Source organism: Coprococcus sp. OM06-34AC, from assembly GCF_003462545.1.
GTDB classification, from domain to species: Bacteria; Bacillota; Clostridia; order Lachnospirales; family Lachnospiraceae; genus Coprococcus; species Coprococcus aceti.
On record NZ_QTZF01000003.1, the window covers coordinates 115,343 to 230,685 of the forward strand.

The window sequence follows — 115,343 nt, forward strand, 5'->3', positions numbered from 1 at the left end:
CCATGAGCTGGTGGCAGCCATAGAGGAGGACTGCGACAGGAGAATAGAGAGAAGAAAGAAAAAGGCACCGATGCGTTTCCTTCTCACCATAGGAGGTGCCGGAGCACAGAAGGATATATTTGCAGCTATCATCAGGACGGCGCTTGCCAGCGTGAAGAAGGGCAACATGGTCCTGTATGTAAATGTGGGCGACTACATGAACGTGTGGGAAGAGCTGGTGAGAGAGATACCCGCCATGGAGGGCCTTGTCACTACACATTTCGATGACTGGAGCGACACCACAGCATTTGCGGATAAGGCTCTTAAGGAAGAGGTGTACGGAATACACGCATTTTGCCATGAGAATATATATGAGGCTGTGTACTGCACCAACCTTCTCATGAGAAGCTGTGATGTACTCATAACGAAGCCGTCTGAGCTGGCCTTTTATCCAGTTCCAAAGCTGTTCATCAAGAGAGTTGGCGGGCATGAGCAGTGGGGGGCGATACACTCGGCGGAGATCGGAGATGGAACACTGGAGTGCCGTGATATACCGCACACTCTACAGATGATGAAGCTGTTCATGCAGGATGACAGCATACTCACAGATATGTGTGAGAACATAAAGCGGAACAAACTGGATGGAATATACGACGGAGCGTATGAGGTCGTAAAACTGGCGATGGATATGAAGAACTGAGAATGGAGGGTTACATTATGTATAAGGTAAAGAAGAAAGAGACATTTATACCATCATCAAATGGCAAGGACAGGCTGCATGTCATCGTGTGGGAGCCACAGGGCGAGGTGCGGGCGATACTTCAGATATCACATGGAATGATAGAGCTGATAGACAGGTACGACGAATTTGCGAGATATCTTGCTGCGAAAGGCTTCGTAGTTGCAGGAAATGATCATCTGGGACACGGACTCACGGCGGCAAATATGGATGAGCTTGGATATATGAATGCCTATGATGCGAGCAAGGCAATAGTCGCGGATCTTCATAGAGTCACTAGAAGTCTGAAGAAGGCATACAAAGGAGTACCGTTCTTCCTGATGGGACACTCTATGGGTTCATTTATGGCGAGACGATACATGAGTGACTACGGCTGGGATCCAAAATATCCGTCACCTTACACGGAGGGCTCAAGTGTGGACGGCTTTATCTGCATGGGAACTGGATGCATGCCTGAGTATATGCTGCAGATCGGAAGACTTGTGTTGGAGCTTGAGAAGAGTCAGCACGGCGAGAGATACAGAAGTACCCTCATGGAAGTGTTGGCATTTGGAACATACAACAGGGGTATCCCGAAGACCACTATCGTGGACGGTGAGGTGAGAAAGAGGACGAATAAAGACTGGGTGAGCCGTGACCCGAAGCGCGTGGATGCATATGTGGATGATCCGCTGTGCCAGTTCTCATTTACCCTGAAGGGCTACGAGACGCTGTTCAATACACTCCACTATATACAGGAGGACAGGAACATAGCGAAAATACCGAAGAATGTGCCGGTTCTGTTTGTGTCCGGTGACAGGGATCCTGTTGGACATTACGGCAGGGATGTTCTGAAGCTCTACGAGTTATACCACAGGAGAGTTTCGCACAATGTGGCATGCTATCTGTATGAGGACTGCAGACACGAGATACTGAATGAGCTGTGCAGGGATAAGGTATTTGACGATATTGACAAGTGGCTTGAGACAAGGCTTGCTGATATAAAAGGTTAGGCCTTTAAGGAGGTTATATATGGGAGAAAATTCACAGGATAATACACAGAATGGCGCACCTGCGGGCGGCCTTCAGAAAAAGACAAAGATAGCCTACGGAGTAGGGGCCGTGGGAAAAGACATGGTGTATATGCTGGTAGCCAGCTATATACTGTACTACTACAATTCTGTGCTTGGCGTCAGCTCAGTGTTCATAGGAACAGTGCTGATGGCGGCGAGAGTGTTTGATGCATTTAACGATCCTGTCATGGGTATCGTGGTGGCAAAGACCAGAAGCAGATGGGGAAGGTTCAGACCGTGGATATTCTCGGGAACCGTGCTGAACGCGGTTGTCCTCTATGCGATGTTCGCCGTGCCGGAAAGCATGGGAGCTGGTGGGATGAAGGTGTTTTTGACAGTGACATATTTCCTGTGGGGAATCACATACACGTTGATGGATATTCCGTACTGGTCCATGATCCCGGCCATCACTGAGCCGGGCAAGGAGAGGGAGAATCTGTCTGCACTTGCAAGATCCTGCGCGGGCGTGGGTTCTGCCATCCCTACTGTACTTACTATGATAGTAGTTCCAGCCATCAGCGGCGCAGCCCTGGCGGCGGACAAGCTGAAGATCACGGATTACCGCATCGGCTTCAAGTGGTGGGCTCTTCTGGTTGCAGTGGTGTTCGTCATCTCGGAGGCCATTTGCGTGGCAAATGTAAAGGAGAGGGGTGACACAGTAGTGGAGTCCCATGGCATAGGTGAGATGTTCCATTCACTGGTGACAAATGACCAGGCTCTGGCGGTGGTCATCACCATCGTGCTCGTAAACTCTGCACTCTATATAACAAGCAACCTGCTCATATATTTTTTCACATATGACATAGGAAGTGAGAGCGGATATGCGCTGTTCTCCGCATTTGGCGGCGGTGCGCAGATACTTGCTATGATGCTGTTCCCGCTCTTTAGAAAGAAGATGTCCAAGAGAAAGCTGTTTGTACATTCGGTAGTATATGAAATCGTCGGATATGTGATGCTGCTTGCCTGCAGCCTTGCCGGTGTTACCCGTATGACGGTGGGCGGAGTGCCTTGTTGGTACGTTCTGTTCATCCCGGGACTTCTGGTATTTGCGGGAAGCGGACTTCTAAATGTTCTGATAACTGTGTGTCTTGCCGACAGCATAGACTACGGAGAGTACAAGAATGGGCAGAGAGATGAGAGCGTCATATGCTCCATGCAGACATTTGTAGTAAAGCTTGCATCGGGAGTTGCAGTGTTCTTTGCCGGACTTGCGATCAAATGGGTCGGACTTATCCAGCCGGCAGATAGAACATCGGAAGTCATAGAGCAGAGCACAGGAACTCTCATGGGACTTTCCATGATGATGACGGTCGTTCCGATAGTCCTTCTCATCATAGGACTTGTATTCTTCATCAGGAAATACAAGCTGACCGAGGAGAGGATGCAGGAGATCATGACGAAACTTAGATAGGAGGAACCGCTATGAACGAAGTTCATACTTGGAATCGGTTCCGACGACCTGCCCCACTCGCATATGCGAGAGGGGCGATACATATTAGATAGGAGGAACCGCTATGAACGAAGTTCATACTCGGAATCGGTTCCGACGACCTGCCCCGCTCGCTTATGCGAGAGGGGCGATACATATTAGATAGGAGGAACCGCTATGATCAGATATATAGAAGAACATCAGGTATTCATACTGGAGACAAAGTCGACGCAGTATGCCATGTGCGTGCGCCCGGATGGACACCTTGAGCACCTGTACTACGGTGGCAGGAGTCTGGACTGCGGAGATCAGAATATTGCGGGACTTTGGGATGTGGCACATGACCGCAGCCTGTTCGAGACCGGCAATGCCATAGCGCTGGATGGTGGACTTACCTTAGAAAGTCTGCTGCAGGAACTGTCGTCAACCGGCAAGGGGGATGTCAGCGAACCATTTGTCTGTATGACCCATGCAAATGGCAGTACGACCTGCGACTTTGTGTACGAATCATACGAGATAAAAAACGGCAGGGATGAGCTTGAAGGACTTCCGTGTGCGGTGGAATATCATAGGGGGACAGATGGCAGATTCAACACAGTAAAAGAGCAGCAAGGCACAGAAGTGGGAAGCGGTGTGGCTGGTGGAATGCAGAGCATACAAGCATATGAGCGACAGAATACAGCGGGCGAGGTAACACAGCTCACAATAACCCTCCGGGACAAATTCTACAGACAGAAGCTTGAGCTAATATATGTCACATGGGATGACTGCGACGTGATAACCAGAAGTGCCCGCCTGACAAATGAAAGTGATGACGTGGAGCGGGTGGACAGACTTATGTCCATGCAGTTTGATATGAGAATGTATCAGGAATATGACATGATACATTTCGGAGGAGCCTGGGCGAGGGAAATGCACAGATCGGTGCACCCTGTAAGGCAGGGAAGAGTGTCTGTCTCATCGTCGACCGGAACCTCGGGCAGCAGGGCCAATCCGTTCTTCATGGTGGTTGAGCACGGCAGTTCAGAGGAACACGGTGAGTGTTACGGCTTCAATCTCATATATTCAGGAGACCATATGGAGAGCTGTGAACAGAATTCATATGGACGTATGCGTATACTCAGCGGCATCAATCCGGAAGGATTTTCATTTGCGCTTGAGCCGGGACAGTCATTCCAGTCGCCGGAGGCGGTCATGACATATTCAGATTCAGGATTTGGCGGTGTCAGCAGTCATATGCATGCATTTGTCAGAAGACATATAGTCAGAGGCCACTGGGCGGATCGGGAGAGGCCTGTTCTGCTGAATAGCTGGGAGGCCGCATACTTTGATATAAATGAGAAAAAGCTGCTGAAGCTTGCAAAAGAAGCAAAGAAGTGCGGCATAGAGCTGTTCGTCATGGATGACGGCTGGTTCGGACACAGGGACAATGACACATCCTCACTTGGAGACTGGCAGGAGAACCGGAGCAAGCTTCCGGGTGGAGTAAAGCAGCTTGCTGACAAGATAAATGCACTTGGACTTGACTTTGGTATATGGGTCGAGCCGGAGATGGTGAACGAGGACAGTGATCTCTACAGGACTCATCCGGAGTGGGCAGTCAGAGTGCCGGGACAGAGTCATGCCGAGGGGCGTCATCAGATGCTGCTGGATCTCACCAACAAGGACGTGAGAGATCATATAGTGGAAGCCATGGCAAATGTGTTCTCATCTGCCAATATATCGTATGTTAAGTGGGATATGAACAGGATTATGTCTGACCGCTACAGTCAGACGCTGCCGTCTGACAGGCAGGGCGAATTTGGACACAGGTATGTGCTGGGACTCTACGATATCATGGGAAGGATTACTAAGCGTTTCCCTGAGATTCTGTTTGAGGGATGTGCTGCCGGTGGCAACAGATTTGATCTCGGCATACTGTGCTATATGCCGCAGATATGGGCAAGTGATGACACGGATGCCAGGGAGAGGCTTGAGATACAGACGGGATACAGCTATGGCTACCCTATGTCGGTTGTCAGCAGTCACGTGTCGGGCTGTCCGAATCACCAGACACTCAGAGTTACTCCTCTTGAGACGAGATTCGGAGTGGCGGCATTTGGCGTGCTGGGCTATGAGTGCAATCTGTGCGATATGAAGAAGAAAGATCTGGAGGCAATAGAAGAGCAGGTGGAGTTCTACAAGAGACACAGGCGCACATTTCAGTTCGGCGAATATCACAGGATCGAGAATGGCACAGTGTCAGATCTCCGGAGGAATGTGTACCAGTTCATGACGGTTTCCCAGGATGGCTCCGAGGCGGTGTCCTGCTATTATGAGGGACAGGTGATACCGAATTACACTTACAAGCATATGCGGACTAAGGGACTTGACGAGAATGCAGTTTATGTCATGGAGGGCAGAAGCCTGCAGTACAGCGTAAAGCTCATGGGAGATCTCATCAACGCTGTTACGCCGGTGCATGTGAAACCTGATTCACTGACCCAGAGTGCGATAGACAAGGTGGTAAAGCTTCAGGGCGAGAAGGAATATGTAAAGGCGTCCGGTGCAGTGTTTAACCGCGTTGGAGTGAACCTTGCTCCGAACTTTGCGGGAACTGGCTACAACGACCAGACCGCTCTCTGGACAGAGCATGGACTGAGGTTATACACCTTCACCAGACAGTGATATATATGATCACATGCAAATGCTCATATATGGAATCGAATCACAGGAAAAACTTACATTATAAAAATAGTGGAAATAATATATGGAATGTGTTATCTTACTCTTATAGAGAACTGTTCCTAATAGAAAATTATAAATACCAGAAGGAGGACTATACAATGAGTGAGAAGCGTAACACATGGCAGAAACAGGTCATATACTCTGTTATAAAGGAGCTCAAGACTCATCCTACAGTCCAGAGTCTGATAGATGAACTGGAAAAGAGAGGATATAAGATAGGCAAATCAACTGTGTACAGGGTGCTCTCTGATGCGGTTGATGAGGGAATTGTCATGAATGTGTATTCAGGGGACAAGATGGAGCATTTTGATGGCAATACCGAGAATCACTATCACATACGCTGCAAGGTATGTGACAGGATATTTGACAGTGAGCTTCCATATCAGGATTCCATCACACAGATGGGCGTGGAGGTGGACAGCGATTTCGTCATACTGTCACACAACCTGGAATTCATCGGGATATGTCCATCCTGTAAGGACAGCCTGAAAAGTCTGTGATGGGGAATGCAAAAGACCGGTACACATAAACGCATATTGTATGCGGTGTATGTGTACCGGCCTTTTTGTATGTGCAGGCAATGCCAAGAGCCTGTATCTTATCTGCTCTGTCAGTCTCTCTTTTTCTGTGAAATGATATTTGCAGATTTTATTTCCTTCTTTATAAATTCAGGAATCGCGGAATTGTCTTTCTGGTCAGATTCAGGTGTGTCCGGCTGCGCCTCAACTGTATGTGAGTTTACACTTATAGGATCCACGCGTGGATTGCTGATAAATGTCTTGTTGGCCGAAGGCTTTACAACTGTCATTCCGAGGATGGACTTCTTGTTGCGAAACTCTCTTTCCTCCTCTGGTGTGCGCTCAGGGGCGGCATCCACCAGATTGCCGTCTCCGAAAAGGTCTATCTCAAAGCTGCTGTCATTTTCCTCCTGCTCATCATCCGTATCGTCATCCAGCGCATCTGTAATTATCGGTTCTGCGTGGATGGAAGTATCCGTATCGTCGTCTGCAAATGCACTGTCGAGATCAGGATTGTATTCATCAGCAAATGCGCTGTCAAGATCAGGGTCATATTTTTCATCTGATTCAGTGTCGTCAAATTCAGGATCGGAGTCGACATACTCCTCAGGCTTCTCAAAAAATGTAGGATCTATATCGAGCTTGAAGTCGACCTCTGAGTGACCCACTTCAATGCCGCAGTCGTTGAACAGCTTGGTCGTGTAGCAGTTTTTCAGCTTCTCGATGAGTTCAGTGTTTTCGTACTTGAGCTGTTCGAGTATGTTTGCGATTATCATTCCCTGATATTCATCCGTCCATCCGTCCTCAAGCTTTACTGCGATACCGAGCTTCATGCTCTTTATCGCCATACAGATAACACCCCTGGAGCCGTCCTTCATTATGAGGTCAGGATTCTGGTTGATATAATATGAAGGTGTTCCGTAATCGTTGATCTTCTCAGGATATTTGTGGATGCATGAGAAGTTGTAGTCTATAGTCTCCCGGAGTTCGTTTGACAGGCTGAATGGATCCATGAGCTTTGCGTAGGACATGGCGATGCTTCTAAGTGGCAGTGCAAATACCGGAACTCCACAGCCGTCTATGCCGAGCCCGATCTTGAATGTAGGGGTCTGGCTGAGCATGGATATGAAATTGATTATCTGCTGCTGTACAGGGGAATCCTTGAGCTGATAGCCGTCCGGCTTACCGGTGAGCTCTCTCTGGAGCAACATAAGGCTGAAATGTTTTCCCGAGCAGCAGTGCTGAAGTTTGCTCTGTCCCTGCCTTGGGTGGAGCTTTGACCTGTCGGTGAGTTTTGCCGCCAGCGCTGAAGCTGATGTGGAAGCGCATGGCTTCATGATCATGTCATCGGGATTCAATCCTGTCTTGCGCGAGATCTCCTCCAGCACAAATATATGATGGTTGCTTCCCCAGTGGGAAGAGTTGAACATGGCAACATCCTCGTCGGTGAGGTTGAACCTTCTGTGAAGTCCTGCCAGCAGTGTAGGCAGCACCTGTATAGGCTTGCTTGCGGAACGCATGAAAGTCTGTTTCTCTATGTCGCCAAGGTAGGCGATTGTATCTCCTGTGGATGACACAACTGCGATGGAGCCGCGGTGTGCATTCTCAACAATATTTCCACGGTATTCTTTTACTAATATCTCTGACATATATTCAACACCTCATTTGTATTTTGTATGATTTTCTTCCGATATAGTCATTATATGAAAAAGATATCCGTTTGCAAAATGAAAATTACATAATATATAAGAAAAATATGAGAATGTAATTGAGTGTAAGTAAGTAATAACTAAAAAATACCGCCTGATACTGACAAAATACATCATTTGTCATATATACCCTGAGTAAAAAATGTTTAAAAAAATCGAAAAATGCGCATTTTTTTTGTGAAAATGCATAAAAAACTTTGATTATTATAAAAAGGATGGTATAATGTCTTTATAATTTTGCATGGAGAGGTGACTTACATGATTAAAAAAGAAATGATCGCCATGCTCCTTGCTGGTGGACAGGGCAGCCGTCTTGGGGTTCTTACATCCAAGCTTGCCAAGCCAGCGGTAGCATTTGGCGGCAAATACAAGATAATCGATTTCCCACTGAGCAACTGTATCAACTCGGGGATTGACACAGTAGGTGTACTTACACAGTACAGACCACTCAGACTTAACCAGCATATCGGAATCGGCATTCCTTGGGATCTCGATAGAAACATTGGTGGTGTCACAGTGCTTCCACCATACGAGAAGAGCAACAACAGCGAGTGGTACACAGGTACTGCCAACGCTATCTACCAGAACATAGAGTTCATAGATTATTACAATCCAGACTATGTTCTCATACTTTCCGGTGATCATATCTACAAGATGGATTATGAACACATGCTTGACTATCACAAGTCCATGAATGCGGATGTGACACTTGCCACATACCAGGTTCCATGGGAGGAGGCAAGCAGATTCGGAGTAGTTATAACGAATGATGACGGCATCATCTCAGAGTTTGAGGAGAAGCCGGAGAACCCAAGAAGCAACAAGGCTTCCATGGGTATATACATATTCAACTGGAAGATCCTCCGCGAGGCACTTGTTACCATGAAGGATCAGCCGGGATGCGATTTCGGTAAGCATATTATTCCATACTGCCATGAGAACGGCAACAAGATATGTGCATACGATTTCAAGGGATACTGGAAGGATGTAGGAACTCTCGGTTCATACTGGGAGGCCAACATGGAGCTTGTCGACATAGTTCCTGAGTTCAATCTGTATGAGGAATTCTGGAAGATATATACGAAGACAGACGCCATACCACCTCAGTACATAGATGAAGCGGCAAAGGTATCCAAGTGTATCATCGGAGAGGGAACCGAGATATACGGAACCGTTGAGAATTCAGTTATAGGCTCTTGTGTAACCATAGGAGAGGGTGCGGTCGTTAAGGATTCGATTATAATGAATGGGGTTACGATCGAAGCTGGTGCCTATGTTGAAAAGGGAATCATTGCCGAGAATGTCAAGGTTGGTGCAAATGCCAAGCTTGGAGTTGGTGAGGAAGCTGTCAATGAGATGAAGCCTAATATCTACGCATTTGGCCTTGTTACTATAGGTGAGAACTCAGTTATACCTGAGGGCGTAACAATAGGTAAGAACACTGCAATATTCGGTGACACAGATCCTTCGGATTATCCGGACGGAACACTTCCGAGTGGCGGTAGTATTATAAAGGCAGGTGAGTAGACATGAGAGCATTAGGAATTATTCTGGCAGGTGGTAACAGCAATAAGCTGGGAGATCTTTCAGCAAAGAGAGCCGTTGCAGCCATGCCTATCACAGGAAGCTACAGAGCAATTGATTTCGCACTTTCCAATATGACTAATTCTCATATTCAGAAGGTAGCGGTATTCACACAGTACAACACAAGATCACTGAATGAGCATCTGAACTCAAGCAAGTGGTGGGATTTCGGAAGAAAGCAGGGAGGTCTGTTCATCTTCACACCTACCATCACAGCAGCTAACAGCTACTGGTACAAGGGAACAGCAGATGCACTTTATCAGAATATCAAGTTCCTCAAGGAGAGCCATGAGCCATATGTAGTTATCGCTTCAGGAGACGGTATCTACAAGCTTGACTACAACAAGGTTCTTGAGGAGCATATAAGCAATGGTGCAGATATCACGGTTGTATGCAAGGATATGGCACCGGGCGAGGATGACATCAACAGATTTGGTGTTATCAAGATGAACGAGGATGGCAGGATCATAGACTTCGAGGAGAAGCCTCTTGTGGCAGGAACCAACACGGTTTCCATAGGTGTATATGTCATAAGAAGAAGACAGCTCATCGAACTTCTTGAGACATGTGCCAACGAGGGAAGAAATGATTTCGTAAGAGATATTCTCGTGAGATATAAGGGTGTCAAGAGAATTTACGGATACAAGATGGACAGCTACTGGAGAAACATAGGAACAAAGGAGTCATATTACAGAGCTAATATGGATTTCCTCAAGAAGGACGTAAGAGACTTCTTCTTCAAACAGCATCCGGATATCTACTCAAGAGTGGATGATCTCCCACCAGCAAAGTACAATGCAGATGCGGTGGTAAATAACAGCTTGATAGCAAGCGGTTGTATCATCAACGGAACCGTTGAGAACTCAGTTATATTCAAGAAGGTATACATTGGAAATAACTGTGTGATCAGGAACTCGATCATACTTAACGATGTCAACATCGGTGATAATTCCATCATCGAGAATTGTATCGTGGAGAGCAGGGATACACTCCGCGCGAACACAGTACATCAGGGAACACCTGAGGACATCAAGGTAATAGTGGAGAAGGATTTCAGATATGCGTTGTAGGATGCATACGGTATAAGTAGTACAAATGACAATTGCGTGTGGGATCGCAATGTGTGTCAGGGTTAAGGGGGTAATTCAGATGCAGATAACTGATATCAGGATCAGAAGTGTTGAGAAGGAAGGCAAGATGAAGGCGGTTGTTTCTATTACGATCGATGACGAGTTTGTTGTGCATGACATCAAGATCATCGAGGGTGAGAAGGGCATGTTCATCGCGATGCCGAGTAGAAAGGCAGCGGATGGAGAATATAGAGATATCGCTCATCCGATCAATACAGCTACAAGAGAGCGTCTGCAGAGTATGATTCTTTCAAAGTATCAGGAATCTTTGGAAGAGTAATACCAGTCTCAAATAGACATTCAGAGCCAGTGCTAGAGGCGTAAGTCACCAAGCTGATAGCATTGGCTCTTTTTATATGGTCTTGTAAAAAAATATAGTATAAAGTAGAATGTATCTGTTCAGATCCAGATAGAATATGGAGGATATAATAATGGTAAAATCAGTTATACTTGCGGCAGGCAAGGGAACAAGAATGAAGTCAGATAAGCCAAAGGTAGTTCATCAGGTGATGGGAAAACCGATGGTATATTATTCTATAGAAGCGGCGCGCCAGGCGGGTGCAGACGAGGTGTGTGTGATCGTTGGATACAAGGCAGACGAGGTGAAGTCAGCCATAGCTGCCAGTGTCAACGATGTGAAGGTTGACTATGCGCTTCAGGAGGAGCAGCTCGGAACAGGCCATGCGGTAAAGTGTGCTGCAGATTTTATTGGACGTGATGGGGATGTGATCATACTCTGTGGAGATACACCGCTTGTGACAGGGGATACACTCAGAAAAGCACTTGATTTCCACAAGGAGAGTGGGAATGGTGTAACTGTAATATCGGCGATGCTTGATGATCCATTTGGATATGGAAGGATCATAAGGGACGGTGACAGCCTGGCAAAGATCGTGGAGCAGAAGGATGCTGACGAAGCGGAGCAGGCTGTGAAGGAAGTTAACTCGGGCATGTATATATTTGACTGCGCAGCACTTCAGGACGCACTGTCACAGATATCAAATGACAACGCCCAGGGAGAGTATTATCTTCCGGATGCGATAGAGATAATAAAGAAAATGGGGCTTCCGGCTTCCGCTGTTCCGATGGACGATGCTGACCAGATAAGAGGAGTCAACACCCTGGAGCAGCTTGCAGATGCTGAGAAGATCATGGAGAACAGATAACAATAGAACGATCCACCTGGGTGGAGGAAAATGGAGAGACCAAATGAAGATCATAGTTGGACTTGGCAATCCCGGTGCGAAATATGCCGGAACAAGACACAATGTAGGATTTGCGGTTCTGGATGAGCTGGCAGAGAGACATAATATAAGGATAGACACTGCAAAGCATAAGGCACTTATAGGAAAGGGTATAATAGACGGAGAGAAGGTCATACTCGCCATGCCTCAGACATTTATGAATCTCAGCGGAGAGAGCGTAAGGGCGATAATGGACTTCTACAAATGCACGGTTGAAGATCTGATAGTCGTGTACGATGACATAGATCTTGACGTCGGCAAGCTCAGGATCAGACAGAAGGGAAGCGCCGGCGGTCATAACGGTATGAAGAATATCATACAGTACGTTGGCAGCCAGGAATTTGTCAGGATCAGAGTGGGTGTTGGCAAAAAGCCGGATCACATGGATCTGGCTGATTATGTGTTGTCGAGATTTGGAAAGGAAGATCTGGCGAATATAAGAGAGAGCTGCGGTAATGCTTGCGATGCGGTGGAGACCATACTGGCGGATGGCACAGTTGCAGCTATGAATAAGTTTAATTGAGAGTGATGGAGAATGATACGTGTACTTGGTGAGCCATTTGAAAAACTGAATATATATACAGAGTTGAAGGAGTGGCTTGCATCCGGAGATGGATTTGTCAATGTGACAGGTACGACGGGCGAGGGCACGGACAGAGTATTCATGATGCAGGGCTTCGGTGATGACGCATCGGTGCGCCTGATACTGACATATAACGACAGGCGTGCGGAGGAGCTGTACAGCGATATGAAGTTCTACGGAAGGGATGTATATATGTATCCTGCAAAGGATATTCTGTTCTTCAGTGCAGATGTCCACGGCAATGCCATAACCAGACGGCGCATGGAGGTCCTTCGGCGTCTGGCAACGGGAGAACCATGTACGATCATAGCCACGGTAGATGCAATGTATGACAAGATACCTGCACTGTCCTATATGAAAAAATACGTGATAAATATCCATGCGGCACAGTCCCTTGATCTGGATGAGCTCAAGGGCAAGCTGGTGGACCTTGGTTATGAAAAAACTGACAGTGTGGAGGAGCCGGGACAATTTGCCATACGAGGCGGTATCGTGGACATATTTCCGCTGACTGAGGAATGTCCATACAGAATAGACATGTGGGACGATGAAGTCGATACCATCAAGACATTTGATGCGGAGAGCCAGAGATCCATAGAGAATGTGGATGAACTTGTAATTTATCCCGCGGGAGAGATGGTGCTTTCAAAGGAGAGGATCGACAGAGGTATACACAGGCTGGAGGCAGAGCTGAAGCCGTATGCGAAGAAGCTTAAGGATTCATTTCAGACGGAGGCGTATGCCAGGATAAAGGGCGAAATAGCCACGCTGAAGGAACAGCTCACGGAGTTCAGTGCGATATACGGAGTGGACAGCTATGTTGATTATTTCTACAGTGACACGGTGTCTCTGGTGGACTGCCTGCCGGAGGATGCGTACATTTTCATAGATGAGACGAAGAAGGTCACGGAGAAGGCGGATGGCAGTGAGAAGAGTTTTCTTAGCAGCCTGACGCACAGGCTGGAGGGGGGATATATCCTCCCGGGGCAGATGAAGGTTCTGTTCACTTATGATGATGTTCTGGAAAAATGCAGACGCTACAAGGTTGTGGGCTTTGACTCATTTGTGGGTGAGGATGACCGTGTAAAGTATGCTCACCGCGTGGAGATCGAGAGCAGGGAGGTTCACAGCTACAGGAACAATTTTGATGCGCTGGTTACTGATATCAAGAAATGGAAGAAGGACAAATACAGCGTCCTGTTCGTATCGCCATCATCGGTCGGTGCGAAGAGAATGGTCGATAACCTCATGGACAATGACGTCATATGTCATTACCTGAACGACCCGGACAAAGCTCTGGCTGCCAGAGAGATGGCGGTCATGCCGGGAAGGCTCAGAGCCGGTTTTATGATACCGGAGATGAAGCTCATCGTGGTCAGTGAGGGAGATGTGTTCTCCAGCAAGACATCACATTCGCAGGCTTCGAGGAAGAAGCTGCCGCGTGCCGGGGAGATAGTAAAGTCATTCTCGGATGTGAGCGTGGGCGATTATGTGGTCCATGAGAAGTACGGAATAGGTATCTATCGTGGGCTTGAGAAGATAGAGGTCGACGGTGCCTTGAAGGACTATCTGGTCATCGAGTATGCTGAGGGCGGCAAATTATATGTCCTGGCTTCCGAGACGGACAGGATACAGAAGTACAGGAGCAAGGAGAGCCGAGCCCCGAAGATCAACAGACTCGGTGGCAGTGAGTGGCAGAAGGTAAGAAACAAGGTTAAGGGCCATGTCAGCGAGGTGGCTCAGCATCTTGTAAAGCTGTACTCAGAGAGACAGGCGAGGGAAGGCTTTGCCTATTCTCCTGATTCCGAGTGGCAGAAGGAGTTCGAGGAGACATTTCCTTATACTGAGACTGACGATCAGTTAAAGGCCATAGAGGATGTCAAGGCGGATATGGAGAGCCATAAGATCATGGACAGACTGGTGTGCGGAGACGTTGGATTTGGCAAGACTGAGGTGGCGATCCGTGCTGCGTTCAAAGCTGTTGGTGACAGCAAACAGGTTGCGTATCTTGTGCCGACCACGATCCTTGCCGAGCAGCATTATGAGACGTTCACAGAGCGAATGAAGGATTATCCAGTGACGGTGAGACTGTTGTGCAGATTCTGTACCCAGAAGGAGATAAAATCTACACTCAGAGAGCTGAAAGAGGGCAAGGTGGACATAGTCATAGGAACCCACAGGCTGCTCTCAAAGGATGTGGAGTTCAAGAATCTGGGACTTCTCATAATAGATGAGGAACAGAGATTCGGTGTAAATCACAAAGAGAAGATAAAAGAGATGAAGACCAATGTGGATGTTCTGACACTGACGGCGACGCCTATCCCGAGAACACTCCATATGAGTCTTGTTGGAATCAGAGACATGAGCCTGCTTGAGGAACCTCCGGTGGACAGGAGACCGATACAGACCTATGTCATGGAATATGACAGGGAGCTTGCCAGGGAGGCGATTGCCAGAGAGCTTGCAAGGCATGGTCAGGTATACTATGTGTACAACAGGGTCGAAGGCATAGAGAGATTTGCGGATGATGTGAGAAGCCTCGTGCCATATGCAAATGTAGAGTTTGCCCATGGACAGATGGATGGCCGTACGCTGGAGGACATCATGTACCGGTTCAACAAAAAGGAGATAGACGTGCTTGTGTGCACGACCATCATAGAGACCGGACTTGATATACCGAATGCAAATACCATAATCATACACGACGCTAACCTGTTTGGTCTGGCACAGCTCTACCAGTTACGCGGAAGAGTTGGTCGCTCGGACAGAAGTGCATTTGCATTTATGTTCTACAGGCGCAACAAGATGATATCCGAGGTTGCTGAGAAGAGACTTAGAGCGATAAAAGAATATACGGATCTCGGCTCGGGAGTCAAGGTGTCCAAGGCGGATCTCAACATCAGAGGTGCGGGGAGCGTCCTGGGCGAGAGTCAGTCGGGCAACTATGAGGTCGTGGGCTATGACCTTTACTGCAAGATGCTTAATGATGCGGTCAGGGAGCTCCGCGGCGAGAAGGTTTTCCATGAATACGAGACGGAGATAGACCTTCCGGTGGATTCGTTCATCCCTGAGACGTACGTCAAAAACGACTTTGTCAAGCTGGAGCTTTGTAAGAGAATATCCCTCATCAAGAATGAGGATGAGTACAATGACATAGTGGATGAGCTCATTGACAGATTTGGCGACATCCCTGACGAGACAATGAATCTTCTTGATGTGGCACTGTTAAGGGCAAATGCAAATATCTGCTTCATAACCCGTATATGGTACAAGGACGGAGACCTGAGATTTGTCATGTACAACAGGGCTGACATAAATGTAGATGGGATAGATGAGCTCGTTAAGAGTTATTCAGGCAGGATGAAATTTGTCATGGGGGCAAAGCCTGAGTTTATATTGAAGCTTGGACGGGAGGAGAAAAATGATCTTCTCAGAAAGGCGGAATTTGTCGTGGCGGATATGTCCCAGATGTTGATAATGACCCACAGTGAAGAAGACAGTGTGGATAACAAAGCATAGATAATGAGTTAGAAATATACAGACAGGAGAATACAAAGATAAGGAGGTGCGGTTCAGTTGAAGAGATGGTTGTGTGTGCTGCTGGCGCTCATATGTGCATTTGCCGTGACTGGATGTGGCAGTGATGCCACTGAGGAGACTGGCAAGGAGGTAGTTCTCAGATACAATGGGCAGAACATAGAGATAGACGAGGTGTATATTTATGCCCAGACTGTGAAGGAGGAGTACGAATCAAAGTATGGCAGTGACGTGTGGAAACAGAGCATAGTGACTGATGATGGTCTGGAGATGGATGCCGTGGATGCAGCAAGGCGTCAGGCGATATCAAAGCTCATAAAGACCAAGACTCTTATAACCAAATCCGGGGAGTACGGCATAAGCCTGACTGCAAGCGAGCAGAAGGATCAGGATACGGCGGCGCAAGAGTTCTATGACAAATTGACTGATGCCCAGATCGCAGAGGTTGGACTTGAACTCGATACGGTGAAGAGAGTTTTGCGTGAGAGCGCACTGGCAGACAAGATATATGATTATGTGATGAAGCAGAGCTCCACGGAGATATCCGATGAGCAGGCCAGGATGAGTACATTTTATGACATGTTCTTTGAGTGCTACTCGGAGGACGATTATGGAAATATCACCCTGTACTCACAGGACAAGATAGATGAGCAGAAGAAAAAGGCGGATGAGGCATATGAATCCATAGAGGAAGCCTCGGATGGCACAGATATGGATATATCATTCCTTGGAAGCGCAAAGGAGCTTAAGTATGCGGGAACACATACGATGAGCAGGGATGATATATTGAGCACCTATGGCCAGGATACGCTGGACATACTGTACAGCATGTCGGATGGCGAGATATCCACGGTGGTGGAGACTGAGTATGGTTACCATATATTCCAGATGATAAGCATTACGGATGAGAAGGCCACGGCCGAGAACAAGAAGAAGCTCACGGATGCCGCTGATGCGGAATACTATGACAACCTTATGAAGGACTGGATAGATGAGCTGGACAGCGGATATTTATACAGTAAGAGTGTGGATATGGATGTGTACAACAAGATAAAATTTGACGAATAAGAGGAGAAGAAAGATGGCAACAGTATACGATATCAATATTAAGAAGCTGGATGAAAAGGCAGTCATACCGACATACGGTTCAGAGTACGCAGCTGGGGCGGATCTGTATGCGTGTCTTGATGAGGCGATTACTATAGAGCCGGGACAGACGGTGATGGTTCACACGGGTATAGCCATGGAGATACCTGAGGGATTTGCAGGACTTGTGTATGCGAGAAGCGGTCTGGCATCCAAGAAGGGGCTTGCACCGGCCAATAAGGTTGGAGTTGTGGATGCGGATTACAGAGGGGAAATCATGGTTGCACTCCACAATCACGGAACCCAGGCACAGACGGTTGAGCCTGAGGAGAGAATAGCACAGCTTGTGATCGCTCCTTATATCGTTGGAGCATTCCATCAGGTGGACGAGCTCAGCGATACAGTCAGAGGAGCCGGCGGATTCGGTTCAACAGGAAAGTAACAAAAAAGCGGCCGTGCATCATCATTTTAATGGTGTGCCAGACCGCTTTTCTTTTATTTAAAATACTTTCCGCTTTCATCCCACAGGACTGTGGTGCCTGTCTTCAAGGACTTTGGTACATCTATGATACGCTGGTTCCTTGAGCCCTTGAATCTCAGTGACAGATCCTTCTGTTCGTCTATGAATTCTCCGTCCACAAGGACGTCAATGTAGGAGAGAAGTTCTTTTGTATACTCCCATTCATTACACATGCGGTCTAAGAGATCGGTTTCAAATGTATAACCGGTGTAGCACCAGATGGTCTTGTCAGGGTAGGTCTCCTTGAACTTTCTTGCCAGAGGAAGAAGCCCCTGCTGGTTCACATATTCCATAGGTTCTCCGCCGAGCAGGGAGAGACCTGCTATATAGTCCTCCTTGCAACTATCTATTATGTGGTTGATCTCCACATCCGTGAACGGCTTGCCGTAGCCGAAATCCCATGTGTCAGGGTTGAAACAGTTCTTGCAGTGGTGTGTGCAGCCGGATACAAATACAGATACTCTGACGCCGGTTCCGTTTGCCACATCAAATAGTTTGATATCTGCGTAATTCATAATGTGATCCCTTCTAAATTTATCTTAAAACAAAAGTATGGCCTGCGTTGCCCTCTACGACATGCAGACCATACAATTGAAATTATTAATGCATATTGTTATTTTATATCAGTTGCCTGAATATATCAAGTGTTTTTCTATAAAAGACTATAGATGAAGCACTCTTGCCTTTATCTCTTTGGTCTTGCCCACGTTCCAGAAGTTCTCGCCAAGATAACCGCAGGTTCTTCTGGTAACATTCATCTTGTTGTGATCCTTGTTGCCACACTGCGGACATTCCCATTCGCCGTCATCGTTGATGAGGATCTCACCATCGTATCCACATACATGACAGTAGTCAGACTTGGTGTTGAACTCAGCATATTGTATGTTGTCGTATATATATCTTACGACCTCTGCCAGAGCATCCAGGTTGTTGCGCATGTTTGGTATCTCAACATATGAGATGGCACCACCTGATGATATGGTCTGGAACTGGCTCTCAAATCTGAACTTGCTGAATGCATCGATCTTCTCACGGACATCAACGTGGTAAGAGTTGGTGTAGTAGCCCTTGTCTGTGACATCCTTTATGGTTCCGAAACGCTCTTTGTCGATACGTGCAAATCTGTAGCAAAGGCTCTCGGCCGGAGTTCCGTAGAGTCCGAAGCCAAGTCCCGTATCTGCCTTCCATTTGTCGCAGGCTGCGCGGAGCTTGTGCATAAGCTTCAGTGCAAATTCCTCGCCCACAGGATCTGTGTGGCTCACACCACGCATGAGCTTGGTGGTCTCATATACACCGATGTATCCCAGTGATATGGTTGAGTAACCGTTGTGGAGCAGTGGATCGATGACCTCGCCCTTCTTAAGTCTGGCGATGGCACCGTACTGCCAGTGGACTGGGCTGACGTCAGAGGTTACACCCTCGAGGGCTCTGTGGCGGCACATGAGTGCGTCGTAGCAGAGCTGCAGTCTTTCATCCAGAAGACTCCAGAACTTGTCATCGTCTCCCTTTGCAAGTATAGCTATCTGTGGAAGATTAAGACTGACAACTCCCTGGTTGAAACGGCCTTCCCATTTATATTCTCCGTTCTCATCCTTCCATGGGGAGAGGAATGAACGGCATCCCATGCATGAGAATACATTTCCCTCGTAGTTCTCACGCATCTTCTTGGCTGATATGTAATCAGGGTACATTCTCTTGGCAGAACACTTGATGGCGAGCTCTGTGATATAGTCGTACTCACCGCCCTTGAGGCAGTTGTGCTCGTCAAGGACATATATGAGCTTAGGGAATGCAGGTGTAACATACACGCCTGCCTCGTTCTTGATTCCCTCAAGTCTCTGTCTGAGGATCTCCTCGATGATCATGGCGTTCTCCTTGATGTACTCGTCGTCCTCTCTGAGGTTGAGGAAGAGAGTGACAAATGGAGACTGGCCGTTGGTGGTCATCAGAGTATTTATCTGATACTGGATAGTCTGGACTCCTGACTTCAGCTCGTCCTTGAGTCTCTCTGTGATGAGCTTCTCAAGTGTGTCAGGGTCTATCTTGTCGCCGAACTCTTCGGTGTATCTCTTTTTATATTTGTTGTAGCTCTTTCTGAGGTACTTTCCAAGGTGACGGACATCGACTGACTGACCGCCGTACTGGCTGGATGCGACAGATGCGATGATCTGAGTCACGATGGTACATGCCACCTGGAAGCTCTTCGGGCTCTCTATGAGCTTGCCGTTCATGACTGTGCCGTTGTCAAGCATATCCCCAATGTTGATAAGGCAGCAGTTGAATATAGGCTGGAGGAAATAATCTGCGTCGTGGAAGTGGATAGCGCCCTCCTCATGAGCCTTGGAGATCTTCTCAGGGAGGAGCATTCTCTTGGTAAGATCCTTTGATACCTCTCCTGCGATAAGATCACGCTGTGTGGATGCGACGGTGGCATTCTTGTTGGAATTCTCCTCCATGACATCCTTATTCCTGTTCTGGATAAGACTGAGGATAGAATCATCAGTCGTATTTGCCTTTCTGATGAGCTCACGGCTGTATCTGTATATAATGTAGGTCTTGGCAAGGACAAACTTGCCGTCGGCCATCAGCCCCTGCTCGATGATATCCTGGATATCTTCAACGAGCATTCTCTTTCGGTTCTTGGCTTCGATGCTTCCGACGATCTCCTCGATCTTCTCGTCAGAGATCTTCTCACAAGGCTCCACCTCCGAGTTAGCCTTCTGGATAGCCAATATGATCTTGCTTCGGTCGTAAGTAACAGCACGACCGTCTCTCTTGATAACTTGCATTTCCCATTCTCCCTGTGTGTGATGTGAATGGGCGTTAAAAAAAGTACGCCCCCTAAATATTGTATACTACCATACAGGAGACATCAATATATGGTATGCCGGCTGAAAAAGCCGCAAAAAAATTAGCGACAAATAAGGTGCCTCGTCGCAAATCTCACACTGATGTCTCAACATGGTCGATTATATCATTCCCAATTTTGTTTGTCTACAGGTTATTTGCAAAAAGTACAAAATATAGAAAAATAAAAAATATGTAGACACAACATATTGTGGATTTGCCTTTGATTAATGTGGGACAGATAAAATACATCACAAAAACAGATGTAAAACTGCCTGTTATAGGAATGTGAAATCATTTGTGAGAATTCTATGAATTATTTCAAATTGCTTTATTTTTACAGGAAAATATGGTATAAGTTTACTCGTTGAAGTTTATCATGAAGATGGTTACACTTCTAATAAAAAGTAAAAGAGGTATGATTATGCGAAAATTTAATAAGGGATGTGCAGTTGTTCTTGCACTCGCTCTGTCCATGTCATTTATGACAGGCTGTGGCGACAGTAATGGTACGAGTGGAAAGCTGGATAATACAGCGAGTAAGGCAACATCTTCTGATGCTACAGAGAGTGCTGACAATTCATCAGAAGAATTTGCTTCTATAGAGGATATGGTGGATCAGTATGCGGCAGATGTCACACTCGGTGAATACAAGGGCATGGAGTATGAGGAGAAGGGCACTGATGTCACGGATGATGAGGTTCAGGCCAAGGTTGATTCATTTGTGAACGGACTTGCTACATTTGATAAGGACACAACCAGCGAGGCGAAGAACGGAGATACAGTAAATATTGACTTTGTCGGAACTGTAGATGGTGAGGAGTTCGAAGGTGGTAACACCAACGGAAGCGGATATGATCTCGTCCTTGGTTCTGGTTCATTCATAGATAACTTTGAGGATCAGATAGTTGGACATAAGCCGGGAGAGACATTTACCGTGAATGTAACCTTTCCTGAGAATTATGGCAAGGATGAGTTAAATGGCAAGGCGGCCAAGTTCGAGACGACACTTAACTATATAAAGATAGATAAACCGGCTACATACAATGATGAGCTGGTTGCAAACAATACTTCATATAAGACAACTGCTGAGTATGAGGCATCTGTACGTGAGCAGCTTAAGCAGAGCAAGGAGGATTCAGCTCTTGCAAGTGCTCAGAATGAGGTCATGGTTGCCGTTATAAACAACAGTACAATAGAGAACATATCAGCAGATGATGTTCAGGCGAATGCTGACAAGATCATAACATCCATAAAGACTCAGGCAGAGACAAACGGAATAGAGTATGACACATATATCTACTACTACTATGGATATGATGACAGCGCTGCATTTGAACAGTATGTACAGCAGGTTTGTGAGGAATCACAGAAGGAGAGAATGGTAGTATGTGCCATTGCCAAGAAGGAGAATATCAGTGTCACAGATGACGAGGCTGATAAGTATATAGCTGATTATGCAACGAAGAACAGTGTTGATGAGTCTACACTCAGACAGAATCTTACAGACGTTGAGATAAAGTACAACGCTCTGGCAGAGAAGGTCATGAATTTCCTTATGGACAATGCAAAGGCAACAGCGGCTTCGACAACTGAAACGACAGAGACCTCAGAGTCAACAGACAGCACAGAGGCCGCTGACGCAGAGCAGGCTGAAGAGTAAATAAAGGGGTACGGAGAAAAGATATGAGAGCAAGGAAGATAATTGCAGCAGGAATGGTGGCAGTCATGTGCGCAGGTCTGATGACAGGCTGTGGCAGCAATGACACAAAGAGCCAGTTTAAGAAGTTTTCAAAGTGTGCGACCATAGACAAGGCGGCATACACTGATATCGAATATGTTCCAGCATCGAGAGAGGTGACCGAGGACGATGTAAACAGTGCGATAAGCAGTTTTTGCAGTGACAATTCTGAGACTACACAGGACAAGACCAGCACAGTGGCAGATGGCGACAAGATCAATGTGGACTATGTTGAGACTGTCTCAGGAACAGAGAAGGACAGCAAGACAGATTACACACTGACCATGGGAAATAACACTCTTGGTGATGGCAGTGACGATCAGCTCATAGGAAGCAAGCCGGGGGATGTCAAGACGATCACAGTGACATATCCTGATGATTACAGCGACACAACAGTTGCCGGACTTACAGCAGAGTACAAGGTTACGATCAATTATATATCAGTTACCACGGTGCCTGAGTACACAGACGCACTGGTCAAGAAGGCTACTAATGGTGAGTACACAACAACCGATGACTACACAGCACATCTGAAGGAAGATGTTCAGAAGGACAAGGACGATTCCGCGGACGAGACAGACAGAGCTTCTGTTCTCAAGGCTGTTGAGGAGAAGGTTACATTTGACAAGTATCCTGAGGATGAGGTAGCTTCATACGTTCAGTCCATGGTGTCAAATGTGAGAAGTGCCGCAGACAACTACGGAATCGACTTCGAGGCATATATGAAGTATTTCTATGGATATGAGGACGAGGCATCATTCCTTGAGTACCTTCACACCACAGTTGAGAACGTCATGAAGGAGAAGATCGTTGTGTCATGCATAGCAATGGACAATGACCTCATCGCCGATAACGCAGACATAAAGGCGTACAGACAGAAGGTTATGGACAAGAACAATCTGGAGAATGACTCAGACGTGGACAAGTATTACTCAGAGTCAGACCTGATGTTCTATGCCACAGAGGAGAACGTGCTTGACTATCTCATGAACAGATCAGTTCAGGTGGAGGCAACTGCAACAGATGCATCTGAGGCAGCCACAGAGGAGTAAGCTGCACTCGATATATTTGAATATGGATAAGCTGATAGAGACCGAGGTTTTATGCCCGGTCTCTATTGTCGTCTATAGACAAATGAATCTGTGGTTTATCCACATTGACTAAGGGGCTCCGGGAATTTAAAATAAAAGAGAACATGTCTTTATTTTAAAGATAGAAAAGGAAAGGGGATATTATGAGAAAGAACATTGCGAGAAAATGTCTGTGCATTGCTCTGGCTTCAGCCATGATGCTCGGTGAGGCGGGCACGGCTATGGCAGCCAGTGTGGAAAATGCGGCAGACGGAAGAATTGCTGCCACAGTGGCGGCGGAGGAACAGGCTGATGTGGCGGCAGCCAATGTCAGCATATGGTATGCGGGAGCTTATAAGAACTCAAGGACCATAACGATCAATGCAAGCGGCCGGGCTTACAGAGTTGAGGTCTGGGTCAATGGAGTAAAGTGCGGGGAACAGTACAACGGAGAGGACCAGCAGTCCTTTAGTATTAACTGTGAGATCCCGGCGCTGCTTGATTCCACCTACAACGCAGAGGTCAGAGCCTACGATTCAAATGGAGAGGTGACTGTACAGAAGGTTTCACCGGTCAAAACTGACAAGGTGAGCTTTGATGGTGATCCTAGTGTTAGTGCAGGATATACAGTCGGAAGCACTGGCTATGCAAAACCAGGCTATGTGTCTGTCAGCGTATATCTTGATAGCAGGCATTCAGATGAGGTCAAGTATGAGGTTCAGAGAGCGACCAAGTCAGGTGGGCCATTTACCACGATCGCAACGGGAAGTGAATCTTACACGTCAAGACTTGCATATCTTGACAGCACTGCGAAGACCGGAACTACATATTATTACAGATTCAGGATCGTGAGCGGTTCAGATCAGTATGTGAAGACGAGCAAGGTCATAGCTACAAGTAAGACAGCTTCAGTAAAGGTGGGCATTCCAGAGGTGGATCAGCTCTATGCTTCAAGCATGAATGTATCAGAAAAGATAAGTAAGCCGGGAGTATTCCTGTGGATGACCAGCAATTTTGCAAATCAGTACGATGTGTACCGCTCAACAAACAAGAGCAAGGGCTACAGAAAGATAAAGACTATATATTCTGCTGATTTCACGGACACAGCGGTCAAGAGTGGAACGGTATACTACTACAAGGTAGTGCCAAAGTATTACGACTCACAGACACGAAAGATAACAACAGGAAAGACATCTGGTGTTGTCGGCGTAAAGTTTATCATGAATGCAGCAGGTGCACCTAGCCTTATACAGACAGGCAACAGATCACTGAAGTGTACATGGGCTGCGGACAATACCGCAGACGTATCATACGAGGTATGGGCAAAGAGAACCGATATAACCGGTGATGCATACAAGCGTATGGTGGTCACCAAGAAAAACTCATGCACCCTTACAAAGCTTGATCCGAACGGAACATACAAGGTGATGATAAGGACAGTCAAGAAATCAGGAGCTGCCGTGAGATATGAGACGACAGATACATCTGAGAGGACCATGGGTTACACCAAGAGAGTCCAGGATCTGACTGCGGGAGCTGTATCTTCATCACTGAACGGCAAGAAGGATGTCCTGTCTGTAAGATATTCTCTCACATGGTACAGAGACTGGGGCGCATCAGGATATGTTATATCAGGCCTCAACAGCAGTACAGGCAAGATAGAGACCATCAAGAAGATAACATCGGGAAGAAAGACATCATATACATTTACAAACACAAGTGCCAAGGGCAAGGAGCGCAAATACTCCCAGATATATGTGAGACCATATAAGGGAAAGGCAAGCGGCGAGGATAACACTCTGTGGAATTCAGAGATGCCAAGTGCAAAGCGTGTTAAGGCTGTAAAGAAGAGCGCGACATCGACCAAGATAACATGGTCTGCTGTAAGCGGTGCAAGGGAATACTATGTATACAGAACTACAGAGCTCGGTGTACGTCAGTACATAGGAGCCACAAAGGCGACCAACTTCACGGATGTGAACGTGACAGACGGAATGAAGTATACATACTCTGTTGTTGTAGGCACAGACTTTGGATTCAGCAGCGGATATGATATGTATGTCAGTGACTATACACACAAGCTTGCATCACCGGCCATAACAAAGGTTGTAAATGGTTCCAAGGGTACAGCGACTGTAACATGGAAGAAGGTTACAAATGCAACCAGATACTATGTATATCGCTCAACCAGCAAGAATGGAACATACAAGCTGGTCGGCAAGACTGGAGCTACAAAACTTTCATACATGAACAAGAAGCTCAAGAAGAGAACGACCTATTACTACAAGGTTGTGGCTTCAACAGTTAATGATGGAGGAAAGACAGTCAAGTCAGTTGCATCACATGCAAAGGGAATAAAGATCCGCAAATAGATGAAAAGGGGTAAACTATGAAGAATAGATTGATAAAGAAAGCTTTATGCGTGGCGCTTGCTTCAACCATGGTGTTTGGTGATGCATTGCCAGCAATGGCAGCAGACGGCAGTGCAGATGTACAGTCCGCTCAGGCTGAGGTGGCGTTTGCTGAAGAAGCATCCATAACATATTTTAGTGTAGGAGGTCAGGATACCGTAAGCAGCGGTTCTGTACATATAAGCGCTCTGGGATATGGAACAGAGGCTGTTCTCTATGTAAATGGAGCATGGTATGACTCGTGGACAGACAGTGACTATGACGGAAGCTGGCATGTGGATACGGAATTCAGAGGAGTTGCCGGTGCGACATATCAGTTTAAGCTGGTAGTCAGTGATGACAATGGACAGACGGTGTCGCAGGAGTCGGGAAAGATATATTTTGAAGCACCTAAGTTCAGCCGCAGCAGGAAGCCTTCAGAATACGTATCATATTCTACGGGAGATACCGGATATAGAGAATTAGGTGGAGTATCTGTGTCGTTCCCATTTGACAGCTACGTACAGAATGATATCTGGTATGAGGTGTACAGATCCACAAAGCCATCAGGAGGCTTTACGAAGATTTTGTCGGGCGTCGGTTACATGTATGGAGCTTCTGAAGTGAGGTATTATGATAATAATGTAAAAGTAGGAAATACTTATTACTATATGGCGAAGATAGTAACCGGAACTGACTCATACAATAAGACATCCAGGGTTGTAGAGACATCAGCCGTTGCAAAGGTGGACTGCAGGCTTGGAACAGCGGAGCTTTCAGTCGATAGAGGCGCAAAGGGTGCTGATATAACGGTAAGCGATTACGGCGCTGCCAACCAGTTCGATCTGTACCGTTCAACTTCAAAGACAAAGGGCTTTAAGAAGATAAAGACGATATACACACCGGAGTATACAGATACAACAGTTAAGGCTGGAAAGACATACTACTACAAGGTAGTTCCAAAGTATTATGATGCCTCTACCAGAGCGGTTTCAAAGGGAACTGCAAGTGAGGTCCGCGGCGTAAAGATACTCATGGGTACCACAGAGCTCACAGCGGTTCAGAACACAAAGAGCTCAGTAAAGCTCACATGGGATAAGGCAGCCGGAGCAAATATGTATGAAGTCTGGTATATGAGATCCGATATATCGGGAGACAGATATAAGAGAGCTGTTGCGACAAAGGGAACATCATGCACCATCAAGGGACTTGCATCTGGCGCTGAGTATTCATTCAAGCTTAAGAGCCAGAGCGTTTCAGGTGGAAAGGTCATTTGTGAGAACGTGACATACAAATGGCTCCAGACCGGATACACAGAGAGCGTGAGAGAGCTCGAGGCTGTCTCATCCACGGTATCTGCAAGCAAAGACAAGAAAAACCTGACGATATACACCAATCTCAAGTGGAACAGAGTCTGGGGAGCTTCAGGCTACAAGATATTTGCGAGAAATAACTACACAAATAAGCTTGAGCAGGTTGCAGTGATCAAATCTGCAGCCAGAAATACATACAAGTTCAAGAATACAGGAAGCAGCAGTAAGGGTATTAAGTATTACTCTGCATACGTAGTGCCATACAAGGGTAAGAAGCAGGGCGAGATGACATCCGTCAGCGTCAACTATATCCCTCTTGCTAAGAATGTAAAGGCTGTGAGAAAGTCCACATCCGAGGTCAGAGTTACATGGTCAGCGGTGCCTGGTGCAGATTCTTACACAGTATACAGAATGAACCCTGTTCTCGGCACAACCCAGTGGCTGGGACAGACAACGTCAACAAACTTCAGTGACCGCAAGCTCACGACCAAGCTTGAGTATACATATTTTATACAGCCATCGACAATTGTCAGCGGGGTTAACTGCAGCATTGACTATGAAGTTGCAAGGCAGTATAAGGCAGTGTATACACATGCTGTAGGTACACCAAAGATGTCAGGTGCATCTAACACCGGAGCCAAGAAGATCACAGTAAAGTGGAGTAGCGTTACAGGAGCGAAGAACTACGTAGTATATCGCGCAACAAAGAAGAATGGTAAGTACTCTAAGATCGGTACAACATCATCATGCAGCTTTACAGACAAGAAGGCTGCAAAGGGCAAGACATACTATTACAAGGTCGCTGCAGTGGCAGTTAACGACGGTGGATGTGCTGCTCAGTCAGCATACTCCAAGACCGCCAGTGCCAAGAGTAAAAAGTAATGGCATATGTTAGGTAATAACAAGCAGTAGATATATTTGCGGGAAAACATATATACATGCATGGAAATGTGGTAGATATGTTTTCCCTTTTTTATGGGAAAATGCTTGCGGAAATGCAAAAAAAGTGGTTGACATACCAAGGCAAACAGTATATTATATTAACGTTCGTTGTGAACATGCGGAAGTGGCGGAATTGGCAGACGCGCAGGCTTCAGGTGCCTGTGGTAGCAATACCGTGTGGGTTCAAGTCCCATCTTCCGCATTTTTTTATACCATAGTATGCGGAAATGCTGAGCTGTGGAGTCAATAATTTATGATATTTAGGAGGTATGTGCGGCAATGGCAGAGAAGAAGAATGTGGTTACTTATTCAGGTCTCAAGAAGATAGAGGAAGAGCTTCAGGATCTGAAGGTTAATAAACGTAGAGAGATCGCAGCTAAGATCAAAGAGGCCAGAGAACAGGGAGATCTGTCAGAGAATGCAGAGTACGATGCAGCCAAGGACGAGCAGAGAGACATCGAGGCAAGAATCGAGCAGCTTGAGGCAATGCTTAAGAATATAGAAGTAGTTGATGAGGATGAGGTCGATACAGGAGTTGTGGGTATCGGATGCAAGGTAATTGTATATGACTACGAGTTTGCCGAGGAGATCGAGTATGATATCGTGGGATCATCACAGGCTGATATCATGAACAACAAGATCTCTGATGAGTCACCAGTTGGAATGGCACTCAAGGGTGCAAAGGTTGGTGAGGAAGTTCTGGTGGAGGCACCGGACGGAGAATTTAAGTACAGAGTACTTGATATTAAGAGACAGGAGCTGTAAGAGAAGATGGCAGAGCAGAATAACAAGGGAAAAGATCAGGATCTTAATAAGCTGCAGATGGTGCGCCGCGAGAAGCTGGCAGACCTTCAGGCGGCAGGCAAGGATCCATTTGTCATAACAAAGTATGATGTGCAGCAGCACAGCGCAGATGTGAAGGAGATGTACACAGCACATGAGGCAGAGCTTCTGTCTGGTAGACAGACACCTTCAGTTGAGGACCTTGAAGAGGCAGAGAAGAGAGAAGTTTTAAACAACGATTACAATGAGAGAAGAGCCATCATGGATGCTTCACCTATCAATGTGAGCATCGCAGGACGTATGATGTTCAAGCGTGTCATGGGTAAGGCTTCTTTCTGTAACATTCAGGATCTTAAGGGCAACATTCAGGTGTATGTTGCAAGAGATCAGATCGGTGAGGAGTCATACGCTGACTTCAAGAAGTCAGATATCGGTGATATATATGGAGTTAAGGGATATGCATTCAGAACAAAGACTGGTGAGATATCCATACATGCAGAGGAGATCACACTTCTCTCTAAGTCACTCCAGATCCTTCCTGAGAAGTTCCACGGACTGACAGATACAGATATGAGATATCGTCAGAGATATGTGGATCTCATCATGAACCAGGACAGCAAGGAAGTATTTATCAAGAGATCACAGATATTAAAGGAGATCCGTAACTTCCTGGCAGGACGTGACTTCATGGAGGTTGAGACACCTATGCTGGTCAGCAATGCCGGTGGTGCCGCAGCCAGACCATTTGAGACACATTACAATGCACTCAATGAGGATGTAAAGCTCCGTATATCACTTGAGCTCTACCTGAAGAGACTTATCGTCGGCGGTCTTGAGAGAGTATACGAGATCGGACGAGTATTCCGTAACGAGGGTGTTGACACACGTCACAACCCTGAGTTCACTCTGATGGAGCTGTACCAGGCATACACAGATTACTATGGTATGATGGAGCTCACAGAGTCCATGTTCCGTTACCTCGCAGAGAAGGTATGTGGAAGCACCAAGATCTCATACAACGGAATCGAGATCGACTTTGGCAAGCCATTTGAGCGTCTGACTATGGTTGACGCTATCAAGAAATATACAGGTGTTGATTTTGACCAGGTTGCTGATGACGCTGAGGCGAAGAAGATCGCTGACGAGCATCACGTAGAGTACGAAGAGCGCCACAAGAAGGGCGACATCGTGAACCTGTTCTTCGAGGAGTTCTGTGAGGAGAAGCTGATCCAGCCTACATTCATCATGGATCATCCGATCGAGATCTCACCACTTACGAAGAAGAAGCCTTCAGACCCTACAAAGGTTGAGCGTTTCGAGCTCTTCATCAACACATGGGAGATGTGTAACGCATACTCAGAGCTGAACGATCCTATCGATCAGCGTGAGAGATTTGCCGCTCAGGATGCGAATGCCGCAGCCGGAGATGACGAGGCTGAGCACACAGATGAGGATTTCCTCAATGCGCTTGAGATCGGTATGCCTCCAACAGGCGGTATCGGTTATGGTATAGACAGACTGGTTATGCTCCTTACAGATTCACAGGCGATCAGAGATGTTCTTCTGTTCCCGACTATGAAGAGTGAGGGTGGTTCAGATTCTGATTCAGTATCTGAGACAGCCGGTGACAACAACGGATTCTTCACACCAAACGAGAAGATCGATTTCTCCAAGGTAGATATAGAGCCACTTTTTACTGATGAGGTTGATTTCGAGACATTTTCAAGATCAGACTTCAGAGCGGTAAAGGTTAAGGAATGTTCAGCAGTGCCAAAGAGCAAGAAGCTCCTTCAGTTCACACTGGATGACGGCACAGGCACAGACAGAACCATCCTCTCAGGAATCCATGCATTCTATGAGCCAGAGGAGTTAGTCGGCAAGACACTTATTGCAATAACAAACCTTCCACCTAGAAAGATGATGGGAATCGATTCATGCGGTATGCTTCTTTCAGCTATCCATGAGGAAGAGGGCGAGGAGAAGCTTCACCTTCTGATGGTTGACAACCATATTCCTGCAGGTGCGAAGCTGTACTAAAATAGGATATATCTAGTATATATGAAAAAGGACCCCAGATTAGAAGTACACACTTCAGATTTGGGGTTCTCTTTTGTGTGAGAGACGGATCAAAATCCATGATCGCAGGCATGAACAAGTCCGGTAAGTATGGCGCTGAGCTCAAGTTTTCTGTTAAGTCCATGGACGTAATGAAGGTCATGGTGAAGAGCGATTCCAAGAGCTCCAACGATGCACTCAAGGGCACGATGGCGCAGATAAAAGGTGAGGACTACACCGATCTGCAGGCGGATGCCTCGGATGTCAAAGAGACAAATACGATCATGCTGGACGAGTATATGAAGAGTGAGAACCAGAGCGTGTCCTTCAAGCGATTAGTGGAGGCGAACACTATACCGTTCCTTGTGGCATTGAAAATACTTTTTGCGCTAATAATTGCAGTGATCGTCATATTTGCAAGGCAGCGCGCGAAGATCGCCAAGGTCGATGCACTCACAGGACTTTATAACAGGTATGGCATAAGAGACTATATGAAACGGCTGTATGAGAAGAGTAATCAAATATCAAATGTAATTGATATTCTGCGAACTGGAGGGTATAATATGCGGTATCTTTGGATTAGATGCTTGCGGTATGTTGATGCAAGCATGTGTGTATTAAAAGCGAAATGACAGGGGTGAAGGGTAGATGAGAAGATTAAAGTATGTTTTACAGAGTGCGATCGCCTGCTTTGTCGTGGCCGGGGCCATGCTGGTGCTGTTCTGGGGAGCAGGAATATACAATATATATCAAGAGTCACATGGAAATATATCGGATCTGTCAGAGCTGTGGTCGTATATTTCGGAACAGGGATTGATGTTTCTGATCGGATTGCTGGCTTTTGTGTCGTTCCTAGTATCCGGATTTCAGGCGAAGAAGGCCAGCGAGGCGGATAGAGCTGCTAACGGTGGGAACGAGTATGATGGTGTAGGATATGGTGATGCTGATTATTCTGGCACGATAAATGCTGGTGGCGGATACACATATGATTCAATGGACACATCTATAAAGTTAGATGAAGGTTCAGGTATGGAAAATGATAGGAATGTATATGGAAAAAACGGTATGCCATATGCGGACATCTATGGGATGACTGGAGATGCACAATTAACCAATACATATTCATTGCAGTCAGGTGCCAGAAAGATAAGCTTTGACCTGCCTCAGAGGTATAGACTGATAGATGGCGATGACAGTGATCCGGCATTTGCGGGGTTTAATGAGGAGCTTAAGCCGGAACTTGTCTATTGTTCACTTCAGGAGGCTATCGATGATGAGACGGCTGAGGATTACGTGCTGGATGAGCTGGTGGAGGATGAAGCCTGCCCGGAGGAACTGCGGACAAGGGCATATCTGAAACATGAAGTGATAGAGGGAAGACTTTATTACTATTATATATTCAAGTATAAGAAGTCCAGAAAGCAGAGACAGAAGTTTGCGGCGGCATGTGACATAGGCGGCGGGCTGTTCTATACGATAGAGACAGAGTGGATATGGCGCAAGGAGGAATTGACGCTGGAAGCACTCATAGACTTTTTGAAGATACGGGTAGAGTGATTTATGACATCTACAGAACATGAGGTGATAATATGTGGACAATAAAGAGAATAGATGAGGCCGACTTCGGCTGTGAGGAGAGGCTTCCGGGGGAGCCGCTTATGGTGCTGGTGAGTCTGGAGTGTGACGATGGAAGGATGCTTCAGCTTGAGGTGGCTGACAACTGGCTGACCATGCAGGAGCTTGACGAGGGCGATGAGTGGCCGGATGATCCGGACGAACCGGATGAAGAAGATGCGAAAAGCGCAAAGCAGGTGCAGTGGATGGAGAGTTATCTGGATGCTCTGGAGGAGCTGGAATAAGAGTGAAAATAATAAGAATATCGACAAAACCGCCATATCATAAGCGATATTGGCGGTTTTTGTGCGTCTGGAATTACTTTTTGCCATATACTTTAGGATAATATGTTGTTATAACGAAAAGAATGGTTGTAATGTTTGGATTGTTTGAAATGAAATATATGAATATATGCCTTGTGGCAGGAGTTATACTGGAACTTATAGCTCTTGTCGCAATACTTAATCTTTATATTAATATAAGGAGAAGGGAAAGAAGGTAGAAGAATAGAGAAGATGGAGCAGGACTTTATGATCGTGCGGTATGTGCCGGAACGGATGAGGCGCATATGCTGGTGCGGCGGGAGGACATAAGTGCGGTAAGCCAGCTTATGGATCAGAAGGTATACAGACAGTTCAGAAAGAAATATGAGGGCTGGGACAGACAGGAGAATCTGGAGTTTGATGCACGTGTTGCGGGCAGAGCTCAGAACCCTGTATATATTTGCCGATAAGCTATACAATGCGAGAAAATCTGTGGGATTTGTCAAGAGGCTAAGGATCAGGTATGGCGTGTAAGCCGTGCCGGGAAAACAAATATTTATACATTTGTCAGCGACAGATATGTCCGTGGATGGACATGTCTGCCGCTGTTTTTTGTTTTACTTAAAGATATCTTAAAGATTCGCCTCATTGAAACTTAAAGGGATGGCGGCTATAATCAGCAGGTGTAGTGAGAAGCTGCAGTGCGGATTACGCTGATGGATTGAGGAAGTGTAACCATATTGTAATAACTCTTACATATAATTAAGTCTGTTGAATGTATATTAAGTTGAACTGGCAGAAAGGCATGGCATATAATCTATTCGATTTTGGAAGAAGAAAAAGGTGGTTAAACGAGGTGGTAAATATTGAAAAATATATTGGAATTTATAGAGAATTCGGCTTTAAAATATCCAGACAAGCTGGCAGTTGCAGATGAGGAAGGCGGACTCACATATGGTCAGATGGAGAGGCTTTCCAGACAGATCGGTGCATGGATATATGAGAAGACAGATGGCGTGAGGAATAAGCCTGTTGCCGTGCTGCTGGACAAAAAGCCTGGGAGTGTGGCTGCCTATATGGGAGTTGTATACAGTGGCAATTTCTATGTGGTACTGGATGCGGAGATGCCGGCGTCCAGAGCCGAGTCGATACTCGGAACGCTGAATCCGGTTGCAGTCGTGACTGACATCGGGCATATGGAGAAGGCACTGGAGCTTTACAGAAATGGCGTGGATGAAGATGGATGCCAGGGACAGGAAGGCGAGAACAAAGAGGTATTCAGGATATTAAATCTTGACGAGCTGGACACAAGTGCAGATCAGTCGGTGTTGGATGCGGTCAGAAGCAGGGCGATAGACACGGATCCCGTGTATGCGCTTTTCACATCGGGCTCGACAGGAGTTCCAAAGGGCGCTGTGGTATCACACAGGAATGTAATATCCTACACCTACTGGTACACTGAGGCATTTGGTATAGACGAGAGTACGATATTCGGAAGCCAGACACCGTTCTACTTCAGCATGTCGGTGTCAGATCTCTACAGCACTCTTAAAAATGGTGCCACGCTGTACATCATACCGAAGGCGTATTTCACCTTCCCTATGAAGCTGATGGAATTCATGAATACATACAGGATCAACACGATATACTGGGTGCCATCGGCATTGCAGATCGTTGCAAATTACAAGCTGTTCCAGTACGCCCAGCTTCCCGAGCTGAAGAAGGTGCTGTTTGCCGGAGAGGTGATGCCGACAAAGCCGCTGAATTACTGGATACAGAATCTTCCGGATGCCATGTATGCAAATCTGTTCGGCCCAACAGAGACGACCGACATATGTACGTATTACGTGGTGGACAGAGTATTTGCCGATGACGAGCCGCTGCCGATGGGACATGCGTGCAACAACTGTGATGTGTTTGTTCTTGATGAGAACGGTAGGGAGGTGTCACCGGAGATTGATCCTGAGACGGGCTTCAGCCGTGAGGGTGAGCTCTATGCCAGGGGTTCATTTGTGGCGCTGGGCTACTTCGGAAATGCGGAGAAGACGAGAGAGGCATTTGTCCAGAATCCGCTGAATCCGTACTATCCAGAGCTGGTCTACAAGACCGGTGATCTGGTGAAATACAACAGATACGGCGAGCTGGTCTATGTGTGCCGTAAGGACTATCAGATAAAACACATGGGTTACCGCATAGAGCTCGGCGAGATCGAGGCGGCAGCGGGAGCCATAGACGGTATCAGAAGCTATGCCTGCATATATGATGATGCGGCTGACAAGATCGTGTTCATCTACGAGGGCAGGAAGAAGGACGAGACGGAGCTGCTTAAGGCGTTTCAGGAGAGGGTCCCACACTACATGGAGCCGAACCGTTTTGTCAGGGTGACAAGCATGCCCCACAATGCAAATGGCAAGATAGACAGGAAGAGACTGAAGGCGGAATACGCGCAGGGAAAATAGCGAATATCTACATAAGCGTGATATACCACATTCGGAACGCTCTCGCTCATTTCGGTCTGCAGCGGCACTAGCACTTGCAAGCGCGTTGAGTGCCGGCGACCTCAAATGTCCTTCATGTGGTATTATCAAGCTTATATAGATATAATTCACTTTATGTGCTGCGCTGGTATTGCCGTGAAAATTATAATATGTAGAAAATTTTTATTATAAGGAGATATGGGATTATGGAAGAATTATTAAAGATTTTGAATGAGGTAAAACCTGGAGTTGATTATGAGAACGAGACAGATCTTATAGGACATGGCGTGCTGGATTCCATCACGATGGTTACGCTGGTGCTTCAGCTCAGCGACGAGTTTGACGTAGACATTTCTCCTGTTGATATCACACCGGAGAACTTCAAGACAGTCCAGACCATATACGATATGATCCAGAGACTTGAAGACGAGTAAGAGCAGATATAGATATTGGAAGATGGCGGGGACTGACTGCCGTCAAAAAATACTGGAGGAGTGAGAAATATGTCATATACGTCGATATCGTATCTGGTATTTATATTGCTCGGAGCGTTTATAGTGTACAATATAGTGCCGCTGAAGCACAGATGGAAGGTGCTGCTGGCATTCAGCTATCTGTTTTATTTTATCAATTCAGGCAGATATATCATATTTATCCTGTTCGGGTCGCTGACCATATATGTGGGCGGCCTGCTGATAAACAAGATAGATGATGGCTGCAGCATGGCAAGGAAAGCTCTGCCAAAGGAAAACAAAAAAGAGTACAAGGCACTTATCGGATGGCAGAAAAAGTGCGTGTGCGTATGCGTGGTGCTTGTGAATGTAGGAATCCTGGTATTCCTGAAATATTCGGTATTCCTAGGACAGGTATTTACAGATGTGCTTGGACTCATACACATAAATGTAGAGAATCCGATGTATCAGAGGATGATGCCGCTTGGAATCTCGTTCTACACACTGTCTGCGGTGAGTTACATAGTGGACGTGTACAGAGGCAAATACAGGGCATCGGACAAGTTTGGCAAGGTTGCACTTTTCCTTGCATTTTTCCCGCACATTGTTGAGGGACCTATAGCCAGGTTCGATCTTGTTGGAGAGCAGATGTATGAGGGGCACAGGTTCAGTTATGAGAACATGACCATGGGACTCCAGCTTATACTGTGGGGCTTCTTCAAGAAGATAGTTATTGCAGATCGCGCAAATATGTATGTGAACCAGATATTTGACAATTACGCAAGCTACACAGGACTTCCGGTAGTAGTGGGAATGCTGCTCTACACATTACAGCTCTATGCGGAATTCTCAGGCTGTATGGATATAGTAAGGGGAAGTGCCCAGATGTTCGGAATAGGACTCTCAGAGAACTTCAATCAGCCGTTTATGTCAAAGACGGTCAGTGAGTTCTGGAGAAGGTGGCATATGACTCTCGGTGCATGGTTCAAGGACTATGTGTTCTATTCAGTTTCACTGTCCAAGCCATTTGTGAAGCTGAGTAAGAAGACCAGGGAACATATGAATACTTTCTTCGCGACATTTGTTCCTATGTCTATAGCGATGTTCATAGTGTGGTTTGGAACGGGTATTTGGCACGGCGCAAGCTGGAAGTACGTTATGTATGGTCTTTATTACTGGGCGATCATGATCATCGGACTGCTTACTGAGCCATTTTTCAAAAAGCTGTACGAGAAAATGCATGTGGACCGCCAGGGAAAGATATACAGGCTGCTTCAGGTTGTCAGAACCTTCATTTTTGTGAATGTGGGAATGCTCATGTTCAGGGCTTATGATCTGACTGCATTTGGACATATGTTTGCGTCCATGTTCAGGGGATTTACATTTGCGGATCTGACAAATGGAACTTTGCTTGGAATGAAGCTTGACATGGCAGATTTTGTAGTGCTGACAGTGGGCGCGCTCATTCTGTTCCTGGTTGGACTTTACAAGGAGAAGGGACATCAGATAAGAGCAGAGCTTGCCACGAAGAATATAGTCCTCAGATGGGCAGTTTACTATGTGCTGCTGTTTGGAGTGATCATACTCGGAGCATATGGCAAGGGCTATGAGGTGGCTGGATTTATATATGCACAGTTTTAGAGGTGATTTATCTATGAAGAAAAGTGGACGTAATATAATAAAATCCATAGCATTTGCCCTGGTGGCCGTGATGATCATGGGAGTGCTGGGAGTTGCGTTTACTCCGAAGCGGAGCGATCCGGGAAGCGGAATAACCAACTCGAATGCAAGGGGCTTTTATGGAGAACCGAAGAATTCGATAGACGTACTGGTGCTTGGAGACAGCAATGCCTACAGCGCATGTTCTCCGATGTATATATGGAACAAATATGGAATTCCAACATATGTGGCGGCTGAGGGGTTCCAGAATGTGACCGGGGCATCCAATCTTCTGGATGAAGTGCTCACATGTCAGAAGCCAAAGCTGGTGGTGTTCGATGTGAATATGCTCTGGACAGGCAAGACGACATTGAAAAAGGTGGAGAACAATCTGAAGAATCTGGCATATAAGTATCTGCCTCTTGCACAGTACCACAACAGGTGGAAGAGCATGAGTGTTTCGGACATGTTCGGTGCCAGGGACTACACATACAGATCAGCCTCAAGAGGACAGTATCTCAGCATGGAGGTCAAGCCGTTTTCAGGCCAGAGCAAGATGGTGGAAACCAAGGCTGTTGAGGACATACCGGAGGTATCAAAGATACTGCTCGATAAGCTTATAGACAAGTGTGAGAAGAATGGAATCAAGATCATGTTCATGGAGACTCCGACGGCGAAGTCATGGAATTATGCAAGACACAATGCAATGGTTAAGTATGCTAAGGCCAAGAATATTGATTTTGTCGATATGAATACGCTCAAGGGTGATTATGCAATCGACTGGAGCACCGACACGAGGGATGGCGGAAGACATCTCAACTGTAAGGGCGCAGAGAAGGTAAGCGCCTATCTTGGAAAATATATTTCAGAGAATTATTCTTTTAAGGATAAGAGACATTCAGAAAAGTATGCGGATTGGAATAATGACTATCTGGATTATGTGAAGTATATGTCCGGAGAGACTGTGTCGCTGGAGGCACAGCAATCCGAGGAAACTGTATCCAACAACTAGATATAAAATATATAAGTGGACGGAGGATAGAATCCCCCGTCCACTTTATTTTTTATTTTACTGTAACTTTGCATCTGGCAGATATATTGCCGGAAGTATATGTCTTTTTCTCAGTGCTGTTTGAATGTGTGAGAACCGGTTTCAGCAGATAGCTCTTGCCGCGCTTAAGGCTGATCTTCGATGGAACCTTAGTAATCTTTCTGGTTTTGACAACTGGCTTTTTGACAGTTATCGTGACTGTTTTCTTTATGCCGCTCTTCAATGTGATGGCTGTCACATTGACACGCATTGTCGCGGTGACCTTTTTCCCGTATTTGCGGGTCTCGGTTATCATCCTCTGCGGCATAGACAGAGACAGGGATCGTCAAAGTCAGTGCTGCAGCCATTATAAATGCTGGCAATAATTTTCTTATCCTCATAGACATAGGCTCCTCTCTTTCATTAAAGGTCAATCTGTTTATAAAAAACATGCAAAAGGATACAAAAAGGATATAAGTTTGAAGTATACTGTGTTCAGAATCTTAGATATCGATGATTTACATAGAGTGGCACGGCGCTGTGAGGTATACAGAATCAAAGCTGCCACGGGGAGGAAATATGAAGTATAGCATATTGCTTGTCGAGGACGAGCAGAAGATAGCAGAGGGGATAATGGACTATATGAACGGCAAGGAAGCAGAATATGAGACCTGTTTCACCTGGGCTGATGATGGAGACAAGGCACTTGAGCTTGTGTATGAGAACGAATACGATCTGGTGCTGCTGGACGTCATGCTTCCGGGGGCAGATGGATTTGAGATATGCAGGGCCATCAGAGCAAAGAGTTATGTGCCTGTCATTTTCCTGACTGCAAGGGGCAGGGAGGAGGACAGGCTGTATGGCTATGACATAGGCTGCGATGACTATGTTGTGAAGCCGTTTTCCATGGCGGAGCTTTCTGCAAAGATCATGTCATTCCTCAGAAGAAGCAAGGGGCTGTGGGAGAAGAAGAGTAGCATAGAGGCATATGACATCGTGATCTATCCGGACAGGCTTCAGGTATTTGCCGCTGGGAACGATGTAAGGCTTGCACCGAAGGAATATGCCATGCTGAAGTATTTTATGGAGCACAGAGGAATGCTTATCACAAGGGATGATCTTCTGGTCAGGCTGTGGGGCTATGATTATGAGGGCAGCGACAGGGTAGTGGACAATCATATCAAGAAGCTTCGACAGGCACTTGGAGAGTCGGGTAAAAAGATCAAGACAGTATTTGCAAAGGGATACAGGATGGATTGATACTGTGCGAAACGGTGCAAAGTGTAGATATAATTAATGGATGTGTCAGTACACAGACCCCATGACTCGGAAGTTATTAAAAGGGAAAGGCTGTTTTATAATATGAAGAAAAATAAAAATATGTTATATGGGAAAAAACAAAGATTCGGCTCATTTTTTCTGAGAATATTTGTGCCGTTTATATTGGTGGCAGCACTGCTGGGAGGGATCGTGACATATCTGTTGGTATCTATATATAATACTAGTGTAGACAACGGTGTAGCGAGTGCTGAGGAACGAATCAGGTCAAATGTAAATGAAGCAGTTTCAGAATATCAAGATGCACTGGCAGGAGCCTATGTGGATGGGATCAATTATGATTTTGAGACTGCGGATAACAAATTCACCAGTGATGTTGAATATACGTGTGAAATGCTAAGTGCGATTGCAGTGGATGGCGGTGCCGCTGCAAGTCTGTACTATAAGGACTCAGATGGCACTTTGACATTGGTTGCCGGGCATGACTACCGTATGTTTTTTGTTGTCACAGATGATAACAATAAAAAGTTTAGATTGTCATGTACATATGAGGATTATCAGAAGATGATGGCGGAGGCTCCAAGATATGGAAGTGCCGATGGTTTGCCTGCTTTATCCAGGATAGAAGAGATATATGTAAAGGGAACCAGTTTCTGGATAAGTAAATACAGTTACTATGACTACGGTGATGACGTTAAGGTCATAGGAACTCATGAGGCCCAAATGGACTATGGCGAATCTGATGAGAAGAGTGTCACAGTAACAGAGATCCCCGATGGTTATGTGAAGCTTGACACAAGCAAAGGATACCATTTTTATAATAGCAGTCTTATCGGTTCGGGAGCAGCTTCCCGTAATATGGATTATGAAGGAAATATAGAGACTCTTGTGGCAGATCTGGGGGACTCCGGTGTTGGAAGTTCATCAAGAGTCAGCAGGAATTGTGATCAGGGAAAGCACAACACCGATGTGGTAGCGATTGGAAATAGTTATTATCTGGTGATGGATTATCACACCGACCTCGTAAAGTCTTCATTTGGAAAAGTGATAATTGCCACGTGGATAGGAATAGCACTGCTGAGCACGCTTGTCTCACTTGCAATAGCCTATGTATTGTACAGATCATACAAATCTGTCTATGACATGGAGCAGTACAGGCGTACCACATCAAATGCTATGGCGCACGATCTGAAGAGTCCACTGGCGGTCATCTCACTTTACGCTGAAAATCTCAAGGCTGGCACAAATCCTGAGAAGAACCAGTATTATATGGACGGCATACTGGATGAGGTCAGACAGATGAATACGCAGGTTGCGACTATACTGGATATGGCTAAGGCAGAGGACGTGGATACAAAGCTCAAAAAGACAGAAGTGGATCTGGCAGGCATAGTTGACACTGTGGCACAGATATATAATGAGAAAATATCGGAGAAAAACGTGCAGATCGATATATCGGGGGCATGCACGGTCTCTGCGGATGAAGCTCTGATGTATCAGGCTGTTGTCAACATCATGGATAACGCTGTCAAGTATGTGGCTGATGGCGGACACATCGATGTGAAGCTATCGGATAAAGAAGTGTCATTTGTCAATTCCTGCGAACCGATTGATAAGGACACACTGACAAATGCATGGAAGCCATTTGTCAAGGGGGACAATAGCCGTCACGGACACAAGGGCACCGGACTTGGACTCTCGATCGTCAAGGCCATTATGGACAGGCATGGATTTGGCTGTGAGATGAAGAATGTCGATGACGGGGTTGAAGTGAGATTGATATTCAGATGAGAAGGAGTGGGATTTATGCATTTGTCGGTATCACAGAAAAAGTTAAATGAAGAAATAGGTGATGAGTATCGCATGGAGCAGCTCATGGCTAAAATCCGGGATATAGAGAATTTTTCAGGCATTCTTGCTTTTATAATCTTCGCCCCAATTTCTCATTGCATCAAGCACAGGCTGGAGACTCTGACCGAGTTCAGTCAGTGAGTATTCCACTCTGGGCGGAACCTCCGCATACACCTTTCTGGGAGGGGACGGAGGTACCTGACCCATTTGGGGAAATGTGTGAAATTATGTGTAAAAGTGGCATAAAAAGTACCGGAGCGCTCCGTCCCAATCTACCTTTTCAGTATCGCATCCATATCCTGTTCAGGAGCAGTGATCGGGTTTAGCTTATAATTTTCCACCAGATATTTCACCACGGTCTCGGACATGAATGCCGGAAGTGTCGGGCCGATATACATATTGCGCACGCCCAGCGACAGCAGGGTGAGAAGGATACAGACGGCCTTCTGCTCATACCATGACAGGACAAGGGTGAGTGGGAGGTCGTTTATGCTGCAATTAAATGCATCAGCCAGAGCTAGGGCGACCTTGATGGCACTGTAGGAGTCATTGCACTGACCCATGTCGAGTATTCTTGGAATCCCGTCGATTTCGCCGAGGTCGAGATCGTTGAAACGGTATTTGCCGCAGGCGAGGGTGAGGACAAGGGTGTCCATCGGAGTCTGCTTTACGAATTCGGTGTAATAGTTGCGTCCCGGATGTGCGCCGTCGCAGCCGCCAACGAGGAAAATGTGTTTGATATGACCAGCCTTGATTGCATCTATGATCTTGCCAGCCTGTGACAGAACTGCGCTGTGGCCAAATCCGGTCGTCAGCATATGGCCGCCGTTTATGCCGCTCATGCTTCTGTCGTGTTCGTAGCCGCCGAGCTTCTGGGCATGTTTTATGATCGGAGTGAAATCCTTTTTGCCTGCTCTTGTACATGAGATGTGAACCATGCCGTCATAACCCACGACTGATGTGGTGTATATCCTGTCCTTGTAGCTCGGTCTTGGCGGCATGAGACAGTTGGTGGTAAAGAGCACCGGCGCGGGTATGTTCTCAAATTCCGTCTGCTGGCTCTGCCATGCCGTTCCGAAGTTGCCCGCCAGGTGATGGTATTTGTTGAGCTCTGGATAGCCGTGAGCAGGCAGCATCTCGCAGTGGGTATATACATTTACCCCTGTCTTTTCAGTCTGCTCAAGGAGCTGTGACAGGTCGTTCAGGTCGTGACCGGAGACCACGATAAATGGCCCTTTTTTGATGTCAACATTTACTCTCGTAGGCACAGGATTGCCAAATGATTCAGTGTTGGCTTTGTCCAGCAGCTCCATGCATTTGAAATTCACCTGTCCAAATTCCATGATGAGTTCTATCCATTCGGTGACGTTGTGCTCCCTGTTAACCTCGCATAGTCCCTTGTAGAACCACTTCAAAACCTCATTATCTGTATAGCCGAGATTCATGGCGTGATGGGCGTATGCCGCCATACCCTTGAGTCCAAACAGCAGGGTGGAACGCAGGGATACTATATCGGTGTCGCCCTCCCAGAGGTCGATCACCTGTATTTTTTCTGCCTCGGATCTGCTGATCTTGTTCTGCTCGTTCCTGACCCTTCCTATAAAATTTTTTATTGCACTGTCGTCAAAGTTGACATTTGTCAATGTTGTGAAAAGACCGTCTATTATAAGCCTGTCGGCGGCTGCGCTGTGTTTATTCTCATTTTTTGAGAGCTCTGCAAGTCTTATAAGCTCACACACAAGCTCGTCCTGTAGATTAGAGGTGGATGGCTGCTTGCCGCACACTCCGGTATTGACACAGGCGGAACCTCCCGCTGTCTGCTGACACTGAAAACAAAACATATTTGACATGTACTGTATACCTCCTGAAATTATGAATCTGTCTGAAAATAACTGGTGACTGCCTGGCAGTTTGTGTATTTTCTTCTAAATAGAGTATGGGCAGATAGCAGAAGTTTTATACAAGGAAAAGGCGGCTCTCCATGTGACATTTGATGAGGACACAATATGGTGGAGTATTTCAAGACTGATGCGGATAAGAGATCAGATGTGATATTTTAGCAGGAAATTCAGATATTTTTGTGCATAAAAAAATCGGTGCGACGGGATTCGAACCCACGACCTCTTCGTCCCGAACGAAGCGCTCTACCAAGCTGAGCCACGCACCGATAGTGTTTATCAACACTGCCATAATAGTATAAGAAGATTCTGAAAAAAATGCAAGGAGTTTTCTAAATAATTTGGCATTAAATTCACCAAGAGATTTTCATGGCAATTTATCTTCAGGGTATACGAGGATTACACTCATTACTTCTCGCTAAATGCAGCGTGGGGACGCAAAGTTGTGCAGAAACTTACCAGGATGTTATCATCGAGGGTGGAAGCCATGATAGCACCGAGCAGGAAGATAGAGGATGTGCTTGAAAAGTATAATGTGTTATGTCCTGTTGAGGTGATTCCATCTGGGATTGACACGGATAAATTCTCCACAGCGATATTTGCAGACAGAGTTGAGAAGCTTTATATGAATGGGTGCGAGCAGCAAGCACTGGTGCTGAGGGTTTGTTAGAAATTTAATTTGTATGAATTCTCTAGTGACTGTTGGGATAGCCATGGAAAAGATACAAAATTATCTCCAAATAGATGAAAAAGCTCTAAAAAAGAAAAAATTTTAAAAAATTATCCGTAGGACACAGAATAATGTGTTTTATGGATAATTTTTTATCTTTTAAGTGAAAACATTGTATATGAGATAAAATGTAGGTAATAAGCAAAGATGGCGAGATGACCGGATGCATGAGTTACTATTTAGATGACAAAAAACTAAAAAAATATGATTTATTAAAAAATACAGTTGACAATACTATAATACTAGTGTACTATTCAACTAGTACAGCGGTACAGCGGAGCTGGACAACATACAAGGAGGAGGTGTGTGATGGAATTTAAGACGAATATCCCCATATATCTTCAGGTCATAGAGGATATAAAGCAGAAGATCATAGCGGGCACACTGCCTTTGGGATCTAAGCTTCCGTCATCAAGAGAACTTGCCATAGAATACCAGATAAATCCGAATACTGCAGCGAGGATTTACAGCGAGATGGAGTCTATGGGGTTGTCCTATACCAGACGTGGAATAGGAACATTTGTGACGGAGGATGACAGGATCATAGACGACCTGAAAAAGGAGAGAATAGAGGAAATCATACAGAGCTTTGATGAACAGCTCACCGGTATGGGATTTTCACACGATGAGATCCTTGAACTGCTAAAAGAACACTTCGGGAAGTAAAAAGGAATAAAAAAGAAGGGAAATGATACAATGTTAAAATGCGAACATCTTGTTAAGAAGTATATCACGACCACAGCCATATCTGACCTGTCACTGGAGATTGAGCCGGGACACATATATGCGCTGCTCGGTCCGAATGGAAGTGGAAAGTCAACACTTATGAAGATCATAGCCGGTCTGGTCAAGCCGGATTCAGGAACTATCACAATAGATGGAGTGCCTATGACATACAGATCCAAGAAAGACATAGCTTATATGCCAACGGAGGCATTCTTCTTCGGATATATGAACTGTAAAGACATAGGAAAGTATTACAAAGATTTCTTTGATGACTTTGACTATGACAAATACAAGGGACTGCTTGCTGAGATGGAGCTGAATCCCGATCAGAAGGCGAAGAGCATGTCTTCAGGAATGCTTGCAAAGCTCAAGATAGCGGTTACTCTGTCCAGAGACAGCAGGATCGTTATGCTTGATGAGCCACTGAACGGAATAGACATCATAGCGAGGGAGAAGATCATCAGCACGATTGTACGGAATATATCGGATGACACAGCCGTGCTCATGTCAAGCCACCTTGTGGATGAGCTTGAGAGGATCGTGGATCACGCATTCTTTATCAAGAATGGCACCTGTGTGCTTCAGGGAGATGCAGAGGAACTGCGAGTGAGCAGGGGCAAGTCGATAGTTGATATGTATAAGGAAATATATGCATAGGAGGAACCGCTATGAACGAAGTTCATAATAGGAATCGGTTCCGACGACCTGCCCCGCTCGTGTGAGCGAGAGGGGCGATACATATTGGATAGTTAAATTTGTTGATGAAGGAGAGATAGATATTATGTTAAAGATGATGAAATATGAATACAGACGTGGAGTATTTCCACTTCTGGTGGTTATAACGGCTCTTGCGGCAGCAGAATTGCTGTTCCTGATTGGAATATTTGCAGAAAAAGATCTGCTAACTGGACTTGGTATCACCTTCCTTGTGCTGGGAGGCTGGGCTTCGTTTATGTTCGTCTTGATATATGGTGTGATAATATACAGTCAGGATCTGAAGAACAAGACTGGGTATATGGTGTTTATGACGCCAATTTCAAATTACAAGATTATCGGTGCAAAGCTGCTTTCAATCCTGCTCACCGGTGCGACACTTGTGGCCTTTCTTGGACTGCTTATAGTTGTTGATTATAACCTGCTCAAGTCACATAACGGCGGTGTAGCTGGCGTTGAGCTTGTGCTGGATGATATTCTGGGAACAAGAGGATTGTCAATAGGAAGTGTCATTGCAAATGTTGCAGGGTTCATAGTAGTAGCACTTATTCAATTCTATACAATGATCACCATAGCGTACCTCGCAGTGTCACTGTCTTCCACAGTGCTCCAGAACAAGAAGATAAAGGGCGTTGTCAGCTTTATACTTTTTGTAGCACTCTATGTGCTGGTGAGCTACATAGCATATAAGCTTCCGCACCTTGGGAAGAACGTGCAGGTGGAGACTATGCTTGACGCGATGTATAAGAATATACCGCAGCTTATTCTCTATGTTGTATGCATGATCGGCAGTTATATAGGAAGTGCGACACTGCTTACTAAGAAGATAAGCTTATAGGCGATATGCTGTAATATGAATGCGCGCGTGAAACGACAGGAGATATGAGGATGAGGAATGGTGATGTGATGAAATATTTTAGATACCTGATTACAGGAGTCTGCACAGGAGTCATAGTAGTGCTCCTTGTACCTGTGGCTGTGTGTGGGATCTGTGCATATGGTGTGTGGCGGCTGCTCAATATGGTAACAGGCGGAAATAAAGAGCCGCGCAGGACGATGATAAAGCAGAATTTATAAATGTATATTTTTAATCAACAAGATAACCCGGAGTGAGAAAATGTCTCACTCCGGGTTATTGACGTTTGGGGAGGAATCATGTAGTATTTTCATTAGAGTTAGACAAGACTAACCAAACCTATTTGTCACAAGGAGGTTTTGTATGAGTGAAAATACATGGGAGATCATGAAGGGCATGGAGCTCGGTGACGTGGAACTTCAGATGGCACTTCAATGTGCACCGGTGATAACGGGTGTCAAGGTGTCAAATCTGCTGAACATAGAACTCAGCGGATATCGTCAGATGGTGGAGATACTGAAGGACAGTGATATATGTATGTACACACTGGGAGCAACCTGTGGCAGGGTAAATGTATTTATCTACAATGCGGCAAAGCTCAGGGCATTTGTCCAGAGGGATGATGTGCAAAGACTTATGTCTGAGCTGGGATATGAGGACATGGAGCTTTCTGAGATACTTGCGGTGTTTCGTGAAAAATATCAGCAGTACTTAAAGAGCAGAGGAAGATTCACCTCAAAACAACCGGCACAGGAAGATCAGGCTTGTGGCGATGAATCTCTTGGCAAGGAGTGGTTCCCACACGAGATGGGCTTGTTGCTGGGATACCCGCCAGAGGATGTGGAGGGGTTTATTCTGCAGAACGGAAGAAATGCACTTTGCTCCGGTTATTGGAAGGTATATGAGGATGCTGAATCAAAGCGGAGAACATTTCATATATTTGAATGTGCGGAAGAGAGACTTATTCAATTTCTTTCAAATGGACTGCATATGAGAGATATCATGGGGATGTACACGGCGAGCAGAAACGCGGCGTAGAAGTATATGGAAAGATGCAGTTAAACACAGTTTACAAGGATGTATAGGGTAAATCTCTATAACATATAATTTCATAAGGAGGATTATTATGAGCAAAATTAATATCGTATTCTGGACACAGGGCGGAAATACACAGATGATGGCAGAGGCTATCGCGGACGGCGTGAGAGAGGCCGGAAAGGAAGCAGATGTAGTATTCGTAAGCAGCATCACGCCTGATGCTCTCAAGGATGAACCAGTATTTGCACTTGGATGCCCGGCTATGGGAGCTGAGGTTCTTGAGGAGGCTGAGATGGAGCCATTCGTTGCTGAGGTTGAGGGATTTGCTTCAGGCAAGAAGATCGCACTCTTCGGTTCATACGGCTGGGGAGATGGCGAGTGGATGCGCGACTGGGAGGCGAGAATGCAGTCAGCAGGCGCAGAACTCGTAGGTGGAGCCGGACTTATGTGCCATGAGACACCTGACGCAGAAGGCCTTGAGGAGTGTAAGGAGCTTGGACGCCAGCTGGCAAATGCCTGATTGACGGACGGCACGGACGATAAAAAATAACCATATATATGCAGTCACGTTCGGCTTCCATTGATTCGACCAGTTACATATGCATGCGGCTACGCAAACGATAAGGGCGTTGTTTGCTTCGCCTTAGCAGGTAACTGATCGAACCAATGGAGCCTTCACTACCGACTGCCATATATCTGGTTCTTTTTTGTGTTGAATTTGTTCTTAGCGTCCTGCATACTGGGCGTTATGGCTGCCGTGGCGCTTAATGTGTGCTGTTATGTATGGAGCTATTGTAACATGTTTGTCCATGACATTTCCAACTATGGCGATTCCCTTGCCCATGGTGAAGGCAGCTAGGACTGTGCCGATTCCCAGACCGTAGATATGACCGAGGATAAAACCTGTCATGGCAGCTGTCGTTGCAAGGCAGATCACATCAAACGAAATCTTAATCTTGGAATATTTTGCCGATATAATCTCAGACAGCTCTCTTGGGAAAAGGTCTGTCGGGATGATTGGAAGTCCACATCAGTCGGTCATTTTTTGCGGACAGTTCAATACATGCCTGTCTGTTTCGCTCCCTGCTCCTGCGTTTGCTCTCGTTTGATTTCTCCCTCTGTATCTTCTTGGCACAAGCAGGACAATACTTCGATATGCCAGAGCGGGGAACATATTCAACACCGCACACCGTACAATTCTTAGGCTTTAACGCAGTCCACCGCTTTGTCGGTGTGATATGTAATTCACCGACAAAGCCGATGAATTTATAATAAATCTTGATTTCCTGCCGCACCATTCCGTCTGTAAGTTTCTCACGTTCCGAAACAAGTATCTTGTCTATAAGTGCGTTTATGATGGTTGCGTCCAGTTCCTTAATGCCTTGATAGTTGCGGATTAGGGAGAGGAAATCACGGACACCCTGCGTCTTCTCATAGCTGTCGCTGAGCGTTTCCGTTACCTCTTTCAGCCTTGCTTCAATTTCAAGCTGTTCTTTCTGGTATTTTCCCGACATCATCTCAAAATTCCGCTCGGTAATACGCTCCATCACCTTATCTTCATAGAGTGAGGAAAACAGCCTGTCCAGTTCTGCAAGGCGTTTGTTCAGTTTTCTTTGCTCCTTTTCCAGTGCCTTTGCCTTGCTCTGGTCTGTTTCCGTGAGCCGCTTTTCAATCGCCCTCACTGCCTTTTCATCATTGACTGCCATATCCGCAAATCGGTTGATGTCGGTGAGGACAGCGTTGAACAAGTCCCTCGCTTCAATGCTGTGTGCGGTACACATGATATTACCGTATCTGCCATAATTATTGCAGGAATATTGTACGCAGTCGATGATGTCGGGGCGTTTCCTCCTGTTGGCACTCATAGCCCGCATCGCATAGCCGCAGTCCGCACACTTAATAACGCCTGCAAAGATGTTCTCAAAGCCGCCCTTGTTTTCTGGTAATCTGCGGCTTGTAATAAGCTGCTGTACGGTATCAAATTCCTCCTGCGTGACTATCCCCTCATGGGTGTCTGGTATCACTTCCCATTCTTCGGGCAGCTTAGAGGGGCGTTTCTTGCTTTTCATGTTGGCGGCAATCCGCTTGTAGCCTGCAAGGTTTCCCGCATATATCGGGCTTCTTAAAATGCCCCTTACGCTGTTCTCGCTCCAAATATAACGGTTCTCCTCATTCTCCTCAAAATACCTCTCATAGCCTGTTGCCCCCTGCTCCGCCGCATAAGCGGCGGGGCGTAAGATATGCTGTTTGTTGATGTGCTTGCGGATTTTGGCGATTCCGTTGCCCGCTAACGCAAGGTCAAATATTTCCCTTACCACATGGGCAACTTTGTCATCTATCAGCAGATGGTTGTGGTCGGCGGGGTCTTTGACGTAACCGTATGGTGCTGTCGTCCCCATGAATTTCCCCTGCTGAAACCTCGCTCGGTACGCCGATTTTATCTTGACCGACACATCGGCGGAATACATTTCGTTTAGGATGTTGCGGAAAGGCGTGATGTCCATAGCGGATTTATTGAGCGTGTCCACGCCGTCATTGACCGCTATATACCTCACATTATGCTCTGGGAAAAACACTTCCAGATACAGTCCGCAATCAAGATAGTTCCTCCCCAGACGAGATAAATCTTTCGTGATAACGCAGTTTATCAGACCGCTTTCAATGTCCTTAATCATGTTCTGGAAACTTGGTCTTTGGAAATTTGTACCAGAGTAACCGTCGTCCACATACGTTTTTGCTAAGTGCCATCCCTGCTTTTTCACATAATCCGTGAGGATGGATTTCTGTGTCGCAATGCTCGCACTCTCGTTATCCGTGCCATCGTCTTTTGACAAGCGGCAGTACATGCCGACTTCATAAATCTTGTTCTCCATTCTTATTCCTGCCATACTGTAAAACCTCCATATCTGTCCTATCTGTTTTCATGTTCCATTGCGTACATTCTAAGCGGACAGCCCCTCATTGTCGAAGGTGTCGCCCTCGGCAATCTTCTTCCGAATATCCTCGGAAATAATCGGGATAAACGCTTCTGTGACTGTCTGCGTGCCGACATATTCACGGCTGATTATCATCTGAACTGGTGCTTTCGGCACGATACGCTTTCTCTTTTTATCTGCTTTCTTATCCTCGCCCATACTTAAATCTTCCTTTCCAGACAGGGCAGGAGAACGTCTGGAAACGCCCCGCCCTGTCAATCAGATACCATCAATCCCCGCTGTTTACTTCTTTCTGTAATGCTTCAAGGAGTGCTGCTGCTTCATCAGCGTTCAACGTGATACCCTTTCCGCACTTCTCACGGTTCGGGGAAAAGCTGCGGATGTCATATTTCGGCTCTCTTCCGTTCCATGAGATAAGATTGATTTCTTTTGTGTAGCCGCTGTCGCCCTTAGACAATACGGCGATTTCCTTTACAATCTCATACTGGATTTCTTTCATTCTTCATACCTCAATTTTCTGCATTTACCTCCCGAAAAGAGAAGATTAGCGGCTGTCCCTGCCCCGTTTCCTCTGCAATTCACGCTCCAAAAGTTTAATGATGGTTTCCTCCATCTGCTTCGGCGTTGTGTTCTTCGGAAAATACTTTTTCAGCTTGCTTGTGTTGATTTTCAAGGTTTCTTTCTGGTTTCCCTTTTCCTCCGTCATAATTGCAAATATCGTATCCATGTCAAGCCGCCCGCTCTGGCTTAGGCTTTTCATCCGCTGTGCCTGTGAGAGTGAGGGCGTTGCTTCTTCGCTCTCCATCGTGGCAAAGAGGTTTTCCTGCTCGTCTTTCTTCAAAAAGGACAGTTCCACCGCAGGCGTGAGGGCGATTTTCCCCTCGTCCACCATCCGCAAAATCGGCGGTATCAGTTCCGTCAAACGGATAAATCTTTGTACGGTCATCCTGCCTACGCCGAAGCCCTGTGCCACCTTGTCGTCCGTCCGCAACTTCGTCACAACTTGTGACGAGGTTAAGTCTGTGCGGAAACCCTGCCGCTTCATGGCTTCGGATTTCATCTTGTAGGCAAACGCCCGCTCTGATGGCAGGATATTCTCACGCTGTAAATTACTGTCTACAAGGGTGATGATGGCTCGGTCACGGTCTAAGGGCAGGACAAACGCAGGCACGGTATTTATCCCTGCAAGTTCAGACGCACGGACACGCCGCTGCCCTGCAATCACTTCATAGCCGTTCCCGTCCTCTTTCGGGCGTGTGATTATCGGCGTGACAATGCCAAATTCCTTGATGCTTTCCGCTAATTCTGACAGCGTTTCATCCTCTGCCACATGAAACGGATTGTCGGGAAACGGGTACAAGTCTTTGGTCTTTAACACCTTAAAATCCTGTTTCTTCATTCACATATCTACCTTTCTTTCGCTCTGCTTCTATGATTTTTCTGCAATTCTTCCAACACTTCGGGCGGTATTTTTGACAGCAGCCGCCCCATCTGCTCGTTGGTTCTCTGCAATTCAAATATCTTCTGATTCGCTTTCTGCACCTTTAGTTCCTGCTCGTACTTTTCATCACGCATACGCCCCGCATAGTCTGATTCCTGCCCAATTCTCTCTTTCAAACTGTCGATATACGCCTGCTGTTTCCCGATTTCCTTAGAGAATTTCTCCACGTCTGGCAGCCATGCAGAGAGTAAATCTAACGCTTTATCCCTTTTCTTCCCTGCGTTAAAGGCGTTGATGTCGGATAGGGCAGACACGATTTCTTCATACTGTTTATCAAGCCTGCCGCCTAATTTATAGAGCCATGTGGGGACGTGTTTCCGCTTGGTTTCCATTGAGGACTGCCCCCGTTCAAGCTGATTCCACCGTGAGGACATCCGCTCATGGTAGGCGGTCTGCCACTCGGATAATGATTTCTGGTTGCCTAAGATAGCTTTCGCTGACAGCTTATTGTCTGGCGTAATCGGCACAAAGCAGAGGTGCATATGGGGCGTTCTCTCGTCCATATGGACGACAGCGGAGAGGATATTCTGCTTTCCAACACGCTCCGAAATGAAGTCAAGAGCCGTCTGGAAATACGCTTTTTGTTCTTCGGGCGGTAACTGGTTCATAAATTCTGGTGAAGCTGTGATGAGCGTTTCCACCATCATCACGCTGTCTTTCCTTGTCCTGCACCCCGCTTCGGCTACCATGCGGTTAATCTCTTTCTTGTAGGTGTACTTTGGTGGTGCTATGAGATGGTAATTGTTTTTAGAGCGTTCCATATCTATATCTGGGTTGCTTTTGTAGGCTTCTTTCTTCCGCTCGTTGTGGCGTTCACAAGCCGCAACGCCGCCCGCTTTTCGTTTCTGGAAACGCAGGATTGCATAAGGCATAGGCGGATTCCTCCTTTCTTTCGGCGGGTGACCGTCCTTTGGGGTGACAGCGGTGACGGTGGTGACAGCAGTTTTGGGATACCCCCTGCCGACTGCCGCAACTGTCACCCTCACCCCCTGCATGACGGTCATGTCGATGATGACGGTGTTTTTGGGATACCCCCCTCGCAAGAGCCGTCACCGTCATGCCGCCATTCTTTTATCCGAAGCCGTAAGGCGTAGGATAGCAGGGCACAGCCCTGCCTTAAGGGAGTCCAGAGGGAACGTCTGGCACACGACTTTGCAGGGCAAAGTGTAGTGTGTTACACCCTGTAAACGCAGTCGGAAAAATCGGAATGATTTTTCTGACCGCAGGGGTGGTTTTACACGACCGAAAAGGGCGAGTAAATCTCACGCCTGCATTTTGCGTTTACGGGGTGTTCTCCCGTAGGGATGACAGCGGCAGGGTATCCTAAAATCACTGTCACCACCGTCACTGCTGTCACCCGCAGGGCAGAGCCGCCAGCTTTACATGGCTTTAAGCGTCAATGACAGTAACAGGGGGGTATCCTAATATCGCTGTCACCACCATCACCGCTGTCACCCGCCCTCCTTGCAAGGGCAATCCGCCTGCCGTCTTTCCTGCGGCTGTACTGGTAGCAGATACGGTTCTCGCTTAAAAATGTGGTGCGGTATTCATTCAGCCATTTCGTAATCACCGTGGGTATGGTTTCCGTTTCCCCCATAGCGGCTAACAGTTCCGTTGCCGTGCCTATCCATTCTTCCTTATCCCTCATAAAATCCACCAACCGAAAAAGGACATCTGGTATCGTTTCTTTCGCAAGCTGCTCCTGCGTTTTCCGCTCCACAAGCTCCCAACGGCAATCACGGAAACGCAGCGTGTATTCCTGATAAGGCGTGTCCCTGCCCGTCACATACAGCTTGGCGGTGTCAGACGCACGTTTCTCCTTTTCCAGAACAAAGGTAGCGTCCGCACTCCCCGTTAATCCTGTCGTCCCAGACACCTTGTTGAACACGTCGCTGTCATTCTGCTTTCGGATGTGGTGTACGACAATGACCGCCAGAGAGTGCCTGTCGGCAAAGTCTTTGATGAGGGAGATGTCCCCATAGTCGCTTGCATAGGCATTGTCTTTTGAAGCTGTACGGACTTTCTGCAAGGTATCAATGACAATGAGCCTGCTGTCTGGGTAATCTTTCAGATAATCTTCAAGCTGCACGATAAGACCGTCTGACAGCTTGCAGCTTGCCACGGCAAAGTGGAGCCGCCCGCTTGCTTCGTCCGTCAAACGAAATAACCTGTCCTGTATGCGGCAGAACGTGTCCTCAAGGCAGAGGTAAAGCACATCGCCCTCCATTGTCGGCATATCCCATAAAGGGATTCCCTGCGACACGCATAAGCATAGCTTCAGCATGAGCCAGCTTTTGCCTATCTTCTGTGAGCCGCAGAACAGCGATAAGCCTGTCGGGATAAGGCTGTCCACCACAAAGGATGGTTTCTCAAGCGGTTCATAAAGGAGCGTTTCGGCGTTGACTGTCTGTAACTTCTGCATGGCTTTCCTCCTTTCGGGCGGTGTCTTTGTTTTCGTTGCACATAGGCGTTGACCTCCTTAAAAATAGATTTACTCCCACGGAAAAAAGTGAGAGTATGTAATGCCGCCAATCCCACACAAATAAAAAACAGATTTCTTTTTCGGGCGGTGTCGGTCACGGTTGGAGATATTTCTTCAATTTCCGCCTTTACTTTCTCCTTTGCAATCGCAACAGATTTCTGTATTGCCGAAGCGGTGCAATGCTCCATAGCGGCGATTTGGTAAAAATTGAACTCATACTCGTAGTAGAGCAGGAAACGCCGCCTTTGTATCTCTGGAAGGCTCCCAACCGCCTTATAGAGCGTTTCATTCCGTTCTTCCTCAACCATGCGTTCATCAAGGCTCTTAGGCACACGCAACGCCCGTCTGTAAAGGGTTTCGTCCCATACCTCGTTAAACTCCCTGTGCCGCTCGTCCCATTAGAAAAGATTCCTGTTCCTGCGCTCCATCTGCCGAAACTCCATAAAGAACTGTTCCGACACTTCCAACTCGTGGGATTTGCCCTGCCCGTCCTTAAAGCTGATAAAATACCTTGTGCCGCTTTCCGTGGATTCCTCCCGAAGCGTGTATGCCTTAACCCTGTATGCCATCCTGTTGTCCTCCTGCAAAAAATGAGTGAGGGGATTTCCATCCCTCACCCAGTAGCCCGCAGGATGGCAGGCTGTTTTAGAAGCTATAAAATTTTCCGCAGCTTCTTCCGCAGATGGTCTAACCTCGCATAGATGGCACCAGTCGTCAAATGCACAAGCGGGGCAATCTCCTTTGTGGAATACCCCTGCATTTTCAGCAGGACGATTTTCAAGGTACGCCCGTCCACCGTGACTAATACTTGATAGAGATTTTCGCTCTCAATCTCTTCCAGTAACTCCGCAACCGTACCCACTTCCGCCTGCCGCTCCCTGCCTGCCATGTCCTCAAGATATTCCGCAACGTCATTCGTCCATCGGTAAAACCGCCTGTTGGAATTGAAGTCTGCCCTGTCCGCCATGCGTATCTGCTCAATGGTCGCTTCATCAACGCCGCACTCACGCAGCAGCTTTTCCTCCGCTTCTTTCCAGATACGCCATTTCCTGTCCTCCCGTCCGTGGTTGTATGCCATTCTTACTTCCTCCAATCAGAATTGATTGAGAGGGCAGAGAAAAGCCCCCTCATCTTCCCAAAGGAAAAAACAAGGGGGCTGAACGCCTTAAATTTTAATTTTCTATTATCTTTCTTAGTTTTATTAGGATTCTGGCTTTGCGTTTGTTTACAACGCTCTGGGTTATGCCCAACCTCGCCCCGACTTCACGCTCGGAAAGTCCGTCAAAAAAGATTGCCTGTATCAGCTCCTGTTCACTATCCGACAGCAAAGGCAGGGCGGCTTTCAGCCTGTCCACCATGACCGCATTGACAACGGTTTCTGCAATGTCCACCGCTTCATCAGTGATAAAGTCCAGAGGATTCCCCTCGCTGTCCGTAAATCCGTCGAGAGATAGCAGTCTATTCTTTGTATCTAATTTTTGCAGATAACGCCACCGTTCCTTGTCACGGTAGAAGTCTGTGTATTGCTCCCTCACGACTTCAAGCAGACAGCCTTGAATGGGGATAAACAGCTTGTCCATATAGGTCTGGTCGGATTCCCTGCAACGGCAGAACTCCGTGTAGGATAATTCCACATAGCCGCCACTTTCTCTGATATATACCTTTCTTGGTGCATATTTCACCATAAATACCTCCCATCTGAATTTTTGAAATGTAAAAAATCCAGATGGAGAGGCGGAGAACGACACCGCATATCAGAAACAGCCCTACGGCACTTTCCAACAAAAATCGACAAAAGAAAAACCGCAAAGGCTCTGTGACCTTTACGGTTATAGGAAATAGTAATTCTATTGTATGGAGATTGTACTTCTACTTTCAAGGTGAGAAGTACCGTTGCACTGGCAGAAATTTTTTTAACTGGTTTCCTGCCGTTCTCTGATATGCTATGTATTGATAAATTTTGCTTCGTATGAGCAGATAGATAACTGCCCGAAAAAAGGACATAAAAAAATCCCTCCAAATTTAAAAACAAATTCAGAGGGTAATTTAGGGTATAACAAAATAACCCACCCGAATATCGTTTTTTTTATTTGGTGAGTTTGTTCTTTCAAATACGAAACAAATGCTCATGTACGGTAAAGTATCACAAGAAAATTATGTCGAATTGACAGCCGCCTCCGCTATACCGAATAAGGAAATAAAGAGTCCTCAAATTTTGCGCTACTAAATGAAGACGAGCGGAAGTAATCTCCCGCTCGTCAGTAAACTTAACTATGCCATATCAATCCCGCTTCTTTCCCGCCACCGGCACTAAGAACAGCGCGGGCAACAGCAGGAAAGCGGTACAGACCAGCCCCCAGGGTATGGACACCTGCTGGGCTACCAGCCCCACAATAGGCCCGCCGATGATCTGCCCGAAAGAGTCCAGCTGTCCGCTGGTGGAAAAGACTGTGGCGCGCATTTTCTCATCCACCTGGTCGTTCATCCAGGCGGCCAGCACAGGCTCCTTGATGGTGCGCATAAGCCCCGCCAGCAGGAACACCAACAACATGAACCAAAAGCTCCGCCCCACCGCGAAGAGAACCAGGAACAGGATATACCCGGCGCTGGTGGACATGACCACACTGGTTCGGCTGACAGTCCCTTTTTTCTCCATGCGGGCGATGAGCAACTGAGAAGCCAGAATACCTAAGCCGTTGCCGATAAGACTGATAACACCGAACCAAGTGACGCTGTTCAGCGGCCCGATAACGGGTATTACCGTGTCATCCAGAAAATGAGCGGTGGAGAGCCGGTCAAAGCCTTCACTGGCAAGTCCCCCGCATAGTGTGATTGCTAAGAGCGCCAGCAACACAGGTGCGCCTTTCACAAAGCCCAGGTTGAGCTTGAACAGGCAGACAAAGTCTTTAAGCAAGCCCTGCCGTTCCTCAATAGCAGGGGAGAAGTTGGTTTCTGGCATGATGCGACCCAACACCAGCCCCAACAACAAGCACAAACTGCCCCCCAAGATGAGAGGCATTTGCAGGTTTATGTTTCCCAGCAGTGTGCCCAGCACCACGCCCAGAACGCCGCCGATTTGCCCCATTTGACTGCCCCGCAGGAACACCTTGTCTATGGGTTTGTCCTCTTCCTCCGAGGCAATCCACGCCTCCAGAGCGCCGGTGATGAAGGTATCACCGCAACCCCAGACAACCTGGGCCAGCAGAACCGGCGCGAACCACGGTAGCGCACCCTCCATCAGAAAGCCCAGGCCGTAGAGGAACATTCCAATCAGCACCGAGCGCCGACGGCTATACAAATCCGCCACCACACCGGTGGGCATCTCGAACAGAAAGCAGGAGGTCTCCTGAACCGTCCCTACCAGGACAAGCTGGAAAGCATCCAGCTGCACCACCTCCAGGTGGTACACGATGGAAAGCACTGTGGACATAGAAACCGCCAGGGAACAGACAAATCGGAACAGCAGGTAGACAGAATATGCCTTTGAATTTTTAGCAAACATGAAGTTACATTTCATCATAATTAGTCTCTAATCCTTTCAAATCTCATTTTATATGACTTTTGCAAGCTGTTAAGCTAACTTGTGGAACATATGCCGAACCTTATCTATACGGCTATTCGGGCGGCGGGGTTGGCAAATAAATTTACCAATAGCTGGCTGGTATCCTTTTAACTCTGTCAAGCAGACTCCCTGCCCATTTGTGAAATAAGTTAAATCGTTCCTGTATTCTTGAATACATCTAGCAGGGATTTCTCCTTTCAGAATGACCTCGTCATTCTTTATCTGAGTACTTACAATATCTGCACAATACCTTGGAGCATCATGATACGCCCGTGAGAGATATTCCTGCGGTGCATAAATTTCAAAGTGGAGATATGGCTCTAATAGTTCTGTCCCTGCTTTTTTTAAAGCCTGCTCCAATACGATAGGGGAAAGCAGCCGAAAGTCTGCGGGGGTACTTACAGGACTATAATACAATCCATATTCAAAACAGATTTTACAGTCTGTTACTTTCCATCCATACAGCCCCTGCTCGCAGCCATAAAGAACCCCCTCCATAACCGCATTTTGGAACGATTGATTTAAATATCCAAGTGAAACTCTGCTTTCATACTGCACTCCGCTTCCAATAGGGAGCGGCTCTATGGACAACCCGACAGAAGCCCAGAAAGGATTTGGCGGGACTTCTATGTGGATGGTATATTCTGCTTTTCTAAGCGGTCTTTCCATATATATAACAGTAGGCTCTTTTATTTCTGCCTCCACATGATATTTTTCCTCAAGGATGGCACAAATGACTTCCATCTGCACATTCCCCAAAAAAGAAAGTATAATCTCATGCGTTGTAGTATCCACATAATATTTTAAAAGAGGGTCGCCATCTGAAATTTCTGTAAGTGCCCCAAGCAATATTTCCCGCTGTTCAGGTTTCTTTACTGCAATCGTTGTTTGGAGCATAGGGAGAGGATTTTCAATAAATTTTCTCTGCGGCAACAGCATTTCGTTCCCCAAAATACTGTTTAGCTGCAAAACATCATTTGGTAAAATTACAATATCACCAGAGCAGGCTGTATCGGATGGATATAATTCACCGTTTGTCGGAACACACATCTCTGTGATTTTTATTTTCTCTTTTTCAGATATTCTAATAACATCCCTCAAATGCAATGTTCCGCTATATATACGCACATAAACAAAACGCCGCCTTTTCTCTGAATATTCAATCTTAAAAACCTGCCCGCATAATTCAGATTGACCTTCAGGCGTTGATGAATAAAATTTACTGGCAATCACTTCTATAAGCTGCCGAATCCCCAGATTGTTTTTAGCGCTTCCGTGATAAACGGGAAATAACGTTCCGTTTTGGAATCTCCTGTTTTCTTCCTGTTCCAGTTCTGACATTTTAAACGGTTTCCCTGACATATATTTCTCTAATAGTTCATCGTTTCCCATAATTACCGCATCCCACTGTTCCATATCGTCATTGTCCGTTACATTTATATGGGGATGCTGCCCAACCTTTTGCTTCACTATAATTTCCGAAGAAAGCTTTGCTTTCATTTCCCGATATACCATTGGCAAATCAATCCCCTCTTGGTCAATTTTATTGATGAAAAAGATTGTCGGAATCTTCATTGTCTGTAGTGCATGAAACAGTATACGGGTCTGTGCCTGTATGCCATCCTTTGCAGAAACTAATAATACTGCTCCGTCTAAAACGGATAAAGAACGGTATACTTCCGCCAAAAAATCCATATGGCCTGGCGTATCTATAATGTTGACTTTTACATCCTCCCACTGAAAAGATGTCACTGCTGTCTGGATAGTGATTCCCCTTTGACGCTCCAAATTCATTGTATCTGTCCTTGTTGTGCCTTCATCTACGCTCCCTAGTTCTGCAATTGCACCACTGGTATATAATAAACTTTCCGTTAATGTTGTCTTTCCTGCGTCAACGTGAGCCAGAATGCCTAAGTTAATTATTTTCATGTGATTTTCCTCCTATCAACACCCAAAAAAGGGCATAAAAATACCCAGTGATAAATACTCCTATCACTGGGTAAATAACTCCAATAGCCCCAAAACACTTATATGTTTTCGGGCATATAAAATTACATGATAAAAGTATTCTTAAACTGGGTACAAAAAACTAAGCCCCATATTAAAAGTGAAACGGGACTGCTACTTTTTGTTCCCACTATCAAATTGACAGTTTATTTAAGAATACCTTGCCGCATATTTATTAACTCCTTGTATAAAACTGAATCTAATTATATTCCTTAACCCTTTATTTGTCAAGCTGACAAACTAAAGCAGAAAAAGCGGCAGGATTTCCCCCTGCCACTAATCATCTGTTTATGCAAAAATAATTTCCTTTTCCACAATCTCCCTCGCACAAGCCCTTATGTTATTGAGGCATCCTGTCCATTCTAAGGCGTTTTCTGCCTTTAGCTGTTCCGTTATGCCCTGTGCCTGTTTCATACCCTCTATGAGCCTTTCAAAGCGTTCCTGTGCCTGTCTGTTGATGTCGGCAAGGTAGGCGTTTAGCCTGCCGCTTGTAAGAAGATTGGTGTATGTAACTTTACGGTACTGTTTTAGATAATCTAAATGCCGTTGCCCCCAGATGCCTATTGCCTGTTCTTCTTCGGCGGGTACAGTTAAGCACGGTATCAAATAATCCCCTTGCCTTTCGTATTTGCCGCCCAGTTCCTCAAATAATGATTTTGCCATTGTCTGTTACCTCCACATTCTTTTTTATTTTGAATGTCCGCAAAATCCGTCCTACATCTGTTGGACAGTGCGATTCCGATACATATCAAAATGTAACTTATCACAAAGTAAAGGATTCTCCATGGGAGGGTAGTTGGCAAAGCCCCGATCCACATCTCATGGATATCTAGCATCTTGCCAAATACGAAACCAACTATGAAACTGCACAGGTACTGGGGGACAAATTTCCTTCGCATGATCATGAGAGTGAGAATAAGTACGCCCTGAAATATGTATGTCCAGGTTCCGAGAGTCAGTCTTGGAAGAACCAGCGAGAATGCGTATGGCACGCTGGATATTGCCGATATTCCTGCTGCAGAATAGAGCATGAGAACCACTCCGAAACTGTTGATGGTGACTGCTGTTATCAGGGCAATCTCGCCCCACATGTTATGCAGATGTGCATTTCCTGATTGAGTATTCATTTTCTGCTTTTCCTCATTTCTTTCATATACAATGCGTTTTATAACATATACTTTGATTTCCCCAGTATCAGGGGAGCTTTAATTGTCTAAGACTTCATATATATATCCCTGCGGTTTTTGATTGTAGCACCGACAACACCACATAACAAATAAATAGTTTTTATGGTTTGATAGATTTTGTCTATAAAAAATATTCGGATTGTATTAAAATATGAATAGGATCATGTATAAATAATGAAAAGGGGGAGTTATAAGTGAACCTGTCATATATTAGATATTTTGTTGAACTGGCCCATGTTCAGCATTACACAAATGCAGCCAGAAATCTGAATATAACGCAGCCAAGCCTCAGTCACGCAATATCCCAGCTTGAGGAAGAACTTGGGGTAATGCTTTTTGAAAAGAATGGGCGCAATACGGAGCTCACTGCATTTGGCAGAGAATTCCTTGCATGTGCAGAGCATTCGCTTGGCACGCTTGATGCGGGGGTGGAGTCCATACAAAAAGAGGCTGCCGGGGATGGCGTGATACGGCTTGGACTTATAAGACCTCTTGGAATGGAATTTGTACCGCGTCTGGCAGCAGAATACCTGAAGAAGGATGAAAACAGAAATGTGTCGTTTACATTTCACACAGGAACCACAGGACAACTGCTCGATGATCTTGCAGCCAGAAAATATGACATGGTTTTCTGTTCGAGACCGCCAGAGACGATGGGATTTTCCGCCATTCCTGTCGGCAGACAGGATCTTGTTGTCATAGCACCGTCAGGACATCCATTGGCAGACAGAGATTCGGTGACGCTCGAGGATACACTTGGATATAAACATGTATATTTTTCGAAGGGATCCGGAATGAGAAGTCTGGTGGATGAGATGTTTGAAGGACTTGGCAAAGCTCCTGAGATAGCATGCGAAACGGAGGAGGATGAGGTCATAGCCGGACTTGTGGCAGCAGGGTTTGGAATAGCGGTAGTCCCTTACATGGATATGCTCAAAAGACTTGATGTGAAGGTTCTTAGCATAAAATATCAGACGGTTGACAGGCTTTATTATGTTGTTCATGACAGCCGGACATATATGTCTCCTGCGGCGACAAAATTCCATAAATATGTGTTATCTTGCAATTGACAAATGAAAGAACGATATATAGAATGATTCTCATGTAAACCTGTAAATTTTTGAAAAATGTTGCACAAATCAAGTTGTACAATTATCACGATGAATCGCCAATGAAATATAAGGGGGCGCATAGTTAGTGGATAGGACTGCTGTATTTAATATAGCATTTGAAATGTGGGGAATACTAATTTGTCTGTTTGCATTTGTGGTTATATTCCTTCAGAAGAATAATAATAGAGATAAAAAGAATGTGAGTCTATGTATGGAGGCTGCATGTATCATCCTGCTGGCTGCAGATATGTTGTCATGGTATTATCAGGGAAAAACAGGACAGACAGCCTATTACATGCTGAAGATAAGCAATTTTGCCGTGTTCTTTATCAACTATTTATATATGACTCTGTTTACGTTTTATCTTCTTGTCATTCTCAACAGAGGAGAGACGAAGATGCCAGCGAAAGCAAGGGGCGTGGTAGTTCTGAGTGCTGCTGGGATAGTCCTGCTCATTATATCCCAGTTCAGTGACAAGCTGTTCTATTATATAGATGATAATAACTTCTATAACAGGAGCAGCGGTTATCTGTTGTCGCAGCTTATTGCAGCAGCAGGACTTGTTCTAAGTTTTTCGATACTTTTGCAGTATAAAAAAAGACTGGAAAAAAGAGTTTTCTGGTCAAGTGTTTTGTATTTTATCCTGCCATGTATATCCACGGTTGTTGTCATATTCTATTATGGGATTTCATTCCAGACAATATCTGTGGTTGCTTCTACACAGATCATGTTTGCAGTTGATATGGTCGAGATGGACAGATCACTTGCGAGATCCAGACAGGAGGTTGAGCGTACAAAGTACGAGGCTGAGCATGATCTTCTGACCGGCATGTACAACAAGACAGCCGGAATGCAGAGGATAAGAGAGTATATAGATAACATGACTGACGAAGATAGTGCTTCTCTTGTATTTGTGGATATAGATGATTTTAAGAGTGTAAATGATACATATGGTCACGCAGTTGGTGATTACTGGATTGAGAAGGTGGCAAAGTTTCTCCGGAGTGACTGCTATGAAGAGGACGTTGCCTGCAGGTATGGTGGAGACGAGTATGTTGTGCTTCACAAGGGCTTATCGGATATATCTGTTCTGGAGTCAAAGGTGATAAGATTTGCCAGAAAACTTCAGCGCAAGACAATGGAGAGAGGGCAGAATGTCCATTGCAGTGCTGGTATATGTCAGATCAATGGTTCAGGATTCAGCACAGAAGAGTGTATGAATGTCGCGGACACTGCGCTGTATGAAGCAAAAAAGAAGGGCAAGAATGTCAGCGTGATCCACAGCATCAACAGGGATGGTACGGACAGAGTGACCGTACTTGACAAGATAGAGTCTGATATAAAAAAGGCTCAATCCAGGGTAGAGGCAAGGATCGCATATATGTATACTGATATTATATATGTTAATTATGAGAACGATAAATACCGTGTTATAAAAGGCGATTCTGAGCTGAACAATTCTGTATCTTGTGCGAATAACTACGATGAAGTAATTGGATTGATAAGTAACCGGTTTGACTCGGATCGGTCAAGAAAAATAGTCAGAGATTTTCTCAGCCGTGAGCGCATGGAGAGTTACACAGGCGGCAATACGGAATATCAGACAGAAAATTTCCTCAGAGGGGTTTTGTCAGTCAGCTGTGCAAACAACCATGGGGGTGCAAGTCTTATACATGCTATCCCGGTGGACGAGGATGGTGACAGAGGCTACTTTGTGGTCGTACAGGATCTTGACATATATGCTGGTTGAAGTATAAAATCATACATAATAATTTTAACGAAAACAAGTTGGTGGATTTTTCCGGATCAGGTCATCTTTTCGCCCCACAACCGCAAGGTTGTGGGGCTTTATTTATGCCATCCGGGGACGGAGGTTTTATGAACGAGAATTTTATGAAAGAAAAGCCGGTGTTCCCACTTTTGATGTCCATGGCACTGCCTATGGTTATATCGATGATGGTGAATGCTTTGTACAATATAGTTGACAGTTTCTTTGTGGCGAAGATAAGTGAGGATGCGATGACAGCACTTTCGTATGTATTTCCACTGCAGAATTTTGTAAATGCTGTGGCGATCGGATTTGGTGTTGGAATAAACGCGGTGATAGCCATATATCTTGGAGCCAAGGACAATGAGCGGGCAGATCGTGCAGCTAGTTGGGGGATGTTTCTTGCTGTTATACAGGGAATAGTGATGACAGTCGTGTGTATTGCCATCATTCCATCGTTTCTCAGAGCCTTCAAGGCAAGTGGAGACGTCCTTGACCTTGGCTGTCGTTATGCAGACATTGTATTTGGATTTTCTATAATTATTTCGGTTGATCTTGCATTTGAGAAGGTGTTCCAGTCGGTTGGACGCATGATAGTTACAATGGTTGGACTGATGGGCGGCTGCATTGTGAATATAGTGCTTGATCCGCTGCTGATATTCGGTGTGGGACCATTTCCTGAAATGGGTATAGAAGGCGCTGCACTGGCAACTGGCCTGGGACAGGTGTTTACACTGATCATTTATTTTATTGTGTACTTTGGAAGACCGATAAATGTGAAGTTCGGCATAAGGCATTTGCATGAGGGCGGTCTGATGGTGAAGAAGCTGTATGCCATAGGCATACCTGCTATACTCAATATGGCACTGCCTTCTCTGCTCACAAGCGCACTCAACGCCATACTCAGCATGTATTCGGCAACTTATGTCATGATCCTGGGCGTGTACTACAAGCTTCAGACCTTCCTGTATATGCCGGCAAATGGAATCATTCAGGGAATGCGCCCTATCATAGGATATAACTATGGTGCCGGAGAGCATGCAAGAGTGAAGAAGATATTCACCATAACGCTTGCATTAAATGTTGGAATCATGCTGGCTGGAACAGTTGTGTGCCTGCTCATCCCGGAAAGGCTTATAGGTATGTTTACAGAGAATGTGTCTACAATAAATGCAGGTGGAACAGCACTGCGCATCATATGCGCCGGATTTGTAGTGTCGGCTGTGTCGGTAACTGCATCGGGGGCACTTGAGGGATTGGGAAAGGGAACTCCGTCCCTGCTCATATCCCTGCTCAGATATGTGGTTGTCATAATCCCGGCTGCATGGATACTATCAAAACTTTGTGGTTTCGGACCTGCTGGTGTGTGGAATGCGTTCTGGGTAGCAGAGCTTATAACGGCGGTGTGTGCGGCGTTTATATATAGAGGGGCTGTGAGATGAGAATTTATACCTTTGAATGAGATGGCGGCATTGCCCAATAATATGCAGTATGTTAGAATGATCGTGGTTATCCTATAGAAATAGTAGGATAATTATGGCTGTTTTGTCTGCGTGGCAATAAGCCCCAAGTTTGTGCGGTGCTGATTTAGAGCTATTGTAATAAGTGAATTTGGAGACCGTCGCGCTGACTTTAGAGAAAGGAAAAATCGTGGGAAATATATTCAGAAAGGCATTCACAAAATCAATCCCGATCATGTGCAGCTATTTGTTCGTCAGCATGGCATATGGGATCATGATGGAGAATGCCGGATTCAAGTGGTATTATTCACTGCTGGTCAGTCTGACGGTGTACACAGGAGCGTACCAGTTTGTGCTTGTGACGCTGCTTTCAAGCGGAGCATCCATACTCACTATGGCACTCACTGCATTTCTGATGAACAGCAGGCAGAGTTTCTATGCTCTGACATTTGTGGATGAATTCAACCGTATGGGAAAACGGAAATTATATATGATACATACAATGACGGATGAGACTTATGCCGTGAACTGCACCCTGCCGGATACCGGTAAGGAGAAACAGGGCATCATGTTCTGGGTGGCTTTTTTGTCGAGGTGTTACTGGATGATCGGTGCGGTTGCCGGGGGGATCCTGGGTCAGATCATTCCATTTGACATGACGGGGATTGATTTCTGCATGACGGCACTGTTTGTCATCATATTTATCGATCAGTGGGAGAAGGCGGAGAGCCATATACCGGCGATTGCAGGAATTGTGATAGCGGCAGTGTGTCTGCTGGTAGTTGGACCGCAGTATTTCCTTTTGCCATCACTGATCATAGCGTCAGCGGTGCTTGTGGTGTGGAATACGAGGAGAAAGTAGGAATATGCTATGAATACAAGATACATATTAATAGGAATTGCGGTGTCGGCAGTTGTGACATTTGCACTGAGGGCACTTCCATTTGTCATATTTGGTGGAAAAAGACAGATGCCGGAGATGCTGGTAAAGCTTGGGAAGGTGCTTCCGGCGACCATCATGGCGGTGCTCATAGTGTACTGTTTGAAGGGGGCGGTGGCGGCTCCGGTGGCAACTGGAATACCAAGTCTCGTTGGCGTTCTGGTGACAGGCGGGACATACAAATGGAGGCACAATACGCTTCTGAGTATCCTGCTGGGAACTGCGAGTTATATGATTATGCTGCGCATAATGTAGATAATCATTTTTGGTTGATTGTTTTTAGCAGTAATCTCTGCAATCGGATTGCGGATAATTTGTACGCAGAATCCCACTATTGAATGAACGTGCATAATTTGTTAGAATAGCTGTGTGTTTATCGACTTAAGCACATATTATAATATGAAGATATCATCGCGGCAGATTTTGTCTGGGCAGGTGATATTGGGAGATATTATTAGAAAGGATCTGAATAAGTAATGGATAGATCAGATAAACAGAGAATTGAGGGGATCGTGCAGAGGATACTGGATGATTTCGGCGATGACAGAGCCATCAACAAGACGGATCTGTGCAACGAGCCGGATAAGACAGCCATTATCGATGTGATCGACAAACTCATGAAGATTCTGTATCCGGGTTATTACAGCGACAAGCTGTATAAGATATACAGCTTGAAGAATAACATGTCTGTTATCATAGAGGATGTAATATTCCATCTGAAGAAACAGATCATGATAGTTCTCAGGTATTGCAAAAAGTTTCCTGAGCTCACAGATGCTGAGCTTGAGGATAAGGCGATGGATATAACATATGAATTCATGGATAAGATACCTCAGATAAGAGACTATCTTGAGACTGATATCCAGGCGGCATTTGACGGAGATCCTGCTGCGGGCAGCAAGGATGAGGTCATACTTTCATACCCTGGACTGTATGCCATATCTGTATACCGTATGGCACATGAGCTTTGTCTGCTGGATGTGCCGATGATACCAAGGATCATGACTGAGCACGCCCACAGCGTGACCGGAATAGATATTCATCCGGGCGCCACCATAGGAAAGTATTTCTTTATTGACCATGGTACGGGAATCGTTATCGGCGAGACGACTATTATCGGCGAGCATGTGAAGATATATCAGGGCGTGACACTTGGAGGACTCTCTACACAGGGAGGTCAGAAGCTCAAGGGGGCCAAGAGGCATCCAACCATCGGTGACAATGTAACCATCTATTCAGGCGCGTCCATCCTTGGAGGCGAGACTATCATCGAGGACAACGTTGTTGTGGGTGGTAATACATTTATCACCAACTCAGTAGAGAAGGATACAAGGGTTACTGCCAAGAAGCAGGAGCTTCAGTATAAAAATAATTAGAGGACATACAAATGAGTGACATACGAAAGATAGCGGTTCTGACCAGCGGAGGAGATGCTCCGGGCATGAATTCAGCTGTTAGGGCTGTGGTTGTATCGGCCATCAACAGTGGAATAGAGATAGTCGGAGTGATGCGTGGTTACGAGGGACTTATCGACTGGGAGACACAGCCGCTCGGCCTGGCGGACGTCAGGAACATAAACAATCAGGGTGGAACGATACTTTTCACCAGCAGAAGCGAGAGATTCCTTCAGAAAGAATACCGCGAGCAGGCGGCAAAGAATCTGAGAGATCACGATATAGATGCGCTTGTTGCCATCGGTGGGGATGGAACACTCCGTGGAGCCATAGCATTTCAGAATGAGGGTATCAATACCATCTGCATCCCTGGAACAATAGACAGAGATGTTGCATGTTCTGAGTATACGCTGGGATTTGACACAGCGGCGAATACAGCCATGGAGGCCATTGACAGGATAAGAGATTCATCGGTTTCCCACGGACGATGCAGCGTCGTGGAGGTCATGGGACGAAAGAGAGGCTATATAGCGCTCTGGGCAGGCATGGCGACATCAGCTGATGCCATCATAATTCCTGAAAAATGGGATGGTGACTATGACAGTATCATAGATACGATAAAGGCAAAGCATGCTGACGGAAGGAACAGCTATCTGGTGGTTGTGGCCGAGGGTGTTACAGATGCTCCAGAGCTTGCACAGATGATTCTTGATAAGACTGGTATAGAGTCGAGGGTATCGGTGCTTGGCTATATACAGAGAGGCGGACAGCCAACGGCAAAGGACAGGATGTATGGCTCACTCATGGGTGCGTATGCCGTTGATGTACTCAAGAAGAACAAGGCAAATCGTATGATAGCTATCAAGAACGATATACTTATAGACTATGATATAAAAGAGGCAATTGATATACAGAACAATCAGATCGATTCCTTCCAGTATGAGCTGAGTAAGCTGCTGGCCGAGTAATCGGTGAGGCTGGCAGTGGGTAAAAAATAAGCTGACTGATTATAAAGAGATATATAAATGACAGGTATAAAAGATACAATATAAAGGAGAAGGTTATGAAACAGGTAATATTAACAGGCGACCGTCCTACGGGCCGTCTTCATGTGGGACATTATGTAGGATCACTTAAGAGAAGAGTCGATCTTCAGAATTCAGGAAAGTATGATGAGATTTACATCATGGTGGCTGATGCGCAGGCGCTTACAGACAACGCAGAGCATCCTGAGAAGGTCAGACAGAATATTATGCAGGTTGCTTTGGATTATCTTGCCTGTGGCATAGATCCAGAGAAGTCTACTATATTCATCCAGTCAATGGTACCAGAGCTCACAGAGCTCACATTCTACTATATGAACCTTGTAACAGTGGCAAGAGTCCAGAGAAATCCTACCGTTAAGGCAGAGATCAAGATGAGAAACTTCGAGGCAAGTATCCCTGTTGGATTCTTCTGTTATCCTATCAGCCAGGCTGCAGATATCACAGCATTCAAGGCCACAGAGGTTCCTGTTGGAGAGGATCAGATGCCTATGATCGAGCAGTGTAAGGAGATCGTTCACAAGTTCAATTCGGTATACGGTGAGACACTTGTTGATCCAAAGATCGTTCTTCCTGACAATGAGGCATGTCTCAGACTTCCAGGTACAGATGGTAAGGCCAAGATGAGTAAGTCACTTGGAAACTGTATCTACCTGTCAGAGGAGCCTGCAGATATCAAGAAGAAGGTTATGTCCATGTACACAGATCCAAATCACATCCGTGTTGAGGATCCGGGACAGGTTGAGGGCAACTCTGTATTTACTTATCTTGACGCATTCAGCAAGCCAGAGTATTTCGAGGAGTTCCTTCCAGACTACAGTGGTATGGATGAACTTAAGGAGCACTACAGCAGAGGTGGTCTCGGCGATGTAAAGGTCAAGAAGTTCCTGAACAATGTTCTTCAGGCTGAGCTTGCACCTATCAGAGAGCGTCGTCAGATGTGGGAGAAGAGACCACAGGATGTATATGACATCTTAAAGAGTGGCAGCGAGGTTGCCAGAGCAAAGGCAGCAGAGACGCTTGCAGATGTGCGCCGTGCGATGAAGATAGATTACTTCGAGAACGACAATCTGTTCAAGTAAGAAATAATATAACTTTTAGCTGAATTATATATGAAAAGAGGATAAAATTCTCGTCAAATGTCCTGAAAAGTGATATTTGGGACAAAGCAAGGGAATTTTATCCTTTTTTCATGCAAATAATCATTTTAGAGATATTTTTGTGCTACAACCTCACCACAACGGCTTCATACGGATACTACCTGAGGCGTTAATTATATAAACAATCCGGATTTCTCCTTGCTGTGCTCAAGCTTGTCAAGAAGCTTTGCACAAGGCTTGGCGAGCAGCAGTCCGATGACCGCTGAGATCGCAACATATATCAGCAGGGTGGCAAGACATTTGCCGTAGGTGTGCTGATACATTCCGGCGACACATTCCCTGAGGGCGTTCATGCAGTATGAGAACGGCATGAATTTGTACAGGTACTGGTACACTGATGGGAGCACTTCCACAGGGAAGGTTCCACCTGCTCCCGCAACCTGAATGACCATGATGATCACGGCGATGGCCTCACCGATATTGCCAAATGCCACGGTGAGAGAGTAGATAAGGAATGTAAATACAAAGCTCGTCATCATGGCGGCCAGAGTAAATGCTATCGGGTGCCTGCACTGTATTCCCACGTAGAACAGGTCACCCATAACGGTTATGATTGTCTGGACCTGTCCGATGACGAAGAAGTTAAGATATCTTCCGAAGAACTTCTGGTAAGGCTTCACGCCCTCAAGCTCTTCATTGTCCTTGACCTTAACGTGTATGAGTGCCACAAGTATGAGAGCACCGACCCACAGGGCAAGGACTGTGTAGAATGGTGCCATGGCTGATCCGTAGTTGGATATCTCGTATACAGCAACTGTGTTCATCTGTACCGGTGATGAGATGAAATTCACTATCACCTGTGGATTGTCCTTGATGGCATTTATGAAATCCTGGTAGCTGCTGTTAGACGTGATCGTCTGTATGTCGGCCTTGATCTTGTCTATGCTTTCTTTGAGATCCTTCAGACATTTGATCGTTCCTGCTATGTCTGAGGTTCCATCCTTCAGAATGTCCTGATACTCGGTCAGGGACTTGCTGATATCGTTGAAGTTTCCCGGAACATTTGCCAGTACATTCTGCGCCTGAGTTAGCGATGACTGGATATTCTCTAACGAAGATTTCAGTTCAGGCGAAAGTTCGTTATTTATGAGATCCTTCACTGAAGCAATGTCATTTGTACACTTCTTTATGTCGGACGATACCGCTTTTTTCAGTGATGCAAATTCTTCGTCCGACAGGCTTGTGTCGGATACAAGCTTTGCTAAGTCTTCGTTCAGATTTTCAAACTGAACTTTGGCATCCGATACTATAGGTGACTGGGCTTCGATCAATCGGTTTATGGTGTCCAGAACATTGGTGCCAAGGGAACCATTGAGGTCAGTTTCGATTGACACTGATCCGATATCGCGGGTTCTTGAGAGGCTGTCCACGGTTTTACCAAGCTCTGTGAGTCTGTCAGAGATCATGTCGAGACCTGTGTTCAGCAGTGATATCGAGGTGTCTGCAACGTCGCTGCTTATGCCTGCGCTGTCACTCAGATTTCCAAGACTGCTTGAGCCGCTCTGTGCCATGCTGTCTATGCTTGGAAACAGAAGTTGAGTGGTATCGATGGCATCTGATGCAGACCCTGTGAGCAGTGAGAATGTATTCAGCATATAGACGTAATTGTCAAGCGTGGATGAGATCTGTACCAGCTTGCTCTCAAGACCGGCAACGAGGTCTGAACCGTCTATGTTATTTCCAGAAATGAAATCTCCGGCATTTGCAAATACCTCGGTCAGCGTGCTTATGATCTTTGTGTTTATCTCGTTTTGGACGGTCGTCTTGACCTTGCCGGTTATCTTGGTGGCAATGGCGTTCTTCTTGCTGTTCTCGTAGTATTCGATATTTGGATTGACGATGTTGCCATTTAGTATACTGAGCATGTTCGCCGTGAAGTCCTTTGGTATGATTATTCCGGCATAACATTCCCCGCTGGCGATGAGTTCAAGTGCCTCATCTTTATTATCGGCAAATGTCCAGTCGATAGTGTTGTTGTTTTCAAGACTTTCGATCACCATGTCTCCGATGGTCAGATTTATTCCGCTCATCTCGATTCCCTCATCCTCAGAGTAGACGGAGATCTTCATGAGTGAGGTGGCGGACTCTCCATACGGATCCCAGTTTGACAGGATGTTGAACCACGCATACAGAGAAGGGATTATACACAGACCCATGACTATGGACAGTGCGACAACATTTGTGGTGATCCTGCGCAGATCAGATATGTATACACGCCAAATGTTTTTCATGATAATTCCTCCTTGTCAGCTTCTGTGTTTTCTGTGGCTTCATCCTGTTCATCCGTCCGGACCGAGTCGCCATGTTCATCTGTCTGAACTGTCTCGTTTTGCTCATCAGACTGCACAGACACACTCTGATCATTCTGCACAGCCTCAGCCATCTCAGCCACCTTGTCCTGCACGGCGGTGATCTGTGTCTGAATGTCTGTTTTTACATTTGTTATTATGTCGTCCAGCTTCTTCTTCGGTGCAGCGACTTTTGTATATATGCTGTTGATGTCGATGAGACCGTCAATATTATCTTCCGTATCCTGAAGCGAGTTAACCATCTCCTGTACCTTGTAATCCGAGTATTCCACATGTATCAGATACGCCGCGATTATGAACAGGCTGGCGATCCACAGAACAAGAAATATGATCTTGGAGCTGCCGGTCAGAAAGAGCAGGATAAGGAAGCATGCGGGAACAGTGAATATACACTTAATACCCGCCTTCAGCTTTTTTACATTTTCTGCATGGGCATTGTCTCTGAATGCAAGCACCCGGGACTTTATGTCAGATGGCTCGGTGCTGGTTGTATTTGAATTTATATCTTCGTTCATGGGTGTTCCTCCTTATTTGCATTACATCATATCCGTATCTTCCATACGTTTCTCGATGAAGTGCATGATATGGATAAATGGTTTTCTGATTATAAGTCCTATGACCAGTGCAACCACAATGAAAATTGACAATTCAAGCAGATATTTGAACATGTCTGCGTGATACATTCCGCCAATACATTCACGCATTGCATTTATCGCATATGGGAATGGGAAGAATATGTACACCTGTCTGAAGAAGTTCGGAAGAGCCTCTATAGGGTAGGTTCCACCGCTCCCCGCTATCTGCAGCACCATGATCACAACAGCGAGGGCCTTGCCTATGTCGCCAAATGATATGGTGAGTGAATATATCAATATTGAAAATGTCAGCCCTGTGAGTGCCGCAGTTGCCCAGAATGCAAATGGGTGCAGACACTGTATCTTCAGCAGGAACAGATCTCCAAGCACTATGACCAGAACCTGAAGCTGAGACAACAGGAAGAAAATAAGGTATCTTCCAAAGAACAACTGGTGTGGTCTGGCATCCTTCAGATAGTCCGCATCCTTCACATGCACCTTCATGAGGGAGACGAGAATTGTCATTCCGACCCAGATGGCAAGCACTGAGTAAAATGGTGCCATGGACGAACCGTAGTTGGCAATGCTGTAGTAGTAATGCTCCTCGACGGCAACAGGCTTTGACAGGAATGACGCCAGCGCCTCTGAGTCTCCATTGAGGAAGGCGATGATCATGTCGGTCACCTCGCTGTCGGCGGCCTTGTTTATCTCGTCTGTGGCGGTCTGGATCTTGTCCCTGATGTCGCTTATGAGATCAGAGAGATCTGAGAGACTGGTGTTCATTGATGCAATGGTAACCTTATAATTGTCAAATACAGAGCTTGCACTGTTTATGGTAGAATTCAGGGTATTTAACAGATCCTGAGCGTTTTTCAGTGCATTTTTGATGTTCAGGATTATGTTGTCCATGTCAGGAATGACCTGACTGGTAAATGTATCGTCGATGTCTGAGACAGAGTCGATGATCTGGTCGAGCTTATCTGATACGGCATTTTCTGCATTTGTGATCGCAGACATATCCAGACTATCGATGGTGTCAGCGGTGAGAGAGGAAATTTTCTTAACCTCTGTTTTCAGCTTGTCAAGTTTGTTGAGGGCATCTGAAACCTCATTCGTGTTGCTTATGTCAAGAGATTTGATATATTCGTCGACTGCATCGATCTTCTGCTGAAGTTTGTCTGCATCTGCCTTGATATTCTCAAGATCGGCAGATATGTTCTCTGCATCATCCTTCATATGGATAAGCTTTGTAGAGCTTTTCAGATTCTGTATGTCCTGCGCGATGCTGTCGATCTGATCCTGAAGAGAATTCCTGACAGTGTAGTAGGTTGAGCCCACTGAGTCTATATCAGACATGCTTGAATCAATGGCGGAACCCGCATCGGACAGAAGCTTGCTGCTCTTGTCAGTTGCGTCCTTGAGCTTTGTGCTGGTCTTGAGTTTGTTATTTGCCTTGATTATGGAATCTATGGTTTTCTGATATCCGGCGAGATTGTCATCGACGGTTTTGAGTGCTGTGATGAAGTCCGTTCCCTTGAGATCCTTCGACAGATCTGTGTCGGAGTCGTCAATGGCAGTGATAAGCTTCTGTGATATCGCCTTGACGTAGGTCTCGTTGATACTTGTCTTGAGAGTAGAGACCGCGGTGTCGGTTATCTTAGGTGCCACGGCATTTTTCTTCTCATTTTCATAGTAGGTGAAGCTTGGATTTACGAAGTTGTCCGTCAGGGCATTGAACATGTTGTAGGAGAAATCCTCATCAATGACGACGGCGGCATAGTATTTGCCTGATTTCACACCGTCGATGGCGGACTTTTCAGAATCTGGGAATACCCATCCGATACTGGTCTGGCTTTTCAGTTTATCAGCCACGGACTGACCCATGTTCATCTCGTTGCCGTCTGCGTCTGTGTAGCCCCTGTCCAGGTTGACGACGGCGATATTGATATTGCCAGTATTGGCATATGGATCCCAGTTTGCAAATATGTTGAACCATGCATACAGCGCAGGCAGTATGCACAGTCCAACGGCGAGAACTATTGTGAGTATACTTTTTTTGATACCGATCAGGTCGTTTTTGAATATTTTCAGTATTGTTTTCATTTTTATGTAATTCCTATTTATATAGTAAATGCATCAGCGAGGACTGATGTACATGAGAAAGTCCCCGCTGATGATCGTTCATTATTCTACAGGTCTTTGAAATGGAACTGCTTCTTTCCGGTTGCGTAGTCATCAACTATCTGTCCATGTCCGTAAAGCTTGTATTTGTAAGTTACAAGTCCCTCAAGTCCTACAGGGCCTCTTGCATGGATCTTGCTTGTGCTGATTCCGACCTCTGCGCCGAAACCGTATCTGAAGCCATCGGCAAATCTTGTGGAGCAGTTCTGGTATACTCCCGCCGAGTCGACAAGCTGCATGAAGAGGTCGGCAGTGTCGGCATTTTCAGTCACGATACAGTCAGTATGGTGTGAACCGAAGTGGTTGATGTGTGAGATAGCCTCCTGGACATTGTTCACGATCTTGACTGAGAGTACCAGGTCAAGATACTCTGTATTGAAATCGTCGTCTCCCATGATCTCAAAAACGTTCTGGCTGTCAGTTGCGGCATTCGTATGTGAACCATTGGCCTGACCGTCAGCTGTGTATGCCCGTTTGATGATCTCCGCTGCCTCTGCGGTTCCGCGTAGCTTTACACCATTCTCCCTGAGAGCTTTAGCCATGACTGGAAGCATTTCATTTGCCACATCCCTGTGGATGAGAAGTGTCTCCGTTGCGTTGCAGGCAGCGGTGTACTGTGTTTTTGCATCTATGATGATAGGGATAGCCTTCTCTATATCTGCATCCTTGTCTATGTATGTGTGGCAGATTCCGTCTGCGTGTCCCATGACAGGAATCTTGGTGTTGTTCATTATATACTGCACAAATGCATTTGAGCCTCTAGGTATGAGCAGGTCAACGGACTTGTTGCATGACAGAAGCTCATCGATCTCGTTGTGCTGGCTTGCCTGGAGCATGCAGCCCTCTGGTGCTCCGTTTGCAACGGCTGTGCTGTAGATCACATCGAAGAGAGCCTTGTTGGTGTTGGCAGTTTCCTTGCCACCCTTGAGTACTGCGCAGTTGCCGCTCTTGATGCACAGAGAAGATATCTGCACAAGTGCGTCTGGCCGTGCTTCGAATATAATACCGATGACACCGATCGGGCAGGAGACTCTCTGAAGGACCAGCCCCTCGTCAAGCTCTCTCTTGAGCTGGATCTGTCCAACCGGATCAGGGAGCTTTATGAGCTCATCGATTCCATTTGTCACGTCAGCGAGCTTGTGCTCGTCGAACTTCAGTCTCTTCTTGACTGATGCTGCGATCCCGTTCTCCTCGGCAGCAGCCATGTCCTTTGCATTTGCCGCAAATATCTCATCCTTATGTGCGATGAGTGCGTCCTTTACATGTACTAGTATATTGTTTCTTGTATCTTCTGAAAGTGCAGCCATTTTGTAGCTGTCAGCCTTCATGATGCTTGTAGCTTCCTGCATGTTCATAATATTGTTCTCCTTTATAATCCGGTATGTCATGTGCACTTATTCTGTCGTGGCACATGAGCATATAATCCATTAAATATTACCACAAGTTTGGGGAGATGACCACAGGGAAGAAGATAAAAAGAGGCCATCGCATAATATGAGCAACCCACATGGAAAATGAAATCTCCGTTGTGTATGATTGTCATATTATGTAATGACCTTTTTATATGGTTATTGAGTTGTTATATATTGCTCCAAATTAGCAGCTTATCACAACAAAGCTCTGTGCCGGAAGAGTGATAACTCCGTCAGCGATACCTGGCTGTGTGCCGTTTATTGCTATAGAATAGATAACCTTTGCGTCACCAGTCAGCTCAGCAAGCTTCCTTGACTGGGTGTCTGTATTCTTAGGGTTCACTGCAAGGAGTAGATTCCCTCTCTTATATACAAGTGGCTTTCTGCTGATGATCTCAAGGTTACTCTTGTCTAGCAGATCCGCCTGTGAACGTCTGAGAGAAGTGAGGGCCTTCACTGTATTGAGCAGGGAGTTCTGATCTGCCTCGGAAGCCTCAACATTTGCGGCATTTTCTGCAGGATCAACCGGCAGATAGAGCTTGTCGGCAGGCGCTGATGAGAAGCCCATGTTGTCACCGCTTGTCCACTGCATAGGAGTTCTTGAGCCGGTTCTTGTAAATCCGCCCTCCTTGCTTGCCATGCTTCTGAATTTCATAGCAATCTCATCGCCATAGTAGATGAATGGATTGCCAGGCATTGTCAGGAAGAATGCGTAGGCAAGCTTTAACTCATCCTCCGAGAGTCCGTAGCTGATACGTGTAGTGTCGTGATTTCCTGTGATGAGGGCTATAGCACCCTTGTCCTTTATCTGCTCGTATCTTCCCATGTATTCATCAATGAAGTGGTCGCAGGTTCCTTTGCTGTCAGCCTTGAAGAAGCTGTTGTTCTCCGTGCTGTCGTCAAGTGACTCTGGAAGAGATGCAAATGCATTCAGGTGAGCTTCGTAATCTCTTACCAGAGAGTTATATCCGTTGCCCATCCAGTCGAGATAGAAGTCCATGTCGAAGCCGGCCTTGATTGACTGTTCAGCCTTTCCCCACTCAGATACAAATGCTGACTCAGGGTACTCAGCGTGTATATCGCCGAGAATGTCCTGCCATACGGCAACAGTTCCGCTTTTATTCTCGTCATCATGTTTTACAAGTGAATCTGCCATATCTACACGGAAGCCGTCACAGCCCTTGTCGAGCCAGAAGCGGCATACGTCCTTCATAGCCTCTCTGGTTGCGATACATGCAGGATCGTACATGCTCTTGTGCCACTTTTCTGTTGGATTAAGCACTCCATAGTTGAGAGCCGGCTGGCACTTGAAGAAGTTGACGATGTAGGCACCGTTTCTTGGTGATTCTCCTGCGATGTAGTTGAGACCTGCACCGCCACAGAGCCATCCGTCAGTCCACATATATCTATCTGAGTATTCATTTGGCTCAGCTTTTTTGCTCTCGGTAAACCATGTATGCTCCTCAGATGTGTGGCCTGGAACCAGGTCGAGGAGAATGTGCATGTCCCTCTTGTGAGCCTCAGCGAAGAGGTTCTCTATGTCCTCCATTGTTCCGTATCTCTCGGCAACCTTCTTGTAATCCCTTACATCGTAGCCTGCATCGGAAAATGGTGAATCAAAGCAAGGATTCATCCAGATAGCGTTGCATCCAAGAGACTTGATATAGTCAAGCTTTGCAGTGATTCCGTTAAAATCACCGATACCGTCGCCGTTGGTATCGTAGAAACTCTGTGGGTATATTTCATAAAAAATTGCGTCTTTAAGCCATGTAGCCATAATAAATGTCCTCCTTATAAAAATGCAGCATGCGCATATAAATGCCCTTCGCGCGGCGCATGCGTTACTATTCGTTCTTCCATAATATGAGCAGCGCACTTGCAGCTATGCGCTGGTGGTTTAAGGTATAAGGTATAAGGTACTGCAAACCCACACAGAAATCTGCCTCAAAATACGGAGAACGATCTTATTAGTATTAAGAACATTCTACTCATTATAATAAAATATAATATGGAAAAATGTAATCCTTTATATGTAAATTAATAGATTTATTTTGCAGGAAAATATACTTGTTGAAAACGCACAGCAAACATAAAAATACCTGTATTTTATCTGGTTCAAATACTGGAAAAATTTGATTTAAACTGTAAAAGTTTAAACACACAAATGCTGTAATGTATGTTACAATCACAGGGTATGTGTCAGAATAAATGAAAAAACAATGCAGAATGTAATAGCTTGAAGTAAACATCTGACGCAAATAATACTGATATCTGTGAAAGGAAAAGTGTATGAGTAAAGAAAATAACAACGGCGACAGAGAAAAGTTCGCCTCCAGACTTGGGTTCATCCTCGTGTCGGCGGGATGTGCTATTGGCCTTGGAAATGTATGGAAGTTCCCGTATATATGCGGGCAGAATGGCGGAGCGATATTTATCGTGATATATCTGCTGTGTCTGTTGCTTCTGGGATATCCTATCCTTACCTGTGAGTTTGCGATAGGCAGAGGGAGTGGCAAGAGCGTTGGTTCAGCGCTTAAGGAGCTTGCGCCGAAGGGCGGCAACTGGCATAAATTCAGCTGGTATGCCTATGCCGGCAACTATCTGCTGATGATGTTTTATACTATGGTAGCGGGCTGGATGGTATACTATGTGTACGTCATGGGATCAGGACAGCTTCATGGTGGGTCAGTAGAAGCAATAGAAGACAAATTTACAGGGATGCTTGCATCACCGGGACTTATGGTCGCGATCACACTTGCGGTCATCGTGTGTTGTATAGGTATATGTTCACTGGGACTTCAGAACGGAGTGGAGAGGGTGACAAAGATCATGATGTTTGCACTTATAGTTCTGATGATAGTCATGGCAGTGAATTCGCTCATGCTCTCGGGCAACGAAGAAGGACTTAAGTTCTATCTTGTTCCAAGTATCGAGCGTGCAAATGCCAGAGGCTGGGGCAATGTATTATTTGACGCCATGACCCAGGCATTTTTTACACTCAGTGTAGGTATGGGATCCATGGAGATATTTGGAAGTTATATAGGCAAGGAGAGAAAATTGTCTGGCGAGGCGAAGAGTGTTATGTACCTTGATACATTTGTGGCACTCATGGCCGGAGTCATCATATTGCCAGCATGCTTTGCGTACGGGATCAGCCCGGACAAGGGACCATCACTTCTGTTTATGACCCTGCCGAATGTGTTCAACCACATGCCGGGAGGAAGAGTGTGGGGAATTCTGTTCTTCATATTCATGTCATTTGCGGCGCTTTCCACGGTTATCGCGGTGTTTGAGAATATCATATCGATAAGTATAGATATGTTTGGATGGAAGAGAAAGAAGTCACTTATTATAAATCTGATCGGGATATCAGTGCTCTCCCTGCCGGCTGTGCTTGGATTCAATGTGCTTTCAGGAATCACTCCGATGGGAGCGGGTACAAATATCATGGATCTGGAAGATTTTCTCGTATCGGGAAATATCCTCCCACTCGGATCATTACTTTTTGTCCTGTTCTGTACAAGAAAGAATGGATGGGGATTTGAAAACTTTGTCGCTGAGGCAGACACCGGTATCGGTAAGCCGTTTCCGCAGTACCTAAGAAAATACATGTCATACGTGCTGCCGCTTATAATTGTGGTAATCTATTTCAAGGGATACTACGATACATTTGCCCCGAAGGGACCAAAACTGCTGTGTATCTGGATGGGAGTTGCAGCATTGTTTGTTCTTTTCATAGGCTATCTGGCGTTTGGACATGGACGGGAGAGCAGGACAGATAAAAAAGAGTGAAAATTTCAGTGAATTTAACACGGACTTATTGTCTTTTGAAGCAAAACATGATATTATATAAGTACCAACAGTAAGTCCTTCGATAGTGCGTTTATCTATGTAAGTGTTCTGTGTGAGCATCGCTCGGAGGCAATTGGTATTTTAATAATATTTCAAAAAGGGATTGAAACCGCGATACAGATCGCAAGGTTCAATCCCTTTTTGATTATGTCAGCTCGTAAACACCCTTAAGTATCCCCAGTTCCCTCATAAGCTCCAGCTCATCAGTATAGTGTCCGGTCTGCAAGTGAGAATAGAACAGATTAGAAAATACATCCGCTATCTGCACAAATTTGTTGCAGGCCGAGTCAAAGTAGCTCACTGAGAAATTACCTGCGACCTGACCTGACAGTGAAAGCTCAGTGTTCAGATAATTTTCAAGGAATGATTTGTTCTCCACCCGCTCATTCCTCTCGTCAAGCTGCAGAAAGCAGTCCTCGTCAGGAAGATATCCATTCTGTATGAAGTAGAGCAGGGCAGATTTGATGGAGAAGTTGAATGTCCTGGAGATGTTGTCGAAGAAGCGGTTCGGCAGATTTTCATTCTTCATCATGATATAGTACACGTCAAAGTGATGCTTCCTGGAGAAGTAATCCACAAATATGTGCTTCATGTCTCTGTCAAATTGTGCACCTTTTAGTTCACGGAATTTGCCGTCCCGGAACATTCTCCCGCCGTGCTTGGTGATCTTGCCGGTCATGTCATCGACCTTGTCACTGTCCAGATCAAGAAGCATCTCATAGTTGGAAGAAATAAATCTCTTGTAAGCACGCTCAAGGGCGACGGGATCGAGGACATGGATCATAGACACCACGAAATACTGATCGTTTGTGGCATATTTATTGATAGAACCTGATTCGTCTATGTAAATGTTCACGATTCCTGCCCCCTTATATAATCGAATTCTTCGCCATGTCTAAGTGTTAATCCACTGATACAAGCTCTATCTTGAAGTTGAGCTCTTTGCCGGCCATCTCATGGTTTGCATCAAATGTGATGGATTCGTCATCTTTTTCAATGACCTTTACAAGGAACTGCTGTCCCATGGAATTGGCAAGGTATACCTGATTGCCGACCTCAAGATTCTCAGCGCCAGGCATATCTGCAAGAGGAGCCTTGATGATGGCCTCCGGGTCAGGCATTCCGTATGCGTCCTCAGGACGAAGATGTACATCGATGATATCGCCAACGTTCATGCCCTCAACTGCCTGATCAAATCCCGGAATCATCTGTCCTGCACCGCAAACGAACTCGATAGGCTCGCCTCTGTCATATGAAGAATCGAACTTTGTTCCGTCGTTGAATGTTCCTGTGTAGTGAACCTTACAGGTTCTTCCTGTGTTACTCATAAAAATTTGTCCTCCAATTGGGTAATATGTCATTAATTGTAACATGAAATAGAGGGAATGGATATAGGAAAAATTATGGCGTTCCGACCTCGATAAGATTGCCGTCAGGATCATAGAATCTGATGACTTTTTGTCCCCATGAATGAGTCATGAGACGATTGACATATTCAATGTTGTATGGCGACTCATCAAGTTTTTGTGCAAACTCCTCGATATTATTTTCTTCAAAATATAACTCCGAAGCATTGTTATGTGGAATTACAAGATTTTCAATGAATTCAGCCCAAATAGTTGCATCCTGAAGGACCAGCCCTCCCGTCAGGATCACATTTCCCTCGTTGTCCAAGATAACCTCAAGCCCGAAGATATCTTTGTAAAATTTTTTTGATCGTTCAATGTCATTTACGACGATTAGTACATTTTTTAATTGCATAGCGGTTTTCCCCCAAGTGTATAATATAAGTTGGTTTCTAGTGTTTAGTTTACCAAATGATTTGCAAACAGTCTACATAATATATGGTAAAATTAGAAAAAACTATTTATTGATTGCAGCGGCAGCGTATTGTGCAGTCGGCGAGGATAGAGTAAACTGAAACCAGTTTAGAATGAATGGAGATAAATTATGTTGAAATTAGGATGTCATGTGGGTATGTCGGGCAAGGAGATGATGCTAGGCTCAGTGAAGGATGCTGTGGCATTTGGCGCAAATACATTTATGCTCTACACAGGCGCACCACAGAATACGAGACGCAAGGATATATCGGAGCTTAGGATACAGGAGGCACATGAACTCATGGTTCAGAACGGCATAGAGGAGTTCGTGGTCCATGCGCCGTATATAATCAACCTTGCAAATACTGTGAATCCTGCAATCTATGAGATTGCAGTGGAATTTCTTGCAAAGGAGATTGACAGGGCGACAGCGATGGGATCACAGACCATAGTCCTTCATCCGGGCTCACATGTAGGGGAGGGCGTGGACAAGGGAATTGCAAGCATAGTAAAGGGCCTGAATGAAGTCCTGACCGCGGACACCGCATGCCACATAGCGCTTGAGACCATGGCGGGAAAGGGCAGTGAGATTGGAAGAAACTTTGAGGAGCTTACGCGAATCTATGATGGAGTGAGTCATAATGACAAGCTTCGTGTGTGCTTTGACACTTGTCACACCAGCGATGCGGGCTACGACATCATACATGATTTCGATGGAGTCGTGGAGAAGTTCGACAGACTCATCGGCAGAGATCAGATAGCCGTGTTTCACATGAACGACAGCAAGAACGAGCCGGGAGCGGCTAAGGACAGACACGAGAACTTTGGGTTTGGCAAGATAGGTTTTGAACCGCTCATGTACATCATGAACCACCCAGACTTCATGGAAGTCCCAAAGATCCTGGAATCCCCATACATCAAAGACCCGGAAAACAGCAAGAAAAGCTACGAGCCGTTCAAACGGGAGATAGCAATGATCCGAAATGGGAAATTCGATCCGAAGATGAGGGAGAAAGTGGTGGAAGATAACAGATAAAAAGGAGTTCTACTTAGTAGAACTCCCTGAATGTTTTCTTTCGGCATCTCTGCCTATCCGAGTTTTGGTAAACAAACAACCCTTATGAAGCTCAGCCATGCACTGTTTCCCGGAACATCACACGCATCATCACTTTACAGCCTGCTACGACTATTAAGTTTACGTCAGTCTGATAGGCAACTCCTGTCACCTGCATAACAGCGCTTTCGCCCTGTTTCTACTATTCATTATAAGCTGGGCCGCAAGAAAGGCAATAAACCTGTGGTTTACCCCCTGCATATCTAATGATAAGCCAAAACACAGGTAATCAGCCATTCATCTGATTCAAAAACTATAATAAAAGAGATGTATGTTGTGTATGGGCTATCGGTAGTGAAGACTGCCGAGCTTCAGAATTTTCCTGCCGAGCTGAAGACCGCAGCGCCCTTATCGCGGTCGTAAGCGAGTGCAAATGGAAAATTCTGAAGTGACAGCAGTCGAACGTGATAGCACATACACAACATACATCTCTTTTTTCATGAACTGAATACAGATGAAGGACTGATTACCGTCCGTCCCTTACTTCTCCGGATGCTCTGTCAGCCAGTGCTCGATGACCTGCGCATCAGAGTGACACTGCACAAAAGTTCCGTTGATTCTCTGGGTACTCTCAATACCCTTTCCAGTCGTGATGACAAGCTCGCCAGGCTGAGCCTCATCGAGGGCTCTTGTGAGAGCCTGCTCCCTGTCAACGATTATATAGCAAGGCTTTGTGATGTACTGCTTGATCTCCTTGCAGATCTCCTCACAGGACTCAAAGCCCGGATCCTCCATGGTGAGAACAACCTTGTCGGCATACTGCTCAGCAAGTCTTCCCATATCCTCACGGCGCTTCTTGTAACGCTCACCGCCACAGCCGAATACAACGGTTATAGACTTTGGCTTCATGGTCTTTTTAACCATCTCATACAGTCTGTACATGCTTATATAGTTGTGTGCGTAGTCGATCATAAATGTGCGATCCTTCCAGTGATATACCTGTAGTCTTCCTGGAACATATACATCTCTGATGCTGCTTCTGATCTGATCATTTGGAATGCCGATGAGAAGAGAGGAGATGATGGCGGCAACAATATTTTCAACATTGTAATCACCAATCAGGTTGGTGTTGTATGCTCTGTTCTCTCCTCCGTATATAAGCTCAAAGTAGCTGTTATGGTCTGTGAGATCTTCATTGTGGATGCTGGCGAATTCAGTGTCCTTTTCAAAGAAATCGTCATCCCTTGACATGAGCTTTTCAATTGATTCCTTGCTTCCGTATACAACAACGTGCTTGTCCCTTACTTCATTATATATAGTCTCAAAATATCTTGTGTCACTGTACAGTACAACGTTGTCGCACTGCTTCAGGAAGGATACCTTGCATCCGAGATAGTCCTCCATGGAGGCGTGCTCTGTCGGGCTGATGTGATCGTAGTCGATATTGGTAAATACTCCGACCTTGTAGTGCTCTCCGTAGATACGGTTCATCTTCATGGCCTGGGAAGAAACTTCCATTATACAGTGTGTACAGCCTTCATCTACAGCCATGTCGAAGTATGTCTGGAGTTCAATAGGCTCAGGTGTGGTGAGAGTGGTCTCAAAAACCTTTGTTCCAACATCAATCTCATGGGTTGAGAATGCTGAGCATCTGTTGTCGGTGTATTTGTCCAGTATATCCTTCATGACAAATGTAACTGTGGTCTTTCCCTTTGTTCCGGTGATCCCGACCTTGACCATGTTATCGCCTGGATTGCCGAAGAACCATCTGGCAGCAAGAGCCATGGCCTTTCTTATATCATTTACAATAATATAAGGAATGTCCACGTCGTCGTACTTTTGCTGTGACAAATATACGATGGCGCCCTGTGCGATGGCTGATTTCAGGTAATCCTCCTTAAATGAGGCACCCTTGCACACGAAGAATGTACCTGGGACCACATCCTTGGAATTGATGGTTATATGGGAAGGAGTGATGTCTTTGCAATCCTCCGAATATTCAGTTATAAGATCCTGCCTGCTTAAAATATCCAATAAAGCTGTAAATTGTAAATTCTCTTTCATACTTTTCCCCTTGGAATGTGTCTTTTATTGTATTTGTACGGACTTATGATCCGTACGACTAAATGTATCACTTATTATGCTTTCTATAAATAATTATGTCAAATAAAAAATACTCAGATCATTAGTTCTGTTCTCTTCATATTTATCTCCATTTGCATACAAATATATCCAAGCTGGTATAACCATGCCTATTATAGCATAACCTCTGGTATTATAGCACTTAAATTGTCGAAATGCGAAGCATTTTGGCCCGGTATTGATAACTTCTATCATATGCAAAAACTTATGTTGACAAAGTGCATCTGTTCAATTAAATTGTAGTCGCAATTTAAAAAGAAAGATGAACTAGTGAAGAGGTTATATGAATATAGTATAGACAGAATACATATTATAAAGAGGTGATGAAATGTCAGAGTTCATAACATTATTTATACCATTTGCCGGAACAACACTGGGAGCGGCCATGGTTTTCCTTATGAAAGATAAGATCTCTCCGCTTGTGGAGAAGGCTCTGCTCGGGTTTGCGGCGGGGGTCATGATCGCGGCGTCCATATGGTCACTGCTCATTCCGTCCATAGACATGGCGGAGGCACAGGGAAAGATAGCGTGGCTGCCGGCACTTATCGGATTTGCTCTTGGAATCATATTCCTGCTTGTTCTTGACACGGTGATACCTCACCTTCATCTGGAAAGTGACAAACCGGAGGGCGTCAGGTCAAAGCTTCAGAAGACGACCATGATGATATTTGCAGTCACGCTCCACAATATCCCTGAGGGCATGGCAGTGGGCGTTGTGTACGCCGGCGCAGCCATGGGCAATATGGGCGTGTCCATCACAGGTGCATTTGCACTTTCCATAGGAATCGCTATACAGAACTTCCCGGAGGGTGCAATTGTGTCCATGCCGCTTGTTGGCGAGGGCATGAGCAAGAAGAAGGCATTCCTGTATGGAACGCTGTCCGGAGCTGTGGAGCCGGTCGGAGGTTTCCTCACGGCGTTGCTGGCTGTCCAGGTCACACCACTTCTTCCGTATTTCCTTGCATTTGCGGCGGGAGCCATGCTCTACGTGGTCATAGAGGAGCTGATACCTGAGTCTCAGGCGGGCGAGCATACCAATATAGGAACCATCGGTGCGGCGGTGGGCTTCGCTCTTATGATGGTGCTGGATGTGGCACTCGGATAATGACGAAAAATACTAAATGATAAAATATGAGCAACTACTTATGTTGATTTTAAATATAAGTTAGCTTAAACTAACATCGTAGATCATGTGAGCTCCTGTACCCTCTGTAAACTGCTGAATCGGAGGGACAGCAGGGGTTATACTCGCGCGAAAGAGGAGGTGCCATGTGCCCTGTGGGCACATATCGGAATGCACCGACGAACTGCCGCCGACCGTAAGGGAGGGGGCGATACAAGAAAGAGGAGGTGCCATGTGCCCTGTGGGCACATATCGGAATGCACCGACGAACTGCCGCCGACCGTAAGGGAGGGGGCGATACAAGAAAGGAGAAATATAAAAATGATGAATTATCTTGAGATCGAAAAGGTAATAGGAAGAGAGATCCTTGATTCAAGAGGAAATCCAACAGTTGAGGCGGAGGTGTATCTGGCAGATGGAACAGTAGGTCGTGGTGCGGCGCCAAGTGGAGCTTCCACAGGTGAGTTTGAGGCACTTGAGCTTCGTGACGGAGACAAGTCAAGATACCTCGGCAAGGGTGTTCAGAAAGCAGTAGAGAATATAAATACTACTATAAATGACGTACTTACAGGAATGGATGCGTCTGATATATATGCAGTTGATGCAGCAATGATCAAGGCTGATGGAACAAAGGACAAGTCAAACCTTGGAGCAAATGCTGTCCTTGCAGTTTCAATCGCAGCAGCAAGAGCAGCTTCAATCTCACTTGACATTCCTCTTTATAGATTCCTCGGTGGAATCTCAGGAAACAAGCTTCCAGTTCCAATGATGAACATCGTAAACGGTGGATGTCATGCTCTGTCATCAGGACTTGACGTTCAGGAGTTCATGATCATGCCAGTTGGCGCTCCATCATTCAAGGAGTGTCTGAGATGGTGTGCAGAGGTATTCCACGCACTTGCAGGAATCCTCAAGGAGAGAGGCCTTGCTACATCAGTAGGTGATGAGGGTGGATTTGCCCCGGCACTTAAGTCTGACGAGGAGGCTATCGAGACAATTCTTGAGGCTGTAAAGAAGGCTGGGTATGAGCCGGGTAAGGACTTCAAGATCGCTATGGATGCTGCTTCATCAGAGTGGAAGAGCGAGAAGGGCAAGGGCTGGTACAAGCTTCCAAAGGCTGGAACAGAGTACACAGCAGAGCAGCTCATCGAGCACTGGGCAAAGCTTGTTGAGAAGTATCCTATCATCTCAATTGAGGATGGTCTCGATGAGGAGGATTGGGAAGGATGGCAGAAGCTCACAGCAAGACTTGGCGACAAGGTCCAGCTTGTCGGTGATGATCTGTTTGTTACAAATACAGAGAGACTTGCAAAGGGTATCGAGATGGGATGCGCAAACTGTATCCTTATCAAGCTCAACCAGATCGGCTCAGTATCAGAGACACTTGAGGCTATCAAGATGGCGCATAAGGCTGGATACACAGCAATATCATCACACAGATCAGGTGAGACAGCGGATACAACTATCGCAGATCTCGCAGTAGCACTCAACACATGCCAGATCAAGACAGGTGCTCCTTCAAGATCAGAGAGAGTTGCAAAGTACAACCAGCTCCTCAGAATCGAAGAGCAGCTTGGCGACTCAGCAGTTTATCCTGGAATCAAGGCTTTCAATGTAAAGCAGTAGGATTAATAGTATTAGCCATACAAGGCATCCCCACTGATGGAATCATCGGCGGGGGTGCTTTTTTTTATACTTTAATTAAATAAAAAAATGACTAAAAATTGCCAGATAATATGTGTGTATTTTAACATTAAAAATATGGAATCACTTGACAGATAGTGTTAAACTATACATAGGCTTATCGGGAGGTAGGAATCATGGCTTCAAAAAGAGATTATTATGAAGTTCTCGGCGTATCAAAGACAGCCACAGACGCTGAGATAAAAAGAGCATATAGAACCCTGGCGAAGAAATACCACCCGGACACGAATCCTGGCGATGCGACGGCTGCAGAGAAGTTTAAGGAGGCCTCTGAGGCCTACGCGGTACTGTCTGATGCCGAGAAGAGGAAGATGTATGATCAGTTTGGAATGGCTGCATTCGATGGCTCCGGTGGAGCTGCCGGTGGTGATCCATTCGGAGGCGGAGGCTTCCACTTTGAGGGTGGAGACTTCGGTGATATGTTTGGCGATATATTTGGCTCGTTCTTTGGCGGCGGTGGCCGCTCACAGAGAGGTGGATTTGGCGGATTCGGTCAGGGAAGCTTCAATGCGCGGGGCAGAGATATGGAGGCAAGTGTCACTGTAGATTTTGATGATGCAGTATATGGTTGCGACAAGACTCTGTCGTTCAATGATGGACGGGGAGGAAGTTCCCAGTTCACTGTACACATTCCGGCGGGTATAGACAACGGCGGTGTGATAAGACTGGCTGGCAAGGGATATCCCGGAACCGGCAAGGGTCAGCCTGGAGATATGCTGCTGAAGGTCAATGTAAGAGACAAGGCAGGTTATGAGAGAAAGGGTCTGGATATATACACCACGGCTCTTGTGCCATTTGACACGGCAGTTCTCGGTGGAGAGATATTGGTCCACACCATGTTCGGTGATGTGAAGTGCAAGATAGCACCGGGTACTCAGTCGGGAAGCAAGATAAGGCTTCGTGGCAAGGGTGTCCAGGCGAGGGGCGGCAATACCCATGGAGATCATTATGTTACCGTGAGAATTGCAGTTCCAAGGAACATTTCACCAGAGGCGAAGGATGCGCTTAAGAAGTTCACAGAGCTTGTGAACAAGGGCTGATAATATTATGTTCACATAGAAACCAGGGCGGAAAGCTCACTTTATGAGCGGTCTGCCCTGGTTTTCTCAGCTAAAGCGGGAGATTCTTGACTTTGCAGACAAAAATACATATAAAGATTACTTCAAACAATTGATTTCAGGAGGGAAAATGTTATTAGATAAAGATATACGAGAACCCCTGTTTGATTTCCTTGAGGAGCGATATGGCAAGGTGCGTATCCTTGAGGAGAAGACCGTCGGAAACTCCCGTGCGGATGTGGTAATGGTCGTTCCAGACAAGATAGTGGGAATCGAGATAAAAAGCGATGCGGATACATACACGCGGCTGGAGAGTCAGGTAGCAGACTATGATCTATATTTTGACCAGAATATCGTGGTGGTGGGAAGTACACATGCAGGTCATGTGGCAGAGCATGTACCAGACTACTGGGGGATCATATCTGTTGAAGAATATGATACAGGCATCAAGTCAGATACAGGTGGCAAGCCAGATGCAGAAGGCCTGGAGGATGGAGTGTCAGACAAGCTGACTCACAAGATCGATTTCTATGTGGTCAGGGAGATGCAGCCTAATCCACGGGCTGATCTGTTTCGTACCATACGTATATTGTGGAGACCGGAGCTTGCACATATCCAGGAGACCTACAGCCTTCCAATGTATAAAGGAAAGAGCAAGGATTTCGTCAGGACACTTATAGTGGACAGACTTCCGGCGGAAATCGTGCACCATGAGATAAGTGAGATCCTGTTCGAGAGGGATTATGCAGCTATGATAGAGCAGATACAGGAGTTCAGGAAGACTCAGGCGGCAAAGCGTGGCAAGACGGTCAGGAGAAAGAAAAAGAGATACAGAAGAAAAAAGAGAGATGCATAGAGGTGACAGAATGATAAAGAAGTATACATACGGAAATCCATTTCAGACAGAATCAGTAGTGGTAGATATTGCAGCAGAAAAGGGACAGCCAGATTACGGCAATATAGATTTAACAGCCGGATTTTCGTACACATTTGGTCTTGAGGACAGTGATATAGTGTATGGCCTTGGCGAGGCGAACAGAGGAATCAACAAGAGAGGCTACAAGTACATAAGCAACAATGCAGACAATCCGCATCATCACGAGGATGTATACTCACTGTATGCATCACACAACTTTATTATAGTTTCTGGAGCGCAGACATTTGGCCTGTATTTTGACTATCCATCCACGATCACATTTGACGTGGGATATACAAAGTGCGATGAGCTGCACATTTTCTGTGACAGCGCAGATCTGGATATCTATGTGATAACAGGTGACAGCCCATATGATATCACAAAGCAGTTCAGGAAGATGATCGGAAGAAGTTATATCCCGCCAAAGTTTGCATTTGGATTTGGACAGAGCCGCTGGGGATACAAGACGCCGGAGGACTTTGAGACGGTGGCGAGAAAATACAGAGAGAACCACATCCCGATCGATATGGTCTACATGGATATAGATTATATGGACAGCTATAAGGATTTCACCATAAATGACGACTTTGGCGATTTTTCGGAGTATGTGGAGAATCTGAAAAAGGATAATATACGCCTGATCCCGATCATCGATGCCGGAGTAAAGATTGAGGAAGGTTACGATGTGTATGAGGAGGGCGTGGCAAATAACTACTTCTGTAAGAGAGCAGATGGAAGTGATTTCGTTGCGGCGGTATGGCCGGGATATACGCATTTCCCTGATGTGCTGAACCCTGAGGCGAGACGATGGTTTGGTGCAAAGTACAAGATCCTGACAGATGCAGGTATAGAGGGCTTTTGGAATGACATGAATGAGCCGGCGATATTCTTCACACCGGAGGGCGTGAGCGAGCTGAAGGAAGCGATGAAGAAATTCATTGATAAGGACGAGACCGTGGATGATGTATGGGGAATCTCGGGAATGGCAGCAGGCGTTGCCAACAACCCGAAGGATTACGAATCCATGTACCATAATGTGGATGGTGAGATGGTGCGTCACGACAAGGTTCACAACCTCTTTGGATATAACATGACAAGGGCAGCAGGCGAGGCCCTTCGGGAGATCTCACCGGATGAGAGACGACTTTTGTTTTCACGCTCTTCATATATCGGAATGCATCGTTATGGCGGAGTCTGGATGGGTGACAACAAATCATGGTGGTCACACATCCTGCTCAACATCAAGATGCTTCCGTCCATGAATATGTGCGGTTTCCTGTATACGGGTGCGGATCTCGGTGGATTTGGCTGCAACACGACCAGAGACCTTCTGCTCAGATGGCTTGCCCTCGGAGTATTCACACCTCTCATGCGCGACCATGCTTGCGAGGGAACCAGAGAGCAGGAATGCTATCAGTTTGAGCATATAGAGGATTTCAGGAATGTGATCGGTGTCCGTTACCGGTTGCTTCCATATATATACAGTGAGTACATGAAGGCGGCCTTGACGGACGACATGATGTTCAAGCCGCTGGCATTTGAATATCCGGATGACAGGATCGCGACCCATGTTGAGGATCAGCTCATGCTGGGAAATGAGATCATGATCGCGCCGGTTTACACGCAGAATGCCATCGGAAGATATGTGTATCTGCCGGAGAATATGATGCTTGTAAGGTTTACGGCAGACGGAGCAGTTGAGCAGACGGAGATGCCTGCAGGACATCACTTCGTGGAGGTTCCGGAAAATGAGGTCATCCTGTTTGTAAGAAACGGCAAATGTATCCCTGTCGTGGATGTGGCGGAGTGCGTAGCGGATATCGACAAGACTACAATGCAGCTGATCGGCTACAGGAACAGCAGCTATATGCTGTACGATGATGACGGTTATACAAGGGAGTATGATCTGGAGAAGAATTGTGCGCTCTTATTTAAATAAGATGCATGGCAAGGGATAAGCTGGCAGAGGTCTGGTTAATATATAAGATTACCTAATAGACATCAGAAAATATAATACCAGAGAATATAACATTAGAGAATATACAAGGAAGAGAAGACATGAAGAACGTAAAATTAATAGCATCCGACATGGATCACACACTGCTTATGGAGAATGGAAAACTCCCGGATGGTTTCTTTGATTATATTGACAGGCTGGATGAGAAGGGGATTTGTTTTGTTGTAGCCAGCGGAAGACCTATGTACACCCTGAGGGACATGTTCGGAGACAAGATGGATAAGATGGTGGTCATTGGGGATAACGGTGCGGCTATCTCTAACTGCGGCAAGATCATATACAAGAGCCTGATGGATGTGGAAGAGTACCAGAGTATGATACGCTTTGTGGAAGACGAGACGGATGGTGTTGCTGTACTGTGTGCCCTATCCGGAGCATATGTCCTGAAAAAATACGAGAAGTATGCGAAGTTTTTCAAAGCATTTCTCAGTAATCTTGTGTTTGTTGATGATATGAGAAGCCTTGACGTCGAGGCCAATAAGTTTACGATATTTGCTCCGGATAAGGATGCCGCTGTGAAGTACAAAGAGATCTATACGCCACGTTTTGGAGATAACTTCTCAGTCACTGTGGGCGGAAGAGAATGGATCGACATCATGAATAAAGGTATCAATAAGGGAATGGCCATGAGAAAGATCGGAGAACTTCTTGGTATCGATACCAGTGAGATGATGGCATTCGGAGACAACTTCAACGATGCGGAGATGCTGAAGACGGTATACTACAGCTATATTGTGGCAAATGCGCAGCCTGGCATGGAGAAGTTTGCAAGGTTCCGCGCCCCATCCAATGAGGAGCGTGGAGTGCTCCAGGTTATGGAGCAGGTGCTGGCAGCCAACTTGTAGGCGAAGTATAGAAACAGACATAAATAACGGATAGAAATCAAAGGCTCAGTCTCTTATTAACAGTGGCTGGGCCTTTTATTGATAATGTAAGCAGTGACCACTAAATCTTAATATTAAACGTAATAAGATTGTAAGATGTGGATGTTAGAATAAAATCATCAGATAGAACAGACAAGAAAATGAAAAGGAAGAGGTATCATGAATATATTATCAACCCATAATCTTACAAAGACATACGGAACAGGAGACAATGTCGTGCATGCGCTTACAGATGTGTCACTTGATATTGAAGAGGGAAAATTTGTATCTATCATAGGCAGTTCGGGAAGCGGAAAGTCAACACTTCTAAATCTCTTAGGAGGTCTCGACAGGCCAACATCAGGAGATGTTATACTGGACGGCAAAGCTATTTTTGAAATGGACGATGAGGCACTTACGATATTCAGAAGACGAAAGATAGGATTTGTCTTCCAGAATTACAATCTGGTGCCGATATTAAATGTGTACGAGAATATAGTGCTTCCGATCGAGCTGGATGGAACGAAGATAGACACTGCGTATGTAGATAAAATTATGGATGTGCTCGGCTTATCGGAAAAGAAATTTTCTATGCCGAACCAGCTGTCAGGAGGCCAGCAGCAGAGGGTTGCGATAGCCAGAGCGCTGGCAGCAAAACCTTCTATCATATTGGCTGATGAGCCGACAGGCAATCTGGACAGCAAGACCAGCATGGATGTCATTGCACTGTTAAAGCTGACTGGTAAAGAGTTTGCACAGACGATAGTGATGATCACTCATAATGAAGAGATAGCAACCATGGCAGACCAGATGATCCGGATCGAAGATGGCAGGATATTCTCAGCAGGAGTACCAGATGGGGGTGAGAAGGATGCTTAGAAACAATAATCAGGCGGCGGTGAGCAGGATATATCACCGCATGTTAAAGCAGAACAAAGTGCGAAATGTAATTGTTATTCTGGCGATCGTTCTCACAACATTTATGTTCACGGCCGTATTTACATTGGGATTTTCAATAGCTAAAAATCTTAACCAGATGCAGCTCAGACTTCAGGGAACAAGATCTTCTATATATATGGAGCGTCCATCTGAAGGTCAGATAAATGATATAAAGGCCTGTCCGTCACTTCTTGCAGCGGGGATACAGATCGATGCACAGACAGTAAGCACGGGATCAGGCAAGTACAGTTATCTGCTTCAGTATGATGATGATACAGAATTTAATGAGAATCTGAAACCTGCCATAACCGATATAAATGGCAGTTATCCGAAGGATGAGAATGAGATAATGCTCACAAAGCAGATACTTGACAATATGGGTATCACGTCGCCAAAGGTAGGTCAGAATGTTACGTTTGTGATGGATGGTGAGAGAAAAAATTTTGTGCTCTCAGGCTGGTACACAGGATTTGCCAAGAGCAGCGTATGCCTGGTGTCAAAGAAATATGTGGATTCCCAGGGAATAGATATGCAGAAAGATGGACGTGTCAGTATCTCAGCAAAGGAGGGCAAGGGTGATAAACTCCAAGATGAACTTGAGAAGAATGTTACTTTGAGGCAGGACCAGAAGTTTGACGTGAAATATGATGTTCAGTCTGAAAATGGTTCAAACCGTGTTTTTATAGCTATAAGTATAGGCATTATAGCTCTTATGATACTCCTTAGTGGATATCTTCTTATATATAACGTAATGTATATATCTGTTACAAAGGATATAAGATTCTATGGAATGCTGAAGACCATCGGAGCCACGATGTCCCAGATACAGAAGATAGTGAAAAAACAGGCACTATATCTGGCTTGTATAGGAATTCCGATAGGTGTACTCCTTGGAACAGCGGTGTCATTTGGAGTTGTTCCTCTTGCTATGAACATGCTGTCGATAGACAGGGATGCTGCACTTTCATCGGCGGTCAGTTTCAATCCGGGAATATATGTATTCTCCGTGGTATTTGCATTTGCGACTGTATTTATAAGTGCAAGGAAACCGGCAAAATATGCCGGGAAGATATCTGCAATCGATGCTATGAAATATGCTGGAAATATATCCGGAACAAGATATAAGTCCACTGGCGGAGGAAGACCCCGGAAGATGGCATGGAGGAATGTGTTTCGTGAAAAGAAGAGAAGTATACTTGTGTTCGCATCGATATTCATGGGTTCAGTTACATTTCTGTGTGTGAATACATTTATATCCTGCATGGATGCGGACAGTTATATAGAGCACTATCTTCACAATGATTATGTGCTATATGGCGGCGGAGAATCAGATAACTCTAGGCCTCAGGCGACCATGGCGGACATCGTGGATCAGATGCGGAGCATTCCGGGTATGGATACTGTAGAGGCGAACAGAAGTGCAGATGTAAGACTGCCATTTGACGCTGAACTTTATGCACCGTTTATTGAGGGCGAGGATGACCCTGAATCTCTTACGACATTTTATGAGACGACGACCAACAGTGAGGCACAGTATGGGTCACCGCTGATATCGGTCAATTCTGATATGATAAAGCTTTACAACAAAACTGCCAGACAGAAGATAGATATAGAGGCATTTGAAAAAGGAGAGGTATGTCTGATAGGTTATGTAGATTCCATATCAGCGTCGGAGCGGATGACGGATAAGACTCTGACACTTGTAAATGACCAGACGGGCAGGAAGAGACAGATCACAGTTGGCGCAGCCATGATGAGAGCAGAGCAGTCAGCAATCACCGCTGGGTATTATTGGACACTTGGTGGAGCTCCGGAGGCGATATTTGTGAGTGATGCGGTGATGGATGATCTGTTTCCGGATGCGGCGATCTCATGCATCATTGCGGATGCGGAGAAAGGAAAAGAATCAGAAGTGACACCATATGTACAGCGCATCGTAAAGGAAAATCCAGTCATAGCCGGGAGTGATATCAAGTCGGTGGAGGGCTCAGAATTCAAGAAGTCTATGCTGTCGCTTGAGGTGATAGGCGGTGGAATGTCGATCATATTGATACTTATCGGAGTGGTGAATTATATCAATGTCATGATCACTGGTGTATATACGAGAAAACTGGAACTGGCAGTGCTTGAGAGCGTTGGAATGACAAAGAGGCAGATACGTAATATGCTTATGTACGAGGGCATGTTTTATGGTATTATAACAACAGTACTTATTGTGACGCTTGGAAGTCTTATGATGTATGGAGCTGGCCGGCTAAGCGTGAATATAGCCGATTATGCAGTGTTTCATTATCCGTATGCACTTGTTGCCGGAGTCGTTGTTGTGCTGTTTGCTATATGCATTGTGGTTCCGGCGATGGTGTTCAGACTTGTGACAAAAGATACGGTGACAAGCCGGCTGAGAGAAGCATCATAGATATTTGGCAGACCGGGAGTCGTGAAAATGATATGGAATCAGCATGTAATTTGGCAGACCGGGAGTCGTGAAAATGACATGGAATCAGCATGTAATTGATAGGAGAAAGTATGAAACGTATTTTGGTCGTGGAGGATGATGTGATCATATGTGGAGGTGTGAAGCTATTCCTTGAAAAGAGGGGATACGAAGTTGAAACTGCGTACTCATGCAAGGAGGCGGATGGCTGTCTGGAACATGGCTTCGATCTGATATTGCTTGACAGAAACCTTCCCGATGGAAGGGGCCTTGACTACTGCAGAGAACTGAGAAAAAGCACAAAGGTCCCGATCATCTTCCTCACGGCAAGAGATACGGAGGCTGATATGATAGAGGGGTTCCGGGCCGGCTGCGATGACTATATAGCGAAGCCGTTTTCCGTGGAACTTCTGTATCAGCGGATAGAGGCAGTCCTTCGAAGAAGTGAAAATGCACTGGACGGGGTAAAGTGCGAACGTTTTCATTATGGAGATATGAGTGTTGACTTTGAACGGATGCAGGTGTACATATCGGATGAACCGATAAAGCTGTCCGTTACGGAATACAGGATACTGGAACTGCTGATAAAAAATAAGGGGCGCGTTCTCACAAGGGATATGATCATACAGAAGATTTGGGATGACAATGAAAATTATGTGGATGAGAACACGCTGAATGTGCATATCAGAAGACTTCGTCAGAAGATAGAAAAGGATGCCGGCAATCCGGAGTACGTGATCACGGTGTTTGGAATCGGATATACATTTGGCGAGACATAGGCAGGGGTAGATAACAGAAATAATATGGATAAATATATTGAAAACTATGGTAAATATACGAAGAGAGTGAGGATGCTGTATGCATGCTCACTTCTTTTGTTTGTGTTTTTAGCAGTATTTGAGTATGTATGTTCAGGGAAAATACTTGCGGCCATAGGTGCACTGGCGTGTGGTGTAGTTATGTTTGTTGTCATAAAGTTGCTGCAGAAGGCGGATGATGACTTTATTTCGGAGGTCGTGGCAGCTATGTCGGATCTTCTGGACAATCTCTCTGAGCTGAAACGGCAGCAGGTATTTCCGGAAAATGATGACTCGCTGGTATCAAGGCTGCAGAGCAAGGTTGACAAGATAATCGATGCGCTGAAGCTTCAGAATTCCAGAGAGAGGCTGGAGCATGAGAAGATTAAGGGGCTGGTATCGGATCTTTCCCATCAACTGAAGACGCCAATATCGAACCTGAGGATGTACACGGATTTTCTGAAAAATCCGGATATAAGTGATGATGAGCGTACTCAGTACTTGCAAGTCCTTGAACTGGCGGTGGAGCGCTTGTCATTTCTCTCGGAGAGTATGATAAAGGTATCCAGACTGGAAAGCGGACTTATCAATCTCGATGTGAAAAGCCAGAGTATAAATGACACTGTGCTGCAGGCAGTGAAAGATGTATATGTGAGTGCGAAAAACGCCGATATAACTATCAGATATGATGAACAGGTGAAATGTGATATACAGCATGACAGAAGATGGACTGCGGAAGCGTGTTTCAATCTTTTGGATAATGCAATAAAATATGGAAAAACCGGAAGTGAGATAGTCCTGTCGGTCAGAAAACTAGGGCTCACGGTTGAAATCAGTGTGACAGATGAGAATGAACCAATAGGAGAGGATGAGCGTACACATATATTTGAGAGGTTTTACCGTGGCAGAAATTCCGGTGACAAGGATGGCGTTGGAATAGGTCTTTATCTGTCAAGGGAGATCATAGAAAAACAGGGCGGAATGTTAAGTGTTATTCCCCAAAAGGGCGGTAACAAGTTCGTGATCGTGTTGCAGAGCCGATGAATGGAATAATGGCATGATTATATATAAAGGAGTACATATGATTTACACATACCCGGATTATTATAAGCAATTCAGCTGCATAGCGGACAAATGCCCGGACACATGCTGCGGCAAATGGCAGATAGTGATAGATGATGATTCGTTGGAAAAATATGAGGATTATAATGGTGAGTACAGGGATGAGCTGCGCCGCAAGGTAAATTGGAAAGAAGGCGTTTTCAGACACGGCAGAAGTGGAAAGTGTGCATTTCTGCGGGATGACATGCTGTGTGATCTGTATATACACATGGGTAAGGAAAGCCTTTGTACCACCTGCAGGGAGTATCCGAGACATACGGAGGAATTCGAGAATGTGCGGGAGATATCACTTTCTCTTTCATGTCCGGAGGTGGCACGGATACTGATGAACATCACGGACAAGGTTACATTTGTGACCGAGGAGGATGACGAGGATGAGGTGTTCGACGATTTTGATTATTTCCTGTACTCCAATCTGGAGGATATCCGGGAGGCGATACTGAATGTCATTCAGGACAGAAGTGTGGACATCCGGATCAGAATCGAGCGGGTGCTTCAGATTGGCGCGTCGGCACAGAGACACTATGATGAGGGCGACCTTGTCATGTGGGATGAGTGTGAGGAGCAGGATAAGCCGGAGATTTGCAGGAAATTAGAATCTTGCCCAGAGCATTCTAATACGGAGATCAATAATGAAGTCTTTTCAGATGATGAATATGTCTTGTTACAGAGACAGTTTGGCTTTCTTCAGGGCGAGCTGGAGCTTTTGTACGACGACTGGGAGGATGTGCTCATAGAGTCACAGAGTCTTCTGTTCAGCGATGGCGCGGAAACATTTGCGGAGAACAGGAGAAGGTTTGAGGCATGGTGGCGCAGGCATTCTGCGTGTCAGGATATGGCAGATGAGCGGGCTGCGGACAGCAATGCTTCAGAAGAGAATGTAAATGCTGATGATCAAGGCATGCGCGATCTGAACTCTGATTTCTGCGATGCATCTGTCGGTGAAATACTGCCTTCTATGGAGATTGTGCTAGAGCAGATCGTAGTATACTTCATCTCGATATATCTTCTGGGAGCCGTGTACGACGACAACATCATCGGCAAAGTGGAGGCCTGCGTAGGACATGCTGTTGAGCTTTATATGCTGCTCATGGCCAGATGGCTGAAAAATGGAGAGCAGATTTCCATGGATGACCTCATAGAACTGGCATACAGATATTCAAGGGAGATAGAGCATTCTGACGAAAACCTGGAGAAGGTGGAAGTGCTGGATTGGTTTGGAAAGATAGATTAGTCTATTGGTTTGTGAGGAGATGATGAAAATTCTGGACAACATGATAGAAATGTATAAGTCTGAAATGGAAAAAGCTTTGGCGATGACTTCAACGACAGGGAGATGCTTGATACAGTGTATTACAGCTATATAGTTGCAAATACGCAGGCTGGCAGAAAGTAAAAACGATTTGCAAAATTAAGCCTTACACCGCTTGTAGAAATAAGTAACTTACAGCTTAAATGTTATAGTAAATATACTTCCGTGCGGAATATTGTCACTGACTGTTATGTCAGCACCGTGGAGCTCTGCTATGCTCCTGGCGATGCTGAGACCGAGTCCAAAGTGATTTTTATGGTCGTTGCGTCTGGAATAGAAGGTTTCGAAAATGTGCGGCTTATCTTCATCGCTTATTCCAGAACCTGTATCTGATACTGTATAGTATAGATTTGAAACATCCGCGGATACAGATATTGCTATCTGTCCATCGGCGGTGCATGATATGGCATTGTCCACCAGAATAGATAGGCATTGAAGCATTCTATCCCTGTCCATGTAGACAGGTGAAAGGGGATTGTCAGGTATGGATACTGCCAGGTCAAGACTTTTTTGCATGGCAATTGATTCAAAGCGATCGTATAATTCTATTATTATATCTTCCGGGTGAATGTCATCGAAGTTATCCCTGCCTGACTTCTTTATATCAGCAAATGTCAGGAGATTGTTCACCATATCGGTCATTCTGTCACATTCCCTCTGGGCTGTCAAAATATAATCATTGTCAGTCTTGTCAGGATTACTGCCAGACAGTCCGTTGAGACATGATTTTATGACGGTTACAGGAGTCTTCAGTTCATGGGATGCTACAGCTATGAACATATCCTGTTTCTTATAAGCCACATTTACAGGGATAAGTATCCTGCCTGTAAAAATGCATGAGAATATGGACAGAAGTATTATTGCTATGGTAGTAATGATCAGAAATAAAATCATCATTTTTGCTTTGTATGCAGACAGCGTAGCGTTGTTGAATATGGTGTGTATGGTATAGAAATTTCCACCTATATTTATGATGCTGTAGCTGTTCCAGTAGTCGGTATGATCATATCTGACAATATAAAATCTCCTGTTGTTTTCGCCCTGATTTATCGCATTGTAATAATCTTTCCAGTACATCGGCTGATTGTAAGGAGATGCAGCTTCAAAAATTGACGCGCTCTCTGCAAAGCTGTTCGTGGAGACGATTGTGTTGTTGTTTCGCAGCACGTCTATATTAAGATTTTTCTCACTATATTCATTGAGGATAGGCATGTCTATGATGCTCACCTGTTCAAGATATGAGAATAAAAGGTTTACATCCCTTGTGTACGATATGTACGTGCTGTTTGTGTACTCCTTTATCACAGTGTGGAGCAGAAGAATGGACATGGCAGTCAGAATAATTGCTATGACGGAGGAGAGAAATATGGAAAGTTTTCTTTTGAGCTGTTCTATCATATAGATGTGTCCTCCTTTCTGCAGACTAGCATGTAGCCACTGCCGTATACGACCTTTATCACAAGACTGCTATGGATGGTTTTTAATCTGTTTCTCAGAAAATAAATGTAATTCAGTATATTCCCATTTCCCACATTTGAGGTCAGTCCCCATATGGCTTCGATGATCTCGTCTTGACTTACCAGCTTACCAGCAGATCTCAGCAATAATTCAAATAGCTGGGATTCTCTGTTGGTGAGCCGCACCGACTGGGTACCACATTGAAGTGTCCGGCTGTCGAGCATATAAGTGACATCACCATATGAATAGTCAAATGTACCAATCTGTTGGGTTCTTCGGTAAAGTGCGTTTATACGAGCCAACAGCTCATCAAATTCAAAAGGCTTGACAATATAATCGTCGGCACCGTGGGAAAATGCTGCAGTTTTGTTCTCGAGTGTCCCAAGGGCTGTGAGCATAATCACGGGTATCGATATCCTGTCAAAGTATAACTGATTGAGAATGTCCAGACCGGACATGTCAGGGAGCATCCAGTCAAGCACCAGGATGTCGATATCCACCCCGGAATATATGAGCTCTGTGCTCTGCTTTCCAGTTGTACACAGCGTCACAGATATTCCGTGATCTTCCATTTGTCTTTTCAGTATTTTCCCAAGATTGAGGTCGTCCTCCACAAGCAGCAGGTTCATACATATCCCCTTTTCGTTATTGTAATCTGGAATGTAGTTCATTTCATTCTTACTTTATAGTAATTCATTTGGGGAGCGTTTGAAAGCGGTATACGCAATTTAGATGGTTTTTAGATAATCTGAGAGTCTGTAGATGCTACAATTTGTACATGAAAATATGTGAATAGAGGAAGTGCTAACTGGGGAAAAGGAGGTAATCATGGGGCGTATAAATATATTTTTACTGCTTGCCGCTGTCATGATAATATGCTGTGGCTGCGCTGGAACATCAGGAGATGAAGAGGTGGTGAAGGAACTGTCTGAATATCAGATGACACAATTGAATGTGGCGGAGGTGTATGGAATAGGAAAGACACAGGACGGTTATGTGTGTATAGGAGAAAATTCTGACGGCGAGGCTGTAAAGCTGACATTCATGTCACCTAATGGTGAGGTACAGGAGGAAAAGCTTGACTCAGCTTTCGTGATGTCAGTGGACGAGAAGATATCAGCGGCATATGTTGATGGGGATGGAAGTATATATATAGCTTTGAGCAGTGTCTTGGGAGATGGAGACATGGAGAGCAGGATAGCCGTCATAACAGGGAATGGAGAGGTCAGACAGCTATCTGATGAATTTGAGGGAAATGTGACAGCTATCAGAGTGCTTGCTGACGGATCCGGCTATATCTCGGGCTGCCCGGGCGGTGATATAAGGTGTTTTTCAATGGATGGTGAAGAGAGATTTGTCATCAAAAATATGAATTACACAGATATATGTGTGGCGAGCGACAGGATTATGGTTTTGACAGAGAGGAGCCTTCTGTCATATGACATATCCGATGGAAGTGAGACTGAAAACATCACAGCATTTGATAAGAGTATGGCGGACGACCTGGACGAGACCTTCAACGAAAAGGGGATGGATGCGGTGAGCTGCAGAAATATCATGAAATATGACGAAGATTCGGACTCACTGTATCTTATGCTGAGCACAGGTTTATATGAGTATAAGCTGAAGGATAGGCTGGGAATTAGACTTGCTACGTTCAGGGATTCAGATATTGAGTACGACTATGTGGTTGAAGGCGGTGATACATTTGTTGCGATAGCTGGTGGCAAGAGTGGAAGAAAGTATGTGGTGGTGTATTCATATGATTCAGGTTATGCTTCAGCAGAAGACAAAGAAGAGATGGGTGATAATGAAGTTACACTATATTCGTTATATTATGCAGAGAGCTATGAAACTCTCATCTCATGGTACGAGGAATACCATTCTGACATGACGGTGAAGTATACATGGGGAATAGATGATGATAATGGAATATCTGAGAGCGATGCAATAAGAGCGCTCAATACACAGCTTCTCGCTGGTGAGGGACCTGATGTTATCATAATGGACGGATTGAATGTGGGAAGCTATGAGGATACCGGAGTGCTCTTGGAATTGTCACAGGTGTATGACGATATACTGGAGGAAAATTCAGACTGTCTGGAAAATGTTCTCAACACATACAGGAAAGAGGATGGTTCGATATACGCAATTCCATCCATGGAGACGTTTACTGCAATTATCGGGCCGGAAAAAGAGGTAAAGAACATGATGGATGTACAGTCGCTTGCAGCATATATAAGCAGTCAAGACAGACCAAAATATGGAAATGACCTGTCATTCTATAATTGGGAGTGTTATTTTGATATATTGTATTCAGGATACGCATCGGAGATTGTGGATAGCAATGGAAATTATGACGAAGAGATGCTCAGAAAATTTCTAGAGGACTTAAAGCTTTTGTATGACACGGAGATGGAAAGGACGACTCAGGATCAGATTGATGAGTGGAGTGCAACGTGGGGCACCTACAGTGATCAGATAAAAAAAGCTATAAACAGTGAGTATATGAGCCCGCTGTTCAACAGCGCCTGGTCTGGAAGAAAAACAGCATTTGTGAACATGAAGACGATGGGAGAATCCTGGCGTTTTTACAGTATAAAAGAGGACTATGAGGTCGGAACAGGTGAGAGCGGCGAAAATACGGATTACGCATATGAAATATGGGGAAATGGTGGAGGAAAGGTGTTTGTGCCAAACACGGTTGTTGCGATAAATTCCAGATCAAAGAGTTTAGATCAGGCTATAAGTTTTATGAAGGATCTGTTCAGTACGGATGTACAGAAAATATATTACGGCGTTGAATGTGGAAATCCGGTCAATATGGAGGGCGTGCGGGAATGGAACAGAGAGGCACAGTCCATGGGAACTCCGGGAGGAAAGATCACCCTGGGGGGAAATGATTACATGGATTGGTCGTATTGGCGTAAGGATGAGTATCTTGAGGACTATATAGATAAATTGAGAGAGCTTGATACTCCGTCGAATACTGATGCGAGGGTGCGCAGTGTGATAAGGGATAACGTTGGAGACTATCTTGAAAATGGGGATAGTCTGGACAGCACAGTTAATTCCATAGATAAACTTTTAGGGGTGTATTTGAGTGAATAAATTAGTTAGCAGAAGGACAAAAGGAACAGTCGGATTTGTGATTCCGGGTTTTTTGGGGGTTATGATCTTTGTTGTTATTCCGCTGATGGATGTATTTATATCGTCATTTCAGAGTGTGGGGCATGGTGGCTTTTCAGGACTGCAAAATTACAAAGCGGTATGGGAAAATACGGCATTCAGACTAGCAGCAGGCAACTCCCTGCAGTTTGAGCTGGTGAGTGTTCCACTTCTCATGGTAATCTCGTTGATAGCTGCGGTAGAGGTATATGGAATGAAAAGCAGCGCAGTCAGGTTTGCATTTCTCGTGCCGCTTGTTATACCATCAAATTCACTTGCGGTGGTCTGGAGGCTATTGTTTGCTGATCTTCTTTCGGGAAAGGCGGTCTTCTGGCTGTTTGTGGGCACATTTATATTTAAGAACACAGGGTACAATATGCTTATATGGATGTCTGGGTTGTCGGCGATACCGGAGACTGTGTACGATGCTGCCAGAGTTGATGGAGCGGGAAGATATACCCAGCTATTCAGGATCACGCTTCCAAATATGAAAAGGTCATTTTTCATAGTTGCCATGTTGTCTGTGGTGAATTCCCTTAAGATATTTAGGGAGCAATATTTGATGGCAGGCAGCTATCCGGACATGAGCATATATCAGATACAGCATGTGTTTAACAACTGGTTTGAGAAGCTGGAAATCAGCAGGCTTACGGCGGGGGCAGTTATGACAGCCGTGGTATTTTTCGGAATCATACTTATAATTCGTTTGGTATGTCTCACTGATTGGCATGAGATATCAGTTAAATATAAAAGAAAGATTTTACTGAGAGGACGTGGAATCAAATGAGGTATGTAGCAGAGGGGATACATTTGTTATTGAAGATACTGGTCATAATGGGAGCGGCGCTGGCGGTAATCCCTTTATTGATTCTGTTAAGTGGAACATTTATGGGTGAGATGGAGCTGGATCAGTTGTTGTTTCAGGGGGCAGATAGTGGTGCGAGACATGTTGTGTGGCATATGATCCCGCTATATCCGACATTTAAAAATATTGTAGAACTGTTATTTGACACTCCGGAATACTATGTACTTTTCTGGAATTCCGTGAAGATAGTCGGGGTGGTGATAGCCGGACAGCTTGTGTTCGCTGTGCCAGCAGCGTGGGGGTTGTCGCGGAGCGGCAGCAGATGGGCAAATCTGATATTTGGTCTGTATATGTTCTGCATGATACTTCCATTTCAGGTGACAATGCTGTCGCAGTACATTGTGTTAAATAGGCTAAACATGATAAATACGCATTGGGCGATTATTCTGCCGTTGATGTTCTCAACCTTTCCGATATTTATTATGTATAGCGCATTTGAGCAGATCCCGGATTCAGTGGTAGAGGCGGCACGGCTGGATGGTGCGGGCAGTTTCACTATATTTTTACACATGGCCATACCCATAGCAAAGAGAGGAATCATAGCTGCAGTGATATTGGGATTTCTCGAATACTGGAATGTTGTGGAGCAGCCGGTCGTGTTTCTCAAGGACAAGTACCTGTGGCCATTGTCTGTTTATCTGCCAAATGTGACGGAGGGAAGTGCGGGAAGAGCGTTTGCATTTGCACTGTTCAGTTGTATTCCGTCACTGATCGTGTTCTATGTCGGTAGGGGAATTCTGGCTGATGGAATATCAATAGGTTCTGCCGAAGATTGATAAAGGCAGATTGTAGGAGAAAACAGGAGAAGTATTATGAGACGATTTGCAGGAAAGCGATGGACAGACTGCGGTATAAAGGCCGTTATGATCTTTATGGCGGTGGTTATTGTCGGCACATTTGTGTCGAGGTTTGCGAGCAGTGCTCTTACCCCGAGGGTTGAAACGGAGTATGCAGTGTCGGGGACGGTGTCTATGAAGGTTTTACAGGATGTGGTTATAGATGGGGATAAGAAGACGCCGGTGTATATCTATCCCGGACTCCCGACGCAGGAGATATTTGTCAGTGCAGGGGAAAAGATTAACCGGGGAGATCCGCTTATGAGGGTGGATGTGAACATGGCCAGATCTGTGTATCTTGAGAAGAAGCTTGAGCAGAAAAGCCTGAAGGAGCAATACTGGTATACATGGGGAGAAGAGATGGATGTTATGGATGACAAAATTGCAGTGGTAGATGAACAGCTCCAATCTCTGGAAAAACTTATGGATGATGATGGAATTGTTTATTCGGAGCTTGACGGAATAATATCGGAGTCCAGAGTCGATGTAGGAAATAAAACTGAGGAGAGTGCGGCTTTTGTGGTCACGGAGAAAGCAGATAAATACACTATTAAAATATCTGTGACAGAGGAACAGAAAAGGTATATAGAAAAAGGGGACAAGGTTATGGTTCAGCAGGACGGCAGCGGTGTGAATACGGAAATATCTGCGATATACAGTGATGCTGATAGTGGACAGGGATATATAGTGGAGGCAGTTATTCCAGGAGATATATTTGAAGTGGGTGACAGCGTGCTGGCAGAGATTTCACATCAGTCTGAGAGTTACAGCTCTGTGGTTCCTGTGGCCGCAATACGTGCTGATGTGTCTGGGTCATATGTGCTTGTCGAGAGACCGAAGGAAAACCTTCTTGGGACGGAATATGTTGCTGCGAAGGTATATGTGACAGTCGGGTATACAAATAATTATGACGTAGGTTTGAAGAAGAGCCCTTTGACCAGTGATGATAAGATTATTGTAAGCTCAGATAAGAGAGTGGAAGCCGGTGATACTGTACGTGAAAAATAGAAGGTTTTATAAGAGCGCTGTGATCGGCATAGTTTTCGGTATTGTATTGGTGTGGTTGTTTATATGGAATGTCATGAATGTAATAAATATAAGTATTAGGTATGATGGCGACAGAAACTATGCATTTGTCACCACAGGGCAGACTGTGTACACCAGAATGAAGGACGAGGACTATGTAAAGGGAACATATAGAATTTTCCCAGAGGAGACAGTTGCCGGGGACAGTGTATATAAAAAAGTCCAATCTGATATAGTTGTTGTTGATTTTACTGTAGAGGATATTTTAGGGGTAACCGGGGCTCTGCAAAGAGATGATACAGATGGATGCATAATAAGCGGGGAGCTTTCATATACGCTGTTTGGAAGCAGTCGCACCGTTGGCTCTATTATAAAAGTGTTTGAAAAAACTTATGTTGTCCGTTCTATCGTTGACTCTGAGGAAAGTTATATAATCGTTCAGGCAGGGCAGGAACGTGGAGGTGACTGGGAGTTTGTTGACAGTAAAACTATAAATGGCATAGTGCTCGACGTATCGGATGAGAATTATAGGAGTGAATATGCAGATGATGTAGCCTGTCATCATGGTTATGGCAACAGCTTTTACTATGTTATAGATTATCTGGATATTTTACCGGACATAAATCTGCCGTCAAAGTGGTCAGATTTTGATTTCTGGAGGGATACCTGCGATGAGCTTAAGTCCATAAATGAGAGAAAGTTGTATTCTGACAAGGATGTTCTGGAGAAATCCTATTACAGGTGCAGCCAGAAGCTGAAGAGGTATAGATTGCGAAGTGGTATTTTTGTTTTCATATTATTTGTGTGGATGATTATGATATGCAGATTCATTAGGGAAAATATAAAAAAGTAAAACAAAAAAATGGTTTACAATGGCAATTTTGTGCATATAATTAGTGATAAAAGGTGGTGAAAAATATGATTATAAGATATACGTTTGATAATTTCTGCTCCTTTAATGCAGAGAGTGAGTTTTCCATGGAAGCCCCTGGGGGAAAAGTAAAGAAACGTTTTCCTGATAATTATACAACAACTCTGATTGGATATGATCTTTTAAAGACTGCTGTAATTGTCGGTGAAAATGCAGGTGGAAAATCTAATTTTATAAACAGCTTAAAGTATTTGAAATCGTTGTTTGATACTAACTTGAAAGTGCAGTCTGTAAATGCCTATATAAATACTGATACATTGGTAAATGAGAAAATACCAAAACAGAGATTTAATATCGTGTTTGTAGCTAGAAATCATTTTGTTTATGAATATGAAGTAGTAGTGGACAGTTTGGGAATATATAGTGAAAAACTCCTAAGGAGTCAGCTCAGAAAAAGAGCTGCAAGTGAGGTATTTGAAATTAAGCGGGATTCAGACTCGAAATATATACAGAAAAGAGGAAAAGCAAAGGAAATCGCAACTGTACTGGAGAACAGCAACAATAGTTATGGCTTATTTGTAAGCAAGCTTGCGTTGTTGGGGAATGCAGATGCGGCTGAGACTGTTGACTGGATGGCAGATGTATTATATCCGGGAACTTTGCCTTCTGAACAGGTAGAAAACATAATAAGACAGGAGTCGGATATTGAAATTCTCAAAGATCCAAGATATGTGGAAATTTTCAGAATGGTGGATTATAGCATATGTGGGATAGAGGTAGATGAAGAGAAACCGTATTCAAAAACGATGATAATTCGTTCAAATGCAAATGGACAGACATTTAAACGAGAGCTTTCTCATGATTCTACTGGTGTTCGTGAATTTTTTGCATGGGCAGTGCAGATCTTTCGGGTTGTATATGCAGATAAGGTTGTATTTGCAGATGAGATGGATAGGGTGCTTAATCCAATCTTATCAGAACGTGTAATTGCATATATAAATGGAATGGAGCATAAAGGACAATTTATCTTTTCAACGCATAATGTACTTCATTTGAACTTGAAGACATATATGAAAGAACAGATATATTTTATTACAAAGAACAGGGAGAATCTTGTTTCAGAGCTTTATTCTCTTGCGGATTTTCCTGAAGTTAGATACGAAAACACAAAAATATATGAGTTTTACATGAAGGGGATTTTGGGAGGTACAGCGTTTGAGTAGAAAAAAGCGAATCCTACAGAAAAGATTTGCAATATTTTGTGAAGGAGATACAGAATACAATTATATAGATAAGATGAGAAGAAATCAGGGCGTTGAACTGGTTTTGAAACCAATTAATATGCATGGTGGGGGCTATGCAAATTTCTTGCAGAAAATAAGAACAGAGTCGCAAAGTAACTATCTGGCAAAGTTTATTATTGTGGATGCGGATAGGCTTACTACTATACAGGGCGAGCTGGATGGGTTCAATAAGCTGCTTGAATATTGCATGATTCAAAATAAAAAAGGCAACACTCCACATTTCATTATAATGGACAATCCTAATTTTGAATATGTGGCTTGCCTGCACAGTCCTGCGTATAAAGGACAGGATGTTCATAAGTTTATTCAGTCATCATTTGGTACAAAAAGTATTGCCGCTTTCAAGGGAAATAAAGATATTTACAATTATCTCAATAGTGGGGAGTTATCATATGTAAATATGCTGTCTTCACTTACCGGAAAAGATAAGCTGCTATATAACAGATATGAGATAAAGAAGAAGAACTTTGAAATAGTGGTAAAAGATACTGTGGTGGATATGGATAATATCAATATAAAGAGCAGTAATATAGAAGAGTTTTTTGATGTGATCGACTGGTGATGTGCCATGAGTTGATGATGGAGATGCAGGAATATCAACAATGAAAATTTTGCATGGTTGGTGTTCAATAAGTATTATGAGGAGATTGAAGAAAAATAAAGATATATGGAGAAGACAATAAAAATAGTGGCAATTACACTTGGTGTATTGGCGCTGATTGTGTTTATTCCGTTTGTCTGTTTAAGATACACAACCAGATATAAAGAGAAACTCGTTGATAAAACAAGTTCTCCTGATAAACAATACATATTGTCGATGTATTCGGTTGGAGAGCCGTACTGGCCATTTGGCGGTGCGCCGGGAAGGCTGATACTGGAAATGGCAAATAGCAAGGTGGCAAGAGCAGAATTTGAAATAGCCAATGACGGAGCCAGATTTGATGAGTACAGTTGGGATGTGACATGGTGTTCCGACAGAGTGGAAGTTGTATTATCCGGAAACGAACAATACGATGAACTTGTTACCATGTATTTTGATGGCGGTGTAGAAAGAAAAAGGCTTACAACGATTCGAAAACAGGCAGCTGCCACAACCACTGAAACAGCGAGAACGGATACAGAAACAACAGGTGGCGAAATACCAGGGAATAACTCTGAAGAAATGCCTGATGACGTCAGCATAACAGCTGGATATAAGGCGGTATACGATTTGTATAACGATGACAATCGCACAGAATTCGACGTCACATATGGTGCCTCGGAGCGTTCGTCCAGATGTGTGCTGAATGAAAATACAGGTATGATTGATTACATTGTCTATAATGGAAAATCACCCAATGGCAAATGCTGCATATATGTACGGTATAAGGTGGATGCGTCTGCAGATGAAACTGTTTCATACGATGAAGGGCATATGGTTGACATATATGCATATGTACTTGAAACTAAAAAAGTGGTCAGCAGCGGCAAAAAGCAGTGGGAGGATACAGGCTCTGATGAGTTTATAGATGTTACGGAAAAATAAAAATATTACTAAAGGTGAGTCCTACCTTATAAGTGGAGGTTATAAAAGCGTAAGAGTCGCCTTTGGTGATTCTTCAAGGCGGCTGAAAAATGGAGAGCAGATTTTCGTAGACGATCTTATAGAACTTGCATACAGATATTTAAGAGAGATAGAGCATTCTGACGAAAACCTGGAGAAGGTGGAAGTGCTGGATTGGCTTGATTGTGCTGCTATCAAAATAGAATTACAAACATCTGAATATATGGGTAAAGCAGTCGAAAGGCTATGACGTAAAGCTACAGGGTTTGTAAAAATAGTAGCCAGTTGCAGATACGAAACAGTTGGATCTATGCGTATGTCGCATAGATCCTTTTTGGTGCATGGTAGGAGTAGTTGTTTTTGCCTTGACGGACAAGCTTCTCATCTGGTTAAAAAGAGTGTTTTTAATTGACAATATATAGAAAAACGAGTATATTGTGGTTGGGGATGAGTAAAATCTCCAATTAAATTGATAGTCTAGAAATAGAGGATAATATAGAATTATCCATTAAATGTACCAGAACGTAGAGAGAAATAGTTGGTAAGATTTTCAGCATTCAAATATTAAAATTATTTCTTGGATGCTTAGTTGCCAAGATACTTCGTTGCTTTGCCAATGTAACGTGAGTGTATATTTCGGTAATATTGATAGAACTGTGTCCAAGCATTTCCTGAATATAGCGGATATCTACATCAGCGTCCAGCAGGCTGGTGGCAAAAGTATGTCTGAACATATGTGGGGTGATGTGTAGATCAATAGCGGCAAGTGAAGTATATTTATTTATCATTCTGCGTACAGCCTGATCGGTCAGAGGTCGACCAGATTGATTTGCAAAAAAGTGATTGCAATTTACTATTTCCGAATGAAAATCAACTTTGTATTTATTCAGTATATTTATAACAGAAGGACTTCCTATCTGAATTCGTCGCTCCTTATCGCCCTTGCCATATATAAGGATACTTCCATCATATAGGTTGATATCATTGATTTTTAATGCACAAAGCTCAGAAATTCTCATGCCAGTTGCAAATAAAAGCTCGATAACAGCGGCGTCCCTCAGAGAATTTCTTTTTTGGTAGGTGGTTTTGGCACAATTAAGTTGTTCATAAATAGTAGACAAAAATATTTCAATGGTGCGAATTGGAATTGTTTTGGGCAATATTATGGGTTCGCGAAATTTAAGCTGCAATTTATTAAATGGATTGTTATTCAGAATTTCTTTGTATTCAAGATAATGAAAAAAAGCCTTAGTAGATGCGATTTTCCTTTTTACAGTCTTGGGTTTATATGTGTTATTAAGTATTCCGATGTATTCCTCCAATATATTTGTGGAAATGTCAGTGATGTCAGATGAGCAAATATAGCTTACGAATTGATTTAAATCAATCTTATATGCTTTCAAGGTCTTTTCATCTAGGCATTTCTGTTTGTCACAGTATTCCAAGTAGTTTTTTATAGATGTTTTCATGGTGTCCATAGTTAATCTCCTTTGTATGTATTTATCAGAAATATATGGTACAGGAAAAATGAAAGAAAGTAATTAAGACTGTTTAATTTGATGTGAATAACAAAAAAATATAGGGGCAGATGACTGTTTTTATGCCCATTTGCTGAGACATCGGGTGTATAATTATCATACGTTTACCCACAATTTACATCTGCGCGGTATCGACTTTTACATGAAGGTAATACCATAAGTCTGTTGTGAGTAAAGGTTTGTTTGTATAAAAGGAGACTGGAAATGAGTAGTTACGTTATATCGGACATCCACGGATGCTACGATGAGCTGCAGAAGATGCTCGAAAAGATACAATTCGGCGATGGGGATACGTTGATAAGTGCGGGAGATTATATAGATAAAGGATCGAAGAATGCTGATATGCTGGAGTGGATCATGCGTGCGCCGGCAAATGTCATTCTGATTCGGGGAAACCATGACGAGGATTTTGTTCAGAACATAGAGGCGATGAGAATTATCAGCTATAAAATGGATCTTGTTGCTGACAGCCGGAAGGATACGAAAATGCTGTATAATGCAATGAGCAGACTTGCATGCCGTGATGACAGTGTGAGATTTGACCGCTGCGGCACGGTATGCGAACTGATAGAATCCGGATATACATTTTCACAGCTTACTTCATGGACGGAGCGGATAAAGCGCATGCCATATTACTATGATATGGAGGTGAATGACAGGAAATGTATAGTTGTCCATGCCGGATATATAAGAAAGCTTGACACACCGGAGCTTAAAGCAAAGTACAGTTCAAGGGAAGAATTCTATATGAATGCTAGGGATGATGGGTATACCATCGGCGGTATATGCCATAGTACGATAATCGCCGGGCATACGCCAACGGTTAAGGAAGGGGAATTCGCCTGGAATGATGGACAGGTGTTTTGCATGTACGATAGGGATCGTGATATATTGTTCTACGATATAGACTGTGGATGCTGGATGAGAAGTACAAGAAAGAATGCCAGACTTGCGTGTATCAGGCTGGAGGATGAAGAAGTGTTCTATGTGTAAGTTCACAAATTCTTCACAAAAATTATTAGCACTCACTATTGCAGAGTGCTAATAAAAGTGGTATAACATAATCAGTCAAAGGAAAGAGCTTCTAAATAGAAATTAACGATAAGCCTTGAAGCGATCCTTTGAGAGACATCGAATTTATTAACATATATAAACCGGGTGTTAAGAGATATCCGGTATAGATATTGGAAGGAGAGATGACTTATGTTAATGCCTAGTATTATTGGAGATAGCTTTTTAGATGATTTCTTTGGATATCCTGAGAGGACTTATGCAGCACCAAAGCAGACGCAGATGAATGGATTTATGCAGGCTGATGTAGCCGAGAGTGAGGATGCATACACAGTTGAGATGAATCTTCCAGGAGTTAAGAAAGAGAATGTGAAGATAGAGCTCAAGGATGGATATCTGATCGTGAACGCTTCTACAAAGAGTGAGACTACAGAGGAGGATAAGAAGACAAAGTACATCCGCAAGGAGCGTTACAGTGGCTCAGGCAGCAGAACTTTCTATGTTGGCAAGGATCTGACTCAGGAAGATATCAAGGCCAAGTTTGAGGACGGAGTGCTTAAGCTCACAGTTCCAAAGATTGAGAAGAAACCGGAAGAGCCAAAGTCAAAGTATATAACAATTGAATAATATTTCACAAAGCATGTAGACGCCGCGCGAAGCGCATATAATGCGTCTGCTGACTAAATACATTTCGTAGTGTTGATGACCGGCGCAGGAACCTCCCTCTTGCGCCGGTTTTTTTGTGGACTTTTACGTGGGGACGGAGGTACCTGTCCCCTCCGTCCCCGCGGGGATTGTTGATTGACAACCTTAACTCACAGATTATAATGGGAATAAGCATAATTACAAATAAGACAAGGAGATGTATGACATGAGATACAAGGCAGCGATATTTGATATGGATGGAACAATACTCAATACTCTGGAGGACCTGACAGACAGTACAAACTATGCACTTGCTCATCATGGATTCCCTGAGAGAAATATAGATGAGGTTAGAAGATTTGTTGGGAATGGCATACGAAAGCTCATTGAGAGAGCTGTGCCGGCGGGAACTGATGTGGCAACTATAGATAAGGTGTTTGATACATTTGCTTCTTATTATAAGGAGCACAGTGCCATCAAGACCAGACCATATGACGGAATACATGATGCCATCGCAAAGCTCAGGGCAGCAGGTGTGAAGACTGCGGTCGTGTCCAACAAGGCGGATTTCGCAGTCCAGGATCTGTGTGTTGACTATTTCCCAGGAATGTTTGATTTCGCACTTGGTGAGAAGTCTGGCATAGCAAAGAAACCGGCACCTGACATGGTGGGGGAGTGCCTCAGAATGCTTGGTCTTGAGAAGAAGGATGTCGTGTATATAGGTGACTCTGACGTGGATCTTGCCACAGCAAGAAATTCTGGAACGGATGTCATCATGGTTGGCTGGGGATTCAGAGACGAGGAGTTCATCATGAGCCTTGGCGCACCGTTTGTCATACATGACACACAGAAGATCGTTGATATAGTATTGGGAGAGTAGTGGATGCTTACATATTCATTTGACGACAGAGGGATGGATTTCCTCTATGAGCATTTGTACAAAGAGATAAAAAATGACATATTGATAGGAAATCTTAAAGCCCATGAGAAGCTGCCGTCAAAGAGGGCGCTTGCAGCTCATCTGAATGTGAGCGTCGTCACAGTGGAAAACGCATACAGTCAGCTCTTGGCTGAGGGATATATTTATTCCAAGCCGAAGAGCGGGTTCTATGTGTGTGACGTGAAGGCTGAGGATGCGGATGTTGTGGGAGTGAGCAATGCCTGCTATACCAGTCGACCGGAAGACCATGTGACAGAGCATACTCATGTGATCAGGGAACACGCAGAAGCCTCTGACCAGAACAGGTTCTTTGCCGACTTTGTGAACAATTCCACCCTCAGTGAGAACTTCCCATTTTCGACATGGACGAAGCTCATGAGGGAGACGATGAT

At 45.2% G+C, this 115,343-nt stretch carries 97 protein-coding genes, 2 tRNA genes, 7 pseudogenes and 1 riboswitch (2 of these 107 running past the window's edge); of the genes and pseudogenes, 72 read left to right on the top strand and 34 right to left on the bottom strand.

What is annotated here, in order from left to right:
• The 5 genes from DXB91_RS06575 to DXB91_RS06595 all read left to right on the top strand — a co-directional run.
• On the top strand, window positions 1-679 hold the final stretch of the coding sequence (locus DXB91_RS06575; RefSeq protein WP_118017175.1) for a DUF6937 domain-containing protein. The gene continues 806 nt to the left of window position 1, outside the view; only the last 679 of its 1,485 coding nucleotides appear in the window; the start codon falls outside the window, past its left edge; the stop codon is at window positions 677-679.
• Between the two features lie 17 nt (window positions 680-696).
• Entirely contained in the window at window positions 697-1,710 is a 1,014-nt protein-coding gene (locus DXB91_RS06580; protein ID WP_117550893.1) for an alpha/beta fold hydrolase, read from the top strand.
• Window positions 1,711-1,729: 19 nt separating this feature from the next.
• Complete coding sequence (locus DXB91_RS06585; RefSeq protein ID WP_118017177.1) at window positions 1,730-3,181, top strand: glycoside-pentoside-hexuronide (GPH):cation symporter; 1,452 nt, start codon at window positions 1,730-1,732, stop codon at window positions 3,179-3,181.
• A gap of 195 nt (window positions 3,182-3,376) precedes the next feature.
• The gene (locus DXB91_RS06590; RefSeq protein WP_118017179.1) at window positions 3,377-5,866 is read left to right on the top strand and encodes an alpha-galactosidase; all 2,490 of its coding nucleotides are present in this window, start codon (window positions 3,377-3,379) and stop codon (window positions 5,864-5,866) included.
• Between the two features lie 158 nt (window positions 5,867-6,024).
• Complete coding sequence (locus DXB91_RS06595) at window positions 6,025-6,426, top strand: Fur family transcriptional regulator (protein WP_118017181.1); 402 nt, start codon at window positions 6,025-6,027, stop codon at window positions 6,424-6,426.
• Window positions 6,427-6,536: 110 nt separating this feature from the next.
• Here DXB91_RS06595 and DXB91_RS06600 read toward each other — a convergent pair whose 3' ends face one another.
• Window positions 6,537-8,093, bottom strand: coding sequence for an asparaginase (locus DXB91_RS06600; protein WP_118017183.1), 1,557 nt, complete (start codon window positions 8,091-8,093; stop codon window positions 6,537-6,539).
• Between the two features lie 318 nt (window positions 8,094-8,411).
• On the opposite strand from DXB91_RS06600, the gene DXB91_RS06605 reads away from it, so the two are divergent.
• From DXB91_RS06605 to dut, 8 genes are all read left to right on the top strand, one after another.
• Entirely contained in the window at window positions 8,412-9,680 is a 1,269-nt protein-coding gene (locus DXB91_RS06605) for a glucose-1-phosphate adenylyltransferase (protein WP_022217270.1), read from the top strand.
• A 2-nt stretch (window positions 9,681-9,682) separates the two neighbouring features.
• A complete protein-coding gene (glgD, locus tag DXB91_RS06610; RefSeq protein ID WP_022217271.1) occupies window positions 9,683-10,807 on the top strand; it encodes a glucose-1-phosphate adenylyltransferase subunit GlgD in 1,125 nt (374 codons plus the stop codon).
• Between the two features lie 79 nt (window positions 10,808-10,886).
• Entirely contained in the window at window positions 10,887-11,147 is a 261-nt protein-coding gene (spoVG, locus tag DXB91_RS06615; protein WP_015533695.1) for a septation regulator SpoVG, read from the top strand.
• A gap of 151 nt (window positions 11,148-11,298) precedes the next feature.
• Window positions 11,299-12,033, top strand: coding sequence for a sugar phosphate nucleotidyltransferase (locus tag DXB91_RS06620; protein ID WP_022217273.1), 735 nt, complete (start codon window positions 11,299-11,301; stop codon window positions 12,031-12,033).
• A gap of 43 nt (window positions 12,034-12,076) precedes the next feature.
• A complete protein-coding gene (gene pth / locus DXB91_RS06625) occupies window positions 12,077-12,634 on the top strand; it encodes an aminoacyl-tRNA hydrolase (RefSeq protein WP_118017185.1) in 558 nt (185 codons plus the stop codon).
• A 12-nt stretch (window positions 12,635-12,646) separates the two neighbouring features.
• Window positions 12,647-16,213 carry a transcription-repair coupling factor gene (gene mfd, locus DXB91_RS06630; protein ID WP_055223059.1) on the top strand — a complete coding sequence of 1,189 codons (3,567 nt, stop codon included), beginning with the start codon at window positions 12,647-12,649 and terminating at the stop codon, window positions 16,211-16,213.
• A gap of 57 nt (window positions 16,214-16,270) precedes the next feature.
• A complete protein-coding gene (locus tag DXB91_RS06635; protein ID WP_243003536.1) occupies window positions 16,271-17,299 on the top strand; it encodes a SurA N-terminal domain-containing protein in 1,029 nt (342 codons plus the stop codon).
• A 13-nt stretch (window positions 17,300-17,312) separates the two neighbouring features.
• Window positions 17,313-17,759 (top strand): dUTP diphosphatase, encoded by a 447-nt coding sequence (gene dut, locus DXB91_RS06640; RefSeq protein WP_055146693.1) that lies wholly within the window; start codon window positions 17,313-17,315, stop codon window positions 17,757-17,759.
• 53 nt (window positions 17,760-17,812) lie between these two features.
• On the opposite strand, the gene nrdG is transcribed toward dut, so the two are convergent.
• Entirely contained in the window at window positions 17,813-18,352 is a 540-nt protein-coding gene (gene nrdG / locus DXB91_RS06645) for an anaerobic ribonucleoside-triphosphate reductase activating protein (RefSeq protein WP_055146690.1), read from the bottom strand.
• A gap of 147 nt (window positions 18,353-18,499) precedes the next feature.
• Window positions 18,500-20,626, bottom strand: coding sequence for an anaerobic ribonucleoside-triphosphate reductase (gene nrdD / locus DXB91_RS06650; RefSeq protein ID WP_015533701.1), 2,127 nt, complete (start codon window positions 20,624-20,626; stop codon window positions 18,500-18,502).
• Between the two features lie 482 nt (window positions 20,627-21,108).
• Between nrdD and tig the strand changes: the two genes are divergently transcribed.
• The 15 genes from tig to DXB91_RS06720 all read left to right on the top strand — a co-directional run bounded on the left by tig (window position 21,109) and on the right by DXB91_RS06720 (window position 38,455).
• Window positions 21,109-22,347, top strand: a complete 1,239-nt coding sequence (gene tig / locus DXB91_RS06655) for a trigger factor (protein WP_118017187.1) — start codon at window positions 21,109-21,111, stop codon at window positions 22,345-22,347.
• Between the two features lie 23 nt (window positions 22,348-22,370).
• Complete coding sequence (locus tag DXB91_RS06660) at window positions 22,371-23,477, top strand: FKBP-type peptidyl-prolyl cis-trans isomerase (protein WP_118017189.1); 1,107 nt, start codon at window positions 22,371-22,373, stop codon at window positions 23,475-23,477.
• Between the two features lie 182 nt (window positions 23,478-23,659).
• Window positions 23,660-25,867, top strand: coding sequence for a fibronectin type III domain-containing protein (locus tag DXB91_RS06665; protein ID WP_118017191.1), 2,208 nt, complete (start codon window positions 23,660-23,662; stop codon window positions 25,865-25,867).
• Between the two features lie 17 nt (window positions 25,868-25,884).
• Window positions 25,885-28,080, top strand: a complete 2,196-nt coding sequence (locus tag DXB91_RS06670) for a hypothetical protein (RefSeq protein WP_118017193.1) — start codon at window positions 25,885-25,887, stop codon at window positions 28,078-28,080.
• 178 nt (window positions 28,081-28,258) lie between these two features.
• Window positions 28,259-28,342, top strand: a tRNA-Leu gene (locus DXB91_RS06675).
• A gap of 77 nt (window positions 28,343-28,419) precedes the next feature.
• Window positions 28,420-28,905 carry a transcription elongation factor GreA gene (greA, locus tag DXB91_RS06680; RefSeq protein ID WP_117550872.1) on the top strand — a complete coding sequence of 162 codons (486 nt, stop codon included), beginning with the start codon at window positions 28,420-28,422 and terminating at the stop codon, window positions 28,903-28,905.
• A 6-nt stretch (window positions 28,906-28,911) separates the two neighbouring features.
• Window positions 28,912-30,960: a lysine--tRNA ligase gene (gene lysS / locus DXB91_RS06685; RefSeq protein ID WP_118017195.1), complete on the top strand. Its 2,049-nt coding sequence runs from the start codon at window positions 28,912-28,914 to the stop codon at window positions 30,958-30,960.
• A 77-nt stretch (window positions 30,961-31,037) separates the two neighbouring features.
• Window positions 31,038-31,610 (top strand): hypothetical protein, encoded by a 573-nt coding sequence (locus tag DXB91_RS06690; RefSeq protein ID WP_117550868.1) that lies wholly within the window; start codon window positions 31,038-31,040, stop codon window positions 31,608-31,610.
• Between the two features lie 16 nt (window positions 31,611-31,626).
• Entirely contained in the window at window positions 31,627-32,535 is a 909-nt protein-coding gene (locus tag DXB91_RS06695) for a hypothetical protein (protein ID WP_118017199.1), read from the top strand.
• Window positions 32,536-32,567: 32 nt separating this feature from the next.
• Window positions 32,568-32,837 (top strand): hypothetical protein, encoded by a 270-nt coding sequence (locus DXB91_RS06700; protein WP_015533718.1) that lies wholly within the window; start codon window positions 32,568-32,570, stop codon window positions 32,835-32,837.
• A gap of 323 nt (window positions 32,838-33,160) precedes the next feature.
• Window positions 33,161-33,325, top strand: a complete 165-nt coding sequence (locus tag DXB91_RS14110; protein ID WP_158547607.1) for a hypothetical protein — start codon at window positions 33,161-33,163, stop codon at window positions 33,323-33,325.
• A 396-nt stretch (window positions 33,326-33,721) separates the two neighbouring features.
• Entirely contained in the window at window positions 33,722-35,314 is a 1,593-nt protein-coding gene (locus DXB91_RS06705) for an AMP-binding protein (RefSeq protein ID WP_118017201.1), read from the top strand.
• Window positions 35,315-35,538: 224 nt separating this feature from the next.
• Window positions 35,539-35,766, top strand: a complete 228-nt coding sequence (locus DXB91_RS06710) for an acyl carrier protein (protein WP_015533721.1) — start codon at window positions 35,539-35,541, stop codon at window positions 35,764-35,766.
• A 69-nt stretch (window positions 35,767-35,835) separates the two neighbouring features.
• A complete protein-coding gene (locus DXB91_RS06715) occupies window positions 35,836-37,425 on the top strand; it encodes an MBOAT family O-acyltransferase (RefSeq protein WP_118017203.1) in 1,590 nt (529 codons plus the stop codon).
• A 13-nt stretch (window positions 37,426-37,438) separates the two neighbouring features.
• Entirely contained in the window at window positions 37,439-38,455 is a 1,017-nt protein-coding gene (locus tag DXB91_RS06720; protein WP_118017205.1) for an SGNH/GDSL hydrolase family protein, read from the top strand.
• Between the two features lie 52 nt (window positions 38,456-38,507).
• Here DXB91_RS06720 and DXB91_RS06725 read toward each other — a convergent pair whose 3' ends face one another.
• Window positions 38,508-38,789 carry a hypothetical protein gene (locus DXB91_RS06725; protein WP_118017207.1) on the bottom strand — a complete coding sequence of 94 codons (282 nt, stop codon included), beginning with the start codon at window positions 38,787-38,789 and terminating at the stop codon, window positions 38,508-38,510.
• A gap of 263 nt (window positions 38,790-39,052) precedes the next feature.
• On the opposite strand from DXB91_RS06725, the gene DXB91_RS06730 reads away from it, so the two are divergent.
• Window positions 39,053-39,733, top strand: coding sequence for a response regulator transcription factor (locus DXB91_RS06730; RefSeq protein ID WP_118017209.1), 681 nt, complete (start codon window positions 39,053-39,055; stop codon window positions 39,731-39,733).
• 102 nt (window positions 39,734-39,835) lie between these two features.
• On the top strand, window positions 39,836-41,542 hold the full coding sequence (locus tag DXB91_RS06735; protein WP_158564586.1) for a sensor histidine kinase: 1,707 nt from the start codon (window positions 39,836-39,838) through the stop codon (window positions 41,540-41,542).
• 114 nt (window positions 41,543-41,656) lie between these two features.
• On the opposite strand, the pseudogene DXB91_RS14755 reads toward DXB91_RS06735, so the two are convergent.
• The 3 genes and pseudogenes from DXB91_RS14755 to DXB91_RS06750 form a co-directional block, all read right to left on the bottom strand.
• Window positions 41,657-41,782: pseudogene (locus tag DXB91_RS14755) on the bottom strand (winged helix-turn-helix transcriptional regulator); the annotation flags it as partial.
• A gap of 92 nt (window positions 41,783-41,874) precedes the next feature.
• A complete protein-coding gene (gene hcp / locus DXB91_RS06745; protein ID WP_334294700.1) occupies window positions 41,875-43,443 on the bottom strand; it encodes a hydroxylamine reductase in 1,569 nt (522 codons plus the stop codon).
• A gap of 252 nt (window positions 43,444-43,695) precedes the next feature.
• Window positions 43,696-43,769, bottom strand: a tRNA-Pro gene (locus DXB91_RS06750).
• A gap of 110 nt (window positions 43,770-43,879) precedes the next feature.
• Here DXB91_RS06750 and DXB91_RS14420 point away from each other — a divergent pair.
• The 7 genes from DXB91_RS14420 (at window position 43,880) to DXB91_RS06785 (ending at window position 48,084) form a co-directional block, all read left to right on the top strand.
• Window positions 43,880-44,170 carry a glycosyltransferase gene (locus DXB91_RS14420; protein WP_278321122.1) on the top strand — a complete coding sequence of 97 codons (291 nt, stop codon included), beginning with the start codon at window positions 43,880-43,882 and terminating at the stop codon, window positions 44,168-44,170.
• Between the two features lie 369 nt (window positions 44,171-44,539).
• Window positions 44,540-44,896, top strand: coding sequence for a GntR family transcriptional regulator (locus tag DXB91_RS06760; RefSeq protein ID WP_118017215.1), 357 nt, complete (start codon window positions 44,540-44,542; stop codon window positions 44,894-44,896).
• A 30-nt stretch (window positions 44,897-44,926) separates the two neighbouring features.
• On the top strand, window positions 44,927-45,613 hold the full coding sequence (locus DXB91_RS06765; protein WP_118017217.1) for an ABC transporter ATP-binding protein: 687 nt from the start codon (window positions 44,927-44,929) through the stop codon (window positions 45,611-45,613).
• A gap of 124 nt (window positions 45,614-45,737) precedes the next feature.
• Window positions 45,738-46,508: an ABC transporter permease gene (locus DXB91_RS06770; protein WP_118017219.1), complete on the top strand. Its 771-nt coding sequence runs from the start codon at window positions 45,738-45,740 to the stop codon at window positions 46,506-46,508.
• A 50-nt stretch (window positions 46,509-46,558) separates the two neighbouring features.
• Entirely contained in the window at window positions 46,559-46,747 is a 189-nt protein-coding gene (locus DXB91_RS06775) for a hypothetical protein (protein ID WP_117550829.1), read from the top strand.
• Window positions 46,748-46,889: 142 nt separating this feature from the next.
• Entirely contained in the window at window positions 46,890-47,564 is a 675-nt protein-coding gene (locus tag DXB91_RS06780; protein ID WP_118017221.1) for a DUF3793 family protein, read from the top strand.
• Between the two features lie 88 nt (window positions 47,565-47,652).
• Window positions 47,653-48,084: a flavodoxin gene (locus tag DXB91_RS06785; protein WP_118017223.1), complete on the top strand. Its 432-nt coding sequence runs from the start codon at window positions 47,653-47,655 to the stop codon at window positions 48,082-48,084.
• Between the two features lie 204 nt (window positions 48,085-48,288).
• Here the strand turns inward: DXB91_RS06785 and DXB91_RS06790 are convergent.
• From DXB91_RS06790 to DXB91_RS06860, 14 genes and pseudogenes are all read right to left on the bottom strand, one after another.
• Window positions 48,289-48,594, bottom strand: a pseudogene (locus DXB91_RS06790) (DUF6198 family protein); the annotation flags it as partial.
• A complete protein-coding gene (locus DXB91_RS06795; protein WP_118017227.1) occupies window positions 48,545-50,452 on the bottom strand; it encodes a recombinase family protein in 1,908 nt (635 codons plus the stop codon). The gene DXB91_RS06795 and the pseudogene DXB91_RS06790, both read right to left, overlap by 50 nt.
• A 54-nt stretch (window positions 50,453-50,506) precedes the next feature.
• A complete protein-coding gene (locus tag DXB91_RS06800; RefSeq protein WP_002596259.1) occupies window positions 50,507-50,698 on the bottom strand; it encodes a hypothetical protein in 192 nt (63 codons plus the stop codon).
• A 70-nt stretch (window positions 50,699-50,768) separates the two neighbouring features.
• Window positions 50,769-50,999, bottom strand: coding sequence for a YdbC family protein (locus DXB91_RS06805; RefSeq protein ID WP_002596258.1), 231 nt, complete (start codon window positions 50,997-50,999; stop codon window positions 50,769-50,771).
• 45 nt (window positions 51,000-51,044) lie between these two features.
• Window positions 51,045-51,899, bottom strand: a complete 855-nt coding sequence (locus DXB91_RS06810) for a ParB/RepB/Spo0J family partition protein (RefSeq protein WP_002596257.1) — start codon at window positions 51,897-51,899, stop codon at window positions 51,045-51,047.
• 8 nt (window positions 51,900-51,907) lie between these two features.
• Window positions 51,908-52,873 carry a MobV family relaxase gene (gene mobV / locus DXB91_RS06815; protein WP_001820668.1) on the bottom strand — a complete coding sequence of 322 codons (966 nt, stop codon included), beginning with the start codon at window positions 52,871-52,873 and terminating at the stop codon, window positions 51,908-51,910.
• A gap of 517 nt (window positions 52,874-53,390) precedes the next feature.
• Window positions 53,391-54,423: pseudogene (locus DXB91_RS06820) on the bottom strand (AAA family ATPase).
• A gap of 154 nt (window positions 54,424-54,577) precedes the next feature.
• A pseudogene (locus DXB91_RS06825) lies at window positions 54,578-55,052 on the bottom strand (RNA polymerase sigma factor).
• Window positions 55,053-55,135: 83 nt separating this feature from the next.
• Window positions 55,136-55,561 carry a sigma-70 family RNA polymerase sigma factor gene (locus DXB91_RS06830; RefSeq protein WP_000323895.1) on the bottom strand — a complete coding sequence of 142 codons (426 nt, stop codon included), beginning with the start codon at window positions 55,559-55,561 and terminating at the stop codon, window positions 55,136-55,138.
• 94 nt (window positions 55,562-55,655) lie between these two features.
• The gene (locus DXB91_RS06835; RefSeq protein ID WP_105116765.1) at window positions 55,656-56,165 is read right to left on the bottom strand and encodes a sigma-70 family RNA polymerase sigma factor; all 510 of its coding nucleotides are present in this window, start codon (window positions 56,163-56,165) and stop codon (window positions 55,656-55,658) included.
• A 599-nt stretch (window positions 56,166-56,764) separates the two neighbouring features.
• Complete coding sequence (gene tet(40) / locus DXB91_RS06845; RefSeq protein ID WP_118017386.1) at window positions 56,765-57,985, bottom strand: tetracycline efflux MFS transporter Tet(40); 1,221 nt, start codon at window positions 57,983-57,985, stop codon at window positions 56,765-56,767.
• A gap of 69 nt (window positions 57,986-58,054) precedes the next feature.
• On the bottom strand, window positions 58,055-59,974 hold the full coding sequence (gene tet(O), locus DXB91_RS06850) for a tetracycline resistance ribosomal protection protein Tet(O) (RefSeq protein WP_117477955.1): 1,920 nt from the start codon (window positions 59,972-59,974) through the stop codon (window positions 58,055-58,057).
• Between the two features lie 366 nt (window positions 59,975-60,340).
• Window positions 60,341-60,715 carry a TnpV protein gene (locus DXB91_RS06855; protein WP_001129922.1) on the bottom strand — a complete coding sequence of 125 codons (375 nt, stop codon included), beginning with the start codon at window positions 60,713-60,715 and terminating at the stop codon, window positions 60,341-60,343.
• A 53-nt stretch (window positions 60,716-60,768) separates the two neighbouring features.
• A pseudogene (locus DXB91_RS06860) lies at window positions 60,769-61,179 on the bottom strand (DUF6198 family protein); the annotation flags it as partial.
• Between the two features lie 254 nt (window positions 61,180-61,433).
• Here DXB91_RS06860 and DXB91_RS06865 point away from each other — a divergent pair.
• The 8 genes from DXB91_RS06865 (at window position 61,434) to trpS (ending at window position 70,038) form a co-directional block, all read left to right on the top strand.
• On the top strand, window positions 61,434-62,309 hold the full coding sequence (locus DXB91_RS06865) for a LysR family transcriptional regulator (RefSeq protein WP_118017229.1): 876 nt from the start codon (window positions 61,434-61,436) through the stop codon (window positions 62,307-62,309).
• Window positions 62,310-62,436: 127 nt separating this feature from the next.
• Window positions 62,437-64,101 (top strand): GGDEF domain-containing protein, encoded by a 1,665-nt coding sequence (locus DXB91_RS06870; protein ID WP_118017231.1) that lies wholly within the window; start codon window positions 62,437-62,439, stop codon window positions 64,099-64,101.
• Between the two features lie 128 nt (window positions 64,102-64,229).
• The gene (locus DXB91_RS06875; RefSeq protein WP_118017233.1) at window positions 64,230-65,561 is read left to right on the top strand and encodes an MATE family efflux transporter; all 1,332 of its coding nucleotides are present in this window, start codon (window positions 64,230-64,232) and stop codon (window positions 65,559-65,561) included.
• Between the two features lie 208 nt (window positions 65,562-65,769).
• Complete coding sequence (locus DXB91_RS06880; protein WP_243003538.1) at window positions 65,770-66,441, top strand: AzlC family ABC transporter permease; 672 nt, start codon at window positions 65,770-65,772, stop codon at window positions 66,439-66,441.
• 9 nt (window positions 66,442-66,450) lie between these two features.
• On the top strand, window positions 66,451-66,774 hold the full coding sequence (locus DXB91_RS06885; protein WP_118017235.1) for a branched-chain amino acid transporter permease: 324 nt from the start codon (window positions 66,451-66,453) through the stop codon (window positions 66,772-66,774).
• 221 nt (window positions 66,775-66,995) lie between these two features.
• The gene (locus DXB91_RS06890; protein WP_004849988.1) at window positions 66,996-67,895 is read left to right on the top strand and encodes a serine O-acetyltransferase; all 900 of its coding nucleotides are present in this window, start codon (window positions 66,996-66,998) and stop codon (window positions 67,893-67,895) included.
• Window positions 67,896-67,906: 11 nt separating this feature from the next.
• Window positions 67,907-68,881 (top strand): ATP-dependent 6-phosphofructokinase, encoded by a 975-nt coding sequence (locus DXB91_RS06895; protein WP_015533735.1) that lies wholly within the window; start codon window positions 67,907-67,909, stop codon window positions 68,879-68,881.
• A 95-nt stretch (window positions 68,882-68,976) separates the two neighbouring features.
• Window positions 68,977-70,038, top strand: a complete 1,062-nt coding sequence (gene trpS / locus DXB91_RS06900; protein WP_118017237.1) for a tryptophan--tRNA ligase — start codon at window positions 68,977-68,979, stop codon at window positions 70,036-70,038.
• A 191-nt stretch (window positions 70,039-70,229) separates the two neighbouring features.
• On the opposite strand, the gene DXB91_RS06905 is transcribed toward trpS, so the two are convergent.
• The 5 genes from DXB91_RS06905 to DXB91_RS06925 form a co-directional block, all read right to left on the bottom strand.
• Window positions 70,230-72,347 (bottom strand): YhgE/Pip domain-containing protein, encoded by a 2,118-nt coding sequence (locus DXB91_RS06905; RefSeq protein WP_118017239.1) that lies wholly within the window; start codon window positions 72,345-72,347, stop codon window positions 70,230-70,232.
• Window positions 72,344-72,940 (bottom strand): hypothetical protein, encoded by a 597-nt coding sequence (locus DXB91_RS06910; protein ID WP_118017241.1) that lies wholly within the window; start codon window positions 72,938-72,940, stop codon window positions 72,344-72,346. The genes DXB91_RS06905 and DXB91_RS06910 overlap by 4 nt, the downstream gene beginning before the upstream one ends.
• Window positions 72,941-72,961: 21 nt before the next feature.
• The gene (locus tag DXB91_RS06915; protein ID WP_118017243.1) at window positions 72,962-75,103 is read right to left on the bottom strand and encodes a YhgE/Pip domain-containing protein; all 2,142 of its coding nucleotides are present in this window, start codon (window positions 75,101-75,103) and stop codon (window positions 72,962-72,964) included.
• A gap of 86 nt (window positions 75,104-75,189) precedes the next feature.
• Entirely contained in the window at window positions 75,190-76,536 is a 1,347-nt protein-coding gene (locus tag DXB91_RS06920) for a glutamate-5-semialdehyde dehydrogenase (protein ID WP_117550794.1), read from the bottom strand.
• A 241-nt stretch (window positions 76,537-76,777) separates the two neighbouring features.
• Window positions 76,778-78,370, bottom strand: coding sequence for an alpha-amylase family glycosyl hydrolase (locus tag DXB91_RS06925; RefSeq protein ID WP_118017245.1), 1,593 nt, complete (start codon window positions 78,368-78,370; stop codon window positions 76,778-76,780).
• Window positions 78,371-78,882: 512 nt separating this feature from the next.
• Between DXB91_RS06925 and DXB91_RS06930 the strand changes: the two genes are divergently transcribed.
• On the top strand, window positions 78,883-80,385 hold the full coding sequence (locus tag DXB91_RS06930; RefSeq protein WP_118017247.1) for a sodium-dependent transporter: 1,503 nt from the start codon (window positions 78,883-78,885) through the stop codon (window positions 80,383-80,385).
• A 205-nt stretch (window positions 80,386-80,590) separates the two neighbouring features.
• On the opposite strand, the gene DXB91_RS06935 is transcribed toward DXB91_RS06930, so the two are convergent.
• The 3 genes from DXB91_RS06935 to DXB91_RS06945 form a co-directional block, all read right to left on the bottom strand.
• Window positions 80,591-81,301 carry a DUF3800 domain-containing protein gene (locus DXB91_RS06935; RefSeq protein ID WP_022217312.1) on the bottom strand — a complete coding sequence of 237 codons (711 nt, stop codon included), beginning with the start codon at window positions 81,299-81,301 and terminating at the stop codon, window positions 80,591-80,593.
• A gap of 46 nt (window positions 81,302-81,347) precedes the next feature.
• A complete protein-coding gene (locus DXB91_RS06940; protein WP_004850005.1) occupies window positions 81,348-81,773 on the bottom strand; it encodes an FKBP-type peptidyl-prolyl cis-trans isomerase in 426 nt (141 codons plus the stop codon).
• 73 nt (window positions 81,774-81,846) lie between these two features.
• Window positions 81,847-82,206: a VOC family protein gene (locus tag DXB91_RS06945; protein WP_117550788.1), complete on the bottom strand. Its 360-nt coding sequence runs from the start codon at window positions 82,204-82,206 to the stop codon at window positions 81,847-81,849.
• Between the two features lie 192 nt (window positions 82,207-82,398).
• Here DXB91_RS06945 and DXB91_RS06950 point away from each other — a divergent pair, with 192 nt between their 5' ends.
• Entirely contained in the window at window positions 82,399-83,301 is a 903-nt protein-coding gene (locus DXB91_RS06950) for a deoxyribonuclease IV (RefSeq protein ID WP_118017390.1), read from the top strand.
• Between the two features lie 558 nt (window positions 83,302-83,859).
• On the opposite strand, the gene DXB91_RS06955 is transcribed toward DXB91_RS06950, so the two are convergent.
• A complete protein-coding gene (locus DXB91_RS06955) occupies window positions 83,860-85,383 on the bottom strand; it encodes a Mur ligase family protein (protein ID WP_117550786.1) in 1,524 nt (507 codons plus the stop codon).
• A 406-nt stretch (window positions 85,384-85,789) separates the two neighbouring features.
• Between DXB91_RS06955 and DXB91_RS06960 the strand changes: the two genes are divergently transcribed.
• The 12 genes and pseudogenes from DXB91_RS06960 to DXB91_RS14760 form a co-directional block, all read left to right on the top strand.
• Entirely contained in the window at window positions 85,790-86,566 is a 777-nt protein-coding gene (locus tag DXB91_RS06960) for a ZIP family metal transporter (protein ID WP_055273076.1), read from the top strand.
• A gap of 342 nt (window positions 86,567-86,908) precedes the next feature.
• Window positions 86,909-88,210 carry a phosphopyruvate hydratase gene (gene eno / locus DXB91_RS06965; RefSeq protein WP_055146761.1) on the top strand — a complete coding sequence of 434 codons (1,302 nt, stop codon included), beginning with the start codon at window positions 86,909-86,911 and terminating at the stop codon, window positions 88,208-88,210.
• Window positions 88,211-88,404: 194 nt separating this feature from the next.
• Window positions 88,405-89,328, top strand: coding sequence for a DnaJ C-terminal domain-containing protein (locus DXB91_RS06970; RefSeq protein ID WP_015533746.1), 924 nt, complete (start codon window positions 88,405-88,407; stop codon window positions 89,326-89,328).
• A gap of 148 nt (window positions 89,329-89,476) precedes the next feature.
• Window positions 89,477-90,202 (top strand): sce7726 family protein, encoded by a 726-nt coding sequence (locus DXB91_RS06975; RefSeq protein ID WP_118017249.1) that lies wholly within the window; start codon window positions 89,477-89,479, stop codon window positions 90,200-90,202.
• Window positions 90,203-90,212: 10 nt separating this feature from the next.
• Complete coding sequence (locus DXB91_RS06980) at window positions 90,213-92,201, top strand: glycoside hydrolase family 31 protein (protein ID WP_118017392.1); 1,989 nt, start codon at window positions 90,213-90,215, stop codon at window positions 92,199-92,201.
• Between the two features lie 119 nt (window positions 92,202-92,320).
• The gene (locus tag DXB91_RS06985) at window positions 92,321-93,124 is read left to right on the top strand and encodes an HAD family hydrolase (RefSeq protein ID WP_118017251.1); all 804 of its coding nucleotides are present in this window, start codon (window positions 92,321-92,323) and stop codon (window positions 93,122-93,124) included.
• A gap of 198 nt (window positions 93,125-93,322) precedes the next feature.
• Entirely contained in the window at window positions 93,323-94,021 is a 699-nt protein-coding gene (locus tag DXB91_RS06990) for an ABC transporter ATP-binding protein (protein ID WP_022058355.1), read from the top strand.
• On the top strand, window positions 94,014-96,497 hold the full coding sequence (locus DXB91_RS06995) for an ABC transporter permease (RefSeq protein WP_243003539.1): 2,484 nt from the start codon (window positions 94,014-94,016) through the stop codon (window positions 96,495-96,497). The genes DXB91_RS06990 and DXB91_RS06995 overlap by 8 nt, the downstream gene beginning before the upstream one ends.
• A 110-nt stretch (window positions 96,498-96,607) precedes the next feature.
• Entirely contained in the window at window positions 96,608-97,294 is a 687-nt protein-coding gene (locus tag DXB91_RS07000; protein ID WP_118017253.1) for a response regulator transcription factor, read from the top strand.
• Between the two features lie 24 nt (window positions 97,295-97,318).
• Window positions 97,319-98,356 (top strand): sensor histidine kinase, encoded by a 1,038-nt coding sequence (locus DXB91_RS07005; RefSeq protein WP_118017255.1) that lies wholly within the window; start codon window positions 97,319-97,321, stop codon window positions 98,354-98,356.
• Between the two features lie 37 nt (window positions 98,357-98,393).
• Complete coding sequence (gene fliB / locus DXB91_RS07010; RefSeq protein ID WP_199413796.1) at window positions 98,394-99,668, top strand: flagellin lysine-N-methylase; 1,275 nt, start codon at window positions 98,394-98,396, stop codon at window positions 99,666-99,668.
• 84 nt (window positions 99,669-99,752) lie between these two features.
• Window positions 99,753-99,830: pseudogene (locus tag DXB91_RS14760) on the top strand (hypothetical protein); the annotation flags it as partial.
• 48 nt (window positions 99,831-99,878) lie between these two features.
• Here DXB91_RS14760 and DXB91_RS07020 read toward each other — a convergent pair.
• From DXB91_RS07020 to DXB91_RS14855, 3 genes and pseudogenes are all read right to left on the bottom strand, one after another.
• Window positions 99,879-101,144, bottom strand: coding sequence for a sensor histidine kinase (locus DXB91_RS07020; RefSeq protein ID WP_118017259.1), 1,266 nt, complete (start codon window positions 101,142-101,144; stop codon window positions 99,879-99,881).
• Window positions 101,141-101,428: a helix-turn-helix domain-containing protein gene (locus DXB91_RS14850; protein WP_442872010.1), complete on the bottom strand. Its 288-nt coding sequence runs from the start codon at window positions 101,426-101,428 to the stop codon at window positions 101,141-101,143. The genes DXB91_RS07020 and DXB91_RS14850 overlap by 4 nt, the downstream gene beginning before the upstream one ends.
• Window positions 101,429-101,503: 75 nt before the next feature.
• Window positions 101,504-101,863: pseudogene (locus DXB91_RS14855) on the bottom strand (response regulator transcription factor); the annotation flags it as partial.
• A 169-nt stretch (window positions 101,864-102,032) separates the two neighbouring features.
• Between DXB91_RS14855 and DXB91_RS07030 the strand changes: the two are divergent.
• The 9 genes from DXB91_RS07030 to DXB91_RS14115 all read left to right on the top strand — a co-directional run bounded on the left by DXB91_RS07030 (window position 102,033) and on the right by DXB91_RS14115 (window position 111,067).
• Complete coding sequence (locus tag DXB91_RS07030) at window positions 102,033-104,315, top strand: ABC transporter substrate-binding protein (RefSeq protein ID WP_118017261.1); 2,283 nt, start codon at window positions 102,033-102,035, stop codon at window positions 104,313-104,315.
• The gene (locus DXB91_RS07035; protein ID WP_118017263.1) at window positions 104,308-105,159 is read left to right on the top strand and encodes a carbohydrate ABC transporter permease; all 852 of its coding nucleotides are present in this window, start codon (window positions 104,308-104,310) and stop codon (window positions 105,157-105,159) included. Before DXB91_RS07030 ends, DXB91_RS07035 begins: the two co-directional genes overlap by 8 nt.
• Window positions 105,156-106,013: a carbohydrate ABC transporter permease gene (locus tag DXB91_RS07040; RefSeq protein ID WP_118017265.1), complete on the top strand. Its 858-nt coding sequence runs from the start codon at window positions 105,156-105,158 to the stop codon at window positions 106,011-106,013. Before DXB91_RS07035 ends, DXB91_RS07040 begins: the two co-directional genes overlap by 4 nt.
• A 36-nt stretch (window positions 106,014-106,049) precedes the next feature.
• Entirely contained in the window at window positions 106,050-107,081 is a 1,032-nt protein-coding gene (locus DXB91_RS07045; RefSeq protein ID WP_117550757.1) for an efflux RND transporter periplasmic adaptor subunit, read from the top strand.
• A complete protein-coding gene (locus tag DXB91_RS07050) occupies window positions 107,071-107,952 on the top strand; it encodes an ABC transporter permease (protein ID WP_147323114.1) in 882 nt (293 codons plus the stop codon). Before DXB91_RS07045 ends, DXB91_RS07050 begins: the two co-directional genes overlap by 11 nt.
• A gap of 65 nt (window positions 107,953-108,017) precedes the next feature.
• The gene (locus tag DXB91_RS07055; protein WP_118017267.1) at window positions 108,018-109,193 is read left to right on the top strand and encodes an AAA family ATPase; all 1,176 of its coding nucleotides are present in this window, start codon (window positions 108,018-108,020) and stop codon (window positions 109,191-109,193) included.
• Entirely contained in the window at window positions 109,186-109,836 is a 651-nt protein-coding gene (locus tag DXB91_RS07060; RefSeq protein WP_117550751.1) for an RloB domain-containing protein, read from the top strand. The genes DXB91_RS07055 and DXB91_RS07060 overlap by 8 nt, the downstream gene beginning before the upstream one ends.
• Window positions 109,837-109,941: 105 nt before the next feature.
• A complete protein-coding gene (locus DXB91_RS07065) occupies window positions 109,942-110,799 on the top strand; it encodes a hypothetical protein (protein WP_118017269.1) in 858 nt (285 codons plus the stop codon).
• A complete protein-coding gene (locus tag DXB91_RS14115) occupies window positions 110,783-111,067 on the top strand; it encodes a hypothetical protein (protein WP_147567732.1) in 285 nt (94 codons plus the stop codon). The genes DXB91_RS07065 and DXB91_RS14115 overlap by 17 nt, the downstream gene beginning before the upstream one ends.
• Window positions 111,034-111,110: riboswitch (cyclic di-GMP riboswitch) on the top strand. It overlaps the preceding gene by 34 nt.
• 264 nt (window positions 111,111-111,374) lie before the next feature.
• On the opposite strand, the gene DXB91_RS07070 is transcribed toward DXB91_RS14115, so the two are convergent.
• On the bottom strand, window positions 111,375-112,295 hold the full coding sequence (locus tag DXB91_RS07070) for a tyrosine-type recombinase/integrase (RefSeq protein WP_118017271.1): 921 nt from the start codon (window positions 112,293-112,295) through the stop codon (window positions 111,375-111,377).
• A 264-nt stretch (window positions 112,296-112,559) separates the two neighbouring features.
• Here DXB91_RS07070 and DXB91_RS07075 point away from each other — a divergent pair, with 264 nt between their 5' ends.
• From DXB91_RS07075 to pdxR, 4 genes are all read left to right on the top strand, one after another.
• Window positions 112,560-113,348: a metallophosphoesterase gene (locus DXB91_RS07075; RefSeq protein ID WP_118017273.1), complete on the top strand. Its 789-nt coding sequence runs from the start codon at window positions 112,560-112,562 to the stop codon at window positions 113,346-113,348.
• Window positions 113,349-113,558: 210 nt separating this feature from the next.
• Complete coding sequence (locus tag DXB91_RS07080) at window positions 113,559-113,993, top strand: Hsp20/alpha crystallin family protein (RefSeq protein ID WP_118017275.1); 435 nt, start codon at window positions 113,559-113,561, stop codon at window positions 113,991-113,993.
• 244 nt (window positions 113,994-114,237) lie between these two features.
• Window positions 114,238-114,891: an HAD family hydrolase gene (locus DXB91_RS07085; protein ID WP_330416345.1), complete on the top strand. Its 654-nt coding sequence runs from the start codon at window positions 114,238-114,240 to the stop codon at window positions 114,889-114,891.
• Window positions 114,892-114,894: 3 nt separating this feature from the next.
• Window positions 114,895-115,343, top strand: partial view of a MocR-like pyridoxine biosynthesis transcription factor PdxR gene (gene pdxR, locus DXB91_RS07090; protein ID WP_118017279.1) — the beginning only. The gene runs 1,015 nt beyond the window's last position; only the first 449 of its 1,464 coding nucleotides appear in the window; its start codon is at window positions 114,895-114,897; the stop codon falls past the right edge of the window.

Excerpts from the sequence above, each read along its gene's own strand:
- DXB91_RS06580 (WP_117550893.1), top strand. The coding sequence starts at position 697 with ATGTATAAGGTAAAGAAGAAAGAGACATTTATACCATCATCAAATGGC.
- DXB91_RS06585 (WP_118017177.1), top strand. The coding sequence starts at position 1,730 with ATGGGAGAAAATTCACAGGATAATACACAGAATGGCGCACCTGCGGGC.
- DXB91_RS06590 (WP_118017179.1), top strand. The coding sequence starts at position 3,377 with ATGATCAGATATATAGAAGAACATCAGGTATTCATACTGGAGACAAAG.
- DXB91_RS06595 (WP_118017181.1), top strand. The coding sequence starts at position 6,025 with ATGAGTGAGAAGCGTAACACATGGCAGAAACAGGTCATATACTCTGTT.
- DXB91_RS06600 (WP_118017183.1), bottom strand. The coding sequence starts at position 8,093 with ATGTCAGAGATATTAGTAAAAGAATACCGTGGAAATATTGTTGAGAAT.
- DXB91_RS06605 (WP_022217270.1), top strand. The coding sequence starts at position 8,412 with ATGATTAAAAAAGAAATGATCGCCATGCTCCTTGCTGGTGGACAGGGC.
- glgD (WP_022217271.1), top strand. The coding sequence starts at position 9,683 with ATGAGAGCATTAGGAATTATTCTGGCAGGTGGTAACAGCAATAAGCTG.
- spoVG (WP_015533695.1), top strand. The coding sequence starts at position 10,887 with ATGCAGATAACTGATATCAGGATCAGAAGTGTTGAGAAGGAAGGCAAG.
- DXB91_RS06620 (WP_022217273.1), top strand. The coding sequence starts at position 11,299 with ATGGTAAAATCAGTTATACTTGCGGCAGGCAAGGGAACAAGAATGAAG.
- pth (WP_118017185.1), top strand. The coding sequence starts at position 12,077 with ATGAAGATCATAGTTGGACTTGGCAATCCCGGTGCGAAATATGCCGGA.
- mfd (WP_055223059.1), top strand. The coding sequence starts at position 12,647 with ATGATACGTGTACTTGGTGAGCCATTTGAAAAACTGAATATATATACA.
- dut (WP_055146693.1), top strand. The coding sequence starts at position 17,313 with ATGGCAACAGTATACGATATCAATATTAAGAAGCTGGATGAAAAGGCA.
- nrdG (WP_055146690.1), bottom strand. The coding sequence starts at position 18,352 with ATGAATTACGCAGATATCAAACTATTTGATGTGGCAAACGGAACCGGC.
- nrdD (WP_015533701.1), bottom strand. The coding sequence starts at position 20,626 with ATGCAAGTTATCAAGAGAGACGGTCGTGCTGTTACTTACGACCGAAGC.
- tig (WP_118017187.1), top strand. The coding sequence starts at position 21,109 with ATGCGAAAATTTAATAAGGGATGTGCAGTTGTTCTTGCACTCGCTCTG.
- DXB91_RS06660 (WP_118017189.1), top strand. The coding sequence starts at position 22,371 with ATGAGAGCAAGGAAGATAATTGCAGCAGGAATGGTGGCAGTCATGTGC.
- DXB91_RS06665 (WP_118017191.1), top strand. The coding sequence starts at position 23,660 with ATGAGAAAGAACATTGCGAGAAAATGTCTGTGCATTGCTCTGGCTTCA.
- DXB91_RS06670 (WP_118017193.1), top strand. The coding sequence starts at position 25,885 with ATGAAGAATAGATTGATAAAGAAAGCTTTATGCGTGGCGCTTGCTTCA.
- greA (WP_117550872.1), top strand. The coding sequence starts at position 28,420 with ATGGCAGAGAAGAAGAATGTGGTTACTTATTCAGGTCTCAAGAAGATA.
- lysS (WP_118017195.1), top strand. The coding sequence starts at position 28,912 with ATGGCAGAGCAGAATAACAAGGGAAAAGATCAGGATCTTAATAAGCTG.
- DXB91_RS06695 (WP_118017199.1), top strand. The coding sequence starts at position 31,627 with ATGAGAAGATTAAAGTATGTTTTACAGAGTGCGATCGCCTGCTTTGTC.
- DXB91_RS06700 (WP_015533718.1), top strand. The coding sequence starts at position 32,568 with ATGTGGACAATAAAGAGAATAGATGAGGCCGACTTCGGCTGTGAGGAG.
- DXB91_RS14110 (WP_158547607.1), top strand. The coding sequence starts at position 33,161 with ATGCTGGTGCGGCGGGAGGACATAAGTGCGGTAAGCCAGCTTATGGAT.
- DXB91_RS06710 (WP_015533721.1), top strand. The coding sequence starts at position 35,539 with ATGGAAGAATTATTAAAGATTTTGAATGAGGTAAAACCTGGAGTTGAT.
- DXB91_RS06715 (WP_118017203.1), top strand. The coding sequence starts at position 35,836 with ATGTCATATACGTCGATATCGTATCTGGTATTTATATTGCTCGGAGCG.
- DXB91_RS06720 (WP_118017205.1), top strand. The coding sequence starts at position 37,439 with ATGAAGAAAAGTGGACGTAATATAATAAAATCCATAGCATTTGCCCTG.
- DXB91_RS06725 (WP_118017207.1), bottom strand. The coding sequence starts at position 38,789 with ATGATAACCGAGACCCGCAAATACGGGAAAAAGGTCACCGCGACAATG.
- DXB91_RS06730 (WP_118017209.1), top strand. The coding sequence starts at position 39,053 with ATGAAGTATAGCATATTGCTTGTCGAGGACGAGCAGAAGATAGCAGAG.
- DXB91_RS06735 (WP_158564586.1), top strand. The coding sequence starts at position 39,836 with ATGAAGAAAAATAAAAATATGTTATATGGGAAAAAACAAAGATTCGGC.
- hcp (WP_334294700.1), bottom strand. The coding sequence starts at position 43,443 with ATGTTTTGTTTTCAGTGTCAGCAGACAGCGGGAGGTTCCGCCTGTGTC.
- DXB91_RS06760 (WP_118017215.1), top strand. The coding sequence starts at position 44,540 with ATGGAATTTAAGACGAATATCCCCATATATCTTCAGGTCATAGAGGAT.
- DXB91_RS06765 (WP_118017217.1), top strand. The coding sequence starts at position 44,927 with ATGTTAAAATGCGAACATCTTGTTAAGAAGTATATCACGACCACAGCC.
- DXB91_RS06770 (WP_118017219.1), top strand. The coding sequence starts at position 45,738 with ATGTTAAAGATGATGAAATATGAATACAGACGTGGAGTATTTCCACTT.
- DXB91_RS06775 (WP_117550829.1), top strand. The coding sequence starts at position 46,559 with ATGAGGAATGGTGATGTGATGAAATATTTTAGATACCTGATTACAGGA.
- DXB91_RS06780 (WP_118017221.1), top strand. The coding sequence starts at position 46,890 with ATGAGTGAAAATACATGGGAGATCATGAAGGGCATGGAGCTCGGTGAC.
- DXB91_RS06785 (WP_118017223.1), top strand. The coding sequence starts at position 47,653 with ATGAGCAAAATTAATATCGTATTCTGGACACAGGGCGGAAATACACAG.
- DXB91_RS06795 (WP_118017227.1), bottom strand. The coding sequence starts at position 50,452 with ATGGCAGGAATAAGAATGGAGAACAAGATTTATGAAGTCGGCATGTAC.
- DXB91_RS06800 (WP_002596259.1), bottom strand. The coding sequence starts at position 50,698 with ATGGGCGAGGATAAGAAAGCAGATAAAAAGAGAAAGCGTATCGTGCCG.
- DXB91_RS06805 (WP_002596258.1), bottom strand. The coding sequence starts at position 50,999 with ATGAAAGAAATCCAGTATGAGATTGTAAAGGAAATCGCCGTATTGTCT.
- DXB91_RS06810 (WP_002596257.1), bottom strand. The coding sequence starts at position 51,899 with ATGAAGAAACAGGATTTTAAGGTGTTAAAGACCAAAGACTTGTACCCG.
- mobV (WP_001820668.1), bottom strand. The coding sequence starts at position 52,873 with ATGCCTTATGCAATCCTGCGTTTCCAGAAACGAAAAGCGGGCGGCGTT.
- DXB91_RS06830 (WP_000323895.1), bottom strand. The coding sequence starts at position 55,561 with ATGGCATACAACCACGGACGGGAGGACAGGAAATGGCGTATCTGGAAA.
- DXB91_RS06855 (WP_001129922.1), bottom strand. The coding sequence starts at position 60,715 with ATGGCAAAATCATTATTTGAGGAACTGGGCGGCAAATACGAAAGGCAA.
- DXB91_RS06875 (WP_118017233.1), top strand. The coding sequence starts at position 64,230 with ATGAACGAGAATTTTATGAAAGAAAAGCCGGTGTTCCCACTTTTGATG.
- DXB91_RS06885 (WP_118017235.1), top strand. The coding sequence starts at position 66,451 with ATGAATACAAGATACATATTAATAGGAATTGCGGTGTCGGCAGTTGTG.
- DXB91_RS06890 (WP_004849988.1), top strand. The coding sequence starts at position 66,996 with ATGGATAGATCAGATAAACAGAGAATTGAGGGGATCGTGCAGAGGATA.
- DXB91_RS06895 (WP_015533735.1), top strand. The coding sequence starts at position 67,907 with ATGAGTGACATACGAAAGATAGCGGTTCTGACCAGCGGAGGAGATGCT.
- trpS (WP_118017237.1), top strand. The coding sequence starts at position 68,977 with ATGAAACAGGTAATATTAACAGGCGACCGTCCTACGGGCCGTCTTCAT.
- DXB91_RS06905 (WP_118017239.1), bottom strand. The coding sequence starts at position 72,347 with ATGAAAAACATTTGGCGTGTATACATATCTGATCTGCGCAGGATCACC.
- DXB91_RS06910 (WP_118017241.1), bottom strand. The coding sequence starts at position 72,940 with ATGAACGAAGATATAAATTCAAATACAACCAGCACCGAGCCATCTGAC.
- DXB91_RS06915 (WP_118017243.1), bottom strand. The coding sequence starts at position 75,103 with ATGAAAACAATACTGAAAATATTCAAAAACGACCTGATCGGTATCAAA.
- DXB91_RS06920 (WP_117550794.1), bottom strand. The coding sequence starts at position 76,536 with ATGAACATGCAGGAAGCTACAAGCATCATGAAGGCTGACAGCTACAAA.
- DXB91_RS06925 (WP_118017245.1), bottom strand. The coding sequence starts at position 78,370 with ATGGCTACATGGCTTAAAGACGCAATTTTTTATGAAATATACCCACAG.
- DXB91_RS06930 (WP_118017247.1), top strand. The coding sequence starts at position 78,883 with ATGAGTAAAGAAAATAACAACGGCGACAGAGAAAAGTTCGCCTCCAGA.
- DXB91_RS06940 (WP_004850005.1), bottom strand. The coding sequence starts at position 81,773 with ATGAGTAACACAGGAAGAACCTGTAAGGTTCACTACACAGGAACATTC.
- DXB91_RS06945 (WP_117550788.1), bottom strand. The coding sequence starts at position 82,206 with ATGCAATTAAAAAATGTACTAATCGTCGTAAATGACATTGAACGATCA.
- DXB91_RS06955 (WP_117550786.1), bottom strand. The coding sequence starts at position 85,383 with ATGAAAGAGAATTTACAATTTACAGCTTTATTGGATATTTTAAGCAGG.
- DXB91_RS06960 (WP_055273076.1), top strand. The coding sequence starts at position 85,790 with ATGTCAGAGTTCATAACATTATTTATACCATTTGCCGGAACAACACTG.
- eno (WP_055146761.1), top strand. The coding sequence starts at position 86,909 with ATGAATTATCTTGAGATCGAAAAGGTAATAGGAAGAGAGATCCTTGAT.
- DXB91_RS06970 (WP_015533746.1), top strand. The coding sequence starts at position 88,405 with ATGGCTTCAAAAAGAGATTATTATGAAGTTCTCGGCGTATCAAAGACA.
- DXB91_RS06975 (WP_118017249.1), top strand. The coding sequence starts at position 89,477 with ATGTTATTAGATAAAGATATACGAGAACCCCTGTTTGATTTCCTTGAG.
- DXB91_RS06980 (WP_118017392.1), top strand. The coding sequence starts at position 90,213 with ATGATAAAGAAGTATACATACGGAAATCCATTTCAGACAGAATCAGTA.
- DXB91_RS06985 (WP_118017251.1), top strand. The coding sequence starts at position 92,321 with ATGAAGAACGTAAAATTAATAGCATCCGACATGGATCACACACTGCTT.
- DXB91_RS06990 (WP_022058355.1), top strand. The coding sequence starts at position 93,323 with ATGAATATATTATCAACCCATAATCTTACAAAGACATACGGAACAGGA.
- DXB91_RS06995 (WP_243003539.1), top strand. The coding sequence starts at position 94,014 with ATGCTTAGAAACAATAATCAGGCGGCGGTGAGCAGGATATATCACCGC.
- DXB91_RS07000 (WP_118017253.1), top strand. The coding sequence starts at position 96,608 with ATGAAACGTATTTTGGTCGTGGAGGATGATGTGATCATATGTGGAGGT.
- DXB91_RS07005 (WP_118017255.1), top strand. The coding sequence starts at position 97,319 with ATGGATAAATATATTGAAAACTATGGTAAATATACGAAGAGAGTGAGG.
- fliB (WP_199413796.1), top strand. The coding sequence starts at position 98,394 with ATGATTTACACATACCCGGATTATTATAAGCAATTCAGCTGCATAGCG.
- DXB91_RS07020 (WP_118017259.1), bottom strand. The coding sequence starts at position 101,144 with ATGATAGAACAGCTCAAAAGAAAACTTTCCATATTTCTCTCCTCCGTC.
- DXB91_RS14850 (WP_442872010.1), bottom strand. The coding sequence starts at position 101,428 with ATGCTCGACAGCCGGACACTTCAATGTGGTACCCAGTCGGTGCGGCTC.
- DXB91_RS07030 (WP_118017261.1), top strand. The coding sequence starts at position 102,033 with ATGGGGCGTATAAATATATTTTTACTGCTTGCCGCTGTCATGATAATA.
- DXB91_RS07040 (WP_118017265.1), top strand. The coding sequence starts at position 105,156 with ATGAGGTATGTAGCAGAGGGGATACATTTGTTATTGAAGATACTGGTC.
- DXB91_RS07045 (WP_117550757.1), top strand. The coding sequence starts at position 106,050 with ATGAGACGATTTGCAGGAAAGCGATGGACAGACTGCGGTATAAAGGCC.
- DXB91_RS07055 (WP_118017267.1), top strand. The coding sequence starts at position 108,018 with ATGATTATAAGATATACGTTTGATAATTTCTGCTCCTTTAATGCAGAG.
- DXB91_RS07065 (WP_118017269.1), top strand. The coding sequence starts at position 109,942 with ATGGAGAAGACAATAAAAATAGTGGCAATTACACTTGGTGTATTGGCG.
- DXB91_RS14115 (WP_147567732.1), top strand. The coding sequence starts at position 110,783 with ATGTTACGGAAAAATAAAAATATTACTAAAGGTGAGTCCTACCTTATA.
- DXB91_RS07070 (WP_118017271.1), bottom strand. The coding sequence starts at position 112,295 with ATGGACACCATGAAAACATCTATAAAAAACTACTTGGAATACTGTGAC.
- DXB91_RS07075 (WP_118017273.1), top strand. The coding sequence starts at position 112,560 with ATGAGTAGTTACGTTATATCGGACATCCACGGATGCTACGATGAGCTG.
- DXB91_RS07080 (WP_118017275.1), top strand. The coding sequence starts at position 113,559 with ATGTTAATGCCTAGTATTATTGGAGATAGCTTTTTAGATGATTTCTTT.
- DXB91_RS07085 (WP_330416345.1), top strand. The coding sequence starts at position 114,238 with ATGAGATACAAGGCAGCGATATTTGATATGGATGGAACAATACTCAAT.